The sequence below is a fragment of the Pseudodesulfovibrio sp. 5S69 genome (genome assembly GCF_037094465.1).
In the GTDB taxonomy this organism is placed as follows: Bacteria; Desulfobacterota; Desulfovibrionia; order Desulfovibrionales; family Desulfovibrionaceae; genus Pseudodesulfovibrio; species Pseudodesulfovibrio methanolicus.
Genome location: NZ_CP146609.1, coordinates 3,531,364 through 3,646,706 on the forward strand (window position 1 = coordinate 3,531,364; position 115,343 = coordinate 3,646,706).

At 60.7% G+C, this 115,343-nt stretch carries 99 protein-coding genes and 1 tRNA gene (2 of these 100 only partly in view); 49 read left to right on the forward strand and 51 right to left on the reverse strand.

Translation table 11 applies throughout. The features are described from left to right. Both V8V93_RS16635 and V8V93_RS16640 read right to left on the reverse strand, forming a co-directional pair. Positions 1-999 carry the 5' portion of a DegT/DnrJ/EryC1/StrS family aminotransferase gene (locus V8V93_RS16635; RefSeq protein WP_338667739.1) on the reverse strand. It extends 111 nt beyond the left edge of the window, so the window shows 999 of its 1,110 coding nt (coding positions 1-999); it begins with the start codon at positions 997-999; its stop codon lies off the left edge, out of view. A gap of 27 nt (positions 1,000-1,026) precedes the next feature. Then, positions 1,027-2,022 carry an NAD-dependent epimerase/dehydratase family protein gene (locus V8V93_RS16640; protein ID WP_338667740.1) on the reverse strand — a complete coding sequence of 332 codons (996 nt, stop codon included), beginning with the start codon at positions 2,020-2,022 and terminating at the stop codon, positions 1,027-1,029. Positions 2,023-2,518: 496 nt separating this feature from the next. Here V8V93_RS16640 and V8V93_RS16645 point away from each other — a divergent pair, with 496 nt between their 5' ends. Next, positions 2,519-3,481 (forward strand): D-glucuronyl C5-epimerase family protein, encoded by a 963-nt coding sequence (locus V8V93_RS16645; RefSeq protein ID WP_338667741.1) that lies wholly within the window; start codon positions 2,519-2,521, stop codon positions 3,479-3,481. Between the two features lie 353 nt (positions 3,482-3,834). On the opposite strand, the gene V8V93_RS16650 is transcribed toward V8V93_RS16645, so the two are convergent. From V8V93_RS16650 to V8V93_RS16660, 3 genes are all read right to left on the reverse strand, one after another. Then, positions 3,835-4,503 carry a class I SAM-dependent methyltransferase gene (locus tag V8V93_RS16650; protein WP_338667742.1) on the reverse strand — a complete coding sequence of 223 codons (669 nt, stop codon included), beginning with the start codon at positions 4,501-4,503 and terminating at the stop codon, positions 3,835-3,837. An 81-nt stretch (positions 4,504-4,584) separates the two neighbouring features. After that, complete coding sequence (locus V8V93_RS16655; protein ID WP_338667743.1) at positions 4,585-6,060, reverse strand: flippase; 1,476 nt, start codon at positions 6,058-6,060, stop codon at positions 4,585-4,587. Next, positions 6,047-7,216: a glycosyltransferase family 9 protein gene (locus V8V93_RS16660; protein ID WP_338667744.1), complete on the reverse strand. Its 1,170-nt coding sequence runs from the start codon at positions 7,214-7,216 to the stop codon at positions 6,047-6,049. Before V8V93_RS16660 ends, V8V93_RS16655 begins: the two co-directional genes overlap by 14 nt. Here V8V93_RS16660 and V8V93_RS16665 point away from each other — a divergent pair. The 5 genes from V8V93_RS16665 to V8V93_RS16685 all read left to right on the forward strand — a co-directional run bounded on the left by V8V93_RS16665 (position 7,203) and on the right by V8V93_RS16685 (position 13,432). Continuing rightward, a complete protein-coding gene (locus tag V8V93_RS16665) occupies positions 7,203-8,303 on the forward strand; it encodes a glycosyltransferase family 4 protein (protein ID WP_338667745.1) in 1,101 nt (366 codons plus the stop codon). The genes V8V93_RS16660 and V8V93_RS16665 overlap by 14 nt on opposite strands. A gap of 133 nt (positions 8,304-8,436) precedes the next feature. Beyond that, entirely contained in the window at positions 8,437-9,483 is a 1,047-nt protein-coding gene (locus V8V93_RS16670) for an SDR family NAD(P)-dependent oxidoreductase (protein ID WP_338667746.1), read from the forward strand. A 2-nt stretch (positions 9,484-9,485) separates the two neighbouring features. Beyond that, positions 9,486-10,475: an efflux RND transporter periplasmic adaptor subunit gene (locus V8V93_RS16675; RefSeq protein WP_338667747.1), complete on the forward strand. Its 990-nt coding sequence runs from the start codon at positions 9,486-9,488 to the stop codon at positions 10,473-10,475. Between the two features lie 591 nt (positions 10,476-11,066). Then, positions 11,067-12,212, forward strand: coding sequence for an undecaprenyl-phosphate galactose phosphotransferase WbaP (gene wbaP, locus V8V93_RS16680; RefSeq protein ID WP_338667748.1), 1,146 nt, complete (start codon positions 11,067-11,069; stop codon positions 12,210-12,212). Positions 12,213-12,250: 38 nt separating this feature from the next. Next, entirely contained in the window at positions 12,251-13,432 is a 1,182-nt protein-coding gene (locus V8V93_RS16685; RefSeq protein ID WP_338667749.1) for an O-antigen ligase family protein, read from the forward strand. Here the strand turns inward: V8V93_RS16685 and V8V93_RS16690 are convergent. The 8 genes from V8V93_RS16690 to V8V93_RS16725 all read right to left on the reverse strand — a co-directional run bounded on the left by V8V93_RS16690 (position 13,425) and on the right by V8V93_RS16725 (position 23,184). Next, entirely contained in the window at positions 13,425-14,495 is a 1,071-nt protein-coding gene (locus V8V93_RS16690; protein WP_338667750.1) for a glycosyltransferase family 4 protein, read from the reverse strand. The genes V8V93_RS16685 and V8V93_RS16690 overlap by 8 nt on opposite strands. A 57-nt stretch (positions 14,496-14,552) precedes the next feature. Next, positions 14,553-16,232 (reverse strand): hypothetical protein, encoded by a 1,680-nt coding sequence (locus V8V93_RS16695; RefSeq protein WP_338667751.1) that lies wholly within the window; start codon positions 16,230-16,232, stop codon positions 14,553-14,555. A gap of 23 nt (positions 16,233-16,255) precedes the next feature. After that, positions 16,256-17,200, reverse strand: a complete 945-nt coding sequence (locus V8V93_RS16700) for an efflux RND transporter periplasmic adaptor subunit (RefSeq protein ID WP_338667752.1) — start codon at positions 17,198-17,200, stop codon at positions 16,256-16,258. Continuing rightward, positions 17,190-18,545, reverse strand: a complete 1,356-nt coding sequence (locus tag V8V93_RS16705; protein WP_338667753.1) for a TolC family protein — start codon at positions 18,543-18,545, stop codon at positions 17,190-17,192. The genes V8V93_RS16700 and V8V93_RS16705 overlap by 11 nt, the downstream gene beginning before the upstream one ends. 278 nt (positions 18,546-18,823) lie before the next feature. Beyond that, the gene (locus V8V93_RS16710) at positions 18,824-19,507 is read right to left on the reverse strand and encodes an ABC transporter ATP-binding protein (protein ID WP_338667754.1); all 684 of its coding nucleotides are present in this window, start codon (positions 19,505-19,507) and stop codon (positions 18,824-18,826) included. A 4-nt stretch (positions 19,508-19,511) separates the two neighbouring features. Then, positions 19,512-20,702, reverse strand: a complete 1,191-nt coding sequence (locus V8V93_RS16715; RefSeq protein WP_338667755.1) for an ABC transporter permease — start codon at positions 20,700-20,702, stop codon at positions 19,512-19,514. Positions 20,703-20,766: 64 nt separating this feature from the next. Further along, positions 20,767-21,972 carry an aminotransferase class I/II-fold pyridoxal phosphate-dependent enzyme gene (locus tag V8V93_RS16720; RefSeq protein ID WP_338667757.1) on the reverse strand — a complete coding sequence of 402 codons (1,206 nt, stop codon included), beginning with the start codon at positions 21,970-21,972 and terminating at the stop codon, positions 20,767-20,769. Positions 21,973-22,374: 402 nt separating this feature from the next. Continuing rightward, entirely contained in the window at positions 22,375-23,184 is an 810-nt protein-coding gene (locus tag V8V93_RS16725; protein ID WP_338667759.1) for a hypothetical protein, read from the reverse strand. A 245-nt stretch (positions 23,185-23,429) separates the two neighbouring features. On the opposite strand from V8V93_RS16725, the gene V8V93_RS16730 reads away from it, so the two are divergent. The 3 genes from V8V93_RS16730 (at position 23,430) to V8V93_RS16740 (ending at position 25,480) form a co-directional block, all read left to right on the forward strand. Further along, positions 23,430-23,825: a hypothetical protein gene (locus V8V93_RS16730; RefSeq protein WP_338667760.1), complete on the forward strand. Its 396-nt coding sequence runs from the start codon at positions 23,430-23,432 to the stop codon at positions 23,823-23,825. A gap of 27 nt (positions 23,826-23,852) precedes the next feature. Beyond that, a complete protein-coding gene (locus V8V93_RS16735; protein ID WP_338667761.1) occupies positions 23,853-24,722 on the forward strand; it encodes a hypothetical protein in 870 nt (289 codons plus the stop codon). 254 nt (positions 24,723-24,976) lie between these two features. Beyond that, positions 24,977-25,480: a hypothetical protein gene (locus V8V93_RS16740; protein ID WP_338667762.1), complete on the forward strand. Its 504-nt coding sequence runs from the start codon at positions 24,977-24,979 to the stop codon at positions 25,478-25,480. 84 nt (positions 25,481-25,564) lie between these two features. Here V8V93_RS16740 and V8V93_RS16745 read toward each other — a convergent pair whose 3' ends face one another. The 4 genes from V8V93_RS16745 to V8V93_RS16760 all read right to left on the reverse strand — a co-directional run bounded on the left by V8V93_RS16745 (position 25,565) and on the right by V8V93_RS16760 (position 28,074). Next, positions 25,565-25,909: a hypothetical protein gene (locus V8V93_RS16745; RefSeq protein ID WP_338667763.1), complete on the reverse strand. Its 345-nt coding sequence runs from the start codon at positions 25,907-25,909 to the stop codon at positions 25,565-25,567. Positions 25,910-26,047: 138 nt separating this feature from the next. Then, positions 26,048-26,308, reverse strand: coding sequence for a hypothetical protein (locus tag V8V93_RS16750; protein WP_338667764.1), 261 nt, complete (start codon positions 26,306-26,308; stop codon positions 26,048-26,050). 534 nt (positions 26,309-26,842) lie between these two features. After that, positions 26,843-27,589, reverse strand: a complete 747-nt coding sequence (locus V8V93_RS16755) for a DNA-methyltransferase (protein ID WP_338667765.1) — start codon at positions 27,587-27,589, stop codon at positions 26,843-26,845. Continuing rightward, on the reverse strand, positions 27,589-28,074 hold the full coding sequence (locus tag V8V93_RS16760) for a helix-turn-helix domain-containing protein (protein ID WP_338667766.1): 486 nt from the start codon (positions 28,072-28,074) through the stop codon (positions 27,589-27,591). The genes V8V93_RS16755 and V8V93_RS16760 overlap by 1 nt, the downstream gene beginning before the upstream one ends. Positions 28,075-28,422: 348 nt before the next feature. On the opposite strand from V8V93_RS16760, the gene V8V93_RS19520 reads away from it, so the two are divergent. Together V8V93_RS19520 and V8V93_RS16765 are read left to right on the forward strand one after the other, a co-directional pair. Then, positions 28,423-28,626 (forward strand): helix-turn-helix domain-containing protein, encoded by a 204-nt coding sequence (locus V8V93_RS19520; RefSeq protein WP_422394377.1) that lies wholly within the window; start codon positions 28,423-28,425, stop codon positions 28,624-28,626. Positions 28,627-28,629: 3 nt separating this feature from the next. Continuing rightward, on the forward strand, positions 28,630-29,817 hold the full coding sequence (locus tag V8V93_RS16765) for an integrase (RefSeq protein ID WP_338667767.1): 1,188 nt from the start codon (positions 28,630-28,632) through the stop codon (positions 29,815-29,817). A 77-nt stretch (positions 29,818-29,894) separates the two neighbouring features. Here V8V93_RS16765 and V8V93_RS16770 read toward each other — a convergent pair. Both V8V93_RS16770 and V8V93_RS16775 read right to left on the reverse strand, forming a co-directional pair. After that, a tRNA-Ala gene (locus V8V93_RS16770) sits at positions 29,895-29,970 on the reverse strand. 95 nt (positions 29,971-30,065) lie between these two features. Then, positions 30,066-30,887, reverse strand: coding sequence for a nitroreductase family protein (locus V8V93_RS16775; RefSeq protein ID WP_338667768.1), 822 nt, complete (start codon positions 30,885-30,887; stop codon positions 30,066-30,068). A gap of 221 nt (positions 30,888-31,108) precedes the next feature. On the opposite strand from V8V93_RS16775, the gene V8V93_RS16780 reads away from it, so the two are divergent. The 6 genes from V8V93_RS16780 (at position 31,109) to V8V93_RS16805 (ending at position 39,762) form a co-directional block, all read left to right on the forward strand. Beyond that, positions 31,109-31,591 (forward strand): SH3 domain-containing protein, encoded by a 483-nt coding sequence (locus V8V93_RS16780; protein ID WP_338667769.1) that lies wholly within the window; start codon positions 31,109-31,111, stop codon positions 31,589-31,591. Beyond that, positions 31,588-32,487 carry a M48 family metalloprotease gene (locus tag V8V93_RS16785; RefSeq protein ID WP_338667770.1) on the forward strand — a complete coding sequence of 300 codons (900 nt, stop codon included), beginning with the start codon at positions 31,588-31,590 and terminating at the stop codon, positions 32,485-32,487. The genes V8V93_RS16780 and V8V93_RS16785 overlap by 4 nt, the downstream gene beginning before the upstream one ends. 1 nt (position 32,488) lies before the next feature. After that, positions 32,489-34,594, forward strand: a complete 2,106-nt coding sequence (locus tag V8V93_RS16790) for a CHASE2 domain-containing protein (RefSeq protein WP_338667771.1) — start codon at positions 32,489-32,491, stop codon at positions 34,592-34,594. Between the two features lie 450 nt (positions 34,595-35,044). Then, on the forward strand, positions 35,045-37,249 hold the full coding sequence (locus V8V93_RS16795; protein WP_338667772.1) for a calcium-binding protein: 2,205 nt from the start codon (positions 35,045-35,047) through the stop codon (positions 37,247-37,249). A 103-nt stretch (positions 37,250-37,352) separates the two neighbouring features. Continuing rightward, positions 37,353-38,162, forward strand: a complete 810-nt coding sequence (locus V8V93_RS16800; protein WP_338667773.1) for a hypothetical protein — start codon at positions 37,353-37,355, stop codon at positions 38,160-38,162. Between the two features lie 256 nt (positions 38,163-38,418). Continuing rightward, a complete protein-coding gene (locus tag V8V93_RS16805) occupies positions 38,419-39,762 on the forward strand; it encodes a TolC family outer membrane protein (RefSeq protein ID WP_338667774.1) in 1,344 nt (447 codons plus the stop codon). 384 nt (positions 39,763-40,146) lie between these two features. On the opposite strand, the gene V8V93_RS16810 is transcribed toward V8V93_RS16805, so the two are convergent. The 5 genes from V8V93_RS16810 to V8V93_RS16830 all read right to left on the reverse strand — a co-directional run bounded on the left by V8V93_RS16810 (position 40,147) and on the right by V8V93_RS16830 (position 48,106). Then, complete coding sequence (locus V8V93_RS16810) at positions 40,147-42,249, reverse strand: HD domain-containing phosphohydrolase (RefSeq protein ID WP_338667775.1); 2,103 nt, start codon at positions 42,247-42,249, stop codon at positions 40,147-40,149. 45 nt (positions 42,250-42,294) lie between these two features. Further along, positions 42,295-43,035, reverse strand: coding sequence for a transglutaminase-like cysteine peptidase (locus V8V93_RS16815; protein ID WP_338667776.1), 741 nt, complete (start codon positions 43,033-43,035; stop codon positions 42,295-42,297). A 7-nt stretch (positions 43,036-43,042) separates the two neighbouring features. After that, on the reverse strand, positions 43,043-44,371 hold the full coding sequence (locus V8V93_RS16820; protein ID WP_338667777.1) for an HlyD family type I secretion periplasmic adaptor subunit: 1,329 nt from the start codon (positions 44,369-44,371) through the stop codon (positions 43,043-43,045). Positions 44,372-44,378: 7 nt separating this feature from the next. Next, a complete protein-coding gene (locus V8V93_RS16825) occupies positions 44,379-46,574 on the reverse strand; it encodes a type I secretion system permease/ATPase (protein WP_422394423.1) in 2,196 nt (731 codons plus the stop codon). Between the two features lie 536 nt (positions 46,575-47,110). After that, entirely contained in the window at positions 47,111-48,106 is a 996-nt protein-coding gene (locus V8V93_RS16830; RefSeq protein WP_338667779.1) for a zinc-dependent alcohol dehydrogenase family protein, read from the reverse strand. Positions 48,107-48,261: 155 nt separating this feature from the next. Here V8V93_RS16830 and V8V93_RS16835 point away from each other — a divergent pair, with 155 nt between their 5' ends. The 3 genes from V8V93_RS16835 to V8V93_RS16845 all read left to right on the forward strand — a co-directional run bounded on the left by V8V93_RS16835 (position 48,262) and on the right by V8V93_RS16845 (position 52,228). Beyond that, positions 48,262-50,118, forward strand: coding sequence for a YgiQ family radical SAM protein (locus V8V93_RS16835; protein WP_338667780.1), 1,857 nt, complete (start codon positions 48,262-48,264; stop codon positions 50,116-50,118). A gap of 140 nt (positions 50,119-50,258) precedes the next feature. Next, on the forward strand, positions 50,259-51,842 hold the full coding sequence (locus V8V93_RS16840; protein WP_338667782.1) for a sigma 54-interacting transcriptional regulator: 1,584 nt from the start codon (positions 50,259-50,261) through the stop codon (positions 51,840-51,842). Positions 51,843-51,928: 86 nt separating this feature from the next. Continuing rightward, complete coding sequence (locus V8V93_RS16845) at positions 51,929-52,228, forward strand: hypothetical protein (protein ID WP_338667783.1); 300 nt, start codon at positions 51,929-51,931, stop codon at positions 52,226-52,228. 75 nt (positions 52,229-52,303) lie between these two features. Here V8V93_RS16845 and V8V93_RS16850 read toward each other — a convergent pair whose 3' ends face one another. The 12 genes from V8V93_RS16850 to nifH form a co-directional block, all read right to left on the reverse strand. Further along, positions 52,304-52,549, reverse strand: coding sequence for a hypothetical protein (locus V8V93_RS16850; protein ID WP_338667784.1), 246 nt, complete (start codon positions 52,547-52,549; stop codon positions 52,304-52,306). A gap of 218 nt (positions 52,550-52,767) precedes the next feature. Then, positions 52,768-54,036: a radical SAM protein gene (locus tag V8V93_RS16855; protein WP_338667785.1), complete on the reverse strand. Its 1,269-nt coding sequence runs from the start codon at positions 54,034-54,036 to the stop codon at positions 52,768-52,770. Between the two features lie 113 nt (positions 54,037-54,149). Continuing rightward, a complete protein-coding gene (locus tag V8V93_RS16860) occupies positions 54,150-55,517 on the reverse strand; it encodes a nitrogenase component 1 (protein ID WP_338667786.1) in 1,368 nt (455 codons plus the stop codon). Next, a complete protein-coding gene (gene nifE / locus V8V93_RS16865; RefSeq protein WP_338667787.1) occupies positions 55,510-56,913 on the reverse strand; it encodes a nitrogenase iron-molybdenum cofactor biosynthesis protein NifE in 1,404 nt (467 codons plus the stop codon). Before nifE ends, V8V93_RS16860 begins: the two co-directional genes overlap by 8 nt. Before the next feature lie 23 nt (positions 56,914-56,936). Then, positions 56,937-57,368: a GNAT family N-acetyltransferase gene (locus tag V8V93_RS16870; protein WP_338667788.1), complete on the reverse strand. Its 432-nt coding sequence runs from the start codon at positions 57,366-57,368 to the stop codon at positions 56,937-56,939. Positions 57,369-57,383: 15 nt separating this feature from the next. Next, entirely contained in the window at positions 57,384-57,686 is a 303-nt protein-coding gene (locus V8V93_RS16875; protein ID WP_338667789.1) for a (2Fe-2S) ferredoxin domain-containing protein, read from the reverse strand. Positions 57,687-57,706: 20 nt separating this feature from the next. Next, positions 57,707-58,876: a radical SAM protein gene (locus tag V8V93_RS16880; RefSeq protein ID WP_338667790.1), complete on the reverse strand. Its 1,170-nt coding sequence runs from the start codon at positions 58,874-58,876 to the stop codon at positions 57,707-57,709. A 73-nt stretch (positions 58,877-58,949) separates the two neighbouring features. After that, entirely contained in the window at positions 58,950-60,326 is a 1,377-nt protein-coding gene (nifK, locus tag V8V93_RS16885) for a nitrogenase molybdenum-iron protein subunit beta (protein WP_338667791.1), read from the reverse strand. Between the two features lie 9 nt (positions 60,327-60,335). Next, a complete protein-coding gene (gene nifD, locus V8V93_RS16890; RefSeq protein ID WP_338667792.1) occupies positions 60,336-61,973 on the reverse strand; it encodes a nitrogenase molybdenum-iron protein alpha chain in 1,638 nt (545 codons plus the stop codon). Between the two features lie 22 nt (positions 61,974-61,995). Next, a complete protein-coding gene (locus V8V93_RS16895) occupies positions 61,996-62,370 on the reverse strand; it encodes a P-II family nitrogen regulator (RefSeq protein ID WP_338667793.1) in 375 nt (124 codons plus the stop codon). Then, a complete protein-coding gene (locus tag V8V93_RS16900) occupies positions 62,370-62,723 on the reverse strand; it encodes a P-II family nitrogen regulator (protein WP_338667794.1) in 354 nt (117 codons plus the stop codon). The genes V8V93_RS16895 and V8V93_RS16900 overlap by 1 nt, the downstream gene beginning before the upstream one ends. A 156-nt stretch (positions 62,724-62,879) precedes the next feature. Beyond that, entirely contained in the window at positions 62,880-63,710 is an 831-nt protein-coding gene (gene nifH, locus V8V93_RS16905) for a nitrogenase iron protein (protein ID WP_338667795.1), read from the reverse strand. A 323-nt stretch (positions 63,711-64,033) separates the two neighbouring features. Here nifH and V8V93_RS16910 point away from each other — a divergent pair, with 323 nt between their 5' ends. The 3 genes from V8V93_RS16910 to V8V93_RS16920 all read left to right on the forward strand — a co-directional run bounded on the left by V8V93_RS16910 (position 64,034) and on the right by V8V93_RS16920 (position 66,336). Then, positions 64,034-65,128 (forward strand): LeuA family protein, encoded by a 1,095-nt coding sequence (locus tag V8V93_RS16910; RefSeq protein ID WP_338667796.1) that lies wholly within the window; start codon positions 64,034-64,036, stop codon positions 65,126-65,128. Between the two features lie 9 nt (positions 65,129-65,137). Continuing rightward, entirely contained in the window at positions 65,138-65,266 is a 129-nt protein-coding gene (locus tag V8V93_RS16915) for a hypothetical protein (protein WP_338667797.1), read from the forward strand. A 215-nt stretch (positions 65,267-65,481) separates the two neighbouring features. Next, positions 65,482-66,336 (forward strand): hypothetical protein, encoded by an 855-nt coding sequence (locus V8V93_RS16920; protein ID WP_338667798.1) that lies wholly within the window; start codon positions 65,482-65,484, stop codon positions 66,334-66,336. Positions 66,337-66,342: 6 nt separating this feature from the next. On the opposite strand, the gene V8V93_RS16925 is transcribed toward V8V93_RS16920, so the two are convergent. From V8V93_RS16925 to V8V93_RS16945, 5 genes are read right to left on the reverse strand one after another with little or no spacing between them, the layout of a single operon-like run. Beyond that, on the reverse strand, positions 66,343-67,407 hold the full coding sequence (locus tag V8V93_RS16925; RefSeq protein WP_338667799.1) for a dual specificity protein phosphatase family protein: 1,065 nt from the start codon (positions 67,405-67,407) through the stop codon (positions 66,343-66,345). After that, positions 67,400-69,853: a PEP/pyruvate-binding domain-containing protein gene (locus V8V93_RS16930; RefSeq protein WP_338667801.1), complete on the reverse strand. Its 2,454-nt coding sequence runs from the start codon at positions 69,851-69,853 to the stop codon at positions 67,400-67,402. Before V8V93_RS16930 ends, V8V93_RS16925 begins: the two co-directional genes overlap by 8 nt. 50 nt (positions 69,854-69,903) lie before the next feature. Continuing rightward, positions 69,904-70,269, reverse strand: coding sequence for a response regulator (locus tag V8V93_RS16935; RefSeq protein WP_338667802.1), 366 nt, complete (start codon positions 70,267-70,269; stop codon positions 69,904-69,906). A 3-nt stretch (positions 70,270-70,272) separates the two neighbouring features. Continuing rightward, positions 70,273-72,339 carry an ATP-binding protein gene (locus V8V93_RS16940; protein ID WP_338667803.1) on the reverse strand — a complete coding sequence of 689 codons (2,067 nt, stop codon included), beginning with the start codon at positions 72,337-72,339 and terminating at the stop codon, positions 70,273-70,275. 6 nt (positions 72,340-72,345) lie between these two features. Beyond that, positions 72,346-73,275 carry a phosphate/phosphite/phosphonate ABC transporter substrate-binding protein gene (locus V8V93_RS16945; protein ID WP_338667804.1) on the reverse strand — a complete coding sequence of 310 codons (930 nt, stop codon included), beginning with the start codon at positions 73,273-73,275 and terminating at the stop codon, positions 72,346-72,348. A 186-nt stretch (positions 73,276-73,461) separates the two neighbouring features. On the opposite strand from V8V93_RS16945, the gene V8V93_RS16950 reads away from it, so the two are divergent. Then, a complete protein-coding gene (locus tag V8V93_RS16950) occupies positions 73,462-73,974 on the forward strand; it encodes a PH domain-containing protein (protein WP_338667805.1) in 513 nt (170 codons plus the stop codon). Between the two features lie 72 nt (positions 73,975-74,046). Here V8V93_RS16950 and V8V93_RS16955 read toward each other — a convergent pair whose 3' ends face one another. From V8V93_RS16955 to V8V93_RS16965, 3 genes are all read right to left on the reverse strand, one after another. Then, entirely contained in the window at positions 74,047-74,703 is a 657-nt protein-coding gene (locus V8V93_RS16955; RefSeq protein WP_338667806.1) for a hypothetical protein, read from the reverse strand. Positions 74,704-74,781: 78 nt separating this feature from the next. Beyond that, a complete protein-coding gene (locus V8V93_RS16960; RefSeq protein WP_338667807.1) occupies positions 74,782-75,912 on the reverse strand; it encodes a sulfite exporter TauE/SafE family protein in 1,131 nt (376 codons plus the stop codon). An 85-nt stretch (positions 75,913-75,997) separates the two neighbouring features. Continuing rightward, positions 75,998-76,447, reverse strand: a complete 450-nt coding sequence (locus tag V8V93_RS16965; protein ID WP_338667808.1) for a 4Fe-4S dicluster domain-containing protein — start codon at positions 76,445-76,447, stop codon at positions 75,998-76,000. 272 nt (positions 76,448-76,719) lie between these two features. On the opposite strand from V8V93_RS16965, the gene V8V93_RS16970 reads away from it, so the two are divergent. Continuing rightward, entirely contained in the window at positions 76,720-78,807 is a 2,088-nt protein-coding gene (locus V8V93_RS16970) for a molybdopterin-dependent oxidoreductase (RefSeq protein WP_338667809.1), read from the forward strand. Positions 78,808-79,282: 475 nt separating this feature from the next. Here the strand turns inward: V8V93_RS16970 and V8V93_RS16975 are convergent, their stop codons facing one another. Continuing rightward, positions 79,283-80,641: a phosphomannomutase/phosphoglucomutase gene (locus V8V93_RS16975; RefSeq protein WP_338667811.1), complete on the reverse strand. Its 1,359-nt coding sequence runs from the start codon at positions 80,639-80,641 to the stop codon at positions 79,283-79,285. Between the two features lie 267 nt (positions 80,642-80,908). Between V8V93_RS16975 and V8V93_RS16980 the strand changes: the two genes are divergently transcribed. Genes V8V93_RS16980 through V8V93_RS16990 form a run of 3 tightly spaced genes read left to right on the forward strand, consistent with a single transcriptional unit; the run spans position 80,909 to position 82,827 of the window. After that, positions 80,909-81,259 (forward strand): ArsR/SmtB family transcription factor, encoded by a 351-nt coding sequence (locus V8V93_RS16980; protein ID WP_338667812.1) that lies wholly within the window; start codon positions 80,909-80,911, stop codon positions 81,257-81,259. 16 nt (positions 81,260-81,275) lie between these two features. Then, entirely contained in the window at positions 81,276-82,379 is a 1,104-nt protein-coding gene (arsB, locus tag V8V93_RS16985; RefSeq protein WP_338667813.1) for an ACR3 family arsenite efflux transporter, read from the forward strand. A 10-nt stretch (positions 82,380-82,389) separates the two neighbouring features. Continuing rightward, positions 82,390-82,827 (forward strand): arsenate reductase ArsC, encoded by a 438-nt coding sequence (locus V8V93_RS16990; protein ID WP_338667814.1) that lies wholly within the window; start codon positions 82,390-82,392, stop codon positions 82,825-82,827. Between the two features lie 201 nt (positions 82,828-83,028). Here V8V93_RS16990 and V8V93_RS16995 read toward each other — a convergent pair whose 3' ends face one another. Next, on the reverse strand, positions 83,029-83,301 hold the full coding sequence (locus V8V93_RS16995) for a PAS domain S-box protein (RefSeq protein WP_338667815.1): 273 nt from the start codon (positions 83,299-83,301) through the stop codon (positions 83,029-83,031). An 859-nt stretch (positions 83,302-84,160) separates the two neighbouring features. On the opposite strand from V8V93_RS16995, the gene proV reads away from it, so the two are divergent. From proV to proX (V8V93_RS17015), 4 genes are all read left to right on the forward strand, one after another. After that, positions 84,161-85,384: a glycine betaine/L-proline ABC transporter ATP-binding protein ProV gene (proV, locus tag V8V93_RS17000; protein ID WP_338667816.1), complete on the forward strand. Its 1,224-nt coding sequence runs from the start codon at positions 84,161-84,163 to the stop codon at positions 85,382-85,384. Then, positions 85,384-86,214 carry an ABC transporter permease gene (locus V8V93_RS17005; protein WP_338667817.1) on the forward strand — a complete coding sequence of 277 codons (831 nt, stop codon included), beginning with the start codon at positions 85,384-85,386 and terminating at the stop codon, positions 86,212-86,214. The genes proV and V8V93_RS17005 overlap by 1 nt, the downstream gene beginning before the upstream one ends. A gap of 24 nt (positions 86,215-86,238) precedes the next feature. Further along, positions 86,239-87,246, forward strand: coding sequence for a glycine betaine/L-proline ABC transporter substrate-binding protein ProX (gene proX / locus V8V93_RS17010; RefSeq protein ID WP_338667818.1), 1,008 nt, complete (start codon positions 86,239-86,241; stop codon positions 87,244-87,246). A 180-nt stretch (positions 87,247-87,426) separates the two neighbouring features. After that, entirely contained in the window at positions 87,427-88,395 is a 969-nt protein-coding gene (gene proX, locus V8V93_RS17015) for a glycine betaine/L-proline ABC transporter substrate-binding protein ProX (RefSeq protein WP_338667819.1), read from the forward strand. 340 nt (positions 88,396-88,735) lie between these two features. Here proX (V8V93_RS17015) and V8V93_RS17020 read toward each other — a convergent pair whose 3' ends face one another. Beyond that, positions 88,736-91,258: a sigma-54 dependent transcriptional regulator gene (locus tag V8V93_RS17020; protein WP_338667821.1), complete on the reverse strand. Its 2,523-nt coding sequence runs from the start codon at positions 91,256-91,258 to the stop codon at positions 88,736-88,738. A gap of 226 nt (positions 91,259-91,484) precedes the next feature. On the opposite strand from V8V93_RS17020, the gene V8V93_RS17025 reads away from it, so the two are divergent. Next, on the forward strand, positions 91,485-93,161 hold the full coding sequence (locus tag V8V93_RS17025; protein ID WP_338667822.1) for a sensor histidine kinase: 1,677 nt from the start codon (positions 91,485-91,487) through the stop codon (positions 93,159-93,161). Here V8V93_RS17025 and V8V93_RS17030 read toward each other — a convergent pair. Next, entirely contained in the window at positions 93,130-96,225 is a 3,096-nt protein-coding gene (locus V8V93_RS17030) for a hypothetical protein (RefSeq protein ID WP_338667823.1), read from the reverse strand. The two genes, V8V93_RS17025 and V8V93_RS17030, sit on opposite strands and share 32 nt — an antisense overlap. Before the next feature lie 345 nt (positions 96,226-96,570). On the opposite strand from V8V93_RS17030, the gene V8V93_RS17035 reads away from it, so the two are divergent. The 12 genes from V8V93_RS17035 (at position 96,571) to V8V93_RS17090 (ending at position 108,712) form a co-directional block, all read left to right on the forward strand. Next, positions 96,571-97,005 carry a response regulator gene (locus V8V93_RS17035; RefSeq protein ID WP_338667824.1) on the forward strand — a complete coding sequence of 145 codons (435 nt, stop codon included), beginning with the start codon at positions 96,571-96,573 and terminating at the stop codon, positions 97,003-97,005. A 20-nt stretch (positions 97,006-97,025) separates the two neighbouring features. Continuing rightward, complete coding sequence (locus V8V93_RS17040; RefSeq protein WP_338667826.1) at positions 97,026-97,925, forward strand: response regulator; 900 nt, start codon at positions 97,026-97,028, stop codon at positions 97,923-97,925. 27 nt (positions 97,926-97,952) lie between these two features. After that, a complete protein-coding gene (locus tag V8V93_RS17045; RefSeq protein WP_338667827.1) occupies positions 97,953-99,803 on the forward strand; it encodes an SLC13 family permease in 1,851 nt (616 codons plus the stop codon). 75 nt (positions 99,804-99,878) lie between these two features. Further along, positions 99,879-100,025: a hypothetical protein gene (locus tag V8V93_RS17050; protein ID WP_338667828.1), complete on the forward strand. Its 147-nt coding sequence runs from the start codon at positions 99,879-99,881 to the stop codon at positions 100,023-100,025. A gap of 15 nt (positions 100,026-100,040) precedes the next feature. Continuing rightward, the gene (locus V8V93_RS17055) at positions 100,041-100,589 is read left to right on the forward strand and encodes a Yip1 family protein (RefSeq protein WP_338667829.1); all 549 of its coding nucleotides are present in this window, start codon (positions 100,041-100,043) and stop codon (positions 100,587-100,589) included. A 114-nt stretch (positions 100,590-100,703) separates the two neighbouring features. Next, positions 100,704-101,087, forward strand: coding sequence for a response regulator (locus tag V8V93_RS17060; protein ID WP_338667830.1), 384 nt, complete (start codon positions 100,704-100,706; stop codon positions 101,085-101,087). 15 nt (positions 101,088-101,102) lie between these two features. Then, positions 101,103-103,718, forward strand: coding sequence for a PEP/pyruvate-binding domain-containing protein (locus V8V93_RS17065; protein WP_338667831.1), 2,616 nt, complete (start codon positions 101,103-101,105; stop codon positions 103,716-103,718). Then, positions 103,715-105,391, forward strand: coding sequence for a sensor histidine kinase (locus V8V93_RS17070; RefSeq protein ID WP_338667832.1), 1,677 nt, complete (start codon positions 103,715-103,717; stop codon positions 105,389-105,391). The genes V8V93_RS17065 and V8V93_RS17070 overlap by 4 nt, the downstream gene beginning before the upstream one ends. Next, complete coding sequence (locus V8V93_RS17075) at positions 105,388-105,780, forward strand: sigma-54-dependent transcriptional regulator (protein ID WP_338667833.1); 393 nt, start codon at positions 105,388-105,390, stop codon at positions 105,778-105,780. The genes V8V93_RS17070 and V8V93_RS17075 overlap by 4 nt, the downstream gene beginning before the upstream one ends. A 2-nt stretch (positions 105,781-105,782) precedes the next feature. Beyond that, on the forward strand, positions 105,783-106,712 hold the full coding sequence (locus V8V93_RS17080) for a sensor histidine kinase (RefSeq protein WP_338667834.1): 930 nt from the start codon (positions 105,783-105,785) through the stop codon (positions 106,710-106,712). A gap of 10 nt (positions 106,713-106,722) precedes the next feature. Further along, on the forward strand, positions 106,723-107,151 hold the full coding sequence (locus V8V93_RS17085; protein WP_338667835.1) for a response regulator: 429 nt from the start codon (positions 106,723-106,725) through the stop codon (positions 107,149-107,151). A 37-nt stretch (positions 107,152-107,188) separates the two neighbouring features. Further along, positions 107,189-108,712: an ATP-binding protein gene (locus tag V8V93_RS17090; RefSeq protein ID WP_338667836.1), complete on the forward strand. Its 1,524-nt coding sequence runs from the start codon at positions 107,189-107,191 to the stop codon at positions 108,710-108,712. A gap of 189 nt (positions 108,713-108,901) precedes the next feature. Here V8V93_RS17090 and V8V93_RS17095 read toward each other — a convergent pair whose 3' ends face one another. Together V8V93_RS17095 and V8V93_RS17100 are read right to left on the reverse strand one after the other, a co-directional pair. Continuing rightward, entirely contained in the window at positions 108,902-109,525 is a 624-nt protein-coding gene (locus V8V93_RS17095) for a hypothetical protein (protein ID WP_338667837.1), read from the reverse strand. A gap of 243 nt (positions 109,526-109,768) precedes the next feature. After that, positions 109,769-111,040, reverse strand: coding sequence for a permease (locus V8V93_RS17100; RefSeq protein WP_338667839.1), 1,272 nt, complete (start codon positions 111,038-111,040; stop codon positions 109,769-109,771). A gap of 171 nt (positions 111,041-111,211) precedes the next feature. Here V8V93_RS17100 and V8V93_RS17105 point away from each other — a divergent pair, with 171 nt between their 5' ends. Then, complete coding sequence (locus V8V93_RS17105) at positions 111,212-111,919, forward strand: 4Fe-4S double cluster binding domain-containing protein (protein ID WP_338667840.1); 708 nt, start codon at positions 111,212-111,214, stop codon at positions 111,917-111,919. Between the two features lie 33 nt (positions 111,920-111,952). On the opposite strand, the gene V8V93_RS17110 is transcribed toward V8V93_RS17105, so the two are convergent. Beyond that, positions 111,953-112,264: a TIGR03905 family TSCPD domain-containing protein gene (locus V8V93_RS17110; protein WP_338667841.1), complete on the reverse strand. Its 312-nt coding sequence runs from the start codon at positions 112,262-112,264 to the stop codon at positions 111,953-111,955. A 669-nt stretch (positions 112,265-112,933) separates the two neighbouring features. Here V8V93_RS17110 and V8V93_RS17115 point away from each other — a divergent pair. The 3 genes in view from V8V93_RS17115 to V8V93_RS17125 are tightly spaced (at most 3 nt apart) and all read left to right on the forward strand, a layout consistent with a single transcriptional unit that may run on beyond the window. Next, positions 112,934-114,007: an ABC transporter substrate-binding protein gene (locus tag V8V93_RS17115; RefSeq protein WP_338667842.1), complete on the forward strand. Its 1,074-nt coding sequence runs from the start codon at positions 112,934-112,936 to the stop codon at positions 114,005-114,007. A gap of 3 nt (positions 114,008-114,010) precedes the next feature. Beyond that, positions 114,011-115,135, forward strand: coding sequence for an ABC transporter ATP-binding protein (locus V8V93_RS17120; protein WP_338667843.1), 1,125 nt, complete (start codon positions 114,011-114,013; stop codon positions 115,133-115,135). Further along, on the forward strand, positions 115,132-115,343 hold the start of the coding sequence (locus V8V93_RS17125; RefSeq protein ID WP_338667844.1) for an ABC transporter permease. The gene runs 676 nt beyond the window's last position; 212 of the gene's 888 nt are visible here — the first part of the coding sequence; it begins with the start codon at positions 115,132-115,134; the stop codon falls past the right edge of the window. The genes V8V93_RS17120 and V8V93_RS17125 overlap by 4 nt, the downstream gene beginning before the upstream one ends.

Below are 115,343 nucleotides of genomic sequence, written 5' to 3' on the forward strand. Positions count from 1 at the left end.
AACATCGGAGTAGTCAAGACCAAGTGTCTTCAGGACGGGCTGCTTGTACAGCGGATTTACATAACGATGCCTGTAACCGATGCCGCTGGCATCCAGATGCGCCTTGAGTTCCTCAACAGTTCGACCGGAATCCGGCTTGACCATAATAGGGCACCAAAAATAGGTGTGAACCATGTCACCTTCTGCAACAGGGACATTGGCCCAAGGGAGCTTCCTGGCTTCGTCAAGAATGTATTCTGAATTGGCAATGCGTCGCGCGTTGAGATCGTCCAACTTGGTCAGCTGAACCAGCCCCATGGCGGCACCAATCTCATTGAGACGGTTGTTGTAGGCCAGTCGCACATGGGTGTCGCGATCGCTCATGCCATGGCTTCTCAACATCTTGCAGATTTTGGCTATTTCCTCATCATTGGTGGTGATGATTCCGCCTTCGCCGGTCGTTATGTGCTTGGTGGCAAACAAGGAAAAGGCACCCGCGTGGCCGATGGAGCCGACAACCCTGCCGTTATACATGGTGCCGTGGGCCTGAGCGCAGTCTTCTATGACGATCAGGCCTTTTTCGCTGGCTAACTCCATGATCGGGTCCATCCTGGCGGCAGCTCCGGCAAAGTGCACGGGGATGATAGCCTTGGTCTTATCGGTAACGACCTTGCGGCAGCTCTCTGCGGAAAGGCACAGGTTGTCTTCGTCGATATCGGCAAAAACGGGGATGGCGCCAAGGTACAGAACGGCGGAAACGGTTGCGAAGAAGGTCAGTGGGGGAACGATGACTTCATCGCCCTTGCCAATGCCGAATGCCTCCAATGCTATGTGGAGGGCAGCGGTTCCCGTGGAGACGCCGACGCCATAGGAGGTGCCGACATACTTGGAAAACGCTTCTTCAAATGCTTCGACACGGGGGCCGGACGCATAGCGGCCGGACTTGATGGCCTCTACGACAGCCTGAATCTCTTCCTCACCGACTTGCGGCGTGGCAACCTTAATGAATTTACTAGACACAGAGTTCACTCACTTTGCCCATTATGACTACACATAGGCATATTGATTGTTGCGATACTTGAAGGATTCCCAATCCCAATCGTTCTCTTCCAGTTTTTCAAGCATCTGCTTGATGCCGTCCTCAACGGTATACTGGGCCTTCCAGCCGAGGATATTCTTGATGCGCTGGCAGTTGATCTTGTAGTCGCGCTTGTCGGTGGGTTCGCCTTCGAGGAATTCGACGTCGGTCTCGGGCATGTACTGTTTCACAATCATGGCGATATCGCGAACGGTACGATTGTTCGCTTCTTCGCCCAAGTGGTAAACCTTGCGGTCACGCAGAAAGCGGGGAGCCTCCAGGGTGTGGACGACAGCCTTGGCAACATCGTGAACGTGGATCAGGGAACGATACTGCATGCCATCACCGAAAATGGATATCTTGCCCTCTTTCCAAGCACGGTAGGCGAACAGATTGGTCACCAGATCGAGCCGGGGGCGCGGTGACCAACCGAAAACTGTGGTCAGACGCAGGATGGTCGGATGAAAATGAGGGAACTTGGCGGCATATTCATTGATGATATTCTCGGCCTGCAGCTTGGCGTCGGCATACAGAGACAGGGGGCTGGTTGGAGTCATCTCGGTGACTTCGTTGTACAGCCCCTTGACGTTTCCGTAAACAGAGCAGGAAGACAGAAAGATAAAATCCTTGACTATGCCGATATTGGGGTCGGTCATGCAGTCAAGCAGCGTCCTGGTGGATTCGATGTTGATGGTAAAATGAGCCTTATAGTTATTCTTGCACGCGGGCTCGCCAACGATACCAGCAAGGTGAACAACCGAATCGACTCCTTCCAGGGCATAAATCAGATCTTTTGAGCTGCGCACGTCGCCTTCGATCAGTTTGATCTTGTCCATATGCTCTTCAAGACCTTCGCCGCCCCAGTTCAGGGTGTCAAAGACAACCGGCTCGTGACCGGCCTTGAGAAGCTCCTCCACGGTAAGGCAGCCGATATAACCAGCGCCGCCTGTAACTAAAACTCGCACAGTATATGTCTCCTTCTATTGAAAACTCTAGAGTCATAAAAAATAAACAAAACCAAAGCTAACCCAAACGGGATCAGCCTTCCCACGAGGAGATGTTTATATGCTATATCCACAAGAATGAAAAGCATACAAAAGGCAAAGGACCTTTTATAGTTTCTAAGACTTAAGATGCCCTACACCAAACACTTATAACCCAGGCTATCGGATTCCACCAACCACTAAACAAGCGCCCTCGCCTATAGCCCCGAGCAGGCAGAGGCTTGTGCAAATGCTATCCGGCCACAATGCGCAAAACCCCGTAAGGGAGGAAATATTATTCGCCGTCGAAAAAAACAAATATGGTCACGAAAAATAGCCCTTCTTTCAGTTGAAAATCCCTGGCAAAACCGATTGGCGGTATGGTAGAGAACAGCTCTCCGAGTGATCACCTGCATGACGATTGAACTAATGGGATTCCAGAAGGAATCTTCCTAATAACAACTCACGAACTTCATCCATGAGAAAACTCAAACACCTCTGGCAAATCGCCCTTCGATACCTCCGCCCAGGCTCCAGTCTGAGCTTCTGGTATCTACCCGTTTCCCACGACCCGCAATTCGAGGCGCGCGGTCCGGGGCGCTACCCCGTCAATTTTCGACGCAAGGCGGAATACAAGGGCCTTGATGACAACGGGATTCCGATAATGGATTATGGCGCGAACATCGGGCGCCAGTACAACGCATGCGCCATATCCCAATACGCCTTGGGTCTTCACGCTCTGTATCTCGACAGTCCGACCCCTCAAGCAAAAACACTGTTTCTGCAACAAGCAGATTGGCTCAAGGAAAACCAAATCGAATCCCCTGCCGGGATACAGGGAACATGGCCACTCCCCTTTGACATGGTCGGATACAGGATAAAGGGGCCGTGGATCAGTTCGCTCATTCAGAGCCAGGCAATATCCACCTTGCTCAGAGCAGAGGCGATCTCCGGGGATTCGAGCTACCGGGGAGCTGCGGACCTCGCCTTTGAATCGATCAGAACCCCGACGAGTCAAGGCGGCGTCACACGTTTCATCGGCGATCATGTCATTTTCGAGGAGGCCCCCTCCTCGCCGCCCTCGACAGTGCTCGATGGCTTCCTCTACAGCTTCTGGGGTGTCTACGAATATGCCTTGGCAACGGGTTCCGCAGAAGCCGAGAAGATGATCAATGGGGCGCTGGACTGGCTAAAAGAAAACATCGAGGACTACGATATCGGCTTCTGGTCCAGGGCGGATGTCTACAGGAAATCTCCCCCATGTCCTGCCAGCAGACACTATCATCAGGTGCACAGCTTTCTGCTCTCGGCAATAGGTTCGGTCTTTATTGACAATCAGCTACAGGGCTACGCCGCTAAATGGGTGAGACAGGATGCCAATCTAATTTATAGGAATTTAGCTAAAATATATAAAATAGCATATAAAATTATATTTTACTAAAGACTTGGTGCACAAATTTGCGTGATCAATAACAGTCACATTGAGAGATTTCCGGCTCAGCTGAGGTGGCCATACCCTGCCGCCGTTCATCTCGAGAATCCGGCACGTTCTTGCATTTGGGGACAAGGACCTACATGAACGAGGAATGATAGAAGGAGAAGAATGGGGCTTCAGCAAGAAAAAGATGTTCTGTCTGATTGAGCAGACGTACCTGCAGGTCACCACTTTTTGCAGATTCAGCTTCATGTGGAATGAAATCTACGTTTGCAAAAAGAAATGATCCGTATCTCACAGTACCGCTCATAAAAGGTTGTTCTGCACCTGGAAAGAACTTATCCCCATCAGGAAGGGTTTTATTCGGCTTGCGAAACCCGTGGTGCACGAGCGCACACAAACACCTCGTCCCCGCCACGCAGAGCCCTCGGCAAAGTGCACGACCGGACGAAAAATTTCACCCACTGCCACAACGATCTCGGATGGACGCGAGTATCCGGGTCATCGCCGGATTCCTCGACAACCAGGCCAAGATGGGTCACACCGCTTTGTAGCATCCTGAGGGGATAAAACCGAACATGCGTCGGGTCGAGCCAGAACGTTTCCGACAGCATTTGCACACTTCGCGGATTTGGCACAACCAGGATCAAAAGCCCGCCCGGAGACAACAACCGCACGAACTGCGTCAACAATTCAGCGGCTTTCTCAGGCGGCAAATGCTCAAGGACATTTGAACAGAAAATCCCGTCAAACGCTTCTTCCTGCTCTGAAATCCAAACAAGCCCGTCGGCCTCAACAACCTGAAGCCCCTTTTCATGAGCCTTGGCCACGGCCTGGCTGTCCATGTCCACGCCTAAGCCTTCCACCCGCAACTCGCGCAACAATTCCAGAAAAAGCCCTTCCCCTGGACCAAAATCCAAAACTCGCTTGCAGCCCTGAAACTTCGCGGCGTACTTTTCCTGCTTCTTGCGAATATCGCTACGACTGGAAGAGAATCTCTTCGGGTTGAATATGTCTGTCACTACCATGATATCCTCTTGAATCTTCATAGAGAGCCCGGAGCCTGACACTCTCCGGCTTCACGTAATCGGCAAGAAAAGCACATACGACTATCGCGCCGCCCCACCTTTGTCGGCATGCTCAAATCGAACAATAAAGGAAACCACAGCTGCATAGACGCATATGCCAGCCCCGATGCTGAGAAACAAATGCTCCCTGAGGACAAAGACGACCACCCCCATCGGAACGGATGCCAGACATGCCAGGAAGATACCCGTATACGACGGAGATAGTTTGAATTTTCGATTGATGGCCCAAGCCATGTACGCAAAAGCGAATACTTCCGTAAACGTAGTAGCGCAAGCAGCACCCAAATAGGAAAAATACGGAATGAACAACAGATTAAGAACGAGGTTCAACGGAACGAGCCAAAAATACACTCGCATGAGACATTGCTGTTCATTTCCGGCAATCATCATGTTTCCGTGCAGTTCGCCGATAAACATCATGGCTGAAGAGGGAAGCAGTATGAGAAATGTCATTGCCGTGGGCGAAAATCCGTACAGGGCTTCCACGGGAAAGACACTCGCCTCTTTGCCAAAACCGGGTCCGGTTATGAGTTCCATAAGCGGGTTGGCAAGAATAATTCCTCCCACCAGCATGGGAATGGCCGCAAGGGAAAGCGTCATGTAGGCTCGGGCATAGTGCCTTGGCAAATCTTCCTTTGACGCCGCACACGCTTTGGATAGAAGTGGGAAAATGATCCCCATGAACACGCTGGGAATGACGGACCCGACCTCTATAATACGATACGCCGCACCATAAATGCCTACGTCGCTCACCGGCTTGAGCCAGGAAAGCATCATGATGTCCAGACGAAAATACACGAGAGCCATGAAGCCGGAAACGCCAAGAGGGAGAGCCTGCACCGCCATGGAACGCATGGTTGGCCAGGAAATGGAAAACGAGAGCCGGGTCAGGGGTCGGGAAAATACCCAATTCAACAGACAGACGAGTGCTTTTCCGAAAACAAGAATCGTGACAATGGCCAGTAAGCCAAACCCGGCACCCAGAAAATGCCATGACAGGACAAGGACGCTCGCCGAGCCGATGGATTCCGCCAACGCCATGAAATGTGTCTTGAGCCGTATCTGGAAAATTCCCTGATACACAGCTGCCAATGACATGAAGACAACGGCACACAACCCGACATGCAAGACGTTCTTCAGCGGCTGCGTATATGGCATGAAGGGAATAAAAACAAAGGCAATCGCGAGCGCTGCCAGGGAATACAGCAACTTGAGCAGGAACAGGTTTCCGGCCACAATCGAAAATGACGGACCGGCGGAGGCCATCTCCCTGACACCGGTCTTCGACAGGCCGAAGTCGGCCAAACCGGCCGTAACCCCCAGCCAGGCCACAATGACGGAGTAATCACCAAATCCTGCCTCTCCCAACCCCCGGGTAAGGGCTCCCGCAAGGGCCAATCCGAAAACCATGACAGATGCCTTGCCAGCAAGGGTGGTCATCGTATTTATGTTTATTTCGTCAAATAATTGGTGCATGGATAAATCAGCGTTGTTCAAAAAGCGAAGCCGCAGACTGGATAAATTGGTCGGGGCTATCGACTATCGTGACGGTGTCCCCCAGTGGCCGCCACATTTCCGGAGAGCTCATCCCCTTTCGGTAATAGGCAATCGTCCGTACACCAGCGGTGCCGCCAAGATGAGCTGACAGGGATTCAAGTGCGAACACGGCTGAAGCCTCTCCATACAAAGAAAGCAATTCCTCCAACTGGAAACGACCGGTGAAATCATGCAACCGACGATCGGTTTTTTCCTGAATTGCCGAGATCAAGTTCCCTTCATCTGCAGTGCCACAGGCGAGTATCTCAACCTCTTTAGGCAGGGCGTTAGCCGTTGCGGCCCAAACATCCGGCGGTAACATTCTTTCCGCAGCGCCGCTGCCGGGCTGAAAAACGACAAATGGTGAAAATTTCCGATCCGAAACCATGGCTCGGACCTTATTCCGAACAGGCTCAGGGACGTGCAACGTACAATGCAACTCTTTGAGATCCGCCTCAATCCCCAACGGGGCTAGTACCTCCAGATAATGCTCGACCTCGTGTTTCCCGGACGCCCAGGGGACGGCCTCATCCAACAGCCAACCTCCGCCGCCTGTCCCGTGGCCGACGCAATACTTGCTCCCGGAAAAGCCGCAAAGGGTCACAAGATTCCCGCCGAACGCCCGAAGGTTGAGACACAAATCATACTTGATTTTCCTGACCTCACGAAGAGTGAAGCAGAAGGATTGCATGAAAAAAAACAACTTCCGCCACAGGGGGATTTTGGAACGATTGAGCATCCAATGATCCACGACAAACACGCGGGCAACAATACCGCTTCCGCGGGCAACAGGCAGACTTCCTGAATTGACTACCATGTCGATCCGGGAGGCTGAAAACCGTTTTTTGAGGAGCGGAAGAACGGAACTTGTCAGCAGCAGATCTCCGAGATGATCCGGTTTTACGACAAGAATACGACGTACTTCCCGAGGCATTATCCGCTTTCTGACAATCAAGCGCCGCATCACTCCGTCAACAACGGAGAGCAACAGCACAACTGCCTTGTTGTCATATAAGTAGCCATGGTGCAATTCCCGAATCATAACGAATATTCTGTACTTCACGTTAGCTCTATTGTAAAGAATATTAGCTGGAGGACAGCGAATGAACATGACCATCGGGGTTGATGCGCGACACCTTAACGGAGCCATGCACGGCACCGTCAGATACACAATCAAGACCATGCAGCACATGGTACAATCTCGCCGCTGCAGGTTTGTCCTCTTGTCAAACAAACCCATTGTTAATCCCTTTGAAAACAAAGACGCCGTCAGTATCCATATCGATTCGGCGTTCTCCTGGATGCCTGGAGCCGTGTGGCTTGCTTTCCGCGCCGGACACCTTCTGTGTACACTCAATGTCGACGCCTTTTGGGGCCCCCTACACGCACTGCCGCTCTGCGGAATGTCAGACATTCCGCGAATTGTCACTATCCACGACCTCGCTCACCTCTATTATCCTGAATCAATGACCTGGAAAAACCGGATCATACACATGGTCTACTTCTCAAGAACAGTGGCTAAGGCAACGCGGATCATTGCCGTGTCCCAAACCACTCGGAATGCGTTAAAAAAGGAGTTCGGCCCAAAAGTCGCGGCCAAGACCTCGGTCATTTACGAAGGCAAGTCGGATCTCCCGCCATCATCCCGATCCCCACTGATCAAAGGCGATTATCTACTGTGCATCGGATCAGTGGAGCCGCGCAAGAATATCGCCGGAGCGGTCGAAGCCTTTCGCCTCCTTATCCAGGACTATCCGCGACTGCGCCTTGTGGTTGCCGGCGGGCATGGCTGGAAACAGGCATCCTTGTACAAGAGCATTGAGAAACGCGGGCTGTCGGAAAAAGTTCAATTCACCGGTAGATGTTCAGATGCCGAGTTATCCAATTACATAGCTCACGCCAAAATATTTCTTTTCCCTTCCCTCTATGAAGGATTTGGCCTCCCCCTGCTGGAGACACTGGGACAATGCCCGGCGGTCATCTCCGACATCCCGATCTTTCGTGAGCTCGGCCAACACCTATCCGGCCTTCAGTTCGCCGATTTTCAACAGCCGTCTTTGGCTGCCGCTGTAATACGGCGGGTTCTCAAAGAGACATTCGCGCAAAAACCGGAATTCGCCTCTTCGTCGGCAGCACGGCTGCTCTCATGGGGAACATGCGCCTCCCGACACGAAGATCTCTTCATGCAGCCTCGTCTTCACTGATCTGGAACAGGAATTCCCTTGACGTTTTCACCGGTTATTGGAATAATATAATGCTAAGCGTCAATATATTTTATGCACAGGGCATATTAACCTCCCTCCTGCAAACGACATTTGAAAAACCGAACAACGAGCTATGAACAAATCATATTTTCAAGATAAATGCATCCTCGTCACCGGAAGCTGTGGAACCATCGGCAGCGAGCTTGTCCACCAGTGTCTCGAAAAGTACGGCGTCAAGAAACTCATTGGCATCGATAACAACGAGACCGAACTTTTTTTCCTCGGCCAACGATACCTTGAACACAAGGAAGCCAAATTCTATCTAGCGGACATCCGGGACCCTCAAAAACTCTATCATATCATGCAGGGAGTCGACATCATTTTCCATGCCGCCGCCTACAAGCATGTTGCCATGTGCGAGATTTCTCCCTTTGAAGCTGTCCAGACGAACATCCTCGGTGTCAAAAATATTATTTCCGCAGCTGCAGAAAACGGTGTAGGCCAAGTCATCTTCACCAGTTCCGACAAAGCCGCCAACCCAACGAACGTCATGGGCACGTCAAAACTCATGGGCGAACGCCTGATCACGGCGGCCAACCAGACGATAAACCGCAACGGAACAATTTTCGCTTCCACCCGATTTGGCAATGTTCTCGGCTCCAACGGTTCGGTCATCCCCATATTCAGAGAACAGATTCGCGAAGGGAAGCCCATTACCCTGACCGACCCTCAGATGACCCGATTCATCATGAGCATACCGGAAGCGGTACAACTGGTCATCAATACCGCACAGTTCGCATGTGGAGGCGAAGTATTTGTCACCAAAATGCCGGTCATTAGAATCCAGGACCTGGCCGAGGTCATGATTGAAGAACTTGCCCCCCAATTTGGAAAAAAGCCCGAGGACATTGAGATCAAAGTCGTCGGGATCAAACCCGGAGAAAAGCTGTACGAAGAGTTGATGACAGACGAAGAGACGAGCAGAACCGTTGAGCTCGAGCACTACTTCAGCGTACTCCCGGCCCTAAGAATGCACTATGGCAACATCGAGTACAGTTACGATGGAGTCCTTTCCGAAGGCATCGACACCGCCTACAATTCTCGCAATGCGACTCCGTTAACCAAATCGGATCTCAGGGATTTCCTGATTCGCAGCAAGCTGATTAAAGGGCTTGATTAAGAATGCCCGGGCTTGAGAAAACCTTTATAGAGAAAAGAAAAGCACACCTGATGCTGAAGAGGACCACCCTCTCCGGTGTTGGCGGTATTTTTATTGCCTGCCTGGCAATGGCTCTTATCTTGATGGATGGGTGGCAACAGGCCGCAGCACAGGACACACTCGCTCTGGATGGCAAAATATATTATAGGGCTGTCAGAAAAATCAAGAACCATTACCCTGGAGAAATTGTTGAAATTAATGTAAAAAATTTTCAACAGGTTTCCCAAGATGAGGTGCTCGCCACCTACAGGATAACCCGGGAACAACAGCAAGAGTTGCAGCACGAAATCGATTTTACTTCCATTCAGAAAACAAAGATCTCCATTGAGGAGGTCATGACCGAAATCAATAAAAAGGAAAGGGAAAAACGCTCAGTTACGAATCTCGTCAACGAAGGGCTGGCCTCACCGATGTCCGGCTATGATCTGGCCGAAGACATTCAGGTCCTTATCCTCAAAAAAAAATACCTGGAAGAGGAACTGGCGTATTTAAAGCGGCAGCAAGCCAGAGAAAAGGATAGAATTTCTGAGGAATTGGGCGGTGTTTCCCTTGCCTCCGGCATAATCCCTCGGGTCATCCCCATCACGACCAAACTTCCCGGCTACGTCGTGAAGATGGGTGTTATTCCAACCAGTAAGATAGAAAAGAACAGGGTTTGCTTTGAAGTAACTAAGCTGAGCCTGATATTGATACGTTGCAAGGTTTACGAAGAAGATTACATCAAGCTTTCCCTCGGTCAAAAAGCAGTCATAACGTCACAGGGGGCACCTGGTAAGGAGTACACAGCACACTTGTCACGGCTTCCCCTTCGCCCCACGGACAAAGGCTACGAAGCCTTGTCGTATTACCTGGTGGATTTCATCATGCCCAACCCGGATTTGAAATTCAGGGCGGGTAACCGCGTAAAGGTCAAAGTGGACCTTACCAGCAAGGTCGACCCCCTTGCTCCTTAAAGACCAGAACGAACAAATCGACGAGGAATAAAAGCCAGGACCTGAGAATAAAGACTAACGGGGAAAGTCGTTATGCTTTCCTTTTTTGCGCGCAGAAAGCATTTCCCTTCACTTTACGTACTTCGTTGTGAGCGGATCTTATTTTATCAATTCAAAGAAGAAAAGCTTTCCGTTCGGCTCACTGCATGCTTTAGAGCATTCAGCTACCCCTAGCTAACGGCTTGAACCATTTCAATGAGAACTAAACTAGGCAGACTTTTTTGCACTCTCACACCCAAAGCCTACATAGTCAGATCACTTGGGGCGCATTAACTGGAGAACGATGACTGATAACAAAGCCAATCATATCGCCTGCCGCCCATGGCTCATGCCAGTCATACTTGCGTGCTCCGACTTTTTTGCAGTGACCATTTCCGGTACGGCTAGCGTCCTCCTTCGTTACGCTTTTGGCGGTGAATTTGAATTAATATCATATTTCTACCTCTGGCCGTCAGCGCTCCTCTTTGTCCTGGCCTATGCCCTCATGGGGGCCTACAGAGTCTTGATGCCTCTCCCTTGGAACTAAAACGGTGTTCCCTTGGAACAGTTCTCATGATCTTTGTTCTGGCAGCAATCACCTTCTGGTCGAGAAATGCTCATGTTTATTCACGCCTTGTCCTGCTTTTTTCTTTTGTGACGATGCTTGTTACTGTCCCGTATTGCCGTAAGCAATGCCGGAAACATTTTGCATCGCTCCCGGGCTGGGGTCTTCCGGCCATCATTTACGGAGACAGCGAAATCGCACAAAGCGTCATTCAAAACCTTCAGTTGCGCGTCAGTCTTGGGCTGACCCCGGTAGCAATCATCAAGCACAGAGAAACGCCCGACACCTCCATAAACAATATTCCCGCATGGGATCGTTCTTCACTCCAAAAACTGGCGGGTATATATCCCTGTTCATATTTCATTATTGCGGAATCCGGGCTAAACAACGAGGAGTACTATGGACTCCTCAACACCTCCTACAAATATTTCCCTAAGACAATTGTCATCCCGGGCCATTTCGGGCAGGCCAACATATGGGCCACCACCGTTGACATAAGCGGCATACTCGGATTGGAAACCGGACAAAAAATTCTTTCCCCCACATCGCAATTCTATAAACGGATAATGGATCTCACCAGTTCGTTTATCGGTCTGCTCATCCTGTTCCCCGTATTCCTGATCATCGGCCTCACCATCAAGCTGGATAGCCCTGGTCCCGTTCTTTACCGGCAGAGACGGCTCAGCAAAGGAGGCGTTGAAGTCGATATATGGAAATTCAGAACGATGGTCAGCAATGCTGATACGATTCTTGAGGACTACCTGAGCAAGGACCCAACCCTGAAAGCAAAATGGGAACAGGATTACAAGCTCGACAACGACCCCCGCATCACCCGGGTTGGCCGCTTCATGCGGAAATACAGCATCGATGAACTACCGCAACTGTTCAATGTACTCAAAGGGGAAATGAGCTTGGTCGGGCCAAGGCCCATCGTCAAGGCTGAGGCCACAAAATATATGGACAATTACGAACTTTACTTGAGAGTTCTCCCCGGAATGACTGGATTGTGGCAAATATCAGGGCGAAGCAATCTTTCATACAGTAAAAGAATCGACCTTGATGTTTATTACATCCGCAATTGGTCGATTTGGTTTGATCTATACATCCTCATCAGAACGCCTGCCGCAATCTTCAACTGCGTCGGCGCCTGCTGATTACCTTACAGGCACAATTGCCAGCTGCAGTTAATACAATGAACCTGAAGTCCGCTCTCAACACTCTTCTCGTCAGTTTTGTCTGCTTTCAAAGTGTTTTCCTGACGCCATACGTCATCATTGTTGCGACAGACAGAACCAACCTGTTTACACCGATCCTGTCGTTATTCGCGCTGATCATTATCGCTCTTGTCCAAGGGCGGCAGGCCCCATTCGCCAAATGGGATATCCTGGCATGGTTAGCCCTCGGTGCAATCATGGCCTTCGGGGTCACCCTCACGACCGATATACCAGCGGCGGCCTATCGTGCATTCGCTCTCTATGTTCCGGCCCTGAGTGGATACTGGGCAGGACGTCTGCTAACCAATGACCAGTATTGGAAGAAACTGTCTCCATACATTATGAGCGGTCTCTTTTTCCTCATGTCCACCGTTCAGATCGGCACCGGAGTCGACGTCCCCATACTGCAACTTCATCACCATGCGTTGGCCAACCTTCTGCTCCTGCTGGCAGTTGGGCCGGCCACCATCCTCATACAGGGTTCCTTTCCAATAAAGGTAGCCTGTGCCGCAATTCTCAGTATGGGCTATTTCGCTTGCTACGTCGTCGGTTCACGCTTCACGGTTGTACTGCCAATACTGCTGCTCCCCCTCATGTCGTTCCTGAAACTCATCCGGATCAAATGGCTCGCCATCGCCGGAATCCCCTTGCTCGCTGTAGCCTGCATCTTCTTTATCCAAAAACCGGATAAGATCTTAAAATTTCATAATTATGAATCTGTTTTCTACAGAATAGAAGGGATTCCAGCTGCGATTCACATTATTAAGAAGCACCCGCTTTTCGGCATCGGCCTTAGAACCGACCGGGAGCCGTATCTTGAAGACTATGAAATGACGTTCAGCATGACGGACCGCGAACACTTCATGCAAGTCGTTCGTAAAAATGTGACCGAGGATAATATGCTGATGACACTGCTTGTGGGCGTCGGGTTTATTCCTACCATCTTGCACCTAAGCATGCTCATCGTATATTTCAGTCGACTCGTCATTGCCATAAAGACAAAACATAGTGGACCGCTCAACTCGACGGCGCTCGCTTTTGCGCTCTGCGCCAGTGTTCTCCATTTCGGCGTTCAGGACGGTCTTCTTTATCCACAGGTCAGTTGGCTCTTTCACCTGTTGATAGGCATGATTCCGGTCGAGAACAGGTCGGCTATATAATATCCGTAACGAGGTTGCACAACTGATCCGCGGCCCTGCTCCAGTCAAACGACTCGGCCTGCCTGTAACCTTCCGCTTTCAACCGGGCTTGGCCCCCCTCATCCCGGACAAAATCCAAAATGGTCCCGGCCATGTCATCGACGCTGTAGGGGTCAAAATAGAATGCAGCTTTGCCGCAGACCTCAGGCAATGACGTTGCGTTCGCCGCCAGGACCGGACAGCCGCAAGACATGGCCTCCGCAGCAGGCAAACCGAATCCCTCGTATAGTGATGGCATAATCAATGCGCTGGCCCCAGCAACGGTCCGTATGAGGTCGTCCTGATCCAGCTCCCCGGCCAGTTCGATACGATCACAAGGCATCAGTTCGTCTAGGTCCTGGAAACCGGAGACAAACCCGTCATACCTGCCAACGAGCAAGAGCTTATGGGGAATTTGTCTGCTGATCCTCTGAAAAGCTTTCACAAGCCTCTTCAAATTCTTATGGGGCTTGATATTTCCCACATATACAAGATATGGTTCCCGATAGCCGTCTGCAATGCGTGAACGTCTCCAGACATCGTCCACCCCATTCCAAATGACTTGCACCGCCTGAGGGTCATATCCTAACTTCGAAACCAACTCACTCTTGGTGAATTCAGAAACGGTAACGATCTTAATAGACCGTCTCCTAACTGCCCGGAACATCAGAGCCGCATACATACGCACCAGCGGGCTGGCGTGAACGTCCTTTATGGCAAGATGACAAATGTCATGAACCGTGGTCAAAATCCTGCCAGGATACAATGCCGGGATATTATAATGCGGAGCCCAGAACAGCTTGGTCGAACGTGGGATGGCGAACGGAAGGGTCAGTTGTTCCCTGATGGAATAGATCGGCTCGTCAAATGGAAGAAACGATACATTAGTAGCACCGTATTCGACCAAGAGCCGGCGCAGGGAATCCGGCGCGCCCATGAGTGTCAGAGAAAGCGATGTGAGACGTGATGCAAGCCGTGGGACCAGATTCTTGATATACGTCCCGATTCCAGAGTGGTCAGCCATACGGCAATCTATGGTCAGCACGGCTCCTCCCCTTCTCCGCTGCCATGGCAAAAGCGGCCATTCCTGTCCCCTGAGACACTATTCCCGGCTGCCTGAAATATTCGCAGCCAACTTGCTGATGTCAAGGATTTTGACCCCGGGCTGAATAGTCGTGCCTGGCAAATCCGCATGCAACACAGCGAAGCCATCGCCATGCGAAGTTATAGCCCGTATCTCCTCATCAAAAGGCGCAAAAAAAGCTCCGCCAGCAATAAAATCATCCGCGAAATACCGTTTATCCACGACGAGGTAGTCAATACCGTTGTCCATGCAAAACGCCACAACATCGTCTATATTTGAAGAGTAATAAGCCTTGAACAAATTCTCCAATCTTTGTCGTATCACTTTCCAATAGCCGACAAACCATGGGTGGGCCAGCTCGTAGGATGCGAAGACATTCCGCTGGCCAAAGGTAAGTACATCATCCATTTGAAATGGATGTCCTGCAATAAGGGCATCCTTGGCAGTCGATGAACGGATGAATTCGCAAACAGGACGGTCGGTTGAGTAGTCATACAGTGCGACCCCCTGAAGCCGGATGCACCCAATGACAAATGCCCCTATAAGTAAACCAAACATGAAGGTTTCGCGCTTCAAGTGAAAATATCTGTACACCCCGACCAGCGCGCAGCCCAAAAAACAACAATAAACGATATTCATCGTATATTCTAAGTAACGAGACGGGATAAACAATTGCAAAAGGACCAGCCGAGCTACAGCATAAAGAAGAATGGAAGCAACGCCGACACTCAACCATACGTCTGCGCTGGACTTGATGCGTTGCCACGGAAAGCCCTGTCCTCCGAAGAAGAATAAGCCAACGCAGACCGCAACTCCGAGACCACCTACAACTGGCCCTCCGCGATGGAAAGGAGCTATTAATTCAAAGGGGCGTACGAACAACTCCCAAAAGATTGACGGCACCGGGACAATGCCAAAACGACCGGCTTCAGAGAACTCGAGCCTTCCAATCATGTCAGCCATGCTCGCTATGGGGCCAAACCCAGCCTGATGCATTTGGAAACGCCACGCCAAAAGCCCACAACAAGCAAGGACTGAAATAACGTAATCCTGCCATTTTGCAAGGAATGGAGGAGCCGAGGCCACCCCTAACCGCCAGGCAAGCATGCCCAAACCGATGCTGACTCCGCACAATATGAAGATGTAAGGGATAAATAAAGCCTGAAGCAGCAAGGTCCCGGCCATTAACCACCGTGAACGCCGAACCCAGGCAAGGATGAACAGGAGCATCAGTGGACCGGCAAAGGCTCTGGACAACCCCCCGGATATTGAATGCAGGAAAGCGGGGATCATCCAGTAGGCGGCCACCATGGACAAGCCCAACTCTTCATCAACCATGTATTTGCCGCCCCAGAAGGCACACATTGCCATCAGGACGAACAGCCCCCCTGTCAATACCTTGGAAAACAGCAGAGGAGACATAATGGTTGCGGCTGCATAGTACAACGATTGTACTCCCCAAGGAACATACCGCATGGCATATTCATTCAAGATATCCTTCGGATACAGGGAAGGATCGACCCACCGCTGCATCCAGTAGATCTGTTGACGCGTATCATCGTTGATGATGTATGGATTCAGGAATCCGGTATGATGCGCTATGACAAAAAGAAGGGTCGAGAGGATGAAAACATAAAAAGACGTATGCCTGCATAAAGTCTCCCAGAGGGGCGCGGATAATCGGTGTACCACTGACATAGCATCCGTTCCCTATGAAGGAGTTACTTCACATCGGTTTTTTCATTTTCCATGAACATAATCCTGACCTTGTATCCCTCCTTCAGGATATTGTCGGGATTAGCTATCTCCAATTCCGCAGCATAATAGGACGGAGCTCCTATGTTGGTGTCAACCGGCAGCCACGACATGGATACCAGCTTGGCTTTCATAACTTTTTCTGGATTGAATTCCAAAATGACCTCAGCGGTATCGCCAATCTTCAAGCGATACATGTCCGCTTCATATATCTGTGTCCGGATAGTCATCGGATCCATTACTCCGATGGCAAAAACGGAATCATCAACGATCGCCCCCAACTCCACGCCGGTATTTTCCCAAATAACATAGCCAGCAATGGGAGAGCGGACATACATCAATGACGTATCCAATTTTCGGGCACCTTTCTGCCCAAGCATTTCCGCGATCAGATCTCTGTCGTCCGCAGCCCGTTTCTTTTCTTGAGCCAACTCATTCCTTGTTTGCTCAATCTGAAATTTGATGAGCGAAATCTGGTCTTCCAGGAAGGCAACACCTTTTCCCGGTGCCAAGCCTTGCTTACTCAAGGCTTTGCTCGACTCCAGCTGTTCACTCAACGTCTTGAGTCTGGCTGTCCACTTCTTGATATCCAGTTCCTGACGAGTAAATTCAACTTTCTTGTCCAGCCTCGCTTCCAAACTCAGAGCATCTTTGCGCTTGAGCCGCACTTTCATCAGCACGTCATTTTTTTTCACCAGTTGGCCAACGCTCGTCTTTTTCTCGAGCAACTCACCGGAGTAGGGCAACTTTACAGGATACGTCATCGAGCAATAGACCTTCCCCTGAAAGACTGTCGCCACTGCAGCCGTAGCAGAATCGACTCCATGCATCTCCTGCCCATGAGCAAACGGGCAGGCCAACAGCAGTATGGCCGTGAAAACTATCACAGCAAAGCTAGTTTTACAGGTCATCGTCTTTGATCTCAATATAGTGATTCAACAACCGCCCCGTCAGGGCATAGGCATCCAGTTTGCGTATCAGGTAGTTTTGCTGCTTCGATAACAGTTTGATTTTCTTGAGCTCGACAGCCACTTTTGCGGACACTAAATCTTTGTATGTCGCTTGACCGGCGTCAAACAAAATTTCACTCTTTCTCAGCGCCAATTCCTGTAACTCCAGATCAACCTTGGAAAGATCAAGATCACGTTGCATGGCACGCACTTCCGTCAACCCCTTGTACCAATTGTCTTCTTTTGTCAGTTCCGAAATCTGACGTCTATACCCTTCACTCTTTTGGGCAAGCTTTGCCCTATCGATATTTCGCCCAAGCTCACCCCAATACAAAAGCGGAACATTGATACCGAGGGTCAAATAAAAATCCTCTTTGCCGGAGGTCGTTGAACTAATCGGGTCCGGGGTTCTCACAGCAACGGTGAACTTGGGCACATAGTCTGCCCATGCGGCATAGACGCCGTAGTTCGACAGCTCCTTACGAACGGCATTCATTTTGGCAAAAAGCGCGCTGCTTCTCAGCTCCTGATAGGATATCTTCTGAGGAGCATACGCAGTATCAACCCGGTCTGCGAAATCACTCTTTGCCAAAACGATCTTTTGTTCGACCGGGATGCCCATCATCCGTTTAGCACGCATCTCCGTATAGACTCTCTGTTCCACAAATGTCTGTCGGTTACTGGAAACTTTTTTCAGCTCCTGTTCAGCCTGACGGATTTCGAGCGGCACCACCGGGGCATCGGGGTACATTTTCTGGAGATACGAAAGAGTCTCCTGCCCGAGTTCCTCCAGCTCTCGTTGTTCATGCATTATCAGATCAAAAAATTCGGCGTGAATATAAATTTTAATGACATTGGCAATAAGCTCATTGGCAGTCTTGAGTTTTTCATACTTGGCAAGCTTGGTCACAAGGAGGCTGGCGTCATGGCTCAGATACGATCCAACGGGGTCCCAAGTGCCACTGAGAAAGCTTACCGACAACTTGTTTCGCGACTTGTCGTCTTTCGTTGTCAGATTCACGTTATTAGTGACATACAGCTTCAGCTTGGGGAACATCCTCCACCACTGATTTTTCGCATCAATCTTTTTAATATTGATTTCAACTTGGGCCATATCCATGTACGGAGACTTTTCCAAGGTCAACCGGATACACTCTTCAAGCGTCAGTGGTCGGGAGCCAAAAGATTCCGAGGCAACAGGAGCAGCTTTGCTCCCGACAGGAGATGTCAGACCAGCGGTTTCATGGACAGGGGGCGAAGTCGCGCTTGTGGCTCCGCAGCCAAACGCAACGATAATCGCGAGCAACAAACACCCCGAAGCCAGCCTGCTGCCAACTTTGGACGCGAACCGCCTTCCATTGTTATTATGTTCTTTAAGCCTGCTTTTCATAAATCCCAAAGAGTCCGATCAAACGGGTCCTTCATATTCATTACCGGCAGTAAAGCCCCTGTCCCGAACAGCCACATTGCCGTATTTATTTAGCGGCAAGCCCCCATTACGTATACTTCAAGACACCGCGCAAGACAGCGCCCTTTTGCTCCTGATCCCCGAATATATGCAAACATTGGGCTTTTGGGGACAGTCTATTGCTCCTTCAATACTCCGTCTTCAAGAAGAAAGCTGCGCGTACAACGCTTTGCGACTTCCGTATCATGGGTGACCAATACCATGGCCTTCCCCTTGTTCGAAACAATTTTCTCAAAATATTTCATAATTTTGTCACCAGTCTTGCGATCAAGCTGCCCCGTCGGCTCGTCCCCTAGCAAAACCTGGGGGCGATTCACCAGGGCACGGGCGATGGCGACACGCTGCTGCTCACCGCCGGACAGACGGTTCGTGGCGTGATGAATCCTGTGCGACAAATTCACTTCCGCCAGGGATTCTTCTATAATGTCCGCTCGCATGGACCTCGGTGTCTTTCCATAGATAAGAGGATACTCAAGATTTTCATAAACAGTTGAATTTTCAAACAAGTTGCAGGTCTGAAGCACGAAACCAAGATTGTCCCGCCTGAATCCAGCCCTCTCCTTGTTGTTCAGGCCGAGTACGTCTCGCCCGAGAATCTTGTAGCTGCCGGATGTGGCGGGTTGCAACATCCCCATGATGTACAGAAAGGTTGACTTCCCGCAGCCAGACGGTCCCATGATGGAGACCATTTCTCCCGGATAGATGTTGATATCAACCCCAGTCAGCACGGGTACCTTACCCGCCGGAGTAACATACTCCTTCCGAAGATTTTTCACATCAATGATAGGATCTGGTTTCATATAACTACTCGAACCGTATTGCGGTCACGGCATCCAATCTCGATGCCCTCAACGCCGGATAATAGCCAGTAACAAGTCCAAGCAATCCGGAAAAGACAATACTCATTCCGGCATAGTTCATGAACACATCTCTAGAAGGAGTGCTCCCCAGGAAATGACTGGTAAATTCAACTACCCAATAGCCTAGCACTACACCAAGGATGGCGGCGCTGAGGCTCAGGCAAAAGGCTTCACAGAGGAACTGGCTCTTGATGTCTCTCCCTTCGGCTCCCATCGCCTTTTTCAATCCTATCTCTCGGGTCCTGGCAATGACGGAACTCATCATCCCATTCCAGATCCCAAACCCGCCGAGTGTCAGAGTTGCTCCGATTGAGACAAAAATGAACAACTGCACCCACCATACGATGAGCACCAGACGATGCAGTTGCTCCCATGAGACTTCAATAACAAGATAGTCGGCAGACTGGTGGGCTTTGACCGTGGCCAGCAGTGCATCGGCCACGGGTTTGACATCGTCCCACGTTTTGCAACGTAGGTATATCCTGTCTGAGCGGTAGTCTTTGCCGCTCCGGTCAATGGCCGTCGTCAATGGGACAAAAGCATACGACTTGCGCTGCCCGATCTGGAGCCCTCCGACGACTCCAAGGACCTTGTACATCTCCTTGCCGATATGAATATAGTTGCCCAAGGCATTTTCCTCGCCAAACAAAGACTCCGCGAGTTCTTCACCTATCACGCAGACAAGAGCGCGTTTTCCCACAAAGGATTTGTCGAACAAAAATCCGGAGACGGGCTCCAGGCTGTTCGCGGACCAATAACCGGCATCAACACCCTGAACAGGTACGACATACTTCTTGTCGTTAACAAACATTGGGACCCAATTAATCTTCTCCGTTGCCGCACTGACGACATCAACGCCCTGCAATGCCCGCAAGGCTTCCTGAGTCTCATCGGTAAAGAATTTGTCTCTGGTTCCGGGATGCTTTTCCTCATCAAAGCCCATCTTGATAAGAGTCGCGCCACCGAGAAGATCAAGGTCGTGATTAAGCTTTTTTTTGACCTCATCGCCCATAGCCATGACGGCAAGCAGACCTGCTGTTCCCAAGGCAATGGCCAACACCACGCCAAGGCTGCGCCGCCGCTGTCGAAACACCTGACGGACGCTAATATGTATCAGGTCTCGAACTGTGATCATCTTATGAAGCTATCCCAATCCAGGGAAATATTAAGGCATCCTCGCAACAAGCCGATCGCAACTCTTAATTGGCGATACTAACGCTAAGAGAGGAAGCGACCTTTTTAAAACAATCCAAGACCTGTTCAATGTGCTTGTCTTCGTGCGTACTCATAAACGCTACTCGAATGATCGACTGCCCTTTCGGAACGGCAGGATAGACTGCGGGCAGGGCAAAAACGCCTAGACTCAACAGCTCCAAAGAAAACTTGAACGCTTTCGCGTCATCTCCGATCAGAACGCCGATAACAGGGCCATCCCCTTCAACCATTTTCAAGCCGATATCCCTGAAACCCTGACGCGCCTTCCTGGTATTTTCCCACAACTTCCAGACCCGTTCGGGCTCTTCCCGGATGATCTTGCAGGATTCAAGCGCGGCTGCGGCACTGGCCGCAGGCAATGCCGCGGAAAACATCAATGTCCGGCTTTTGTGCTTCAAGTATTCCAAGAACCCGAGATCATCACTAGCAATGAACCCTCCAATGGAGGCAAGGGCCTTGCTGAATGTCCCCATGATAACATCGACATCCTGAGTGACGCTGAAATGATGAGCAGTCCCCCTGCCGTCCCCCATCACGCCTAACCCGTGGGCATCGTCAAGGTAGACAATCAAACTTGGATCTTCCCGTTTAAGAGCGATCAGACCGGGCAGATCCGCAATGGAACCGGACATGCTGAACACGCCTTCCGTAACGGCAACCCGCACGGCTTCAGGGTGCCTCTCCATGGACCTTTTCAGAATTTTACGCGCATCATCCATGTCGTTATGCGCGAAAGTACGCATTTTAGCCCTTGAATTAAAAGCGCCTTCAAAAATGCTTGCATGACTGTCACGGTCACACAACAAAAGATCACAAGGGTCGGCGAGGCAGGTGAAAGTTCCAGCATTCGCCAAAAAACCCGTAGTATGGACGACGGCCCCTTTTTTCCCTAGCAGGGCGGCCACGGTCTCTTCAAGTTCGGTGATTATGGACAGGTTCCCGCACAGAAAACGGGAACCCCCGGGACCACTGCCCCATCGCTCGATTGCCTTTTGAGAAGCTTCGCCGACCCGAGGGTGCTGTGTTAACCCCAGATAATCGTTGGATCCGACCATGATGACTCTTTTGCCACCGGTCATCACCTCATACCCAATACTCGAATCAATTTCCTGAAAAAAAACATAAATCCCGTCACGCCTACATTTTTCAACCAGACTATTGAACCCACGATTATGAAAATACGATTGCACTTGTTTCACCTTGTATATAAAATATTGAGTTCTTTAACACCTAGGATCAAAATAATCAACTGAACCGAACCCACCTCTTCCCCAACATGTCCAAATCATCCGGGTTGGCTTCCATGCTTTTGGCCACCCCCAAAGTTCTGATTCGCAAAGCATCAAGCGCCTTGTCCGCCAATTCCAAAATCCGATCATAACGGTTGCTCTCAAACACCGGGTCTTCTTCAACAGAACTAATGACTTCCTTATAGATATTGGCCAGAACATGGCCTATCAGACTCTCATCCTTTGGAAATTTTGTTGGGTCTATCGGGGTTAATTTGTAAAAATAACAATCCGAAAAGCTGACGAGGGGTGTCTTGGAGCCAATTTTATCTCGAATAAAAGCCGCATACTTAGAAAGAATCTCTAAACGTTCCTTCCTTTCCTTTCAGCATGGCTTCCCACCTGTCCATGCTTACGCCAGTACCCGATGATTTCTATCAAGTCCACAGGACGTTCCGCAAACTTCGCGGCATCCGCCTGCTTCAATGATGCCATGAAAACGGGTACGCCGATGCCCTCTTGAGCTTCGGCAAACTGCCGCATTTGTACCCTGGAGAGTTCATCGAGTTTGACCACAAGAATGGCGTCCGCAGGCTTCCCCTCATCCCCACTCGTTTTTTGATTCGAAGCTTCATCCCCACCAGTCTGGTGGACAGGCATCGGCAACACCGAAGCAACCTGTTCCCGATCAAAATTAGCCTGCCAATCGCTGCCTCGGCAGGAGATGAAGATATGAGCCCGGGCCAAGTGCGGGTGAATGGACCGCCCCAGTCTACGCAGGGCTTTCTTGAAATTCCGGAGATCTCCCAACCTGGACTCGTCTACCGAATCGAGGAAAAACCACCCCTCCTCACCCGACTCCAGCCATGACGCGAACAAGGCTTCATCCTCTGGAGACAATATTTCCCCAGGACTGGACTCGGCCAAATCGGCCAGTTCCATAAAAAAGGCAGCCCTACCTTCCTTCTTTAATCGGCGGGCCGTCGTCCGCATCTCGTACGTCTTGCCGGCACCGGCCTCGGCCAAAATAACGACCCGCTCGTTCTTAAGCATTTCCTCCCAAGGCTTGCCATCGGCGGGGAATCCACTCCAATCCCTGGCAAAATCATGATCATATTCATCCGTTTCCGAGAAGGTGCTGAACGTCCTGTGAAGATTAACGGCTTTAGTCATTGAATTTTCCTGGTTGTTTCTGGCGGATCCTACTTCACTTTCCCGCAAGCTGCCAGCCCACGCCTTCCCCTCCTCGCCCAATGTACTTCCGTTCTCTTCCCTTTAACCCACCGAATCGACAGGAAAGAGTTTATCTCTTTTTAATCGTTGATTTTTCCTGTTGACGCCCCGGCGTTTCGCGCTATGCTGGATGGTTCCGCTGACCAATTCTGGTCCGGGCAACCGTAGGCACAGTGAGGACGATAATGACGGAACTGACACCTCTCCGCCGGACCGATGCCCGGCTCGAACCCCATAAGCTGCAAGGGTTCGTCACGTCATGCGTCACACAGGGCGACTGCCTGGCCGACGTCTTCCTTGGGACCCGCATCTATCTTGAGCGGGACGGACGGATCACGCTCGAATTCCTGCCGGACGGAGGGACGTTGCACTTCACTACATTCGGCCATGACGAATGGTCCCCCGCTGAAACCGCTTCCGCTGACGCCCTTCGTCTATTCAAACGCTTCCGCCGGATACCGGACAGAGCCGAAGTGTACGACATCTTCACAGGCAAACGGCTCCGGGAGGATGAGTTGAGGGCAAGGCAAAATGGAGTAACGCGATCCGCTCAGCGTTGGGACGAGCGGCTCGCTTTTTGATGCAGAACGAGAAAACATGGGAGGAAAATGATGAAAACGAAACGCCCCGGCTACCGCGAGAACGGTGAGATTGACACGCGAGATGCCTATCAGGTCGAAATATTCTGTTCATGGCCCCAACTGTTCCAAGCGCCGGAGGGAATCGCCCGGCAGGTCAACCGGGACGGCGGCTACCTTCGCATATCCGAACCGGGGATGTCGGCCAATGACTGGGCGCACAGGGTCAATGAATACAAGCGGCACGGCCTGATCCCCGGCCCGATCCGGCATCGGGACCTGCGCTGGGACGGCCTGGACATCACGCGATTGATCGACAAGCTCGGCAGGATTCAAGTGCTTGGCACGCCGGACCTGCTCTTCCTGCCGGGCTACGACCCGCAGCAACCGGGGCTGCTGACCTGCGACATCGCGGGATTCTGCCTCGCCGACAAAAGCCTGTACGGGCGGATGCTGGGAACGGCTTTGACCATCGGGGTCGTGCATATCGACAATGTCAGAACGCTCGAAAAGGCCTCGCTCCTGCACTGTCGGCGTGCCCCCTTGACTCCCGCCGTCGTTGCGCGCCAGGGCGTGCAGATTATCGGTCAGGAGAATCTGCCCGAAAAGACGATCCTGTCGAAAGGCGTTCCTGACGGCGGGTGCTGCAGGATATCGACTCACTGCCTGTTTTGCGGAACACCGGTCAAAGTCCGAGGGCTCTTGCGGAGAGGAAAACCCCACTTCGAGATCGACACGCAGCCGATCTGCGACCACCTCCGGCTCCGCATGGCACCGGCCCCCGACGGGAAGCGCCACGAGCTGTATGTCATCCACGAACAGCAACCGCTCAAGTCCAGGGCGACGTGTGGGACCGAGGCTGCCGAGCGGCGTGAGGCCGACAGGAACGGCAATGGTTAGCCTCTGGCGAACCATCAGCCACTCCATCCCGAAACGGCCCCATTGCGGGCCGTTTTTTTTATTTTCATTTTCATTTCAGGAGCAAACTTTTTTTACTCCTCGCTGCCGTACCATGCCGCAGACGGCGATAACCTCCTGTCTAGCAAAGATTTCCCCGGCCCACAAAAAAGCAACCGACCCCCTCCCCAAGAGTTGCGAAGCCCCCCTGCGGCACGCGACAACCTAGGCGTGGAACTTCCAAAAAGGAGATAATCATGTTTTTGAATGTGCAATTAGCACCCTGGCAATTGGTGACTTTCCGCCCGCGTGTTGGAATTGAACCCGGCGACGATCTTGCCGACGACATCCGTACGGTCAAAGTGTGGTTGGGAATTCCCCGAGGGCGCACCCAAGTTAATAAGCACGGGCAGACTATTTCAACCCAATATATCCCGCTGCACCGCACCAAGCACTGTGGATATAGCCCCAACAAAACCCGGTTTGACGTCGCTCGGGTCAGGTTGCCACCCAACACGATCGTCATCGCGGGTATCTCTTTGTGGTGCAAATCCTCAAATGAACCGATTGTTCACCCAGTCGTAGGAATCGTGCCGCCCAAGCTGGATGTCACCCCCTACTTCTGCAGCAGTCGCCAAGACCCCAGGCTGGAAATCACGCTGAGCGGTGTTTGTCCGATTTGTCCGGAAGATGTGGCAGCCATTTGCACGCAGCGTTGGCAGGAAGAAAACCCCGGTGCGAACAATGGTGACGACGTATAGATAAAATCAAGGCATTTTGAATGGGAGATGGTCCTAAAAAAAAACAGCGGCGCAAAGCCGCTGTCCCTCTTGTCCGGTCAAGTCTCACTTGATGGGAATATCCGCCCACCCGCGGATGTGAAAACTCACCCCTTTTTTCCCCGGCCAGTAACTCTCCATTCCCCCGGTATCCACTTGGTCGATCAAAAGCTTGCAGAACTCGGCCACGGTCATGTCGATGGCTTTGATGCACTCGGCGGCGACTTCCATCTCCCTGCCGTCGTCGGCCATCGAACAATACCGTTCGTGACTCTCGACCCTGAGGCCGTTCTCGATGAGTCTCACCGGACCGCCAGGGGCGGCGCACGCGAAGAAGGCCAGCGCCATATCATGCCGTGTGGGGTTATCGATCAATTTCCCGATCATCTCGTACTTTTCAGAATCCGTCATATCCTTCCCAATTTCCTGCGTCTGCAAGCTTTTTTCATTTTTATTTTGTTTCCTTTTATTTCCTTATACTTCTTCTTCGCCCGCCAGGGCGGATCCTTTGCCGCCCCAAATGGGGGCGACTGATCCTTTTTAGGCGAACTAATCATCCCACATCGAGCTGGAGGAGGAATCATCCCAGCTGAAGCTGCTGTCTTCCATTGCCGAGTCATCGTGGTAAATGTTGCCGATTAAATATGACTTGGCGGGATCCGTGCTCTCGCGGAAAATGCTGGCGATGCCGTCATCGTCCCAGCGAGAGCTATCCTCCTGCCGCCCGCTATCCCCATCGCCGAAGATCGCGACCAGGGCAATGAGGCCCACGATGAATGCAGCCGGCAAACTCATCAAAACCGTTTCCATTTTTCGCTCCCTTTCTTTCTCGTTAATCCGACCTGTATTGTCGCGCGTCTCCGCGAGAGAGCCCAGCATTCTCTTCAGTTTTTTGGCCCAGCCGTCCCTTTTCCTCCTTTTTATCTTTGAGGGCGAGCGGATGAAGCAAATCGAATTGTCCCGGGGGGGGGGGACGAAATGGTCGGAACCACCTCTTTCGGCGCGGGAAAAGATTGTCTCGCGTTATACGCCAACGGTTTTCGTTTTACCGATCGCGATTTGTCCAAAGGGTGTCAGGAGAGTTCCTGACAATCTTTGAATCCTTTACTTGTTGCTTGCTGACAACACTTTCAGATCCTTGGATTGCGTGTTCGAAAAATGGCCGTTTTTTGCAAAAAACGACTATTTTTCACGAAATGGGCGCATTTGCCGAAACCGGACCGAAATACGGCTTTAGATCCTATTGGGTCAAATTCGACCGATTCGCGGGAATCGCCCTTTCCTGGCGGTGTTGATATGAGAGGTGAAAAGGCCTGCCGAAACAGTCCTTGAAATCCGGTTGGGTTATTCTTTCCTGTTATCCAGCCACCCTTGGAGGATGGAACCAGGATCGGCCCACTTGTAATACGGCGTTATGTCGTTCGTGATATATCTCCGCCCCATGTGGGAGGCCGCGATTGCCGTGGTGTGGATCCCCGCAAACGGGTCCAGGATCGTGTCGCCCTTCCTGGTGAACGCATCAATGAGATAGTGCAACACCTCAAGATGCTTTTGCGTGGGATGGAGGGCCTTGGTCTCGCCGGTCTTCGTCTCGTACATGGCCCGATGACGCCCTTGAGGAACACCCGTGACCTTGTAATTCAGTTTCCCCTTTCTGCCTTTCCGAAACCACGAACCTTCGTTCGAAGCGTGAATCGCAAGCTCGAAAGCTTCCGCGAAATCTCCCAGGTTCCCCTTCTTCAATCCATCCGGGTTAGTCTTGGGCCAGGCGAATTTTCTGAGCTGCGTGAAATACTTGCCAAGCTCCCGGTACCAAGTGCCGAACTGCAAGTCCGACCCGAAAACAAGGACGTAGCCTTTGGGCTTGGTCACCCGCGCGAATTGATACGCCAACCAGTCGATATGAATATCCCGCCGGTCCCAGGCTTGGTTCCTGATATTAATTTCGTAGGGTGGATCAGTGATGACCGCGTCCACGCAATGCGGGTCGAGACACTCCAGCAGAACATATGCGTCCGCCTGATAACGCCGCCCATATTCGTCGTCTTCCCATGGGCCTTGCCCATATATCGTGACCTTTGTTTCAGACATCACTCAATATTCTCAATGGACGTCCATTCGACCGCCCGCTTTGACCAAGTGTTCTTGGGGAGAAAATCGCGGTTCGCGGCAAGAAATCCCCACATCTCGTCCAGGGCGTCCCTGCGCATGAGGGTTTCCAACTTTCGCTCCCGCTCATGCCGGGTCTTCTCCTTCACGCCATGGCAACCTGCCGCAGCCTTTGTGAGTGGCTCGTCCAGTTTGAGGAGCATCAGGAATGTCTCGTAGACTTCGGGATGCATCGCGGCCAAGACAAGCCGTCCGAATGACACCGAGGAAATTCCGTACGCCTCGGCAAACGCCCCGATCTTGCCCACGGGAATCGGGCCCTTGCCCTTTTCCACCCGGCTCACAAAGTTCGAAGTGGTGTGCCCGAGCTTCCGGGCCACGCTTTCCTGGGTCAACCCTTTCCGTTTCCTGACCACCGACAAATATATCCCGACGTCATCCACCAATTTCTGCTGCGCACTTTTCATCACGCCCCCCATTAAATCGACTAGACAATTTATTTTCAGAATCCAATCTCTCGGTCAAAAGGCGTGTTTTGACCGCCTCAACCACCAATTTTAGACAAAATCGCCTGAATTTTGATTCGCTCTCGATTTCTCTTTATTTATAACATGCTGATTCTTCATCATTTTTTCATTTTTTTCATTTTTCTCCTTTCAGGCCCCTGTTTTCGGTTTGACTTTTTATTTGCCCATGGTGTCAGACTTAAGGGTTGGCAGAAATATCCATGTTTTCACTTCAACCCAAGGGGAAATGGAACGGGTACGCGCGAGCGGTAGGAGGCTTTTACGTTTCGTTCCTACGGAGCCCTTGAAATGTCCAATGCACCGACGCTGCTCACTATCAACGAAGTCGCCTGCTTTCTGCGGGTTCACCGAGCGACTATTTCGCGCCTGATCGGGGCTGGCGCCTTGCCCCATCTCGCGGTAGGATCCCGCAAGCTTGTCCTGAAAGAGGACCTGCTGGCGTTCATTGACAACCGAAAACGCTTGGCGGCGAACAGTCCGAGGGAGGGATAGCCTGTGGCTACCGTTACTATCGCGACGCGTTCGCTGAAGAAAGGCAAATCTTATGTTGTCCACTTCAAAGACCCGGAAACGGGCAAGAAAGTGTACTACAAAAGTTTTAGAAGGAAAGACAAGGCGCAGGAAGAAGTTAACCGACTTCGCACCCTGCTGGACAGCGGAACGCTGCCGAACAAGGACAGTCGGCAACCGAAGCAGCAGGCCCTGCCCTCTTTTGGGCAGGCGGCCCTGCTGTGCCAGACCGAATGGGATCGAAAGCTGGGGGAAGGCAAGATCGGCGAAGCAAGTCATGCTGGGTATGGCTACCTGCTGACCCCAATCCTGAAGGAATGGAAGCACACCCTGTTGCTTGACCTCACCGAAGAAATCATCAGGGACTACCGTATCGGCATTGCCAAAAAAACGCGGGCAAAGCTGGTCGCCAAAGGCGAAAAGGGCGACAACTGCAACGTTCTTGCGAACCGGCGCCTGTTCGTCATCAAGCAGGTGTTCGCCCAGGCTGCAAAGCACGGCTTGATCGAAAAGGACATTGCGCGGGACATCCCCTCTCTGTCGGAAAAAGACAGTGAACGGAAGAACGCCCAGAAGCCGCTTGAGATTGAAGAACTGCTTGCGGCGGCCCGTCAGCGTAGGGCGAAACATTACCTGCCCCTAGCGATCCTGCTGGCGGTTGAGCACGGATGCAGCACACAAGAAGTCCTCAGTCTCAAGTGGGCCGATGTGGACCTTGCGGAAAACCACATCACGTTCCACCGAACCAAAAACGGGGTGACCCGAACCCACAGGATCATGCCCCGTACCCATGAAGCTATCGCGGCTCGGTTGGAGCACCTGACGCGGTACCGGGAAAAACGCGCCGTGAGGGCCAAGGGGGACTTCGTGGTCGGCAACATGGACGGAACGCCATTCAAGTCGCTCAAGACGGCCTGGAAGGGACTATGCATCGACCACGATTTCGATGACCTTCACTTCCACGATCACCGCCACACCTATTGCACGAATATGCTGAAGGCAGGCTGCACGCTCAAGGAAACCAGCGTGATGATCGGCCACAAGACCCTGCGTATGACGGACCGGTACAGCCACCTTGAAGGCGTGCTGGAAGACGGTCCTCAGGATCGCTTGGCCGCCCGCTATGCCATGACCGGCACGGACAATACGCCGTCGGAAGCGGCGGACACATAGCGGACATATTCCTGAAATCCGCAACAGGGTACGAAAAAAGGGTTCCAAGTATTCACTTGAAACCCTTAATTTTCGTGTGGTGGAGCTGGAGGGAATCGAACCCACGACCTCTTGAATGCCATTCAAGCGCTCTCCCAACTGAGCTACAGCCCCACGTCGTTGGGAAAGCCAACTTGTCCCAAGGGGACGGTTTTTGTCAACAGAAAATGCGAACAAATTTCACCGGGTCCGGGCGCTTTTTTACCCGGCTAGAAATCCGCCCGACGGATGACGCAGCCCGGCCGCTGGACCGTGCGGTGGTATTTGACCGCGGGCCTGCCGAAGGACATGGCGCAGGCCAGGAGGTGATCCTCCGGGATGCCCAGCCGGGTCCGGAACTGCGGCACGATGCCGGTGAGCAGGGCGCGGGCGATGCCGTTCCAGACCGTGCCCAGGCCGTGGCTGTTGGCCAGCAGTTCGAAATAGCTCATGGCGATATGGCAGTCTGCCATGGGTGCGAACGAGTCCTCCGGGGCCGAGGCCACCAGCAGGTGCGGGGCGTTGCGGAAGAGGATGTCCGTGCCGTCCTCGCAGCCGCGCACGTAGTCGGCCATGCGCTCCCAGCCCGCCGGGAAGCCCTCCCCGTGCAGCATTCTCAGGGCCTCGGCGGTGACCTCGGCGCGCAGCCGGTCCATCACGGCCGGATCATCCACCACCGTCAGGGTGACCGGATGGCGGTTCACGGCCGTGGGCGCGTGGGAGACGACCTCCAGCAGATGGCGGATCAGAACCGGATCCACACCCTCTTTCCTGTAGCGTCGGGTGGAGCGGCGGCCCATGATCAGGGTCTCCATCTTGGCCGGGTCCGGGAACATGCCCTTGAGCGGCAGGCTGTCGGCCGGGTCCTTGCCGAAGACGCTCACCGCGCCGGGCTTGCACACGGCCAGGCAGTGCTGGCACTCGATGCACCGGGCCTCGTTTTCGGGCCGGACCACGGGCAGGCCGTCCATCTCGATGACGCCCCACAGGCAATCCTTCGCGCATTCCCCGCAGCGGGTACACTTGTCCGCATCCACCGTGAAATTCAGCATGATCCTTACTCCCTGTCAGGTTGATTTCGTCCAGTATAGCAGGCCCGGCCGAAAACGGAAGCAGGCACTTTCCCGTGCGGCGGTTCCGCGGAGGTAGGAATCATGCGTTTCCACCCGGTTGCAGCCGGCCACAGGGTATCGAGCATGTTCACAAATACGCGGCTTTGGTATAGAGACAAGTATTCTGCGTCAATCCGTGACGCCTGTTTCAAGGAGGGTACATGCAACGCACGATGAAGAAACTGCCGCTCGCAGCGGCCCTGGTGGTCCTGGCCGCCGGCCTGGCCTGGGCATCACAGCTCATGAGCGTCCAGGTACGCACCGGGCAGCTCCGGGACAAGCCGGGCTTCTTGAGCAAGGTGGTCGGCGAGTTGGAATACGGCGACCGGGTCGATCTGACGGTCGAAAAAGGCGACTGGCGGCAGGTCAAATCCCTGGGCGACGGCCGCTCCGGCTGGATGCACTTCTCCGCCCTGACCGAGCGGGAGATCGTCCTTCACCCCACCGACAAGGACGTGCAGGCCGCCGCCGGTTCGGACGAACTGGCCCTGGCGGGCAAGGGGTTCAACAAGCAGGTGGAGGACCGGTACAAGCGGCAGGCCCGGCTCGACTACGCCCGGGTGGATGAGATGGAGAAAATCGTGGTCCCGCAGAAGTCCATCCGGCAATTCATCCTGGCGGGGCGCCTGGGAGGTGCCCAATGAGACGCAGGCGCTTCCTGAAGACCCTGGCCATGACCGCGCCGCTCCTCCTCTCCCCCCTGGCGCCCAAGGCCTTTGCCGGGCTGTTCGACGAACTGACCGACGTCCTGCCCGACGAAGTCGCCTCCATGCTCGAGAGCGGCAAGAAGCTCATCTCCGGATTCGAGGACATCACCCCGGAACAGGAGCACTACATCGGCCGCTCCGTGGCCGCCGTGATCCTGTCCAAGTACCCTTGCTGCAACCACCGCAACGGGCAGCGGTACGTCAACGTCATGGGCCAGGCCCTGGCCCAGGCCTCGGACCGGCCCGAGACCTTCGGCGGCTATCATTTCCTGATCCTGGACTCCGATGAGATCAACGCCCTGTCCGCGCCCGGCGGGTTCGTGTTCGTGACCAAGGGGCTGCTCGGCTGCTGCCGATCCGAGGACGCCATGGCCTCGGTGCTGGCCCACGAGATCGGCCACGTGCAGCGCAAGCACGGGCTCCAGGCCATCCAGAAGTCGCGCATCACCGGAGGTGCCACGGCCCTGGCCCTGACCGGCACCGCCACCCTGTCCGGGGGCACGCTCAAGGAAGTGACCCAGACCTTCGACGACTCCATCCAGGACATCACCACGACCATGATCGACAGCGGGTACTCGCGCACCTTCGAGAAAGAGGCCGACCACGACGCGGTGGTCATCCTACAGCGCATGGGCTACGACCCCAACGCCATAGTGGACATGCTCAACGTCATGCGCACACGCTTCACCCCGCAGAGCAAGGGGTTCGCCCGGACCCACCCCTCGCCCAAGGAACGGATCAACAACGTCCTGGCCACGATCGGCACCTATCACCGGCCCGCGGCCGTCAAGCCGCGTAACGACCGGTTCGCGAGCATGACCAAGGGGCTGTAGGGTGTCCCGGCGGCTGAAAGAGGCCCTGGCCGGACTGGCCGTCGGGCTCCTCGGAGCGTTTCTGGCCCTGGGGGCGCAACGCCTGGGCTGGCTCGACGTCCCGGAGAACCTGACCTACGACCTCCGTGTACGGGCCCTGGCCGAACCCGGCGCGGCCACGGACCGCATCCGCCTGATCCTGCTCGACCAGAAATCCCTGGACTGGGCCAGAGAGTCCTTCGGGCTCGCCTGGCCCTGGCCCAGACAGGCCTATGCGCCCATGGTCGATTTCTGCAAACGCGCCGGCGCGGCCTCCCTGTCCTTCGACGTGGTCTTCACCGAGCCGTCGGTCTACGGGGTGGACGACGACCGGGCCCTGGCAGAAAACCTCCGCGCCATGGGCCGGGCCGTGCTCGCGGCAGATTTCGCCCGGTCGGACGCGACGAGCGAAACCTGGCCCGCGTACGTGCCCGAACCGGTCTTCGCGATCAGCGGCGACGGCCCCCTGCGGGGGGCAAGGGCAGCCGCCTTCCCTATCCCGGACCTTGCGGACGGCGCGACGGGCGTGGGCAACGTCAACGTCTCGCCCGATGCGGACAACGTCTACCGACGCTTCCCCCTGCTCCTGAAATTTCACGGCCGATACGTGCCTTCGCTGCCCCTGGCCGCGTACATGGCCGAAAGCCCCGAGCCGGTGGTCCTGGCTCCGAGCATGCTGACGGTGGGCACAACGCGGGTGCCGCTCACGCCCGGCGGCGATGCCATCCTCAACTACCGGGGCCGGGGTGCGTTCACTGCCTTCGGCGCGGCCGCAATCATGGAAAGCGGCATGCGCCTGGCCGAGGGCGGGCGGCCGGTGGTCGACCCTGCGGCCCTCAAGGGGAAACACGTGCTCTTCGGCTTCTCGGCCACCGGACTGCTCGACCTGCGCTCCACGCCCATGGGCGGGGTCTCGCCCGGCGTACTGGTCAACGCCACGGCCCTGGACAACCTGCTCTCCGGCGACTTCCTGCGCCCGGTCCCGCCGTGGTCGGACGCGGCGGCCACCCTGCTCCTGGCCGTACTCGGCGGACTGGGCGTAACGCTGCTGTCCAGCCTGTGGGCCGCGCTGGCGGTTTCGGCGGGGACCCTGGCCGCGCCCGTGGCCCTGAGTTCGATCCTGTACATCCAGGGCATCCGCTCGGGCATGGCCGCGCCGCTGGCCGGGTGTCTCGTAGCCCTGTTCCTGGCCGGAACCTGGAAATACGCCACCGAGGGACGCCGCAAACGGTTCATCAAATCCGCCTTCAAGCAGTATCTCAGCCCCAAGGTCATCGACCAGCTTCTGCAACATCCGGAGCGTCTCGCTCTCGGCGGCGAACGCCGGGAGCTGACCATCTTCTTCTCGGACCTCCAGGGGTTCACCGCCATCTCCGAAGGACTGAGTCCCGAGGCCCTGACCGGGATGCTCAACGACTACCTTTCGGCCATGACGGACATAATACATTATTATGAAGGAACCGTGGACAAGTACGAGGGCGATGCCATCATCGCCTTCTGGAACGCCCCAGTGGACCAGCCCGGCCACGCCCTGCTCGCCGTCAGGGCCGCCCTGGCCTGCCAGGCGAAACTGGCCGATATGCGCCCGGCCCTGAGGGAGCGCATCGGCGCGGACATGTTCATGCGCATCGGACTGAACACCGGCCCGGCCGTGGTCGGCAACCTCGGCTCCAGGGAGCGCTTCGACTACACCATGCTCGGAGACGCCGTGAACCTGGCCGCCCGGTTGGAATCCCTCAACAAGCAGTTCGGCACCTGCACCATGGTCTCCCAGGCCACCCTGGACCGGCTCGGCGGGGAAATCCCGGCCCGCAAGCTTTCCCGCCTCCGCGTGGTGGGCAAGAAGAAGGCCGTCACCGTGTACGAGCCCATGTCCGCCGAGGAGCACCGGGCGCGGCGGGACGATCTGTCCGTGTTCGCCCGTGGGCTCGCCCTGTTCCAATCGGGCAACTTCACCGCTGCCGCCACCCTCTTCGAGTCCATAGCCCACCGCGACCCGGCCGCCGGGAAATACGCGGCCAAGTGTTCGGAGTTGGCCGCCGCCCCGCCCTCGCAATGGGACGGCGTCTGGACCATGACCAGCAAATAGCCCACGGCTCCGGGGCCTTGCGGGTCCTCGGAAACGCCCTTCCCCATATCCGGTTCGTGTTTTCCCGATCACAGCTTATGGAGTCGGGCTCCCCCGCAATCCGTACAAGAATCGGAGGAATCCCCTCCTTAAATATTTTCCCCTTTCATATTAGTGTATTAAAATAGAATCCGCAGGTCCTCCGCATGGGGAAAACCACTCGCCGACCATTTTTTTTTAAACATGCCTATGTGGACAGAGATTATTAATCGCGAAAAATCAAGTTTAATAGCCATTTCAAATCGGCCATGCAACTCCAGCCACAAGCCCCCTCTTCGACTCTTTATCCACACTATAACCTACTGGCTTATTGCATGATTTAAAATTGACTAAAAAACAGGCAATGCGTATAAAATAGGATAGTTTGCTCACGAGAAAATTTGTGACCACGTTCAGACCCAGGAGACCACCATGGCCGATACAAGCATACATGCGTTACTGATTTCGCTCCCCGGGAATGGCAACACCGAGGTGTATCAACTGGATGCCGATACCCCGGTCAAATTCGATTTTGACCTGGCCAACGCCGTATTCACCGGCGAAAATGGCAACCTTGAGATTGCCGTCGACGGCGGCGGGACCATTGTCCTCGAAAATTACCAGGCGCTGGCCGACACGGGCCACCTGCCATTGTTCGAGATGCCCGACGGCGAGATGGTGGCGGGCAACACCTACCTCTTCGCTTTCGCCGGCGTCGACCAGAACGGCGACATTGAAACCGCTGCGGCCAACGCCACCAGCGGCTCCGGAGCCGGTCAGTACAACGACGATCCCGGCACACTCTCCGACGGCATCAACGCCCTGGGCGGCCAGGGCGATGCCTTCAGCTCGCATTCCTTCCCGACCCTCGGCGGCACCCCGGCCCCGCTCGCCACCACAGCCGACGACGGCGGCGGGACCATCGACAACCCGGTCCTGAGTGCCGAGAGCGACCTGGGCCACGGAGCCTGGGTCACCGACTCCGAGGGCATCCCGACCTCCGAGTTCGTCGAGGGCGACACCTCCCACGTGGACTTCGCCGCCGTAAGCGGTCCCGACAGTTGGAGCACCCTGGCCAACGGCCTCGGCCTCGCAATCAGCGGGACCACCTCGGTAGGCAGCAGTTCACAGGTAGTGCAGGTGAATGACGACGGCATCGGCCTGTCGAGCATGGACCTGGCCAACAGATATTATGACGGTTCAGATGAGATAGGCCACGGTTTCGTCTCGGGCGCTTCCGGTTATGTCACCACCACCGAGTCCATCATACTCGACTTCGGCAACAACACCGTCGAGAAGCCCCTGAACGTGGCCGTCACCCTGGACAACGTCACGGACATCGAAGACGTCGTCTTTACGGTCACGGGCAAGGACGGCGACGGCAACCCCCACACTTTCACCTTCCACACCTTCGGGGTGGCCGACGGCACGACCTTGACCGATGCGGGCGGCAGCGGCGTGACCCTGTACAAGAGCAGCAACGGGCAATATACGGTCAAGGGCACGGCCATCGACTCCGACGGCAACGGCGAGATGCTCATCGACACCATCACCATCACCGCAGGCGACAGAGCCTCGTTCATCCTGGCGGCCATCGACGTGACCGCCGAGGGCTCGTGGCAGACCGGCACCATCCCCGGCGAACAGTCCATCCTGCCCGCACACGGCAACCTCCTGGACAACGCGTACAGCTCGGACGGCTCGGAAATGACTGCGGCCATCGTGGGCGCGGGCGTGGGCCTCTGGGGCACCCTGGCCGTGGACTCCGCCACCGGCGATTGGACCTACACGCCCCACGACAATGCGCTGAACGCCGGCAACGCACCGGACGGCCCCACCGTGGAACAGTTCACCTACCAGGTGACCGACGCCCACGGTCTGACCGACACCGCCACCTTGTACGTGCCGGTGCACCTCAACACCACCGCGACCGACACTCCCACCGAAGGCGGCGACGTGGTCTACGGCGGCGACGGCGGCCACACCATCTCCGGTCTGGGAGGCAACGACTTCCTGTACGGCGGGGCGGGCGAGGACACCCTCTACGGCGGGGCGGGCCACGACTACCTGAACGGCGGCGGCGGCAACGACCACCTGTTCGGCGGCGACGGCAACGACTACCTGTTCGGCGGTAACGGCAACGACGTCCTGGAAGGCGGGGCCGGCAACGACCACCTGTTCGGCGGGGCCGGCAACGACACCCTCTGGGGCGGCGCAGGCAACGACGTCATCGACGCCGGATCCGGCGATGACAACGTCTTCGTCAGTTCTGGCCACGACACCGTTTCCCTGGGCTCGGGCGAGGACACCATCACCATCGACCCGACCTATCTGACCGCCGGCGACGGCGGCGGGTCCATGACCGTGACCGACTTCAACATCCACGAGAACGATCACTTCGCCTTCGGTCACCTGAGCTCCGGCGTGGTGGAAGTGAGCTCCTTGGCCAACAGCGGCGATCTGGTCCTGACCATCGCCAACGTGAACCCCGCCGGGGACGACATCAGCATCACCCTGCAGGGCGTGCTGCCCCCGACCCATGATATGGTCACCGACCATGTGGACCTGTCGGCCACCGGCGACGACCTGAACACCGTGGTCCAACACATCATCAATTCCGGCGGACACACGTCCTAAAACGACCAATACCCCCGACCCGGCCATGCGGCCGGGTCGGGACCATGTTTCGGAATGCGGTTTTCTCCACCATGGAGACAGGGATATGCCCGACGAGGCGAACATGAACGAAACCACGATGCTCGGCACCTACACCCTTGACGGAAACGTTCCGGTCGATCCGGAGATCGTCCTGTCCGACTGCCGCGACACGGCCATGCTCGGCCAACTGGTGAGCATGTTCGCGGGCGATGCCGACATCCGGTTCTTCCTCCTCCCGGACGTGGACCGGGCCTCCATCGACCTGGGGGCGGCCTTCCACTTCATCAAGGACACCGGAAGCTGGGTGCTGGCCAACAACGACACCATGCACGGCGTCCTGTTCGACGACGCGGGGTTCAACCCCGCCGGGCACGAGGGGACCTTTTCCATCTCCCTGCTGGGCGACGGCTCCTACGCCCTGAACATCGGTTCCGAAACCGATCCCGGCGCGGACCTGCCGCACGACGCCCTGCTCGTGGACCTGCCCGAACACGACCTCTTCGTGGACGGGCACCCGGTCCATCCGGGCGGACACGAGGGCCACGAGGGCGGCCATGCACTCCACGCGGGCGCGGAATCCGACGGCCTGTTCATCGATCCCTCGGTCCTCGGACACGGCCAGAGCGAGATCGTGGTCACCAACTTCTCCCTCGGCAGCAACCACCTGGAACTGCCCGACAACATGTCCGTCAAGGACGTGGTCGTGGACAACGAGCACGACCTGACTTCGGTAATCATCGGCCAGAACGACCATACGGGCGACGACATCGTGGTCAAGCTGCTCGGCGTTTCGCACCCGGATATGCCCGCCCACGATTTCCATATCGACGCGGCCCACTCCGGGGACGACCTCATCACCCATCTGATCCATTCCGGCCGACACGTGGGATAACCCCGCGCCGCAGCCGCGTTTCGGCAGAGAACACGTGTCCGGGGACGCTCACGCCTCCGACGGCGGAGTTACGGTAGCAGCAGGGGGCTTCGGCGAACACATCCGGCTGTATTCATAGGAAGTAGCGCAGCCGGGTTCCTGACCCAGGGCCTTCCCGAATTTAAGAAGAACGGGTCCGTCCTTTCTTGACCATATTTGCACAACCGGCTACAAGTATAGCAGTAAGTACCTTACAAAACCCGAAACGGGGAAGAAAATGAAAAAACTTGTTCCTGCAATTCTCCTCTTCACGTTGGCGCTGTCGGTGCCGGCTTTCGCCGCCAACGGCACGATGACGCTCAAGGACAGCGTCATCGCGGCGGTCAAGCAGCATCCGCAGATCAAGGCGCTTTTGAACAACAAGGACGCCGTGGCCATGGCCAAGCGTTCCGCGCTGGGCCGCTTCTTCCCGTCCCTCGACCTGACCGGCGAATACGGCAAGCAGCAGTACGACGACGCCAACAACCGCCGGAACAATACCGAAGAGCGCTGGCGCACCCCGACCGACTTTCGGGCCACCCTGACCCAGCCCATCTTCGACGGCTTCGACCGTTGGCACGATTTCAAGCGTGAAGGCTTCCGCCTGACCTCGGCCGAAGGCCGCCTGGTGGACAACGTCGAGACCGTGGGCCTGGATGCCGTCCGTTCCCACGTGGATGTGGTCCGCCTGCGCAAGCTGGTCGCCCTGGCGGAAGACAACATCGCCGCGCACCAGCACCTGCTCGATTCCATCACCGAACGCGTCCAGGGCGGAGCGGGCAACCGCGCCGACGAGATGCAGGCCAAGGGCCGCGTCGCCCGCGCCCAGACCACCCTGGTCACCTATACCGGCGAACTGCGCACCGCCGAGGCCCAGTACATCCGCACCGTGGGAACGGCTCCCACCTCTCTGGCCGATCCCCAGTATCTGCCGAACTACATCCCCGGCAACGCCGACCAGATTCTCAACCTTTCCCTGGAAAACAACCCCAAAATCGCCGTGTACAAGGCCGAAATCAACGTGGCCGAGCAGACCAAGGGCCAGCTCGAATCGACCATGTACCCGACCGACGACGCCTATCTGTCCACCCGACATACCGACAACCTCGACGGCGTGGACTCCTATATCCAGGACAACAAGGCCATGCTGCGCGCCCGGTGGAACATCTTCAACGGCACCAGTGACTACTACGACATCAAGACCGCCGCCGCCCGCATCCGCGAGGCGCAGGACAACCTGCAGGACACCACCGACGACATCATCCGCCAGGTGGCCTCCACCTGGGCCGACTACCAGTCCAGCCTGGACCAAATCCAGAAGTACCAGGAAGCCCTGCAGTACAGCCTCGAATCCCTGGACATGTACCTGATGCAGTTCAACGTGGGCCAGCGCTCCCTGCTCGACCTCCTGGACGCCACCAACGAGGTGTTCACCAACCGCGTGCAGCTTGAGACCGCGACCATGAACCGCGACTTCACCGTCTACAAGTTCCTGGCCCTCGAAGGCCAGCTCATGAAGACCCTGGAGATCGCGCCCAATACCTACGAGAACATGTCCACGGAGACCACCGCTTCCAAGTAGCCGGAACGCTACTGCGAGAACAATCGTTCAAGGGGCGCAGCCGTGACGGCTGCGCCCCTTCTTCACTGGGCCGCCCCGTGACTTTCCCCACGACGCTCCGCCGGGACTCCCCGGCGCTGTCCGGCAGGCGGCCCGCAATCCGGGCATCCCGCCGAGCGATGCCGGCTTCATCGCAACATAGAGCGGCGCGGAAACGGCGCACACCCGAAAGCCCGCCCGCAGACAGTCCCCACGCAACACCCGCCCCCTAGGCGCGATCCGCTTGCCCCCCAGCGATTTTCCTTCCGCAGCGTAATGGCGGGCATTCGAACACCGCCCAGAGCACACAAAAAGGCCCCGGCACGATGCCGGGGCCTCTGCATGACCAGATGGATGGGGTCGGTGCTATGCCTTGTCGGCGAGGAGCCGTTCCCCGGCCGGAGTTTTGATGACGTCGGCCAGGGCGGCGACCACGGCGGGGTCGAAGCGGTCGCTCTCCCCGGAGAGGATCTCCAGGGCCTGTTCCGGGGCCTTGGCACCCCGGTAGGAGCGGGGACGGATCATGGCGCAGAACGAGTTGAGCGCGGCCAGGATGCGGGCGAGCACGATGATGTCACCGTCGGCCAGCTTCTTGGGGTAGCCCGAGCCGTCCAGGCGTTCGTTCATCTGATAGATGGCCATGAGCACGCCCTCGTCGATGTCGATGTCCTTGAGGATGCGGTAGGCGTATTCCACGTGTCCCTCCATGACGGCCATCTCCTCGGGGGTGAGCTTGCCCGGCTTGGTCAGGATCTCGTTGGGCACGAACATCTTGCCGATCTGCGACAGGTTGGCGGCGGTCTCGATCTCGGCGATGTCCATCTCGGACAGGTGCATGGCCTTGGCCACCTCCACGGACAGCCCGGCCAGGAGCTTGGTATGGCCGCCCAGATACGGGTCAGCGGCCTCGATGGTCGAGCCGAGCGCCTCCATGGCGTTCCTGATCAGCCGCTTGTTCTTCTCCTGGGCGGCCACGAACTCGGTCACGTCGCGGTAGACCTCGACGATACCCTGGCAGGTGCCGTCCTTGGTGCAGTACGGCGACTTGGACACCTGGAACTGGTGGCGCCGGGAGCGGATGAAGATGGGCTCGCTGATGGTCATCTTGCGGTTCTCGCGCACGACCACCTCGTCGATGGACTCCAGCCGCTTGGCCGTGTCGAAGCCGAATACGGCGGCGGTATCCATGCCGATGAGTTCCTCCTTGGGACGCCCGGCGGCCGAGGCAAAGGCGTCGTTGACGTAGGTGAATTTGCCGAGCGCGTCCTTGAGCACGATGAACTCGTCGATGTTGGCGTTGATGGAATCGATGAACAGCTTCTGCGCCTCGATCTGGGTGGCCAGGGCCCGGAACTGCTCGGCAATGCGCTGGCTCTGTACGCCGGTCAGGATCCACCAGGCCAGCCCGGCGATGAGCAGCGCGGTCAGGATGCCCAGGCCGGCCACGATGTAGACGGTGCGGTCATAGTCGAGGATCGGCTTCATGGCCTGGCCGTAGTCGATCTCCTGGACCAGCCACCAGGCCGGGCCCGGGATGCGCACGCCAAGGGAATAGACCTTGGTCTCGGCGTCTTCGATGCTCGGCCGCAGCCCGAAGGGAATGTGGCCGTCCTCGTTCACCTTGACCGGGAAGCCTACGTCCAGGAAGCCGTCGGCCGTCCAGGGCGCGACCTCGCGGTATCCCGCCCCGCCCTTCTGCATCAGCCGGGTCTTCTCGCCCTTGGCGGCCAGGGGCGAGTTGGACAGCAGTTCGGTGATCTTGCCGGAAATCTGGCGGGTCATCATGAGCACGCCCACCGCCTTGCGGCCGGAGGTCTCCTCCGTGCCGCCCACGGCGTCAGGCGGATAGACCGGCACGAAAATGTCCATCTCCAGCCCCTGGGCGGTCTTGCGCAGGGTGGAATACTGCGGTTTGTCCTGCTTGATGGCGGCCATGGCCAGCCCGGTCTGCTCCTGGTTCATGGGCGGCAGGTAGCCGTCGGTGGCGATGTACGCCTCGCCCTTGCGACTCAGGATGCGGGCGTTGAGGAAGCCCGCGTAGGTGGAGAACTCGCGGAGCATGTTCTCCATCATGGGCAGTTGTTCGGCCAGGGTCATCCCCTCCTGGCCCTCCACGGACTGGTCGGAGTGCAGCCGCCCGAAGAGGTTGGACAGGTCGCCCGCATAGGTGTCCACCTCCGAGGCGTAGAGCCGGAAGAGATCGGACTTGATCAGCCGGTCGCCCTGGTGGGACAGGTTGTCGAGCCAGGAGGCGATGACCTCGGTGCGCCCCTGGGTCAGCAGTTGGAAGCGTTTCTGCTGGTTCTCGAGCACGGAGGCTTCATTGTCCCGCACCGCCCTGGCGGCGAGCAGGGCGATGCCCACCGAGATGACCAGCACGAAGGCCAGGACAACGCCGATCTTGACGCCCTGCCCGGCCCCTCCGATGGATTTGGGGACCTCTGCGGTCTTTGTAGGATGTTCAGCCATGTCGATAACTCCATCTGGTTTGTGCCCAGCCCGAGAGGGCGGGCCTTATTGCTTCGCCTTTTCGTAGGTGGTCCGCTTCTGCGGGGCCACGTGCATCCAACGGTAGTGCTCGTTGACCGAGTACTGCGGGATGTAATGTTTGTACTTGGTATGGGACAGGACCATGTCGGTCTGGTTGTCGAGAATATAGATGTCATCCTTGGCGTAGACCGCCAGGACCGCATGGCCGATGCCCCGGATGGCGTCCCGGACGGCCACGATGCGCAACTGATCCGGGGAGAAGCCGAGTTCCTGGAGAGCATAGAACTTGGCGATGGCGTAGTCCTCACAATCGCCTGATTTCTTGAGGAATTCCCAGGGAGTTTCCCAGTAGTCGCTGACGCCCCAGTTGGCCTTGTCCAAGCGGTACGGCCACTTGTTGAAGAATTTGGTCACGGCCCTGAGCCGTTCCAGTTCGGATTTGCCCTTGACCTGGGCCTTGAGGGTCTCCCATGCCTTTTTGGACGGGTGGTCGGCGGTCTTGCCGTCCCGGAAATAGCCCTTCCAGGCCTTCATCTTTTCAAGGACGCGCGTCCACTTGGGCAGCTTCTGCAGCTTTCCCTTGAACTCCATGGTCCCGAAGAGCCGGCGCGTATCCGGCTTGGCCGCCGAGGATTTCGGCGCGGCGGGCTCAGGCGTGGTGGCGTCGGCGGCCAAGGCGTTGGAGGGCCTGACCAGGGCCAGGGCGATGCAGGCCGCGCAGAGCGCGGCCGCAGCCGCCGAGTATATCCCCCGCACCGGCCTCATCCACGCCTCATCGTTCCCTGAGCGCGTTCTGCTTTGCCTTGAGCAACGGCTTGAGCAGGTAGGCCAGGACCGATTTGCGTCCGGTCAGGATGTCCACGCTCGCGGTCATGCCGGGAATGATGGGCAGTTGCTGGCCACGGTAGGTGATGGCGTTGTCCTTGGTGCGCACCTTGACCAGGTAGTGGCTCTCGCCCTTCTGGTCCTCGATGGTGTCGGCCGAGATGTTCTCCACCGTGCCGTCCAGCCCGCCGTAGATGGAGAAGTCGTAGGCCGTGATCTTGACCTTGGCCTTCTGGCCGGGGTGCAGGAAGGCGATGTCCGAGGGCTTGACCTCGGCCTCCACCAGCAGCGTGTCGTCCAGGGGCACGACCTCCATGATGGACTCGCCGGGCCGGATGACGCCGCCGATGGTGTTGACCATGATGTGCTTGACCACACCCCGGACCGGCGAGCGCACGTCTGTGCGGGTCACCCGGTCGCCACCGGAACTCAGGTTCTCCAGGATGGAGTTGAGTTCCTGCCTGCGGGCGTTGATCTCCTCCAGGGCGGTACTGCGGTACTCGGCCTTGGCCTGGTCGATGCGCCCTTTGGCCTCCTTGGCGGCCCGTCGCACGCGGGGAATGCCCAGGGTCAGGGCCTGCATGTCGCCGTGCAGTTGCACCACGGTCTGCTCCAGGCGCAGATAGTCGAGTTCGGAATGGATGTGCTTCTCCACCAGGGGCTTGGCGATGTCGCGCTGTTTCTCGGCCACCTCCAGGCTCTGCCTGAGCTGGTTGCGCCGGGCGATCATCTCGCTGACCTCCTGCTGGCGCTGCTGGTACTGGTCCTCGAGCAGGCCGATGTCGATGTTCAGCTTGTTGCGCTGGGCCTTGAAGATGCGCCGCTGGTCCTCGACCAGTTGCGGAGCCTTCTCGATGACGTCCGCCGGGAACTCCGGTTCGTCATCGCCGTTGGCCTCGGCCGTGAGCCGGGCGATGGCCGCCTGGTGCTCCAGGGCCTTGCTCTGGGCGTCGCGGTAGTAGCTGGCGGCCTGTTCGTTGGACAGGCGGCAGAGGATGTCGCCCTTCTCCACGGTCTGGCCCTCCTGGACGAACAGCTCGTTCATGATGCCGCCCTCCAGGTTCTGGATCTCCTGAATGCGCTGGGACGGGATGACCCGGCCGAAGCCGCGCGTGCGCTCGTCGAGCATGGCCCAGTTGGCCCAGAGGATGAAGATGACGATCAGCAGAAGGATGGCCGTGGACATGATGTAGGCGAGCCGGTGGCCCTTGCCGTACATGGCCTGGTCCACCTCGCTCATGAACAGCAGCGTTTCTCTATCGTATTTATTGCTCATTCCGTCCTCACAGGGAAACCTTGATTTGGCCTGACCGGAGTCCGTCCAGCACGGCCTTCTTGGGCCCGTCCACAACGATCCTGCCCCGGTCCATGATCACCAGCCGGTCCACGAGATCGAGCATGGAGTGGCGGTGGGTGATGACGATGAGCGTCTTGTCCTCGATATACGGCTTGAGCCTCTCCTTGAGGCGGTATTCCGACTGGTTGTCCATGTTGCTCGACGGCTCGTCCATGATCAGGATCTCCGGGTCGGGCAGGATGGCGCGGGCGATGGTCACGGCCTGGCGCTGGCCGCCGGACAGGGAGGTGCCCCGCTCGCCGACCATCATGCCGAAGCCCGCCGGGTGGTCGCGCACGAAGTCGTTGACCCCGGAGATCTCGGCCGCCGCGTTGATGGACTGGTCGTCCGCCTCGGGCAGGCCGAAGGCGATGTTGTCCTTGAGCGTGCCATAGAAGAGCAGGCTGTCCTGGGAGATGTAGCCCACCTTGCGACGCAGGTCGGCCACGTCCATCTGCCGCAGGTCGATATCGCCCACCTGCACCGATCCCTCGACCGGCTGGTAGAGGCCCACGCAGAGCTTCCCCAGCGTGGTCTTTCCCGCGCCGGTGCGGCCGACGATGCCGACCTTCTCGCCCGGTTTGAGCTTGAGGTTGATGTCATGGAGCACGGCCTTGTCCGTGCCGGGGTAGCTGAAGGCCACATCGGTCAGGGTCACGGACGGCTCGATGGCCCCGTAGTGGAAGGTCTCCTTGTCATCGGGCCGCTCGGACGGCATCTCCATGAGCATGTCCAGGGCGTTGAGGGCCATGCGTGACTGCTGGAAGCGGGAGAGCAGCCCGGCAACGGCCGACAGCGGGGCCATGGACCGGCCGGACAGGATGTTGCAGGCAATCAGCCCGCCCACGGTCAACTCGCCCTTGGAGATGAGGTACACGCCGGTGATGACCACGGCCACGGAGACCATCTGGGTGACGAAGACCGAGAAGGTGATGGACATGTTGGCGATGGTCTTGGCGTGGCTGTTGGAGTGGGCGGACAGGCCGACCACGTTTTCCCAGCGCGCCTGGATACGGCCCTCGGCCATGCTGGTCTTGATGGTCTCCAGCCCCTGCACGACCTCGAACAGGAGCGCGTATTTCTGAGTGGATTCCTTGTAGTGGTTCTCGATGATCCGCTGGAAGGGAATCTGCATGAACACGCCCACCAGGATGACCAGGGGGACGGCCACGAAGATCGGATAGGCGATGGGCCCGCCGATGTAGTAGATGACGCAGATGAACAGGATCAAAAACGGCAGGTCGATGAGCGCCACCAGCGACGACGAACCGAAAAACTCGCGCAGGGACTCGAACTCGCGGATGTTGTTGGCCACCGCGCCCGCCGACTCCGGCATGTAGTCCAACCGCGCCGAGGTCAGGTGGCTCATGATCTTGGAGCCGATGAGCACGTCGGCGTTGCGCCCGGCTACATCCACGAAATAGGCGCGCAGGTTCTTGAGCAGGAAGTCGAACAGATAGGCGATGGCGATGCCGATGGCCAGCGCCCAGAGGGTCTCGGTGGCGTTGTTGGGGATGACCCGGTCGTACACGTTCATGACGAAGAGCGGCGAGGCGATGATGATGATGTTGGTCATGATCGAAGCGCCGATGACGTGTTTGTAGATGGGCCAGAACTTGCCGAGGACCCCCCAGAACCAGCGCTTGGTCTTGAGCAGCTTGAGCTCGCTGGCCCGCTTGTCCAGCTTGGACTTGCGGTGGCAGAAAATGGCGTACCCGGTGTACTCCTCGTTGAGCGTGGAGAGCGGGATCTCGGTCTCGTCCATGCCGTGGCCCGGCACGATGACGCGTGCCGTGGTGGCGGTGAAGTCCAGGAGCACGCAGGCGTTGCCGCCGCGCAACAGCAGGATGCACGGCATGACCAGCTTGGTGATGGCCTGGAGCTTTTCGCGGTACACGGTCTTGGCCTTGATGCCGATGCGTTCGGCCGAACGCACTATGGAGGCGGCGGTGATGACGCCCTCCTGCTGGGGAATGCCCGCCTTCAGCGTGGCCGAGGAGACCGGCTTGCCGAGCAGACGGCTGATGATCGACAGGCAGATGACCAGGGGCGGCTGAAAATCGATGTCCTTGGGGGTCAGGCGCTCATCGGTCTCCACCCGGATGGGCTGCTGCGCGCCGGGCATGCCGGGCATGGCGGCCATGCCCGGAGGTATCTGTCCCTTGACCGGCTGGGCGGCCTGCTGCGGTTCCGGCTTGGAGCCCGGCCGGGCCTGGGGTTGCTGCGAACCCGGCTGCGGGCCCGGGGCATCCTTCCCTGCCGGGACGGAACGGCCCTGCGCGGGTTTGCTCCCCGATGCGGCCGGTCCGGCGGGCTTCGCGGCGGCGCCCGGCATGGGCCCGTTGTCCAAGCGGATGGACCGGGACGCGGGTTTCCCGTCGCCGGCCTTGCCGGGCCCCGGACGGGGCGCGCCGGCGGCGGGCTTGGGCCCGGCCTGTTTCGGCGTGGCTTCGGGCGCGGTCCCCGAGTCCTGAGCGGGCTTCGAGGCGGCTGGTGACGCTGTATTTTTCTCGGAAGGCATAGAGTCCACTTGGATGAGGATTGGTATTGCGCGCGGAGACCTCCCCACATGAGGCCGCCGTCCAATTCTTACAGTTATAGTGACACAATCTTTCTCGTGAGGCCTGTTTTGTCAAGTCTCAATTGGATTATTCCTTGTATCCCGCACAGTTCACAAAATCAGGCGCCGACCGCGACCCCGATCTTGCCCATGGCCCGCCCCTCTTCCCAATAGCGGTGGGCCGAGGCGATGTCGCGGAAATCGAAGCGGCGTTCGTCCAGAAGCACGGCCAGTTCGTCCGCGTCGACCAGCCCGGCCACGAGGCCGAGAATCTCGCCCAGCCGCTCCCGGCCCTTGCCCGTAACCAGGGGCAGGAGCATGAAGACCACGTGCAGAGACAGGCTCTTGGCGTGCAGCGGGCCCAGGTCGTGGCTGGAGCGGGTGTTGGTGGAGACCACCCGGCCGCCGATGCGGGCCGCCTGGAAGGAGTTGTCCAGGACCGGTCCGCCCACGGTGTCGAAGACCGCGTCGAAGCCCTCGCCTCCGGTATACTCGGCGACGTACTCGTCCACGGCCATGGCCTTGTAGTCGATGGGCGTGCCGCCCAGGGCCTCGACCACGGCGGCCTTGTCCGGGGACGAAACCGTGGCGAAGACTTGGGCCCCGACATGGACCCCGAGCTGTACGGCCATGTGCCCCACGCCTCCGGCCCCGCCCTGGACCAGGAGCCGCTCGCCGAACTGGAGCCCGCTCTTGTCGAACAGTGCCAGCCAGGCCGTGGTGGCCACCAGGGGCACGGCCCCGGCCTCGGCCAAATTCATGGTTTCGGGAGCACGGCCCAGCAGCCGCTCGTCCGCGGCCACGTACTCGGCCAGGGTGCCGGGCAGCCCCCTGACCCCGCCGGGGCAGCCGAACACGCGGTCGCCGACCTTGAAGCGGTTCGCACCGGGCCCGACCGCCTCCACCGTGCCGGCCATGTCCATGCCCAGCAGGGCGGGCAGTTCCGGCGCAAAGGCCAGGGCCGGGCCCAGGGTGGCGATCTTGTTGTCGATGGGATTGAGGCTCGTCCCGGCCACGCGGACCAGGACCTCCCCCGGCCCGGGATCGGGCACGGGTACGTCGCGTTCGGCAAAGGGATACTCCCTGCCGTATTCCGTGAGCAGCATGGCTTTCATGGGCATATCCTCCAATTGTTCCATACTACCCGTATACTCCCGGCCTGTACAGGCCCGGAACGCGGCGGGAGGCGGAGGCCCGGACCGGTGGACGGGAACGGGCCCGGTGCGGAAAAGGAGTGGACCTCGACCGGCGCGTGGTTCATCATGCACGGATGTCACGCAATGAACACACGCAACGCCTCCGCCAACCCCGCGTCCTGCCCATGTCCCGCGAAGAGATGGACGCTCTCGGCTGGGAGGAGCTGGATATTCTCCTGGTCTCGGGCGACGCCTACGTGGACCACCCCTCCTTCGGCGCGCCCCTGCTCGGGCGCTGGCTGGTCCGCCACGGCTTCCGCACCGGCATCTGCGCCCAGCCCGCCTGGGACAGGCCCGACGACATCCTGCGTATGGGCCGCCCGAGGCTGTTCGCGGGCGTCACCGCCGGGTCGCTGGACTCCATGCTGGCCCACTACACGGCCTTCCGCAAAAAGCGCTCGGACGACGCCTACACCCCCGGCGGCAAGGCGGGCGCGCGGCCCAATCGGGCGTGCATCGCCTACACCAACGCGGTGCAGCGGGCCTTCCCCGGCCTGCCCGTGATCCTGGGCGGCATCGAGGCCTCGCTGCGGCGCATCTCCCACTATGATTTCTGGTCCGATTCGGTGCGCAAGTCCGTGCTGCTCGATTCCAAGGCCACGGCCATCACCTACGGCATGGCCGAGAACTCCATCGTCACCCTGGCCCGGACCATCGCGACCATCCTGGAGGAGACCGGCGAGGTGGACCTGCGCGCCCTGCGCCCCCAGCTCGTCGGACTGCCCGGCCTCGCCGTGACCGGGAGCGCGGACGACATACCCGAGGGAGCCGAAATCATCGAGCTGCCTTCGCACGAGGCGATCCTGGACGACCCGAAACAGCTCATCGAGGTCACCAGGCTGCTCGAAAGGCAGGTCCACCAGAACAAGGCCTGGGCCGTCCAGGCCACCGGCAACCGAATGGTCCTGGTCGCCCCGCCCGGCCCCCTGCTCGACACGGCGGGGTTGGACGAGTTGGCCGGGCTGCCCTTCACTCGGCTGCCCCACCCGTCCTACCGCGAACGCATACCGGCCGCGGACATGATCCGGACCAGCGTGACCACCCACCGGGGCTGCTCGGGCGGCTGCTCGTTCTGTACGCTCGCCCTGCACCAGGGACGGACCATCCGCTCCCGCAGCCGCAAATCCATCCTGGGCGAAGTCCGGGCCATCACCGAGGTCAAGGGGTGGACCGGGTCCATCTCGGACGTGGGCGGCCCGAGCGCCAACATGTGGGGCGCGCACTGCGCGTCGGATCAGTCGACCTGCGAGCGGGCCAGTTGCCTGACCCCGCGCATCTGCAAACACTACCGCGTGGCCCAGCGCGACTTCGTCTCCCTGCTGCGGGCCGTGTCCGACGTCAATGCCGTGGAGCACGTGCGCGTGGCCTCGGGCTGGCGCATCGACCTGGCCGTAACCGACATGCAGGCCCTGACCACCATGATCCGCGAGTTCGTGGGCGGCCAGGCCAAGGTCGCGCCCGAGCACCAGGTGGACCACGTGCTCAAACTCATGCGCAAGCCCGGCTTCGAGACCTTCGAGACCTTCCTGGACCTGTTCGACAAGGAGTCGAAAAAGGCCGGAAAGAAGCAGTACGTCATCCCGTACCTCATGTCCGCCTTCCCCGGCTGCACCGAGGAGGACATGCGCGCCCTGCACGCCTGGCTCGCCGAGCGCGGCTGGAAGCCCGAGCAGGTCCAGTGTTTCATCCCCCTGCCCGGCACGGCGGCCGCGGCCATGTTCCACGCGCAGTGCGACATGCAGGGCAAGCCCATATACGTAGCCAAGACAGACGCCGAACGGCTGCGCCAGCACGCCATCCTCATGCCGGACACTGGACGCGCCCCGGGCGGCAAGCCGGGCCACGGCAAGGGACGCCCGGGCAAAGGACAGGAACGGACCGGTTCCGGACGCGGCCGGCGCCCCCGCAAACGACACGGAGGGAGCGCCTAATATTGCAGATATGTACATCCTTTACTCCTGAATGACATATTTGTTAAATTAATTCTCCCTTTTCGTATGTGGCGACGGCCCGGAAAGCCAAGCCCTGCGCCACATTTCGCGCATGGCATCGTGTTTGCTATTCACTGGCCATGCTAGCCAATGTCCCCGGATTAAAACTGTCGGCCCTGCAGTCCATCTGCCAGGTCATCGACCAGGCCATAGACCTGCAGTCGGCACTGGACGGCGTTCTGAAGATCCTTTCCGAACAGCTGTCCATGCAGCGGGCCACGGTCACTCTCTTCGACCCCGAGACGGGTCAGCTGTCCATCAACGCCTCCTACGGCCTGACCACCGAGGAGAAGCAGCGCGGCGTCTACAAGCTCGACGAGGGCGTCACCGGGCGCATCTTCCAGACCGGTGAACCGTACTACGTGCCGGACATCGACAAGGAGCCGCTCTTCCTCGACAAGACCGGGTCGCGCCGGGTCAAGCGCGGCATGATCTCGTTCATCGGCGTGCCGATCCTCCTGCACGGCGATCCCATCGGCGTGCTCAACGTGGACCGCCTCTTCGAGGATGATATCAGCTTCGAGGAGGACGTGGACTTCCTCAAAGTGGTGGCCACGCTCATCGGCCAGTTCCTCAGCCTGAACGAGAAGATCATGGCCCGCGAGGCCGCGCTGAAGCGGGAGAACACCTCGCTCAAATACCAGATTTCCAAGAATTCCAAGGGCCCATACATCGTCGGCCAGAGTTCGGCCATGGTCGAGGTGCAGCGCCAGATGGAGAAGGTCTCGCCCACCCGGGCCACGGTCCTGTTGCTCGGCGAATCCGGCGTGGGCAAGACGCTCATCGCCCGGATCATCCACGAGCTGTCCGAACGCAAGGGCAACCCCTTCATCAAGGTCAACTGCGCGTCCATCCCGTGCAACCTCCTGGAATCCGAACTCTTCGGCCACGAGAAAGGGGCCTTCACGGGCGCAACCAACACCCGGCCCGGCCGGTTCGAGGAGGCGGACACCGGGACCATCTTCCTGGACGAGATCGGCGAGCTGCCCATGGGCTTGCAGGCCAAGCTGTTGCGCGTGCTCCAGGACAAGGAGTTGGAGCGGCTCGGTTCCAACCGGACCCGGACCATCGACGTGCGCATCCTGGCCGCCACCAACCGCGACCTGGGCCACCTGGTGGAGCGCGGGCGGTTCCGCCTGGACCTCTACTACCGGCTGAACGTCTTCCCCATCCGCGTCCCCGCCCTGCGCGAACGCAAGGAGGACATCACCGGCCTGCTCAACCATTTCCTGCATAAGATGGCCAGCGACTACGGGCGGAGCATCCACCTGACCTCCACCGCCCTGGACGCCCTGATCCGCTACGACTGGCCCGGCAACGTGCGCGAGATGCAGAACCTCATCGAGCGCCTGGTGATCATGTCCGAGGAAGACCGCATCAGCCTGGAATTCCTCAAGTCCTACCTCGCGCCCGGGCAGTCCGCCACGGTCCAGGAGGCCATTCCCATGTCCGAGGACGCGCCACGCCACACCTCGCTCAAGGAGTTCGAGCGCAACGAGGTCATGGCCGCTCTGGAGCGCAACGGCTGGGTCCAGTACAAGGCCGCCGAGGCCCTGGGGCTGTCCGCACGCCAGATGGGCTACCGGGTCAAGAAGTACGGGCTCGAATCCATGATCGCCGAGGGCCGGGCCAAGCTGCGGCGCATCAAGGAAGGACAGACGTAAAATTTCGGCATACATACCTCCACCCCATGCAAGACACCCCTCGCCGGACGGACCGGCGGGGGGTGTCCGTCGTTTCGGTTGCCTCCTTGGCCGGAGGACTTATTATATGGGGAGACGAACGAATCCGGCCCCAGGCCGGAAAGGAGGCTGCCAAGACCTACGTTACCGCAGCACGATTCGACAAAGACCGTCTGGCAACCGATGGCGCGCTCCGCGAAAAGGCGAACCGGGTCCAGCACTATCTCGAAGAGATCGCCCTGGACGTCGGCCTCGACCCGAACAAGAACGTGACCCGCGTCGAGGTGGACGACGAAGTCCGCATCGGCATCAGCGAGGAAATGGACGAGTTCTATCGCGAGGCGCCCGGAAGCTGGCGCTTCTACTAAAAGCGCCTTCGGACACCAACGAAAAGGCCCCGCCGTGATCGGCGGGGCCTTGTTTTTCCGACAGGGCGGGACGGCTTATTCGACCGTGCCCAGGGTGCGCACCGAGGCAATCTTCTCCCAATCGTAGTAGGTGTTGATGTTCAGGCCGTCCTTGACGCAGGTCACGCGGACGAACTCCTCGCCCAAAAACAGGGTGGCCCCCTCGTAGACCTCGCCCTCGTTGACCTGGATCTTCACGTCCTTGCGCAGCTTGCGGGACATGGTCCCCTGCACCGGCTTGGACGCGTACTCGAAAACTTTTTCCAACGTCGCCTTGTTCATGTTTCCTCCATGGGTTCCTTCTGGTTGCGGGCCGGAAATGACCGGCCCGGAAAAGACGCTGTCAGGCGCCGCGATCAAACCGAGGCAGCCCTTTCACAATCGCGGCCGGATCGGTTCGAGCGCTCGGCGCAAGGGGAAAGCCGGTGCCGAAGCGTATTCTCATACGGAGGGCCCGGCTTTCCCGCAGCAACGACGCGATGGGGCCGATACGGCCGCGATCAGCCGCAGCCCGCGCCACCTCCGGCGCACCCCGATCCGATGCCCGCGCGGCGGACCTTGAGGGCGTTGATGTCACCGCCCTCGAAGACGAAGCGCAGGGCGTCCTCGATGAAACCGTCCACGGTGTAGGACTTGATGTCGTGCTCCTCCAGGAGCATGCGCGGGGTCTCGCCCACGGCGGCGCAGAGCACCGCCCGGCAGTCCTTGAGGGTACCGGCCAGTTCGGACCAGCGCTTGGGGCCGCAGCCCGCCTGGGGCGCCTGACGCTCCTCGATGAGCCGGTAGCCGCCGGACTCGGACTCGCCCCAGATCTGGAAGGACTTGGCCTCGCCCAGGTGCTGGTTGACCAACAACCCCTCGCGGGTGGCCACGGCCACGAACGGGCGGGCCATGGTCGCCTCCAGGGGCTTGAGCTTGGAGCAGGCCTGGAGCGTGCCGCACAGGGCCGTGGACTGGTCGTCGCTGAGCAGGCCGACCGCATCGGCGCGGCAACGCTTGCAGTGGGTCATCTGCTCGATAAACGGCTCGGCCTCCTTGCGCAGGGGCAGGACGGTCTCGCGGCCCGGCTCGGGAATCCCGGCAAAGGGCGTGTCGGCCGTGGGCTTGAGCGGGATCATGTTCTGGATGTCCGCGCCGAGCGAGGCGCAGACCTTGGCCACCTCGACAATGTGGTGGTCGTTGACGCCGGGAATGACGATGGAATTGATCTTGACCGTGATGCCGCGCTCCTTGAGGCCCTTGATGGCCTTGAGCTGGCGGTCCAGGAGAATCTCGGCGCCCTTCTCGCCCCGGTAGACGACGTTGCCGTCCTTGACCCAGGCGTAGATTTTGGCCCCGATGGCCGGGTCCACGGCCGAGATGGTGATGGTCACGTGGGACACGCCGAGCTCGGCGATGTCGTCCAGGTACGGCAGGATGCCCATGCCGTTGGAGGACAGACAGAAGAGCAGCTCGGGGTGGCGCTCGTTGAGCAGGCGCATGGTCTCCAGGGTCTCGCCGGGGTTGGCGAAGGGATCGCCGGGACCGGCGATGCCCGCCACGGTGATGCGCGGCTCCTTCGCCAGGACCTTGTCCATGTATTCCGCGGCCTGGAACGGCTTGAGCACGCCGCTGGTCACGCCGGGGCGGGACTCGTTCACGCAGTCGTACTTGCGGTTGCAGTAATTGCACTGGATGTTGCACTTGGGGGCCACGGGCAGGTGCACGCGGCCGCAGCTTCCGGCGCTCTTCTTATTGAAACAGGGATGTCTGGTAAGATCCTTCTGCATGTCGTTCTCCTGAGGTTGCCTCCCCGGTCCTCCATCCCCCGTGTCCGCTTGGCTAGGGGTGGCCGGGATACGTTCCACTTCGATATCAGCCGCGTTGATGTTCGTTCGGGTGATTAAATATATCCGTAGCCGATGGGAGAATCGGCCTGCTTCTTCTCGATGACCGCGTTGACCACGCGGTCGAACAGGGTCTGGGTGCCCTTGTAGCCCAGCGTCAGGGTGCGCTGGCCGCCGAAGCGGTCGTGGATGGGGAAGCCCACGCGCACCAGGGGCACGTTCCATGCCTTGGCATAGCGGTAGCCCTTGGAGTGGCCCACCAGCAGGTCCGGGGCGAGCTCGCCCGCCTCGGCCGCAATGTCGTGGAAGTCCACGCCCTCGCGCACCTCGGGGGCCATGCGGGCCACGCCGTCGGTGACCTTGGCGATGGCCTCCTCCAGCCCCTTGCCGCGGGCGCCGGTCCCGGCCAGGACCACGTCCACGCCGATCTCGGACAGGAAGGCGCACAGGCCGACGACCAGGTCCTCCTCGCCGTAGACCACGGCGCGCTTGCCGAAGATGTACTTGTGGCCGTCCACATAGGCGTCCACCAGACGACCGCGCTCCAGCTCGTAGCGGCGCGGCATGGGCCTGCCGGAGATTGCCTCCAGGGTCTCGAAGAAACGGTCGGACTCGCGCAACCCCATGGGCAGGCCGATGCGGTGGTTGGCCACGCCGAAGCGCTCCTCCAGGCTGGTCCCGCCGGTCTTGGGGGGCAGGCAGCGGCCGAACTCGATGGTCCCGGCGGCAGCGCTCATGGTCTTGATCTCGCTGATCGGCGTGCCGCCCTCGGGAATCTTGACGTAGTCCTCCAGGGCCGGGCCATCCAGGGATTCGGAGATGTCGGGCAGGATGGTCGCCTTGATCCCGAAGTGGTCGCAGATGTCGCGCAGATGGCGGACGTCCTCGCAGGAGACCAGGCTGGGCAGGATGTTCACCCGGCCGTCGTCGGCCGCCTTTTCCAAGCAAAGCTGCTCCACCAGGGAGCGGACCGCGCCGTGCCAGCCGTCCATGTGCGTGCCGTTGTAGCTGGGGGTCGAGACCCGAACCAGATCGGGCAGATCGAGGTCGCCGAACTCCTTGTAGAACTCGTGGAAGTACATGGGCACGTCGTCGCCGATGGTCTCGGTCAGGCAGGTGGTGGCCACCCCGATGAGCTTCGGCTCGTACTTCTTCATGACGTTGAGGATGCCCTTCTTCAGGTTCGGGCCGCCGCCGTAGATGGCGTTCTTTTCGCCGAGAGCCGAGGAGGCGATGTCCACGGGCTCGCGGAAATGCGAGATGATATAGCGGCGCATGTAGGTGGCGCAGCCCTGGGAGCCGTGCAGGAAGGGAATGGCCCCTTCCACGCCCCGGAAGGCCAGGGAAGCCCCGAGCGGCGTGCACAGCTTGCAGGCGTTGGTCGTGGAAACAAAATTGGGCCTTGCGGTCTTGACCTTACTCATTGGCGGCCTCCTTCCGGGCTTCCTTGGCGAGATTGGCGCGGTTGGCGCGCCGGGGGGCGAACTGCCAGACCGGGGACATGGCCGAGGCGTGGATCTCGCGGGCGAAGTTGAGCATGCCCGCGAACCCTTCCAGGGCCTCCTTGCGCTCGTGGTTGTGGTCGCAGAACCCCACGCCCAGCTTGTAGGCGATGGGCCGTTCCTTGACCCCGCCCACGAACACGTCCACGTCCTTCTCCTTGATGAAGTGGGACAGTTCGAGCGGGTTGGCGTCGTCGATGATGACCGTGCCGGGATCGGTGATCTCGGCCAGCTCGGCGTAGTCCTCCTTGGTGCCGGTCTGGGAGCCGACCATGACGACCTGCATGCCCAGGTGGCGGAAGGCCTTGACCAGGGAGAACGCCTTGAAGGAACCGCCCACGTACATGGCGACCTTCTTGCCCTCCAGGTCCTTGCGGTAGCGGGCCAGCTCGGGCATGAGCTTGTTCAGTTCGTCGCGGACCAGGGCCTGGGTCCGCTCCACGATGCCGGGGTCCTTGTCCTTGAAGAAGTCGGCCACCTTATACAGGGAGTCGGCCATGTCCTCGATGCCGAGGTAGGAGACGCGCTTGTACGGGATGCCGAACTCCTCCTCCATCATCTTGGCCAGGTCCAGGGTCGCCCCGGAACACTGGACCAGGTTCAGGGCCGCGCCGTGGCAGCGGGCGATGTCGGCCACGCGGCCGTCACCGGTCACGTTGGCGACCACCTGGACGCCCATCTTCTCGAAGTACTCGCGGATGATCCAGATTTCGCCGGCAAGGTTGAAGTCGCCAAAAATATTGATGGAGACAGGCGAGACGTCGGACGTGTCGCCCTGGCCGATGAGCCGGAACATGGCCTTGCACGCGGCCAGGTACCCGGCCCGCTTGTTACCCTTGAACCCTTCGGACATGACCGGGAGCACCGGGATGCCCTTCTTCTCGGTCATCTTGCGGCAGACCGCTTCCATGTCGTCGCCGATGAGCCCCACGATGCAGGTGGAGTAGACAAAGGCGGCCTTGGGGGAATGCCGGTCGATGAGTTCGTCCAGGGCGGCTTCGAGCTTTTTCTCGCCGCCGAAGATCACGTCGGTCTCCTGCAGGTCCGTGGAAAAGGACAGCCGGTGAAGCTCCGGGCCGCTGGACAGCGAGCCGCGGATGTCCCAGGTGTAGACCGCGCAGCCGATGGGGCCGTGCACCAGGTGCAGGGCGTCGGCTATGGGATAAAGGACCACGCGGGAACCGCAGAACACGCAGGCGCGCTGGCTGACGGCGCCCGCCAGGGACTCGCGGTTGCAGGCGATGTCGATGGCGCCTTCGCCGGTCCGGTGGATCTGGTCCTGTCTTTCCTCGAGTATGGTCGAACTGGTCGTACTCATTATACTTCCCCTATATCGATAGATTACAGTCGGTTGCCCGGACGATGGGCGGTATATCCAAATCCGGGAGCCGGGGCCGCGTCCGGGTCTGCGAGGAGCATCAGCCTCCCCGCGCTGTCGGCCCTGGCCCACTCGGTGAGCCGGTGAATCAACAATTCGCCGAGGCCCTGGCCCCGCCAATCCTCACGGACAACCACATCTTCGATGAGGACGGCGGGACCGCCTTCAGCCACTTGGATCGTCAGCCGACCCGCGCACAAACCGACCACAGTCTTGTCGGCGACGCTCGCGATCAGGATGCGTCCCCGACCGTTTTTCAGCATCAGTTCCGGATCGCGCCGTTGCCCGTCCGTGCAGGCGGAACCCTCGCAAAACGAGGAGACCGAACCGAGCAGGGACACGAGACCGGGTAGGTCCGCGCGGGTTGCGGGGCGGATGACGACGGCTTCAGGCATGGGACTCTCGATTCCTTAGGAGGCCAGGTAGTCTTCGGCGGGTTCGCCGTCTTCCAGGCCGTCCAAAATTGCGTCGATCGCTTCTTCGGAATTCACGCCCTTGAACCACCAGTTCTCGGGCTGGATGACCATCATGGGACCGGATTCACACTGCTTCAGGCAGGTGGAACCGACCACCAGGGCGTCGAGGCCGCGATCCAAAATTTCTTCCTCCACGTACTGCAGGAATCCGTCGGTCTGCTTGTGGCAGATGCCTTTGGGGTCTCCGGCCGCGCGGAAGGACTGACAACAGATGATCATTCTCTCTGGGATAGCCATTTCCTTTACTCTCCTTCTGGTTACTTCTTGTTCTTCTTGCCTTTCTTACCGCCCCCGTAGAGCACATCCACGGTTCCCTCGATCTCGCCGTCCGTGATCAGGACGGACAGACCCTTGCGGCTCAAAATTTTTCTCGGGTTCTCGCCGGCGGAAGCGGTCAGCAGGACGAAGCAGTCACCCAGGGTGTCGGCCAGTCTCTCCCAGCGCTGGTTCCCGGCACCGGGTTCGGGCAGGTCGCGGACGCCCAGCAGGCAGGCCAAGCCGTCGCCGCGCGGGCCGTAGATCATGGCCTTGATGGCGTGGCCCAGATGCAGGTCGATATCCATGCCGGTGGAACTGACCACGGCCACGTTGGGCCGTTCCTTGGTGGGCTTGGGCAGGACCGAGACCGGGGCGCCCGGCTTGTCCGGGGCGTCCAGGCCGACCATGTTCTCGCCGCATTCGCTGAAGGCGGGCATGAGGTCGATATGCCGGGCAGCGCGGTCGCGGATCTCGGAGAGCAGTTCCATGTCGGTGGCCTGGGGCGCGTCCTCCACGCCCTCCTCGGGGTGGAACGGGACCACGGCCATGATGTCCGCGCCGAGCCCGGCCATGGTGGAGGCGATCTTCTCGACGTGCCCCGCGTTGTAGCCGGGGTACACGGTGGTGTTGACCTTGACGGTGACCCCCGCCTTCTTGAAGGCGGACACGGACCGGGCCTGGTCCGTGATCAGCAGCGCGACGGCCTCCTTGAGCGGCAGGGTCCGCTTGGCGGGCCGGATCCAGGCGTAGATGTTCTCGGCCACCTCGGGGTCCACGGCGTCCACGAGCACGGTGACGTGGGACAGGCCGATCTCGGCCAGCTCCTCGGCGTACTCGGCGCCGTTCATGCCCAACGTGGTCAGGCAGAGGGAAAGATCGGGATACTTCGCGCGGACCAGGCGCAGGGTGCGCAGGGTCAGGTCCGGGGAGGTCAGCGGGTCGCCGGGGCCGGTGATGCCCACGATGGAGATGGGCTTGTCCTGCTCCATGACGTGGTCGAGCCAGACCAGGGCCTCTTCGGGCATCATCGCCGGCTTGTTGCCGTTGCCGCCCGTGAAACGGACACGAGCGTTGGCGCGTGGGGCCACGGGCAGATGCAGGCGGCCCACGGTCTTGCGTGCGGTCATGCCGAAACAGGGATGGGAGGTGTTGTCAGCAATTGTGGACATGACGGTCTTCTTGGGTTGAGTGTTTGGTCCGGGGCGGAGGGGGAAGGACTCCGCCCCGGACCGGGTATGAACGCTACAGGACGAGCTCGAAGGTCGTCTCCGGATCGTCGCGGTCCTTACGATCCAGCAGCAGGCCCAGAATCTTCTCAAGAAGCCTGAGTCCACCCTTGTAGCCGACTGTCGGGAAGTACTGATGCCCCTGGCGGTCCAGGATGGGGAAGCCCCAGCGCAGCAGCGGAATGTCCTCGTCGCGCGAGATGTACTTGCCGTAGGTGTTGCCGATGAGCAGGTCGACCGGCTCGTTCTTGATCCACTGGTGCATGAGGAACATGTCACCCTTGGCCTTGACCTTGACCTCGAAGGGCTGGTCGGCGCAGATCTCCTTGATGCGGGCCTCGAACTTCTTGCCCGGGGTGCCGGTGACGACGTAGACGGGCTGCATGTCGAGGGAGACCAGGAACTCGCACATGGAGATAAGCTGGTCCGGGTCGCCCCAGATGGCCACGCGCTTGCCGTAGAAGTACTGGTGCATGTCGGAGATCATGTCCACGAGCTGGCCGCGCTCGAAGGCGACGGAGTCGGGGACGGAGACGCCGGCAACGGTGCGCAGCACGTCGATGAAGCGGTCGGTGGCGGCCAGGCCGAAGGGCATGTCCAGCACGGTGCACGGCACCTTGCACTTGGCGTCGAGCCAGCGGGCGGCATCTGCCGAGCACCACTCGCCCAGCGCCAGGGTGCCGAGAGCATCGCCGGTCTTCTTGAGCTCCTTGATGGTCACGCCGCCGTCGGGGAACATCTTGTATTCGCCGGTCAGGGGGGCGTTGAGCACGCCGTCGGTGTCCGGGAACAGGGTGATGTCCACGCCGACCATGGCGCACAGGCGCTTGATCTCGCCCATGTCGGAGGGCTCGACCCAGCCGGGGATGACGTTGACCTTGTGGGTCTTCTTCCCGGAGGGCTCGGCCAACTGGGCCATGGCCTTGACCATGTTCGAGAAGCCGGTCACGTGGGAGCCGACGTAGCTCGGGGTGGGCGCGCCGAGGCAGGTCTTGCCCTCGGGAACCTTGCCGCTCTTTCGGGCCTTGTCGAAGATCTGGTTCAGATCGTCGCCGATGGTCTCGGACAGGCAGGTGGTGTGCACCGCGATCACTTCGGGGTCGTAGACCGTGAAGATGTTGTCGATGGCCTGGATCAGGTTGGCATGGCCGCCGAACACGGAGGCGCCTTCGGTGAAGGACGAGGTCGCGGCGGAGATGGGCTCCTTGTAGTGCCTGGTCAGGGCCGAGCGGTGGTAGGCGCAGCAGCCCTGGGAGCCGTGGGAGTGCGGCAGGCAACCGTGGATGCCGAGCGAGGCGTACATGGCCCCGATGGGCTGGCACGTCTTGGCCGGGTTGACGGTGAGCGCCTTGCGCTCCTTGATTTCAACGGGTGTATGCTTCAGTAAAGCCATTGTATTCTCCTATTCCCAAACAAAGGTGGCGGTCAGTTCGGGGGATTCCTGCCAGGGGGCCTTCATGTAGGACCACACCTTGGAGGACACGAGCCGATCAATTTCCTTGTAGAAGTTGATGGCGCCCTTGAACCCGGCATACGGGCCGCCGGAGTCGTAGCTGTGCAGTTGCTTCATGGGCACGCCGAGCTTCTGGATGGAGAACTTCTCCTTGATGCCCGCGCAGAAGATGTCGGGCTTGAGCAGTTCGACCAGCTTGTCGGCCTCGTACTGGTTCAGGTCGTCGATGATCAGGGTGCCCTTGTCCATCTGGTCGTTCATGCCCTCGTAGTGCTTGAACTCGAAGCCGGCCTCTTCCAGGGCCTTGAACTCGTCCGCCGTCTTGCGCGGATTGTAGAGCTTCTCGTCGGCCTCGACCTCGATCTCCTCGATGTTGCGGGAGTCGGCGTCGGGCTTCAGCTCGGGGATGACCTGACGGCCTTCGTAGTCGTCGCGGTGGGCGAACTCGTAACCGGCGGACAGGGTCTTCATGCCCATCTCGGCAAAGAGGTCCTGGTAGTGATGGGCGCGGGAGCCGCCGACGAACAGCATGGCGGTCTTGCCCTCAGTATGCGGCAGGACCTTGGCGCGGGCGGCCTCGACCTCGGGCATCTCCTCGGCGATCACTGCCTCGACCCGGTCGATGAGCTCCTGGTCGCCGAAGTATTCGGCGATCTTGCGCAGGGACTTGGCCGTGGACTTGGAACCGATGAAGTTCACCTTGATCCAGGGAATGCCGTACTTGGTCTCAAGCATGTCGGCCACGTAGTTGATGGACCGGTGACACATGACGCAGTCGAGGTCGGCGTGCTGGGCGGAGGCGAACTGGTCGTAGGTCGAGTTGCCGGAGAAGGTCGAGATGTTGGTGATCCCGCACTTCTTGAAGATGCGGTCGATCTCGAAGCCGTCGCCGCCGATGTTGTACTCGCCGAGCAGGTTGATCTTGTACTTGCCTTCCTTGGGCTCCTCGTTCTCGCCGACCAGGTTGGTGAAGACCTGGTTGTTGGCGATGTGGTGGCCGGCGGACTGGGATACGCCCTTGTAGCCTTCGCAGGAAAAGGCGAAGACGTTGCAGTCGCCGAACTTCTCCTTCATCTTCCTGGACACGGCGTGGATATCGTCGCCGATCAGGCCCACCGGGCAGGTGGCGAAGACGCAGATGCCCTTGGGATGGAAGATGTCGTAGGCTTCCTGGATGGCCGCGGCGAGCTTCTTCTCACCGCCGAAGATGATGTCCTGGTCCTGCATGTCCGTGGAGAAACAGTAGGGCATGTAGTTCACGCCGTCCGAGCTCGCATCGGTCTGGTTGCGACGGGTGAGCCAGGAGTAGAATCCGCAGCCGATGGGGCCGTGGGTGATGTTCAGGATGTCGCGGGTCGGGCCCATGATAACGCCCTTGCAGCCCGCGTAGGTGCATCCGCGCATGGTGATGATGCCGGGGATGGTCCGGACGTTCGCCAGAATCTCGGGCGGCGCCTCGGCTTCCGTGGCTTCGTTGATCAATATCTGCTTGGCGCGCTTCCGGGCCACCTTGGGAGGATACTTCTTCAGAAGTTCTTCCTTGATGTCGGTAGGCATGAGCTGCACCACTTTCTTGGTCTTGGCCATTCTCAATACTCCTTACTATCGGCTAGGCTATGGCCTTTGCACCGGTTTCAGCGGTTCTGACGCGGACGGCATCGCCCACGGGAAGAACAAAGATCTTGCCGTCGCCCGGCTTGCCGGTCTTGTTGGCGGCGATGACGGCTTCGATGATGTCGTCGACCATGTCATCGGGGACCACTACCGTTACCATGCGCTTGGGATACAGCTTTCCTTTCTCGCCGAGCACTGCGGCGGCTTCCTCGTAGCCGCTCTCAGCGCCTTCGACGACGGCCGAGTTGACGAACCCCTTGCCTCGGCCCTCCGCCGCGTGGGCGAAGAAGGCGTCGACGCCGGCCGCGGTCAGGGCGGCCTTGGTCTGGTTCATCATGTTCATGCGCACGACTGCGATGACTTCCTTCATTAGGCGGCCTCCTCGCTGGCTGCGGCGGTCTCGTTCACGCCGGAGCTGATGGTGTAGACGTCCTCGACGTCGGAGACGAAGATCTTGCCGTCGCCGAACGCGCCCTTGGTGCCGGAGCGGGCGGCGTCCATGATGGTGGTGATCACGAAGTCCTTGTCCGCGGCGTTGACGACGCACATGAGCATGGTCTTGGGGATCTCGTCATAGGTGACCTCGCCGATCTTGATGCCGCGCTGCTTGCCGCGACCGGCCACGGAATATTTGGTGACGGCGGGGAAGCCGTTGTCCATCAGGGCGGCCAGGACAGTATCCGCCTTCTCGGGCCGCACAATTGCTCGTACCATGATCATCATTTTTGCTCTCTCCTATCTCTTCGTTATTAAAGGACTTTAATTGTTTTTTGTTTTCACATCCGCCATGTTTTTGGGCTGGTTGTCCCCTGTAGGCACGGAATTCTCTCGAATTCCGCGCCTGCCGGGGCCGCCGACCGGGCGAAATGTGGGGGAGAACTAGGCGGCTTCCATGATGCCGTAGTCCATGAGCAGTTGTTCCAGGTCTTCAATCTCGAGCGGGGTCGGGATGGTGAACATCTCGTTTTCGTCGATGGCCTTGGCCAGACCGCGGTATTCGTTGGCCTGCGGCACGGAGCCATCCCATTCAATGACGGTTTTGCGGTTGATCTCGGCGCGCTGCACGTCGTTGTCGCGGGGCACGAAGTAGATCATCTGGGTGCCCAGCTTGGCGGCCAGCTCGGTGATCAGTTCGGCTTCGCGGTCGGTGTTGCGGGAGTTGCAGATCAGGCCGCCCAGACGGACGCCGCCGGATTCCGCGTACTTCATGATGCCCTTGCAGATGTTGTTGGCCGCGTACATGGCCATCATCTCGCCGGAGCAGACGATGTAGATCTCCTGGGCCTTGCCGTCGCGGATAGGCATGGCGAAGCCGCCGCAGACAACGTCGCCGAGGACGTCGTAGAAGGCGTAGTCCAGACCCTCGGACTCCTCGTAGGCGCCGAGCGACTCAAGCATGTTGATGGAAGTGATGATGCCGCGACCGGCGCAACCGACACCGGGTTCCGGGCCGCCGGACTCAACACACCAGGTGCCGCCGAAACCGGGCTTGCGGATATCTTCGAGTTCCACGTCCTCGCCTTCTTCGCGAAGGGTGTCGAGCACGGACTTCTGCGCCAGGCCGCCGAGCAGGAGACGGGTGGAGTCGGCCTTGGGGTCGCAGCCGACGACCATGACCTTGCGGCCCATCTCGGCCAGACCGGCAACAGTGTTCTGCGTGGTGGTGGACTTTCCGATTCCGCCCTTTCCGTAAATTGCTACTTTCCTCATGATTTCTCCTCCATGGGTTTGTTTGCGTCGATGAAGCCCTTAAGGCAAGCGCCGTGCCAAACCCGCAACGACATTATAACAAGCTGTTTTCAAAGGAAAAACCAATATGACCACAACAGTGTAGCTTCCTACGAAAAGTGTAGGTTCGCACCACGAACGCAGACACAAGTGTCGCAACCTACAAAAGCGTAGGCAAATCTCTATCTTTTTCGTCAACAAATTTATGTAATGATATCGATATGATATACAAATAATGAGAATTGGCATCCTTCCTGCTCATGGAGAGGCAGCATCACCGCAACAATACTACAAGGACAAACCACATGTTGATCGACACCACACTCAGAGAAGGCGCACAGCTCTTCGGGGCCTACTTCTCCATGGAGGCGCGGAAGCGAATCGTCAGCGGCCTCCTGTCCATCGGCGTGGACGAGATCGAGCTCGGCTGGGTTGGCCAGGAGGGGCTGGACGAACTTATACAGAGTATGGGCAAGCGGCGCGGCCGCAGCGCCCTGTCCGCATGGTCGCCCTGCCGCGAGGCGGACATCCGCAAGGCCGCGTGCCTTGGGATCGACCGCATCAACATCGGCCTGCCCGTGTCAGACCTGCATATCGAAAACCGACTCGGGACCGACCGCGAGGGGCTTCTGGAACGCCTGGCCCGCACCGTGCTCGCGGCTCGGATCCTGGGCATGGAATATGTTTCCGTCGGCTTGGAGGACCTCTCCAGGGCCGATCCGGACTTCGCCCTGAAGGTGGCCGGACTGGCGCAGGACGTGGGCGCGTCCCGCGTGCGCCTGTCCGATTCACTGGGGCTGCTGACCCCGCCCAGGACGGCGGAACTGGTCACGATCTTCAAGAAGGAACTGGACATCGACCTGGCCGTGCACTGTCACGACGACTTCGGCATGGCCACGGGCAATGCGGTCACCGCCCTGTCGAGCGGCGCGGACTTCGCCGACGTCAGCCTGCTCGGCATCGGCGAACGGTCCGGCATCGCGGCCACCGAGGAGCTGGCCGCCTACCTGACACTCAAGGAGAACAGCCATGCGTACAAAGTTGAAGACCTTTGCGACCTCTGCCATTTCGTTTCTCAAGCTGCCGGGGTGCCGATTCCCCGAACCAAGGCGATCGCGGGCAAGGACATTTTCGCTTGCGAGTCCGGCCTTCACGCGCACGCCCTCAGCAAGTCGCCTGAGCTTTTCGAGCCCTTCGACCCCGGTCGCATCGGGGCGAACCGGATGGTCGCGGTTGGCGGAAAAAGTGGGCGAGCGGCGGTCGCCAACGCCCTTGCGGACCACGGCCTCGAACTTCCGGAGCAGGGCCTCCCGGCCCTTGTCGATGAAGTAAGAAAGCTGGCCTGGGAGCTGGAACGCCCCCTGACCGACAACGAACTCTCGAAGCTCGTCAAGAACTAGGAGGTCCCCGTGTTCAAGAAATTCCTGTACATCTGCCTGTGGCTCTGCGTCCTGTCCGGCACGGCCACCACGGCCACGCCGCCGAACGCCGCCCCCGCGGCCGCCGGGATCCAGGCCCGGACCACCCTCAACCCCTAGGGCCGGCATGGATTTTACGGTGCTTGCGATCACCGGCAAGCCGGCCCTGGCGGTCACGCCCCAGCCGCGCTGCCCGTGCTTGCCGCCCGTCAGCTACGCGATCCTGCTTTTCATCGGACGCCACGGCCTGGCCGGACGCCCCGCACACTCAAGTATTCCGGACGGCCGCCAATCCCGGCACCGCCCCGCCTTTCAAGACTCCAGGAGAGGTTTTCATGCAGACCATATCCACGCAGTACGGTGATTTGATTCCCCAATACACGGACGACAACCTCAGGAAACGGGAGATCCTGCCCGTGGAATACCACGCCTCGGGTACGGTCAAATCCGTCCCCCTGGAGAAGCAGACCCTGTTCTCCACTTCGGCCGGCGACATCCCGGGCGAATTGATTTCCTTCCACGAAAACGGGACCATCAACCGCATCTTCCCCCTGAACGGCAAGCTGTCGGGCTACTGGAGCCAGGATGACGAGGCCGGGCTGGCCAAGCCGCTCACCCTGACCACGCCCATCGGCCTGGTCCGGGCCAAGGTCCTGAGCGTCAGCTTCTACGACAACCGCAACCTGCGCAGCCTGACCCTGTGGCCGGGCGAGACTCTGTCCGTGCCCACCCCGGTCGGACCCGTGGAGGCGCGCATCGGGGTCAGCTTCACCCCGGAGGGCAAAGTCCGCTCGCTGGAACCGGCCAAACCCGTCACCGTGCCCACCCGTGCGGGCGAGATGACCGCGTACGACCCGGACGCCGTGGGCGTGAACGGGGACGCCAATTCGCTGGTGTTCGATGAGGACGGGAAGGTCCGCCAGGTGATCACCACCCTGACCAAGCTGACCGTGGTGCACCCGGACGGGCACACCCACTGCCATATCCCGGAGACCCGGGAGAGCCTGTGCAGCGAGGCGGAGCAGGAGGTGGTGCCCATGACCGTGACCTTCAGCGAGGACGAAGTGAGCGTCTCCACCGACCCGGACGTCGCGCCCCTGGTCCTGCCCAGGGAGGGACACGTTTTCTTTGCCGAGCCCCACCTGCCGCAACTGGCCAACCCCTTCGTGGAGTTGCACTGCTCGGTCTAGGCCTGGCTATTCAAGCCCCTGCCGCATCATGAACCGGAAGATGGTCTCCACGAACTTGCCGGAGACCACGTCCGGCAGGGCGAAGCGCGGCATGTCGCCAGACGCCATGGAACCGGTGTAGGCGAACCATATCTCCGAGGATATCTTGTTCAGGGCCGGATTGATCATGGTCCCCCACATACCCCCGGCGTCGTGCTGGTCCAGGCCGAAGGCGCGGCACTGGATGGGCCGGTGCTCGAATATCAGGCATTTGCCGTCCTTGAGCAGCGGGCAGACGGCCCCGGCCTCGGACAGGCAGTATTCCCCGTCCCCGCCGGAGGCCAGGTCGCTGTCCGCCTTGCGCTCGGCCTGGGCCGTGGCCACGGCCCGCTCGATGACCTTGAGGCGCTCCTCGCCGGACAGCTTCTGGTTGATGCGATGGGAGATGTACACGGCCTCTGCCAAGCTCAGGGAGACCGGGGTGGTGCAGCACTGGCTGTGGTCCAGGCCGCAGGCCAGCCCCTTGGTGGCCTGGCCGCTCTCATCCACCCGCGCGACCAGCTCCGCATAGTCGTTGAAGAACGGCGACAGATCCACCAGCCGCTTGAACTCCAGGGACGGCTCGCGCACGGTCAGTTGGCCGGACTGCTTGCCGTACTTGCGCACGGTCCGCCACTGCACGAAGTTGGCCGGCTTGCTCTTGAGCTTCTTGAGCGCCTTGCCCGCCAGCTTGTGGCCCAGGCCGCGCCGCAGCAGGTAGGCGTTGAGCACCGTGCCGGTGCGGCCGATGCCGTGGCGGCAGTGGATGAGCACCTTCTTGCCCAGGTAGATGGCCTCGTCCAGCCAGGCCAGGGTCTTTTCCAGCTCGATCAGCCCCGGCGCCTCCTCGTCCTCAAGGGGCAAATAATAGACCTCGAAGCCCGAGTCCTTCTCGATGTCGTGCAGGTCGCAGAACTCGCCGCACAGGTTGAGGATGGCGTCCACGCCCTGGGCGCGGATGGCGTCCAGTTGGGGATAGCTCATGGGCGCGCTGCCCACGCCGAGCTGGTCCGTGACCCAGGTGATCTTGTAGGCGGCGGTCTTGTCAGCCATCACGCGACTCCGCGTCGTGGATGAACCGCTCGACCTCGGCGGCGACCTGTTCCTCGCTGTCCATGCGCATGTCCATGAGCCGGGTCACGGCCATGAGATAGCCAAGGCGCATGAGCAGCCGCCGAATGTCGTTCTCTGGCAGCCTGGAGCACTTGGCGTCTATCATGTCGCCGCGCGTGGTCGTCTCGAACCCGTAGCGGTCCAGGACCCGGCGGATGAACTCCAGCCGGAGCAGCCGCTGGTCGAACCCGGCCCCACCGCCCTTGAAACGGAAATTGATGTAATTGGCCCCCTGCTCCGGCCCGCAGATGGTGTCCACCACCGAGAAGTGATAGCCGAAGCGGACCATCAGGTGCAGGTAGTCCTCGGAGATCAGCCCGTAGCTGGCCAGCAGCTTGGAGTCGAAGCTGAAGATGCCGCCCGAGACCTTGTCGAACTCCTCCCAGTCCATGGCAGTCAGCCGGGAGGGCCACTGGACCCGGTCGTCGGACAGCCCGTACCACAGGGCCCACATGGGGCGGCACTTGATGTCCTGGGGCGAGACGGTCTTGCCCTCGCCCGCGTTGGCGAAGAAGCCGCCGCCCAAATCCAGGACGTACATGACCAGGGGCAGGCTGGTCTCCAGCCGCTTGGCCGAGTGCATGCCCCGCCCCTTCTTGTCCATGACCGCGAACATCTCGTTCACGGATTTCTCGTGGCAGAAGCGGACCACGTCGTGCAGGGACCGGCAGCCCATGGGGGTGAAGTCCTCGGCCTGGGGGTCGGTCAGGTTCAGGCGCACGGTCAGGGGGGCGACCTTGGCGTACTGTTCCACGACCCGCTCCGAGACCTGCTGTCCTTCACGGGCGCGGGTCATGATGGCCTCCACGCAGCCTTCGTAGATGGCCCCGTGCGTGCCGTCCACGGTGACCAACTGGCCCTGTTCGAGCTGGGCGCGCACATCGCCGACCACCACGGGCACGCCCGATTCGCGGGCCACGGAAGCGAAATGGCTGGCCCTGCTGCCCGTGGCCGCGATGACCCCGTTCATCCGGCCGATGAAGGTCAAAAGCGACGGTTGCAGGCTCGGCGTGACGACCACGGCACCTTCGGGGATCTGGGCGATGCGCTCGCCCGAGGAAGCGAAGTACACGGTCCCGCAACCCGCGCCGGTGGAGGCGCGTTCCAGCCCCTCGGCGATGGGCCGGGTGGCCATGGGTATCGGGTCCTGCCCGGCCAGGGCCTCCTCGCGCTCCTCCTGCAGGGGGCGGGTCTGGAGGACGAACAGTTCGCCGGTGACGTCCTCGGCCCATTCAATGTCCTGCGGCCGCCCGAAGGCCTCTTCCAGGCGCATGGCCAGCCGCCCGAGCCTGACCAGGGACTCCTCGGAGGGCAGGCCGCCCGCGTCCGGGGTGCAGTCCGCGTCCAGGCGCGGAGTCTCCTCGCGAGTCAGCACGGCCTTGTCCGGGGAGGTCGAGCCGTCCACCAGCCCGTGGCCCAGGCCGCGCACGCCATACACGCCCATGGCCTCGCGGCCCCAGCAGTCCGGGTCGCGGGTGTAGAGCACGCCCGCGGTGTCCGCGTCCACCATGGGGATGACCAGCACCGCCATGGCCGTCTCGCTGTCAGTCAGCCCGTTGGAGATGCGGTAGGCCACGGCGCGCGGACAGTACTTGCCCGCCAGGACCCGCTTGTAGGCTTCGAGCACATCGTTGGGCTGGACGTTCAACTCCGAGGCGTACTGCCCGGCGAATGATATCTCGCCGTCCTCGGCCAGGGCGCTGGAACGCACCGCGATGAGGTCGTCGCCTTCGATGATCTCGGACACGCCGAAGCGGATGCCCCGGGCGATCTCCTCGGGGACCTCGGCGGCCAGGATGAGTTCCTGCATCTCGGCCGTCAGCCGGGCCAGCAGGTCGCGGTCGCCCACGACCATCTGCCGCAGCCTTTTTTCGATCTCCTCGCCCAGCCCGTTGAAGTCGATGAAATAGTTGAAGGCATTGGCCGTGACCACGAAGCCGGGGGGCACGGGGATGCCGTCCAGACTCTTGGCCCGGCCCAGGTTGGCGGCCTTGCCGCCCGCCAGTTTGGGCATGGCCCCGGCCTCCTCCAGGGAGAGGATGTACGGCGGGCCGACCTCGGGCTGTTCGAGCTCAAGCGCCATGTGCACGTAAAAGTCGATCTTGCGGAAATACTCGGGCAGGTCCATGTACCGGGTCGGGTTCATCTCCACCAGTTGCCCGGCCATGGTGGACACGGCCGAGGACAGCCGGTTGGTCATCCAGACCGCGCACTGCCGGTCGGCCAGCCGCTTGCCGTAGAACATCTCCTCCAGGTCGGCGATCAGTTCCAGGGCCACCGCGTCGTGGGCCAGCAGGGACTTGAACGCCTCGTACTTGCGCCGAAGCAGGGTGCCCGGCGCGAATACCTGATAGGTCCAGTGCCTGAAGAGCTGTTTGAGATACATGGATCGTCCTTGGCTAAACGGTATGATTCACTGCCCGCGGGCTCCGTTCCCTATGCCCCGCCTTCGAGGACCTCGGCCACCTTGACCTCGAGTTCCTCCTTGTTGATGGGCTTGACGCAGTATTCCTGGGCTCCGAGCCGAAGCGATTCGCGGGCGGTCTCCAGGGTGGGATAGCCGGTCAGCATGATCGCCTTCATGTCCGGATTGACCTTCTTGAGTTCCTCCAGCGCCTCCACGCCGGTCATCTTCTTGAGCTTGATGTCCAGGATGGCCAGGTCGATCTTCGTCCCGGCCGCGTGCTTCAGGGCATCCTCCTCCTCGGTGAAGCTCCACACCTGATGGCCCTTGCGTTCCAGGATGCGCTTGACCAGCATCCCGGCGTCGCTGATATCGTCGAGCACCAATATATTCGCCATGATCTACTCCTTTTCGGGCTCCCCGCCTTCCGGACCCTCATGGTCCAGCGGGAGGTTGACTTCAAAGACCGTTCCGCCGCCCCCGGCCCCGCGCTTGGCATCGGACGGGAACCCGAAATCCTTTGGGACAGGACTCTCGGCGCGGATGTCGCCGCCGTGGTCCTCGATGATCCCGAAGGAGACGGACAACCCCAGGCCGGTGCCCTTGTCAACGGCCTTGGTGCTGTAAAACGGATCGAAAATCTTCTTGAGCGCTTCCTCGGCGATGCCCGAACCGTTGTCGGCCACCCACAGGGAGACGATGCCGCCCGGCGTGTCCAGGCGGGTGCGGATGAGGATGGTCCCGCCCTGCCCGGCCATGGCGTCGCGCGCGTTGGTCAACAGGTTGATCCAGGCCTGCTTGAGCTTCTCGGGGTCGCCGTAGATGATCGGGTAGCGGTCGTCGAGCTGGGTGATGATCTCCACCTTGTCGAGCTCCAGGGTGTGGCGCACCAGGGAGACCGCCTCCATGACCGAGTTGTTGAAGCACATCTCGCGCTTGGCCGACTGGGTCTGGCGGGAGAATCCGAGCAGGTCGGCCACGATCTTCTTGCACACCTGGGTCTGCTTCTCGATGATGGCCAGGTCCTGGTGGATCTGACTGCCCGCGTCCACGTCCTCCTGGAGCAGTTGGGCGTACCCCAGGATGATGCCCAGCGGGGTGTTGATCTCGTGGGCCACACCGCCCGCCAGCAACCCCAGGGACTCCATTTTCTGGGCCTGGATGAGCTGGTTCTCGTAGCGCTTGATGTCCGAGATGTCGCGGTCGGTCCGCAGCAGCCCGTCGATGTGCCCCTTGTCGTTGAAGACCGGCACGCAGACCACGTGAAACCAGTGCTCGCCGCCGCCGGCCTCGACCATGAGCTGGGTGTCCAGCCTGCGCCCGGACTGGAGGATGTCGCGGGCCGCCATATGGCGCTCCTCGGCCTCGGCCTCGGGGAAGAGGTCGAAGTCGGTCTTGCCCTCGATCTCGGCCAGGGACATGCCCACGGACTCGGCGAAGCTCTTGTTGCAACCCCGGTAGCGCATGGTCGAATCCACCAGGGAGACCCGGTCCGGGGAGACGTCCAGGATGGTCCGGGTCAGCCGCTGCTGGTCGCGCAGGTTGCGCTCGGCGTCGCGCAGCTCCTCGATGTGGCTCTTGAGCGACAGGGCCATGACGTCGAAAGTTTCGGCCAGGTCCTGGATCTCGTCGCCCGCGTTCTCGCGGTAGACAGCGCACCGGCGGCAGGACTCCAGGCGGCACTGGAAATTGCCCTCGTTGTTGCAGTCCGGGCACATGGTCCCGGCGATGTACCAGCACCGCCGCCGGGTCTCGCCGTAGGCCGGGCACTGGGTGGTGTTGCACTGCTGCTTCTCCCAGCAGTGGATGCCCCATTCCGGGCCGGAAAAGGTGTCCAGGTTACCGGTCAGCATTTCCTCCGCGTGGGCCCGCAGCCGCCCCAGCCGAGCGGTGACGCGCCGGGCGAAGACCGTGCCCAGCGACGTGGCCAGGATCAGGGCCCCGGCGAACAGCGCGGCCATGAGGGTCAACTGGCGCTGTACGGCCATCTGGATGCGCGCCTGGGACAAACCGATGCGTACGGTCCCGAGCCGTCCGTCCGAGACCAGGACCGGAGCCGCGAAATCATAGATGCGCCGCGAACCGTCGGCCAGGAGCTGGATATGCAGGGGCTGGCCCGTGGCCACCTTGTTGGCGTCGATGAGGTCCACGGGGAAGCCCTTCTGGAAGGTGTGGACCAGGACGAAGCCGTTCTTGTCCTGGACAAAGGCGTAGATCACGTCCTCCACCGAGGACTGCTCGTCGACCATGTTCTTGAGCCTTAGGAAGTCGCGGGCGAGCAAGGGGTCCACGGCGCGCACGGACAGCCCTTCGGCCAGGGCCGAACCGCGCTTCTTGCTCTCCTCGACCAGGGAGTTGGCGCTCATGGTCCCGATGAGCGGCAACAGCAGCACGGCCATGCCCACCAGGATGGCGGACATGCCCAGGTTGAGCTTGGTGCGGAACTTGAGCCGGGGAAAGATGCGCATGGACGGCTACCGGTCGAGGTTCAGTTTCTCGGCCAGTTTCCTGACCGGATCGTAGTCGATGTCGCGGGCCGGAATGATGCCCTTCATGCCCGCGGCGCTCAGGATGGCCCGGTGCTCGGCGGTGTCCACGTTCAGGGCGAACATGGCCCTGGCGATGGCGTCCACCACGGCCGGGTCGAGCCCCTTGCGGGCCGCATACACCCAGCCGGGATAGGCGCGGGTCTCGGCCAGGACCCGGATGGAGCCGAGGTCGATCTTGTTCCTGACCACGTCCAGGGTGCCCTTGCGGATGGTCCCGATGTCGTACACGCCGGCGTGCACGGCCAGGACGACCTTCTCCTGCTTGCCGCCCGGTCCGGGCGCGAAGTCCACTGTCTCGAAGTCGGAGAGCTTGATGCCGTGGTTGTAGAACAGCCCCAGGGGAAAGAGATAGCCGCCCGCCGAGTTGGGGTCCACGGCGATCCACCGCTTGCCGCGGCAGTCGTTGATGGTGTTGATGGCCGCGTTGTCAGAGCGGGCGATGATCTGGCCTCGGAAATTGGGCTCTCCCGAGGGCTCGATGACCCGGGCGAAGGCCTGGGCCCCGGCCTTGGCCAACCGCACGTAGACGAACGGGTTGGAATAGGAGATGTCGATCTCCCCGCGCTCGACCATCTTGACGTGCTCCTCGAAGGTGTCGGGAAAGATCTGCCTGAGCGGCAGGCCGGTGGTCTTGCGCAGGTATTCGAGCAGCCTGCGGTGGCGCTGGTAGGAGATGGTGTGGGAATACTGCGGCAGGTAGGCGTAAGTGATGGCCTCGACCATGCGGGGGGCTACCAGGTCCTCGCGCTTGGACAGGTTGACCTTGACCGGCTTCTCGTCCGAGCATCCGGACGCGAAGGCCACGGGCACAAGCAGCGCGAGCAGGATCGCCCAGGTCGTCATTCGGAATCGCATGGTTGTCTTCATCGGATCAATCGCTCTCGCATCTGGTCAATCGCTCCCAGCGCCATGTTTCGGACGCGTCTTGAAAGCCTACAGAAATTCAGGCCGCATTCCAACAAGTCTTATCCCTTGGCAACTCGCCCCCAAGTCAGTATGAAGGGGGCCAGCACACGGGCGTGCCCAAGCAAGGAGATTCCCATGACGACTATTTTCAAGATCCCCATGAGCAAGACCGTGCTCACCTTTTTCCTCCTGGTCGTGGCCGTTGTCGCCGCGGCCGTTGCCTGGAGCTTCAACTCCGGCCTGACCTGGACCGGCATCTGCCTCATCGCCGTGGCCGGACCGCTGTCCATGTTCTACTGGTACATGCTCTACATCACGCCCAAGCGGGCCTCGGTCACGGTGGCCGACGAGGGCATCCTCCTGGCCGCCCCGCCGTTCGCCTCGGCGGTCATCCCCTGGGCCTCGGTGGTCAAGACGTTCCGCGTGGACCTGAAAAAGGACGAGGACTTCAAGTTCACCAAGACCAAAAAGTACATGACCTTCGGAGCGTACCGGTCCGGCATGGTCGAGATCAAGGACGGCAAGGAGGCGGTGGTGGTGACCAACCGCTCCGACGTGCTCTGCGTCCAGACCGAGGAGCGGTTCTACCTGATCGGGCCCTCCGACCTCCCCGGCTTCCTGGAGGCCGTGGAAAAGGCCGCTCCCTAGCAGTCCGGCCCGGCCGATCATATCAAAGAACAAAGCCGCCCCGTGGGGCGGCTTTTCCTTTTTTCGAAATCGCTAGGACCCTTCGGGGACCGGCTTGCTCTCGATGAGCCCGGGCTTGTGTCTGCCCCGCTCCTTTTTCCGCATGTATTCCTTTCTGTCCTCTTCGCTGAGCAGGTCCGTGAATTCCAGCATCTCGTCGCCTGCCTCGTTGTCCTTGACCTTCTGGCGGATGGTCTTGAAGACCGGCAGCCACGGCTTGGCCAGGCTGAACAGGTAGCGGACCAGAATGTAGACCGGGATGAACAGGAATGCCGGGCCGACCAGGCCCAGGTACGGCACGGTGAAGTCCACATGGCCGAAGCGGTAGAACAGCCAGCCGATGCCGAACGGGACCACCCACAGGGACGAGGCAAACAGCGCGATGCGGGCGAAGAAATTCTTGCCGAAGGCGTCGTTGGCGATGGAGTTGCAGGCCTTCCACGCGGTCTTGTTCTTGGCGCCCAGCGCCTTGACCGACAGGTTGTGGTGGTCGACCATGTCCCGGTTGATGGTCCGGAAATGTTTCTTGTTGGTGAAATAGACCCCGGCCATGCACAACTCGCCGATGACGGTTGCCACGAGGGAGACCCAGATCAGGCCGATGGTGAAGCCCACGTAGGCGTTGCCGGTGGTGCGGAAGGCCCAGATCATCCAGGGGTCGAGAAATTCGTATACGATTTGGCCGGTCATGTTCGTTCCTGTGAAAGTTTGGTTATGGGGGCCGCCCGAAATGGGCGGCCCCTCTTTCTTGCCGTCAGTTCGCCCGACTTAGAAGGGCGGGACGATGGAGTAGCCCAGGAAGCCCTTGGTGGTGTAGCGGAGACCGACGTACACGGCCAGGACGATGAAGATGTACTTCAGGACCTTGTCCGGGATGAACTTGGAGGTCTTGGGTCCGACGATGGAGCCGATGACGATGCCGACGAGCTCGGCGCCGATCAGGCCCCAGGCCACCGGGGTCTGCTTGAGCAGCATGTAGGAGGCGATGGAGTTGACCATGCCGATGAGGACCGCCAGGGCGGAGGTACCGGCAACCAGGTACATGGGCAGGCCGGCCACGGAGGTCAGGAACGGCACCAGCAGGAAGCCGCCGCCGACACCCAGGAAGGAGGCCAGGGCCGCGATGCAGAAACCGCCGACCACGGGGATCAGGGGGTTGAACTTGAACTCGACGCCGAAGAAGGTGAACTCGCAGATGGTCGGGGTGAACTTCTGGACCTTCACGCCCATCTCGGCCATGTCCACGGTGCCGCCGCCATGCTGCTGTTCCTTGACGGACTTCTGGAAGGCCTCGGCGGCCTTCTTGGCGGCCTGCTTGCCGGCCTGCCCCTTCGGGGTGGTCTGGTAGAACAGGTAGCAGCCCAGGAACAGGACGAACAGACCGAAGTAGCCCAGGTAGGCCTTCAGGCTGATCTTACCGGCGGTCAGCCAGGGCACGAGCCAGGAACCGGCCACGGAACCGATGGCCAGGGCGATGCCCAGCGGCAGCACCAGGCGACCGGCCTTGTAGTAGTTGAAGGAGGACAGGGCGGCGGAACAACCGACCAACCACTGGTTGGACACGCGGATGGAGTCGGTGACGACCTTGTTCATCTTGGAGCCCTTGCCGAAAGAGCTGGCGTAGTCGCCCAGGCCATAGATGGTGATGTGACCGACACCGGCCATGATGCCGCCGAAAGCGCCGACGGTGGAAAAGATCCAGCCTACCCAGATCGCCCACAGGAAACCGATGATGATGTTCAGTTGCGGACCGCCGGGGATACCCATGTAGCCGGGCTCACCGGTGGGTTTGGCCTCGGCGATGGCGTCGGCCAGACGATCGGCCAGGGCGGGCTGTGCCATCAGGCAGACAGCCGCAACCAGCGCCAGCATCAGGAGAGTTTTCTTGGAACGTAACACAGTTACCTCCTCCTCATAAATTAGTGTTAAAAGGACCCCAAAATGTCACCCCGCGCCCCCCAAGGCCGCGAAGTTCGGTACCAGTCTATTCCGGCCGCACAAAGCTCAGGGCATTCGCCGTGCAGCCGACAACGCAGGCAGGGGTGCCGCCGGCATCGACCCTGTCCACGCAGAAATCACACTTCATGATCTTGCCGGTGGCTTCGTTGAACACCGGCACGGTCCACGGACAGGCGTCGATGCAGGCCTTGCAGCCGTCGCACTTGTCCATGTCCACCAACACCAGCCCGTCTTCGCGCTTGTACATGGCCCCGGTGGGGCACGCGCTCACGCATTCGGGTTTCTTGCAGTGCCGACAGTTGGTATACTTCAGCTTTGCCGAAGGCTTGCCGTCCTTGTCGGCGATGGGCCCCTCCGCCTCGAGGCGATTGAGGGAAAGCCCCGCGGGCACCTTGTTTTTCACCTTGCAGTGAACCAGGCAGGCGTTGCACGCAATGCACCGCTTCTTGTCAAATTTCATTCTGTAACCAGCCATTTTCCACCTCTGCAGACTAGAATTTGGGCGCGCAGTCTTGTTTGTAGTCCAGGAACTGAAGAAAAATCCGGGGTTGGTCAACAACCACCTTGCTTGTGATTTATTTCGCAATCGGAAACGATCATAACCCATTTTTTTCATCGAATGGAAGAAAAATCATGTTATAGATTTCACATGCCGGGTATGTATTGCCCAGGGTTGACCAGCCCGCATAAGGTCCACCCTAACTCAAAGAGCGCGCAGAATCATCACTGTCTGTACAGGAGGAGTGTATGGGTAAGGAATTTGTAAAGAGCATATGCGGCATGTGCTCGGTGCGATGTCCCATCGAGGTCGAAGTGGTCGACGGCAAGGCGGAGTACATCCAGGGCAACCCCGATGCCCCTGGCATCATGGGCTCCCTGTGTCCGCGCGGCGCTGCCGGAACGGCCCTGACCTATGATGAGGACCGCCCGCAGTACCCCATGGTACGCACGGGCAAACGCGGCGAAGGCAAATGGAAGAAGGTGTCGTGGGACGAGGCCCTGGATTACGTGGCCGACGAACTGACCCGCATCCAGGACGCCTACGGCAAGAACTCGGTCCTGTTCTCGGACCGCGGCGGCCCGTTCCGCGACTTTTACCGCGCTTTTCTGCGCGGCATCGGCACGGCCAACTACAACAACCACGACTCGGCCTGCGCCCGCAACGTGCAGAACGCGGCCCTGTCCGTGTTCGGCTTCGGACGCAAGGGCGTGTCCTACGACCTGAAGAACGCCAAGCACGTGGTGCTCCAGCAGCGCAACATCCTCGAGGCCATCAACGTGGCCGAGGTGAACAACCTGTTCACCGGCATCGAGGGCGGGGCCAAGCTGACGGTCATCGACATCCGGGCCAATGTCCCGGCCACCAAGGCGGACAATTTCTTCATGGTCCGGCCCGGCACGGACTACGCCTTCAACCTGGCGGTCATCCATGTCCTTATTAATAATGAACTGTACGACAAGCAGTTCGTGGCCGACTGGGTCGAAGACTTCGACAAGCTCGTGGAGTTCGTCAAGCCCTACACCCCGGAGTGGGCTGAGGCGGAGACCGGCGTGCCCGCGGCGAGCCTGATCGATTTCTGCAACCAGTTGGCCGAGGCCGCACCGAGCGTGCTCTGGCACCCGGGCTGGATGACGGCGCGCTACTCCGATTCCTTCTACATGACCAGGACCATTTACATCATCAACGCCCTGCTCGGCGCCATCGGGGCCAAGGGCGGCCTGCCGTTCATGAACAAGCCGGGCGACGTGGGCGCCAAGGGCCTGAAGAGCTTCATGGAGCTCTATCCCAAGCCCGAGGGCCAGCGCGCCGACGGCGTGGGCTGGATGGAAGGACGCAAGCACTTCGACGCGGGCCCGGGCCTGGTCCACCTGGCCTACGAGGCCGCGGTGGAGGAAAAGCCCTACCCGATCAAGGCGTACATCGCCCAGCGCCACGACCCGCTCATGGCCTTCCCGGACAAGGACGACGTCAAGGCCAAGTGGGACGACATCGAACTGCTCGTGGCCGTGACCTTCTCCTGGTCCGACACCGCCTGGAACGCGGACGTGGTCCTGCCCATCTCCCCGTATCTCGAACGGGACGAGATCCTGATGACCAAGAACGGCCCCAAGCCCGCCTTCCAGGTGCGCAAACGGGCCATGGAGCCCATCTACGACACCAAGGCCGTGTGGGAAATCTACGCGGGCCTGGCCAAGCGCATGGGACTCAAGGAGCTGGACTACACCGACATCGAGGACATCTGGAAATTCCAGCTCGACGGCACGGGCGTGTCCATCGAGGACTTCGCGAAGACCGGCATCGTCTCCCTGGCCGCCGATCCGCTGTACAAGCCGGTGAAAGAGGGCTCCTTCAAGACCCCGTCCGGCAAGGTCCAGATCATCGACGCCAAGCTTGAGGCCGACGGTCTGCCGTCGCTCAAGCCCTACGAGGCGCCCGAGCGGCCCCCGGCGGACAAGTTCCGCATCACCTTCGGCCGTTGCGCCCTGCACACCCAGGGCCACACCGTGAACAACTCCCTGCTCTTCGAGCAGATGCCCGAGAACGTCCTGTGGATCAACACCGAGCGCGCCAAGGCGCTGGGCATTGAACAGGACGAGTACGTCACCGTGGCCAGCAACGGCTACAAGGCCAAGATCAAGGCGTTCGTCACGGACTTCGTCCACCCCGAGGCCGTCTTCATGATCCACGGCTTCGGCCACGACCTGCCGTGCGAGTCCCGGGCCAAAGGCATGGGCGCGGCCGACAACCTGCTCATGCCCAAGGGCATCAACAAGTGGGACCGCGGCGGCGGCGCCGTAGCCATGCAGGAGCACTTCGTCTCCGTATCCAAATAAAAAACCTACCCACCCCCATAATACGAAAAGGCCAGCATCTTTTTGATGCTGGCCTTTTCTACATTAAGCGGCTTCCGATAGCGGGCCATCCGCACATTTTTTCCGGCCGGGACAATCCTCACGTAGACGGCTACGCTGCGGTTGCCCCGGCCGGAAGAAAATGCACGGCTGACCCACTCTCGAAAGCCTTGTGCGAGCGCGGAGGAAGAGCCGCTGTCGGGTGCGGCGCACCCGAATCGCTCCAGAGGGGAGGTCGACCGGGGCCCCGCACAAGGTTGGGTGATGGGACGTTTGAGGCGCCTCGCCCCGCGAAGCGGATAGAAAAAGTTTAGGAAAGGATGGGATGGAGGTCCGGGAAGGGAAGGAAAGCCCTTTTCAAAGGTTTTCCTTCCCTTCCCCGGCCGCCGGAGGCATCAATCAAAAAGGGCGCGGACCATCAGGTCCGCGCCCTTTTCGTCGGTATAGTTCGGTCCGCCTAGCCTTCGGCGATCCAGGTTTTGAGTTTATCCTCGAACATGGAGCGGATTTCGTCGAGTCGTTCCGGGGTTTCGGCCTCGAAGCGGAGGACCAGGACGGGCTGGGTGTTGGAGGCGCGGATGAGGCCCCAGCCGTCGGGGAAGACGGCGCGTACGCCGTCGATGTCGATGGCGTCGAACTTGGAGCTGAAGTATTTGACGGCCTTGTCGACCACGCGCTGCTTGAGGGCCTCGGGGCAGTCCACACGGATTTCCGGGGTGGACCAGGTCTTGGGCCAGTTGAGCTGTTGGCTCATGGGCTTGTCGGACTGGGACAGAATCTCGACCATGCGCAGGGCCGCGTAGGTGGCGTCGTCGAACCCGTAGTAGCGGTCGGCGAAGAACATGTGGCCGGACATCTCGCCCGCAAACTTGGCCCCGATCTCGCGCATGCGCGCCTTGATCAGGGAATGGCCGGTCTTCCACATGACCGCGTCCCCGCCATGGGCCCGGATGTCGTCGTACATGAGGTGCGAGCACTTGACCTCGCCGATAATGGACGCGCCGGGGAAAGCCTTGAGGATGTCGCGGGCGTAGATGGCCACGAGCTGGTCGCCGAAGAGCAGCTCACCCTTTTCGGTGACCACGCCGATGCGGTCGCAATCGCCGTCCAGGCCCACGCCGATGTCCGCCTTTTCCTTGAGCACCGCCTGTTGCAGGGCGGCCATGTTCTTCTCCACCACCGGGTCGGGATGGTGGTTGGGGAAGTCGCCGTCGGGCTCGCAGTACAGGCAGGTGACCTCGGCCCCGGCCTTGCGCAGGGCCTCGGCGGTGAGCAATCCGCCCGTGCCGTTGCCGCCGTCCACGACGACCTTGACCGGCCGCGCCAGGTTCACGTCGCCGGACAACTCGGCCACGTACTTGTCGAGCACGTCCTCGTGCCGAACCGTGCCCACGCCTTCGGGGAACTCGCCCGTGTCCATGAGCTCGAAGACGTCCTGGATCTCGTCGGAATGGATGGTGCTGATCCCCTGCCATACCTTGAACCCGTTGTATTCCGGCGGGTTGTGGCTGGCAGTGATCATCACGCCCGCATGGGTCCCCTGCTTGGTCACCGCCCAGTAGAAGGCCGGAGTGGAGACCTCGCCGATGGTGATCACGTCCACGCCCGTGCCGTTCAGGCCGCGCGTCAGGGCCTCGGCGTAACCGGGCGAGGAGTGGCGGCAGTCGTGGCCGACCACGGCGGTCTTGGAGCCGCGCTCCAGGAAATACCGGCCACAGGCCCGGCCCAGCCGCTCGACCCATTCCTCGTCGAAATCCCTGTCCACCAAGCCGCGAATGTCGTAGGTCCTGAACACTTCCCGCGAGATAGGCTTCATCCGTATTCCTCCCTGCCCGTCCGCCGGGCGATAGGTCTTGTCGTACGTTGTCCCGGCCGCATGGCCGGACCGTCATTCAATCATGAACCAGGGGTTGTTGCCAGAAATTTCTCCCCTACCCGGCGTTTTCCGTGGGTACGCACCCCGGTACCCGACATCGTATACAGACATTTCGGCGAAAATTCCACCGGCCGTTTCATGCCCCCGGCACAAAATCGTCACCTGATTGCCATTGACATATCCGCATAAGCGGATATTTATTTGCCCATGGAACAACTCGCACTGCGACTGAAGGGGCTCAGCGACCCCACCCGGCTGCGGGTCATCCGGCTGCTCGACCACGGCGAACTGTGCGTCTGCGACCTGATGGCCGGGCTCGATCTGCCACAATCCACGGTCTCCCGGCACATGTCTTTCCTGCGCAACGCGGGCTGGGTGGACGGCCGCCGCAAGGGCAAGTGGGTCTACTACACCCTGGCCGAACCCGCGGACGCGATCCAGTCCGAGGTCCTCGAAATTCTCCGGCGGCGGCTGCCGGACGTTGACCAGGCGCGACTGGACCATGAACGGCTCATGACACACCTGGCGAACAAAACCGAAGAAACCTGCTCGACCTAGGCAGAGGAACCCCACAATGACCGAAACCGCTTTGAAAAGACTCTCCTTCCTGGACCGCTACCTGACCCTGTGGATCTTCCTGGCCATGTTCGTGGGCGTGGGCACCGGCTACTTCTTCCCCGGCGTGAAGCGGGTCATCGACGCCTTCCAGGTGGGAACCACCAACATCCCCATCGCCATCGGGCTCATATTGATGATGTACCCGCCCCTGGCCAAGGTGAAGTACGAGCAGTTGGGCAGGGTCTTCCGCAACGGCCGGGTGCTCGCCCTGTCCCTGGTCCAGAACTGGGTCATCGGCCCGGTCCTCATGTTCGGCCTGGCCGTGACCTTCCTGTCCGGGCAGCACGACTACATGGTCGGCCTGATCCTCATCGGCCTGGCCCGGTGCATCGCCATGGTCATCGTCTGGAACGACCTGGCGGGCGGAGACGCCGAATACTGCGCCGGACTGGTGGCCTTCAACTCCGTGTTTCAGGTCCTCTTCTTCTCGATCTACGCCTACGTGTTCATCACGGTCCTGCCCGGCTGGTTCGGGCTTGAAGGCGCGGCCGTGGACGTGTCCATGAGCCAGATCGCCCAAAGCGTGTTCATCTACCTGGGCATCCCGTTCCTGGCGGGCATGGCCTCCCGCTTCATCGGGCTCAAGGTCAAGGGGCGCGAGTGGTACGAGACCGTGTTCGTGCCCAGGATCAGCCCGCTGACGCTGATCTTCCTGCTGTTCACCATCCTGGTCATGTTCTCGCTCAAGGGCGACCGCGTGGTGGCCCTGCCGTTTGACGTCATCCGCATCGCCATCCCCCTGACCGTCTACTTCCTGGTCATGTTCCTGGTCTCATTCTACCTGTCGTGGAAGGCGGACGCCACCTACGAGCAGGCCGCGACCCTGAGCTTCACCGCGGCCTCCAACAATTTCGAACTGGCCATCGCCGTGGCCATCGCGGTCTTCGGCATCGACTCGGGCGAGGCCTTCGCCGCGGTCATCGGCCCCCTGGTGGAGGTCCCGGTGCTCATCGCCCTGGTCAACGTGGCCGTGCGCTTCCGGCGCCGCTACTTCCCCTTTGCCAGAAACACCATCGGCGGCGTCTGCCACGTCCGCTGCGAAACCTCCAACGCCGAGTAGGAGCGACGCCATGAACATTCTCTTCCTGTGCACCGGCAACTCGTGCCGCAGCCAGATGGCCGAAGGCTGGGCCAAGGCTCTCAAGGCCGACGAATTCACGGCCTGGTCCGCCGGGGTGGAGACCCACGGCCTGAACCCGCTGGCCGTGCAGGTCATGGCCGAGGCGGGCGTGGACATCTCCGGGCACACGTCCAAGCTGACCACCGACCTGCCCGAGGACGTGGACTTCGACTACGTGGTCACGGTCTGCGGACACGCCAATGAGAACTGCCCCTATTTCCCGGCCAGGACCAAGGTGGTCCACGTCGGTTTCGACGACCCGCCGGCCCTGGCCAAGACACTGGACGACGAGGCCGAAATCCTGGACGTGTACCGCCGCGTGCGCGACGAGATCAAGGCTTTTGTCCAAGGGCTGCCCGGCTCCCTGGAGGACCCGGACGGCCACTGAGGAGTGCAACATGAAAAAGCACTTGCGGAAACTGATCCGGTCCTGGTCGCCCCTGAGCGCCTGGACCAGCTGCATCAGTGTCGGAGCAAGCGGTGAACTCCGCTTCTCCCTGTTCGCCTAGGCAATACGAAAACCGAACATACGACAAGGCCCGGCGGGATTCCCGCCGGGCCTTCGCTTTCATGGGGAAAGGAGTTCCGGTCAGCCTGCGCGCAGGGGCAGAGCCACCCGGACACAGGGGATACCGCGTGCGCTGATATCCAGCACGGCGATGACCCGGAAGGTCCGCCCGTTCCGCCGGACCGCGCTGGGCCGCACCTCGCAGGGGAAGGTGGTCCCGTTCTTGGGCAGGACCACGGATTCGTAGGCCTCCTCCCTCAGACGGATGCTGCGTTCGACCCGTTCCCGGTGGTCCTCGCGGGCCAGATCCAGGCCGGAGAGACGCATGATCTCCTCGTCCGAATAGCCGAACATGCGGCGCGCCGCGCGGTTCTGGCCGATACAGCCCCCGTTCTTCGAAAGAAAGATCGCCTCGAAGGCGGCATCGGAAAGAACACGCTACAATTCGTCCCCGTGCGGCTGCCCGCGAGCGAAGCCTCGGTCACGAGGCAACCGGCCCTGGCGACGGCACGTCCCATCCATATCCCCAAGGCGTTCCACCCTGGGCTTTCTCCTGTCTGACGGCATCCTCCACCTCTGAAACATATATTCATACCATCAGACATAAGCTCAACCACATTGCCGTCGGGAATTGAAGGCCCGCAACGGTTCCCGGCCGCATAGCCCGGTGCGCGAGCCGCCCTTTCACCCACCGCCGAAATCCGTCCGGAACCCGTCTAAAACATTACGGAACAAAAGCACTTTTCAGGCGATGTTAATTGCGATTAACAAGCAAAAAATCACCTCGTACAGTAAATAAAAAATCAATTTTTGACATGATGAATTTATTCCGATAATATCCAAATTTGTAATTCCATGATGCACATTAAAAACTGTTGTTTTCAAACTGTAACAAAAAATAGCAACGCTAATACAGTAATAAATTAGATACTACAGTTATAGTACTCTAATACAAAAAGTTGTTGCAACAATTCAGAACTGTACTATCGATAAAACAACATAAAGATTCGTGCACAAATAAAATTTACATGTCACGGACCTCGAAATGCCATAGCGGGCCGGGAATCCCGTCCGCACGCCGACCTCGCGCGGCCATCCCTCGCGGTCTCCGCGATCGGGTTTCCCACTTCTGAATCCATTTCGACAGTCTTTTTCCGGATGCTCCCACACCCTTCGGCGCGGGGCGTCCGTCGCCACTTTCAACGGAGTAACAATGGGACAAATCAGCGTAGAAAATCTTTACAAAATTTTCGGGAGCAAACCCCGGAAGGGCCTTGAAATGCTCGAACAGGGGTTCGACAAGGCCGCGGTGCTGGAAAAGACCGGCATGACGGTGGGCGTGAACAACGCCTCATTCACCATCGAGGATGGCGAGATCTTCGTCATCATGGGCTTGTCCGGATCGGGCAAGTCCACCATCGTGCGCATGCTCAACCGGCTCATCGAGCCCACGTCCGGGCGGGTCCTGGTCAACGGCGAGGACGTCACCGCCATGGACGACGACGAGTTGGTCAAGTTCCGGCTGCACAACATGAGCATGGTCTTCCAGTCGTTCGCGCTCATGCCGCACCAGACCGTGCTGGACAACGCCGCCTTCGGCCTGGAGCTGGCCGGGGTGGACAAGGAGAAACGGCACGAACGCGCCCGCGAGGCCCTGGCCCAGGTCGGCCTGACCGGGTGGGAAGACCAATATCCCAAACAGCTTTCCGGGGGCATGCAGCAGCGCGTGGGCTTGGCCCGCGGGCTGGCCGTCGACCCCGAAATCCTGCTCATGGACGAGGCCTTCTCCGCTCTAGACCCGCTCATCCGCACCGAGATGCAGGATGAACTGATCAAGCTCCAGGAGGAGCAGCAGCGGACCATCGTGTTCATCTCCCACGATCTGGACGAGGCCCTGCGCATCGGCGACCGCATCGCCATCATGGAAGGCGGCAACGTGGTCCAGGTGGGCACGCCGGACGATATCCTGCAAAACCCGGCCAACGACTACGTGCGCGCCTTTTTCCGCGGCGTGGATCCCACCGGGGTCATCAGCGCGGGCGACATCGTGCGCGACACCCACCCGACCATCACCGTAACCAAAATGGGCGGCGGCCTGCGCACGGCCCAGGAAATCCTGAGCGGCAGCGAACTGGAGTACGGGTACGTGCTCGACTCCAAGCACCGCTTCCTCGGCGTGATCTCCACCGAGGGCATCCGCAACGCACTCGAAGCGGGCCTGCCGGAAAAACCCCTCAGCCAAGTCTTCCTGACCGAGGCCCAAGCCGTGCACCGCGACGACTCCATGCAGGACATCCTGCCGCTGGTGGCCGACGCTACCTGGCCCATTCCGGTGGTGGACGACGCAGGCCGCTACCTCGGCGTGGTCTCCAAGAACCGGTTCCTCAAGACCCTGCACAAGACGGAAGTCGCCCTTTCCGACGGAGGTGAGCAATAATGTTTCAAGACGCGATCATCCCCCTGGACCAATGGGTCTCGGTGGCCGTGGAATGGTTGGTGGACAACTACCGTGAATTCTTCCAGATGCTCAAATGGCCGGTGGACTGGCTGTTGAGCGGCTTCGAGCACGGCCTGACCAATGTGCACCCGCTCGTGGTCATCGTCATCGTCTGCTTCCTGGCCTGGAAGTTCTCCGGCAAGCGGCTGGCCGTTTTCTCCCTGGCCTCCCTGCTCCTGGTGGGCTTCCTGGGCCTGTGGGAGGACACCATGATCACCCTGGCCATGGTCCTGTCGTCCGTGGTCATCTGTGCCGTGATCGGCATCCCGCTCGGGATCATGTCCGGCCGCAGCGACCGCTTCGAAGCCGGGCTCAGGCCCGTGCTCGACGCGATGCAGACCACGCCCGCGTTCGTCTACCTCGTGCCCATCGTCATGCTCTTTTCCGTGGGCAACGTGGCCGGTGTGCTGGCCACCATCATCTTCGCCCTGCCCCCGATCATCCGGTTGACCGGACTGGGCATCCGCCAGGTTCATCCGGAGTTGGTGGAAGCGGCGCAGGCCTTCGGGGCCACCCGCTGGCAGGTCCTTATCAAGGTCCAGATTCCCCTGGCCATGCCGACCATCCTGGCCGGCCTGAACCAGACCATCATGATGGCCCTGTCCATGGTCGTCATCGCCGCGCTCATCGGCGCGGGCGGGCTCGGCTCACCGGTCATCCTCGGGCTGAACACCCTTGATATCGGACGCGCCGTGGTCGGCGGCCTGGGCATCGTCCTCATGGCCATCGTCCTGGACCGAATCACCCAGTCAATGGCACAAAAGAAATAAACCGCTACAAATCGAGGTATCATCATGAAACTGTTCAAGCGATCTCTACTGACCGCACTGTTCGCGGTCCTCGTTGCCACATCAGCAATGGCCTCGGGAATGAAACCCGGCGAAGGCGTCACGCTCCGTCCCGCTCGCGCCACCTGGAACACGGGTTTCTTCCAGGAAGCCCTGGCCCGGCGCGGGCTGGAAGAACTCGGCTACGATGTACAAAAACCCAAGGACCTGACGAACCCCATCGCTTATAAGTCCATTTACCTTGGAGACATCGACTACTGGTGCAACGGCAACTTCCCGCTGCACACGCCCCAGCTTCCCAAGAATTTTGAGAAGCGGGCCGTGATCCTGGACCCGATTATCAAAGCCGGCGGCATGCAGGGCTATCTGGTGTCCAAGAAGGAAGTCGAGAAGTTCAACATCAAGTCTCTGGAAGACTTCAAACGCCCCGAAGTGATCAAGGCGTTCGACCTCAATGGCGACGGCAAGGCCGACCTGACCGCCTGCCCTCCGGGCTGGGGTTGTGAGAAAGTCATTGCCAAGCACATGAAAATCTACGGCCTGGGCGATTATATCAAACCCAGCAAGGCTTCTTACGAAGCGGGCATGGCTGCGGCGTTGGGCGCGTACAAGTCCGGCCAGCCGGTCTTCTTCTATACCTGGACACCCAACTGGACCGTATACAAGTTCAAGCCCGGCAAAGACGTCATGTGGATCAATGTCCCCGAAAAGGGTGACACCGGCAGCGTCGTCTCCGGCGTGACCGGCGCCGTCACCGACCCCCTGCGTCCGGGCTTCGTGGTCTACGACATCACCGTTGTGGCCAATAAGAAGTTTCTGGAGAAGAACCCGGCAGCCGCCACCTTCCTCAAAAACTTCAAGCTGACCATCAATGACGTCAGTGCCCAGAACACCCGCATGAACGAAGGCGAAAAGTCCGATCGCGACATCGCCAAACATGTGGACGAGTGGATCGCCGCCCACCAGGATACCTGGAACGGCTGGCTCGACGCCGCCCGCAAGGCCGCAATGTAGTTGACAAGGGAAGCTTCCCGAGTACGGGAGGCTTCCTTTTTTTACCCCTATATGCCCCGGAAACGGGGTTGTCTCTGGCCTGATATTCAGAAGTCACTAGGGCTAATCAGTAACCAAGGAGTGTGTATGCATCGTATCCTCATGCTTGTCCTTTCAATTGTCTTTATCGCAAGTAACGCCATGGCAATGAACATGACCCCCGGCAAGGGCGTCACCGTCCAGCCCGCACGGGCCACCTGGAACACCGGCTTCTTCCAGGAAGCACTGGTCCGCAAGGGGCTTGAAGCGCTCGGCTATGAAGTCAAAAAGCCTCGCGACCTGACCAACCCCATTTTTTATAAGTCCGTCGCACTAGGCGACGTGGACTACTGGACCAACGGCTGGTTCCCCATGCACAACGCCCAGCTGCCCAAGAACTTCGACCAGAAGGCGCAGAAGATCGGCTATGTCGCCAAGGCCGGCGGCATGCAGGGCTACCTGGTGTCCAAGCGCGATGCCGACAAATACAACATCAAGTCCTTGGACGACTTCAAACGGCCCGAGGTCATGAAGGCCTTCGACACCAACGGCGACGGCAAGGCCGACCTGACCGCCTGCCCCCCGGGCTGGGGCTGCGAACAGGTCATCGCCCACCACATGAAGGTCTATGGCCTGGACAAGTACATCAACCTGATCAAGGCCTCCTATGAAGCGGGCATGGCCGCCGAACTCGGCACGTACAAGTCCGGCGGGCCCGTCTTCTTCTACACCTGGACGCCCAACTGGACCGTGTACAAGTTCAAGCCCGGCAAGGACGTGGTCTGGATCAACGTCCCCGAGATCGAGCCCACCAAAGCCCAGGCCACCAATGCCGACCGCATGACCGTGTCCGGCGTCGAAGGCGCTGTCTCCGACCCGCTCAAGGCCGGGTTCGTGGTCTCAGACATCCGCGCCGTGGCCAACAAGGAATTCCTCGAAAAGAACCCGGCTGCCGCCAAGTTCCTGGAACTCTTCACCCTCCCCCTGGCCGACATCAACGCCCAGAACACCCGCATGAGCGAAGGCGAAAAGTCCGACAAGGACATCGCCAAGCATGCGGACGAATGGATCGCCAACAACCAGGACAAATGGAACGCCTGGCTCAAGGCCGCCCGCGAAGCAGCCATGTAGCTTTGTTTGACTGACGAAAAATGCGGCGGCCCCTTTTGGGGCCGCCCTTTTTTTTGCCGATGAGCCCCAGGACGGAGCGAACCAAAGCCTGTCCCGAAGTCGCAAGTACGACGGGAAAGAGAGAGCCGCCGGCGGGTGCTGCGCACCCGGATCGCTTCCAAAAGAAGGAAGGCCTCCGACTTATTGATGGGTCGGAGGCCCTTCTGGTGCGCCCGCACTGCGAAGCGGCGCTGAAAAGTTTAGGAGGGTGAGAGAGGATGGGGGTCCGGGGGAGGCGGAGAGAGGAAGCCCTTTTCAAAGGGTTCCCCTCTCTCCCCTTCCCCCCGCCGCCGGAGGCTCCTTACTCGCTCGTCAGTTCGTAGCGGGTGGAGGGGCCTTTGCCTGTTTTGGTCAGGAGGCCCCGTTTGACGAAGTCCTGGAGGTCGTAGATGGCGGTGCGGGTGGGCAGGTTGCCGCCGACCAGGTCCTGGTATTCCTTGCGGGTGATGGTGCCCTGCCTGCGGATGACGTCCCAGGCTTCTTTCTGCCGGGGGTTGAGGCCGGAGTCGGCTTCGGGCGCGGCGGGCTGCGCCGCCGGGGCCGGGGGGGCGTCCGGGGCCGGGGCGTGCGCGGTATTGCCGTTGAGGGATTCCGCGGGTTGGGGCTGGACGGGCCAGGTCTGAAAATCGCTCTCCAGACGGATTTCCTCGGGCTGGATCACATCGGTCTCGGCCATGACCGCGGCGCGGGTGATGCAGTTGACCAGTTCGCGGACGTTGCCGGGCCAGTCGTGGGACACGAGCTTGGCCAGGGCCCCCTTGCTCAGGTCCAGGTGCTCGCGCCCGGCCAGGGCCTCCGCCTGCTTGAGATAGTAGACGGACAACAGGGAGATGTTCTCACGGTTCTCGCGCAGGGCGGGCGTGTTGATGGAGATGACCTTGAGGCGGTAGTAGAGGTCCTCGCGGAAGGTCTTGTCCTCGATGAGGGACGGGATGTCCACGTTGGTGGCGGCCAGGATGCGCACGTCCACGGCGACCTCGCGGTCGCTGCCCAGCGGCTTGACCTTGCGCGAGGCGAGCGCCCGGAGCAGGGACTGCTGGACCTTGGGGGAGGCGGACTGGATCTCGTCCAGGAAGAGGATGCCGCCGTCGGCCTCGACGAACGCGCCGTTGCGGTCCTCCTTGGCCTCGGAAAAGGCCCCCTTGACGTGGCCGAACAGGGCGTCGAGGAGCAGGTTCTCGTCCAGTGCCCCGCAGTTGATGGAGATGAACGGACTGCCTGCCCGGTTGGAGTGGGCATGGATGGCCTCGGCCACCAGTTGCTTGCCGGTGCCGGTTTCTCCCGCGATGAGCACGTCCACGTCCACCTGGGCGGCCTTGAGGATGTTGACCTTGAGGTTGGCCGTGGCCGGGCCCACGCCCACGATCTCCGGGATGCGGCTCAGTTCGTTTTCGACCAGAAGCTCCCGGTCGCGGTCCAGGGAGGCGCGCTCCCGCTTGTTCACGTTGAGGATGGCCTCGTCCTTGGCCTGGATCTCGACCACCTGCTGTTTGACCCGGCGGATGATGTTGTTGATGGACTCCTGGAGCACGGTGATGTCGTAGCCGCTGTACGGCAGATGAATTTCCTCCATCTCCTCCAATGAATTCAAAGTATTCATACGCGCTGCCAGCTCGCGGATAGGCTTGGTCAGGATGCGCCCGAACAGGAAGATGAGGATGGAGATGACCACGATGCCGCCGATGGTCACGAAGAGCATGACGTCCATGTTCTTGTATCCCGCGATGATCGGCAACTGGCTGCGGTCCACGAAGACCACGCCGCCATAGACCGCCGGCGGCCCGGCCGGGTCGGTCCGGAACAGGACCGGGGCGTAGCTGAAATAGTGGAAATCCACGCCGGACTGCTGCGCGCGCCTCTCGGTTACACGGTCCAGGCCGTTCTCGCCCTTGTCCATGGCGGCCACGGCACCCCAGTAGAGGGCGTATTTTTCGTTGGGCCGGAACGCGGCCGCATTGCCGGGCTTGCCCAGGGAACCGTCGAAGCCCTCGCGGGCCAGATAGGTGGTCAGCTCGCGCCCCTGCTTGTCGTAATCCTCGGACTGAAAAAGCATCCACCCATCATGATTGAGAAAATAGCTGAACCGAAGTTCGTCGCTGCGGGGATAGGCCCACAGGGGCGACTTGCGCGAATTGTACCAGGAGAGAATATTGCGCAGGGTGGTCGCCTCCACGGACAGGAAGAGCAGGCCCGGAGGCTCGGCGCCGTTTCCGGGACAGGCGGTGTAGAAACGGACCACGTTGGCCGTCGTGTATCGGTTGGCGCTGTCCTTGGTGGGCATGGGATAGGAGACCTCAAGAACGTCCGAGGCCGCCACGTGGCCCGGCTTGAGGGTTGTCAGGCGGTCCAGTTCGGCAAACGGATTGGGCCGCACCCGGTCCAGGGTGTCCGGAGCGACCGTCCGGACGGTCCCGTCCTGACGGATGAGGACCACGGGCTCCCCGCCCGAGGCCGGGAGATAGCATAGTTCGAGGTACGGCTTGCCGCCCGCCTTTATGAGCCGGGCAAAGGCGTCGCGCAGACTCGCCGCGTCGGTGCGGCCCCCGGCGAAGAAAAGCAGGTCCGTGCGGCAGCCGTCCAGGTACTGCTCCATCTCGTGGGCCACGGCCATGGTGTTTTGGCGCACGGTCCGGCTCAGTGCGATGTCGATGAATTCGTCGGAGACCCGATAGGAGGCCCAACCCGTGAACAGAAGGATGCACACGATGGAAGGCATCAGGGCCAGGAGCAGCTTGCCCCGCAGTCCGAGCCTGCGCACCAGGCCGGGCAGGTGTCTCCGTATCCAGTCCGACATCCGGGAACCCGAGGTGGAAAATGACGGCATTGCAACCTCCATCGCTTGCTTGCGGCGGTTCCACGGATGACCGCCGCCTCAGATGTTTTTGCCGTTATGCTGCTCGGAGCCCCTTTGTCAAATCCTTTTCGGCACGATGGTTGCTAAATACTCCACGACGCCATCATGCGTGGCGTGAATTTTGCGCGATTTTTTAACTATTTGTAATAAATAATTATTTAAAAGACATCTTGCAAAAAAATCAGGCAGAGAAACCATGGCCAAGCAAAAGACCCTTTGCGGGATTCACAGGCTCCTCCTCGTCACTATGATCGTCATCCCGGCGATCCCCCTGCTCATATCGGCAGCCATCGGGTTCTACTCCTTTGCCGGGGCGTCCAAGCGGTTCGCCGTTTCCTCCATCCGCCAGGCCGCCGTGGACCGGACCGCGCTGATCGACGAATTCCTCCATGAGCGGCGCAGTGATCTGGAGTCGTTTCTAACCCTGCTGCCCGAGGACGCCCTGCGCGGCCCCAGGGCCCAGGCGGAGGTGACGGCCTGGCTGCACTCCGGCGGCCAGGTCTTCCAGGACATGGGGCTCATCGACCCGCAGGGCAGGCACGCGGCCTATGCGGGGCCCTTCGGCCTGGCCGGCAAGGACTACCGGGACGCGGACTGGTACAGGGAGGCTCTGCAAAACGGCTATTTCATCAGCGACGTGTATCTCGGCTACCGCAAGGTGCCCCACTTCGTCATCGCCGTGACCCGGCGCATCGCCGGCCAGGTCTGGACGCTACGGGCCACGGTCAACCCGACCGTCTTCGGCAACATGGTCAACGCGCCGGGCATCGGCGACACCGGCGAGGCGTACATCATCAATCGGAAGGGGCTGTTCCAGACCAACCGGCGGTCCGGCGGCGCCCTGCTCGAACGCGACGGCTATCCCTACCCGGCCCAGAACGAAAACCTTGTTTCCTTCACAGGCTCGGACGGCGGCGAGGACTACCTGTTCGCCTCGGCCCGCCTCAACGACGGCAAGTGGCGGCTCATCGTCCGCCAAAAGGAGGAGGAGGCCTTCCAGACCGTCGTCATGGCGGGCTACACGGTTATCCTCGTGCTGCTCTGCGGCGGGGCGGTCATCGTAGTCCTTGCCCTCGTCGTCAGTCGCCGCCTGTCCGAGACCCTGCGCGGCCAGGCCGAGGCGGTCAGCAAGCTGGAAGGCCAGTTGCTCCAGGCCGCCCGGCTGGCCGAACTGGGTGAGATGGCCGCGGGCTTCGCCCACGAGATCAACAACCCGTTGCAGATCATGAAGACCGACCTGGCCCTGCTGGAGCTGACCCTGAAGGACGTCACCGACGTATGCGCCAACCGGGAGGCCTGCGACGAACTCAAGGAGATCGCCGACCAGTTCCAGATTCAGATCGGGCGGTGCGCGGCGATTACCCGCGAGATACTGCGCTTCGGGCGGCAGGACGCCCCGCACGTGGAGGATATGGACCTGGCCGAATTCCTGCCCAAGGTCGGGGCCATGGTCCAGAACAAGGCCCAGGTCAACGGCATCGACGTGACCTGCGAGGTGGCCCCGGACATACCGGCCGTCCTGGCCGATCCGGGCCAGTTGCAGCAGGTCATGATCAACCTCCTGAACAACGCCATCCACGCGGTCGTGGAGCGGCACGGGTCAAAGGGCGGGCGCATAGACGTGGTGGCCCGCCGCGACGACCGGAGCCGGGCGGTTATCACCGTGACCGACAACGGCAGCGGCATCAATCAGGAGAGCCTGTCCAAGATATTCATGCCCTTTTTCACCACCAAGGCGCCCGGCCAGGGCACGGGGTTGGGCCTGTCCGTCTGTCACTCGATCATCGACTCCCTGGGCGGGGAGCTGACCGTGTCCAGCACAAAGGGCGAAGGCACGACCTTCACCGTTCGTATCCCCGGCAAGAGTGCGTAAGTCCGTCCTCCTCCCGGGACGGGACCCCATCGGGGGACGGGGCTTCGGACCCGTCCCCCGTCATTTTCAGCAGGGCCACGCGGGTCATCCTGCCGATCTCGTCCAGGTAGGCCGGATAGCGCGTCAGGTAGAAGGACAGCCCCTTGGCGAAGTTGCGCCCCACCAACCCGTCCACGAAGAGCATGGACACGGACTGTTCCTCGCGCAGAATCTGCTGCGAGGCCAGGAACACGTCCACCTCGTCCTCGGACATGGCCTCCAGGGCCTGGCGCAGCGCTTCCCGGGCGCGCGGCTTGTAGGCCATGATGTAGAGCAGGTCCAGGGCGTTGGCGATGACCTCGGGCACGTGGTTGAAGTTCGATTTCCGTGAGAAGTCGATGAACTCGGCGGGCCGGTTGAGCATGCCGAGCATATCCCTGGTGGGAAAGGCTATCTCCAGGCGCGAGTATATCTCGAAAACCTGGCGGAGCTTTTCGGAATAGTCCCAGCGGCGCATGGCGATGTTCCGTCTGCGATCCGCAAACCCTTCGATGACCCCGGCCACGCAGTCCGAGGCCAGCTTGGAGATGACCGCCGCCCACAGTTGCAGCACGGCCATGGGGTCGGCCGAGCCGGCCAGGACCAGCATGCCCTGGATCGCCCAGTTGAAGAGCATGGCGATGGGGATGGACAGGACGCTACGGAAGAAATTGGCCGCGGCCGCCTCCCGGGGCAACCCCCGGACCACATTATGGGTCGAGATGTACACCCCGTTGGTCAGGGCCATGATGGTATAGAGCAGCAGCGGGTTGGTGGAGGTGGTCACCCCGAACCCCTGGTCCAGGACCACGGACTTGCACAGCCAGTCGAGCAGGGGCACGGAAAAGCCCGTATAGAGCAGGGATTCCGAGATGCGCTCCCAGTCGACGTAATCGTTCCAGGCCAGAAATGGCGAGCGCCTGAGCCCGCCGCCGCCGAGCACGGACTGGATGACGTTGCGCAGCCCGGTGATGGAGAACCAGATGACTCCGCCCAGGTAGGCCAGGACCCACCAGTCCTTGGTCAGGTAGAAGGTCAGGAAGGCGGGAATGAACCCGGCCAGGATCTTGAGCACGTTCTTGAGCCCGGTGTTCAGGTGCCCCGGCGAGGGACGGCGCTTGCAGGAGTCCTCGGACTCGAACAGGGTCAGGCCGTTGCCCCGATGCCGCTTGCCGCCCAGGGCGATGACGTTGCCGCCCGTGGCGGTCACCGTGTATCCCTCCACGCGCCACCGGCTGCACATCCGGCAGACCAGCCTACGCAGGCCGGATATCTGCGCGGCCATGTGGACCAGCCCGCTCCAGACCCCCTTTGTCTGCCGGGGCATAACGTATTCGTTGGACCGGATGGCCGTGCCCTGCACCGGAATGCGGTCGTCGGGCCTGAGCCGCGCGGCCTCGCGCTGGGCCCGCAGGGGCAGGGTCTCCAGGACCGCGAAGCCCATGCCGTGGGTCCGGGTCGACCGACCCGTGGAGCCGGAACCGATGCTCGTGCCCAGCGGCACCCGCCGGTAGAATTCGAGGAGCCTGTCGAACCGCTCCAACAGCCCTTCCAGAACGCGCAGCCGGTCCTCGCTGTCCGGTCCGCCCCGCTCGTGGACGGAATCCATGCACCCCCGGATGAGCCGCTTGAGCTTGACCGCGTTCTGCTCGTTGAGGGCCTGCTGCAACTGGCTGAAGGGCATGCGCAGCCGGGTCTGGCCCGGATCGAGGTGCTTGGTGTTGAAGACCTCCAGGTGGGTGATCCGGCCCTGGCACTGGAACAGGATTTCCAGGGCGTCCTCCAGTTCGAGGTCGGCCAGGATCAGGGTCAGGTGACTGGAGTGGGCGGTCTGGCGCAGCCGGGCGGTCAGTTCGCCCGGGGTCAGGGAGAGGAGCGCGGGCATGCCCTCGCCGCGTGGCAGGTCCGGGTCCGGGATGTCGCGGTTTTCCTCCGGGGAAAGATAGCGGGCCACCAGGGTGTCCACGTCCAGGGCGTCCAGGGACTCCACCTGCATGGCGATGGCCGCCTTGGCGTCGTAGTCGGCCTCGTCGAACCCCTGGCGCAGGGCGGCCACCCGTTCTTCGAAGAGCGGCATGGCCAGGGCGTGGATGTAGTTGCCCAGGTGCAGGACGGAGGGCTGGTCCACGCCCACGGCGGCGACCATGTCCTCATATTTGATGGGCGGCAGCATGACCCCGAACTCCTGGCGGATGGACTGCCGGTGGCGCTCGTTGTAGGCCTCGATCACGGCCCGGACATACTCGGAGCGGGCCGCGCGCACCTCCCTGCCCTGCTCCATGAGATCGCGCACGGCGTCCACCCGGAACAGGCTCTCGATGTCGAGATCGTCCCGCAGCCCGCCGGGGCACCAGACGATCTTGACGAACCGGCCCCGGTGCATGGCCCGGTACTCGATCCCGATGCGCACCTTGATGCCCAGGATGGCGGCCGAGGCCAGCAACTCCCTGGCCACGGGCAGGTCCACGCAGTCGTAGTAGACCACGGTCAGATAGCGGATGCCCTTGATCCAGGCGTCCATGACCAGATGGGTGGCGGACTTGCGCCCCTTGCTGTTGGCGTCGTGCACGCGGTCGTCAAAGGCGATCTGGTTCCACTCCTCGGGCATCTCCAGAAGGTGGTAGCGGCGCATCTGCTCGCGCAGGAAGCTGATTTTCCCGGCCGCGACCCGGCGGAAATCGTGGGCCAGGGCCAGTTGCCGGCAGCGGTCGCCCTTGGCCCGGACCAGCTCCTTGCCGATCTGGACCAGTACACGCGCCCGGTTGTTGCGCATGGCCCCCTTGGCCGCGGTCAGGGTCTCGTCCCGCAGGGCGATGAGCGCCTTGGTCCTGTCCGAGGCTTGGTCCGACTTCAGGGATTCGAGCAAGTGCATGATGGCATAGGCGATGCGCAATCCCCTGTCCGCTGCCAGTTCCTTGATGCCGTGCGGCTTCAAGTAGGGCTCGAGCAGGGTCTTGAACTGCGCCTTGTCCACGCCCCGATTCAACACATCTTCTACTATTTCAAGCAGTTTATGATCATTTTTATCGTAATACAACGAAGGCATGAAAGACCACGCTCCTTGGTCGCAAGAACCTTTTTCGTGACACAAACGTAACATAGCCTAGCAGTATCCATGCCTCCCGTCATGTGGGATGTGCGGGCTCGGGCCGAATTTTTCCAGCCATCCCTTGGGGCTGTAGACCTTCGCCCCGTCCCGGCACGGCCCCGGATATCCCCCTGCTCGGCCCCCACGGCCCGATTTTGCGCGCAATATCATCTCGCAAAGCTGTCACGCAATCTATTTTGCAAGAAAATATTCTAACAAATCAATTGCTTATTCTTGGCATGCGAGTTGCTTAGTCGTGGCAGCTTTTGCGGAATACTAACCGATCAACCAAACGGTGACATCATGGAACAGATGAAAATCCTGCTCGTGGACGATGAAGAGCGACTGCTCAGCACCACGAAAAAGCTCTTCGAGAAGCTCGGCATCGAGACGCGCACGGCCACTTCCGGAGCCGACGCCCTCGAGGTGCTGACGACCTATGAAGCGCATGTCATCTTTCTCGACATCAAGATGCCCGGAATGGACGGCATGGAGACGCTGCAGCACATCAAGAAGGACTACCCCCTCAGCGAGGTCATCATCCTCACCGGCCATGCCACCATGGAGACGGCGGTGGAGGGCCTCAAGCTCGGCGCCCTGGACTATCTGATCAAACCCGTCAGCATGAAGGACTTTCTCGGCAAGGCGGAGGAAGCCTTTGAAAAGGTTACGCTTCAAAAAAAGAAAATACACTCTGCCCGGATGGCTGAGTCCACCGGTCAGGGTGAACTGCGCTAGCTAACTTCAAGGAGGTTGTAATGGTTAAAATCAAGGTCCTCATGGTCGACGATGAGGAGCGCTTCCGCACCACCACTGCGAAGATATTGGCCCGCAAAGGATTCGACACGATCCTGGCGGCCAGTGGGGAAGAGGCGTTGGAAAAGCTGGCTGAAAAGCCGGACGTCGTCATTCTGGATGTCAAAATGGGCGGCCTGGACGGCCACGAGACACTCAAACTCATCAAGGACAAGCTGCCGGAGCTCCCGGTGATCATGCTCACCGGCCACGGCGACATGCCCGGAGCCAAAAAGGCGCTCGACACCGGGGCCTTCGACTACCTGGCCAAACCCTGCGACGTGGACCTCCTGAGCACCAAGGTGCAGGACGCCTTCGAGTACGCCACCAAGGCGCCGTACGTCGAGAAACTGGCCAAGGGGATCATGATCCCCCTGGACGAGTATACCCAAATCCCCCTGAACAGCACCGTACGCGACGCCATCAAGGCCCTTGAGGAGTCCATGCGCCATCTCCTGGCCACGGACCGGCTCATGGACACCGGCCATCGCTCGGTGGTGGTCATCAACCCGGACAACACCGTGGCCGGACTGCTCAGCCCCCTCGACCTGATCGACGCCATCAGGCCCGGCTACCTGTCCGCGCCCAAGCCGTCCATGGCGGACAGCCTGCAATACTCGACCATGTTCTGGCAGGGCCTGTTCTCCTCGCGGGTGAAGGAAATCATGGGCAATCCCGTCCGCGACATCATGTCCGACACCATCCCGGTCATCGACGCCGACGCCAACCTCATGGACGTGGCCAACACGATGATCACGCTTCCGGCCCGGCGCATGCTCGTCCGGGAGGGAGGAAAGGACATCGGCATCGTCCGCGAACAGGAACTCTTCTACGAAATCGCGAAGATTATTTCGTCCAGCTAACCCGAAGCCTGATTGCGAGGTTACAACATGGCTCAAGCAAAGAAGAAAGCGACCGGTTACGATAAGTTCGTCAACTGGAAGCTGCTCATAATTCCGGTGGTACTTTTCGTTGCAATCCTCCTCCTTCCGACCCCCCAGGGGATGAAGACGGTGGGCATGCAGTATTCGGTCGGCCCCAAGGTCGTGACAAACTACCTGTGTCAACAACTCTTTCAAAAGAACAGCTCCGACTGCGACCAGTGGCAGGTCCTGACCGCGCGCATGATGGAACAGAACATGCGCATGGGCGCCCTGTCCAAGGAGCGCTTGATGAAGCGCAACGAGAAGTGGGCCAAGAAGTACAAGATCCCCGTGGATTCGGCCAACTTCAAGCGCGCTCTGACGTATGTGGGCGAGAACATCCCCGCCGACCAATACATGACCATCATGAAGGGCGCCTTTGACAAGCGCATGAAGGGACTGGACTACCAGGAACTGTCCAAGAAGGACCAGAAGAGCGCCAACAAGGGGGCCTGGAGCATCAAGGTGGCTATCGCCATGGTCGTGTTCGTGGTCTTCTGCTTCATGACCGAGTGCATGCCGCTGCCCGGCGTGGCCTTCTGCATCGGCTTGATCCTGGTCTTCACCGGCGTGGTCTCGCGCAGCGAGGTGGCCGGGCTGTACTGGGATGACGCGGTCTGGTTCATCATGGGCTCGCTCATGTTCGCCGCCGCCTTCGTCAAGACCGGGGTGGACAAGCGCATGTGCCTGCTCATGTTCAAGAAGCTCGCCGAGCCCAACGTCCGTTGGATCACGCTCATCTTCTTCATCGTCATCTCTCCGCTGGCCGCGTTCATCTCGGACCACGCGCTGGCCGCCATGTTCCTGCCCATCGGCATGCTGCTCTACCAGAACAGCCTGACCGATGAGATCCCCGAGGACAAGGAACTGGCCAAGATGCTGATGATCGCCATCGCCATGGCCTGCAACATCGGCGGCCCCGGCGCCCCGTCCGGCGGCGCGCGCAACGTCATCATGATGACCTACCTTACCGACATGTTCGGCATGGACATCGGGTACGCGCAGTGGATCATGTACTGCTTCCCGTTCGTGATCATCATGATCCCGATCACCTGGTTCGCCACCAACCTGCTCTTCAAGCCCCGGATCACCTCCCTGGCCCCGGCCATGCGCCACCTGGAAGGCGAGATCAGCAAGATGGGCAAGTGGAACAAGAACCAGATCTGGGCCATGGTCATCTTCGCCGTCATGGTCTTCGGATGGTTCACCGAGAAGGAATTCTACAACATGGGCATCTACCCCATCCGTCTCGGCATCGGCGTCATCGCGGTCGCCGGCGCGGTAGCCTACCTGCTGGCCGGGGTGGTCAACTGGCGCGACTATCAGGAGAAGGTCGACTGGGGCGTTGTCTGGCTGTACGCGGGCGCGATCATCTTCGGCCGCACCCTGGACAAGACCGGCGCCGCCTACTGGCTGGCCCAGTCGGTCATCGACCTACTGGCCCCGCTGGGCATGGACCACGGCATCCCGCTGATGCTGACCTCCAACGGCCTGACCGCCGTGCTGACCAACCTGATGGCCGACGGCCCGGCAGCCGCCGCGGTCGGTCCCATCACCCTGAACATGGCCAGCATCGTGCACCCCGGCACCACCTTCCTGCCGTTCATGGCCATGGCCACCGCAGTGGCGTCTTCCTTCGCCTACTGCCTGATCATCGGGACCCCGCCCAACGCCATCGTCTACGCTTCCGGCTACCTGGAGCCCAAGGACTATCTGCGCGTGGGCGTCCCAATGTGGTTCATCGCCAACATCATGATCGTTGTCCTTACAGCGGTCTACTGGACGGGTCTCGGGTTCGGAAGCCTGCCATCGTTCTGACGACCCTGACCTGACGTAAACAACCCGGCGGCCCGGACCGAAAACGGGCCGCCGGTTAAAAAGGAGGAATCCGAAATGTTTGGTAAACCCAGCGAAAAAGAAGGCTTTGTCCACGAAAAGGGCGTGACCTATTTCAGCAAGCGGACCGAACAGCGCATCCTGTTCGTGATGACCTTGGGCATGCTGCTCTGGGGCATCTTGGAATCGACGAACATATTCTAACCCGAGGAGGGGGCCATGGAAGCGACAAGCGAAATAAGCACCAGGATGGGGATCCGGGAATATTTCGAGACGTTGATGGACATCATGCGCACGCCCGTGCGCCACTTCGAACGGGTCTCGGCCGAGACCGGCTCCAGGCGGGCACTGATATTTCTGATGATTTCCGCTCTGTTCTACTGTTCGGTGAGCATGACGTACTTCTTCGAGAACTCCCTGGCCATGGGGGTGGTCATGATGTTGAACGCCCTCCTCATGCCCGCCTTCGGAGCGGTCATCACCTTCATTCTGATCAGCATGACCGGCCGGGACAGGACCCCGTTCGGACGGGTCTTCAACATATACGCCTACGCCAGCGGCGCGGTCATGGTCGTCTCCTGGATTCCGGGCCTGGCCATCGTCATGGAGCCGGTGCGCGCCGTGCTCATCGGCGTGGGCCTGCACAAGACGGCCGGGGTGGGCAAACTCAAGGCGGCCGTGCTCATCGTTCTGACCGCCGTGGTCCTGCTCCTCTTCTTCTGGACCGCCGCGCCCATGGTCGTCGAGTTGAAGCAATTGTTCCAATAGGAGTGTCCCCCGCGCAACGGGCAACGCGCGCAAGCATTCCTTACCCTCCCCATCCGGCCGGGGGCATGCCCCCGCCCCCGGCTCCGGACGGAGGCCTCAAACGGGAGGACCGCCATGAAGAAGATACGCCTGCTCCTGGTCGACGACGAACCCGACTTCCTGACCGCCTACGCGCGCCGCTTCAAACGGCGGAACGTGGAGATCACCGAGGCCTCCAGCGGCCAACAGGCCATCGACCACGTCCGCGAGTCGGAGTTCGACGTGGTCATCCTCGACGTCATGATGCCGAGGATGAACGGGCTCGAGACCCTGCGGCGGATCAAGGCCATCGCCCCGGACTTGCCGGTCATCATTCTGACCGGCCACGCCGACTCCAGCGTGCTCATCGAGGGCATGGACATGGGCGCCTTCGACTTCCTGCTCAAGCCCGTGGGCACCGACGAGCTCTATTTCAAGGTGCTGGACGCCGTCCGCACCCGCCATCGCGGCCAACCGTAGCCCCGGAGGTTCGCCATGAAGACCGCGCTCAAGACCCTGTTCCACTTCATCCACGGCAATCCCGAGGGAAAGCGGGAGGCGACTGAAAACTTCATCAACAAGTCCGAGGACTTCCGGCTCCTTCTCTCGGCCAACGGCAAGGCCCTGGAACTCATGGCCGAGATGACGGACGCGGCCCGCTCCGGCCAGTCGTCCGGGATCACCCGGATACGGGCCTACAGCGTCATGGTGGCCTCCAGCGTACGCCAGATGATCGAACGGCTGTGCCGCATGGCTCCCGGCAAATACGAAACCCTGCGCGACGGATTCAACGAAATCGTCCGGGACATGGACCAGGCCTTTGCCGGGCCGTCCAGAGGTCCGCTCGGACCGTCGGTCATTCGCATGCGCGACCTGCGCGCCATCGACCTGCCCGAGGCCGGGTCCAAGGTGGCCATGCTCGGCGAAATCCGGGCCGAACTCGGGGTGGTGGTGCCGCGCGGCTTCGCCATCACGGCCTCGGCCTTCCACCTGTTCATGGAGGCCACCGGCCTGGACGACGAGATCAACCGGCTCATCCAGATCCACGACGGGACCACCCTGGAGGAACTGAACGACCTGGCGCTGAGCATCCGCCAAGCCATCAACCTAGCCCCCATGCCGCGCGAGCTGGAGGAGGCCGTGCAAGAGCAGTGCGCCCGGCTGGGCGACATCCGCTTCGCGGTGCGTTCAAGCGCGCTCGGCGAGGATGCCGAGCAGACCGGATTCGCCGGACAGTTCATCTCCAAGCTCGGGGTCAAGCCCGCCCAGGTGACCGACGCCTACCGCGCGGTCATTTCGAGCATGTACTCGGCCACGGCCATCACCTACGTGCGCAACCGGGGGTTGCGCGAGGACGAGATGGTCATGGCCGCCGGGTGCATGGAAATGATCGACGCCGTGGCGGGCGGGGTGGTCTACACCCGGCCCCCGGTGGGCGGCGGCTCGGACGCGGTCATCATCAACGCGGTGCCCGGCCTGCCCTGCGCCGTGGTGGACGGCAGCTCCATGGCCGACTCCTACAGCGTGGACCGGGCGACCGGCAAGGTCACAAGGCGGGACATCGCCGAAAAGGAAATCCGTTTCGTCCTGACCTCCGGCGGCAAGGTCCGCAAGGAAAAGCTCTTCGGCGGCAAGGAACTGGCCCCGTCCATCTCGGACCGCGACGTCGAACGGCTGGCCGCCCTGGCCCTGCGCATCGAGGAACACTTCGGGCATCCCCAGGACATCGAGTGGGCCAAGGACCGCGAGGGATTGATCGTCATCCTGCAATGCCGTCCCCTGACCGTCTGCGAGGAGGCGCCCGTCCCCCGGAACGAGTCCTGGCCTCAGGACGAAGAGAGCCGGGGTCTGGCCATCCTGTCCGGATGCATCCCGGCCAGTCCGGGCGCGGCCGCGGGCTACGTGGTCAAGGTCGAGACCGAGGAGGACATGTTCCGCTTCCCGGACGGCGCGGTCCTGCTGGCCCGCAACGCCCGCCCGCAACTTTCCGCTCTGCTGCCCCGGGCCGCGGCCCTGGTGGTTGAATTCGGCAGTTCCGTGGGCCATCTGGCGAACGTGGCCAGGGAATACGCCATCCCGGCGCTCATCGGTGCGCCCGGGGCGGTGGAGCGGCTCTCCGGCGTGGGCGTGATCACGGTCAACGGGACCAACGGGACCATCTATCTGGGCCGCCGCAAGAAGATGATCCAGCGCGAGGCCCGCCCGGCGGCCAGGGTGCGCACCACGGACGTGGGGCTCGCCCTGGAACGGGTCCTGAAGTTCATCACCCCGCTCAACCTGACCGATCCGGAGTCCCCGGACTTCCGGCCCGAGGGCTGCCGGTCCATGCACGACATCACCCGCTTCTGCCATGAGAAGGCGGTGGCTGAGATGTTCGCCCAGGACAACCGCCCGGTGTCGGGCGCGTTCCGGCTCGCCGGAGAACGGGCCATGCAGTACTGGCTGGTGGACATCGGCGGCGGCACCACGGTCGAGGAGAACGGCTCCGCAAATTCCAGCCAGAGCATCGGCATCGAGTCCGTCCGGTCCAACCCCATGCGCGCCCTGTGGTACGGCATGATGGCCGTGCCCTGGGAGGGCCCGCCGGTCCCGCGCCTGGACAGCTTCATGTCCGTCATGACCAGCGCGGCCCAGAATCCGGCCCTGGAGGCCGGGGCACGCAACGACATGGGCGAGCGCAACTACTTCATCGTGGGCAGCCGGTACTGCAACCTGCAATCCCGGTTCGGCTTCCACTTCTGCACCATCGAGGGGTTCGCGGGCGATGACCCCAACGTGAACTACGCCCTGTTCCAGTTCAAGGGGGGCGGGGCGAGCCTGGACCGCCGCCACCTGCGCTCGCGCCTGGTGGCCGAGACCCTGGAAAAGCGAGGCTTCATCGCCGAGATCCGCGAGGACGCCCTGTTCGCAAGGCTGGAGGGCGTCAGCCGCCAGGCAGTGGAGCAGGCCATGGCCGTGCTCGGCTACCTGCTCATGCACACCCGGCAGATCGACATGTCCATGGCCGATCCGGGCATGGTCGTCCACTACCGCGACCTGTTCGAGGCGGACATCGAGGAGCTGCTGGAAGGCTTGCCCGATGAGCTCCGGGAAGCGGGGTGCGCGCCGTGACCTCCACACCGTACTCCCGGCTCAAGTGGTACCTGGTGCTGATCACCCTGGGGCTCTCCCTGGTCCCGCTCTTCGCGCTCGGCTACGTCATCCACAGCGAATTCCGCCAGACCTACGAGGAGAAACTGGCCGACAACCTGCGGCTCATGGTCGCCAACCGGCGGGACGCCATCTCCATGTTCCTGAACGAGCGGGTGGTCCAGCTCCAGATGCTGGCCGACATCCACTCCTTCGACGAGATGTCCCACCAGGCCTACCTGAACAAGGTCTTCGACGCGGTCCACGGCACGTCCAGTTCGTTCTTCGACATCGGGGTCATCGGCCAGAACGGCGGCCACGAGGCCTACTGCGGGCCCTTTGACCTCATGGACGTGAACTACCGCGACGAGCCGTGGTTCCACCAGGTCATGCTCAAGGGGCTGTACATCAGCGACGTGTTCATGGGCTTCCGCAACTTTCCGCACTTCATCATCGCGGTGAAGCGGCAGGAGGCGGGCAGGACCTGGATACTGCGGGCGACCATCGACTCCGAGGTGTTCACTTCGCTGGTGCGCAACGTGCGCACCGGAAAGCAGGGCGACGCATACATCGTCAACGACAAGGACGTACTCCAGACCCCGTCGCGGTTCGGCGGCAAGGCCCTGACCAGGGTCGCCCTGCCCGTGCAGCTGCAGGGCGAGGGCGTGGAGATCCAGTCCTGGCGGCAGGACGGCGTCCCGGTCATCGCCGGGATCACTCCCCTGCCCAACACCAACTGGCGGCTGGTCATCATGGAGAACCCCGAGGAGGGACTCTCCCCGCTGGTGCGCACCCGCTCGCTCATCTACGCCCTGCTCGGGGCCTGCGCCCTGATGATCTTCCTCGGGGCCTACCTGACCGTGTCCTCGGCGGTGGCCCGGCTCCGGGCGTCCGACCGCCAACGAGCGGCCATGGACGCGGCGGTCATGCAGTCGAGCAAGATGGCCTCCCTGGGCAAGCTGGCCGCCGGAGTGGCCCACGAGGTCAACAACCCGCTGTCCATCATCCGGGAAAGTGCGGGCTGGATACGCGACATCATCAACGACGGCGAGCTGGGTGACGGCCCGGCTGTGGACGAACTCCAGGAGGCCGTCTCGGACATCGACCGCCACGTGGAGCGGGCGCGCACCGTGACCCACCGCATGCTCGGCTTCGCCCGGCGCATGGAGCCGCTCCAGGAGGACGTGGACGTGAACATGCTGGCCAACCAGACCGCCTCTTTCCTGGAGAACGAGACCCGGCACCGCAACATCGAGCTCAAGACCGACCTGGATCCGGAGCTGCCGCTGATCACCACCGACGCCAACCAGTTGCAGCAGGTCCTCCTGAACCTGCTGGAAAACGCCATCGACGCCATTGAACGCGACGGCGAGATCACGGTGGTCACCAGGGCCGCCGGGGACGGTGTCGTCCTGAGCATCGCCGACAGCGGGGAGGGCATCTCCAGGGAGAACCTGGCCAAGGTCTTCGATCCCTTCTTCACCACCAAGCCCACCGGCGAAGGGACCGGCCTGGGGCTCTCCATCGTCTACAGCACCCTGAGCAAGCTGGGCGGGACCATCAAAGTCAACAGCGAGCCGGGGCAGGGCTCGACCTTCACCATCCGCCTGCCCTTCACCGGTCCGCAATTTCCGGGCGGCAAGGAGGAACCATGATCCAGATCCGCGTACTTGTGGTCGACGACGAACCCGATTTCCTGAAGCTTATTCAACGCAGGCTGACCAAGCGCAACGTGCACGTGGACACCGTGACCAACGGCGAGGCGGCCCTGGCCTTCCTCCGCGAGCACCCCGTGGACGTGGTCATCCTCGACGTGCGCATGCCGGGGCTGTCCGGCATCGACACCCTCAAGGAGATCCGCAGGCGGTTCCGCGATACCGAGGTCATCATGCTGACCGGCCACGGCTCCCTGCAGTCGGGCATCGAGGGCATCAGCCTCGGGGCCTACGACTACATCCTCAAGCCGTTCTCCATCGACAACCTGCTCGGGCGCATCCGTGCGGCCTTTGAGCATGCCAGGCTGCGCATCGAGAGGCGGAAATAACCATGAGCCTGACATACGCGAGACGGGTGGTCATGCTCGGCCGCTCCGCCTATCCGGTATCCTGCCTGGCCGTGGGCGCGGCCGCATGGTTCCACGGGCGCACCGGCGACAGCATGGCCCTGGCCGCGGTCCTGGCCGTGGCCGGCGGCATGTGGCTGCTGCTCTGGGCCTCGGCCCGCTGGCTGGACCAGGCCGCGGCCGAGCGGACCGAGATGGGCGACCAGCTCATCCAGTCCCAGCGCGTCCTGGCCCTGGGCGAACTGTCAACGGGCATCGCCCACGAGATCAACAACCCCCTGAACATCATCCTTCAGGAGGCCGAGCTCATGCGCTACAACCTGGCCGCCACGCCCACGCCCGATACCCTGCCCGAAGTCCTGGAGGAGGTCCGCACGAGCCTGAACGTCATCTACGCCCAGGTCTCCCGCTGCTCGGACATCACCCACAAGCTCCTGGACCTGGCCCGCAACCGCAAGCCCGTGTCCCAGCCGGCGGACATCAACCAGTTGGTGGAGGACATGCTCGAACTGGTGGAGCGTGAATCCGGCCCCCGGCAGATACACATCCACCGGCGGCCCGACCCGGAGCTGCCCACCGTGATCTCGGACCCGCCGCTGCTGCGCCAGGTCTTCCTGAACCTGCTGATCAACGCGGTCCAGGCCGTGGACCGGGACGGCGACATCTTCATCACCACCTATCGCGACGCGGGCATGGCCTGCACTGAGATACGGGACACCGGACCGGGCATCACCCAGGAGAACCGGGAGCGCATCTTCAACCCGTTTTTCACCACCAAGGCCCCCGGCCAGGGCACGGGGCTCGGCCTGTCGGTCAGCCTGCGGATCATCAACGAACTGGGCGGGGACATCCATGTGGAGTCCACCCCGGGCAAGGGAGCGTCCTTCACCGTGCGCATTCCCCTCAAACGATAAGAGGTGTATCATGAGCGTCAAGGCGAGAATCCTCGTGGTCGACGACGAAGACCGGTTCCGTCAGTCCCTGTGCCGCCTGCTGCGCGCGGAGGGCTTTACTGTGGACTCGGCCGAGAGCGGGCTCGACGCCCTGAACAAGCTGGCCACGAACGAGTTCGACGTGGTCCTGCTGGACATGAAGATGCCCGGCCTGTCGGGCTCGGAAACCTTCAACGAAATACAGTTGCAGGGCTTCGACGTGGAGACCGTCTGCCTGACCGGGCACACTTCCATCAGCGATGCCATGAAACTGCTGCACAACGGGGTCTTCGACTACCTGCTCAAGCCTGCGTCCATGCCGGAAATTCTCGAGACCGTGCAGCGGGCCATGGAGCGCAAGCTCTTGCGGCATGGTGAAATCGGCGTATCGGAACTGATAGACGGATCGGGAACGCGCTAGGCCGCGTACGGCCGGAAGAACCGACCGGAGGGCACTCATGGACGATTTCGCATACGAGAACCTCGGCATCTGCTACTGGAACGGGACGCTCGGCCCCTTCAACGTGGGTGTGGTGGGCACCGGCTCCATGCTCCGGGTCCTGCTCGACATCATCTACAACGAGGCCTTCCGCGAATTTCTGCCCGAGATGTGTCTGTCGGCCATCAGCGACACCAACCCCAACGAACCCCTGCCCGAGGACTGCGAGACCTGCCCCATCTACCCCACCTACCGGGAGATGCTCGACGCCCACCCGGAGATCAATCTGGTGGTGGAAATCACAGGCGACGGGGGCATCGCGGCCCGGCTGCGACAGGATCTGCCCGCCGGCATCGCGCTGATCGACCACCGGGAACTGGTCTTCCTGTGCGGACTGCACGACATGGCCGTGGTCAAGGGCCACTACATGACCAGCCTGGACCACCAGCGCTCCCTGATCCAATCCATCATCGACGAGATCCGCGAGGACATTTTCCTCCTGGACAAGAGCGGGAACATCCAGGACCTGAACCGCACGGTCTGGCAACGGGCGGGCATACCGCGCAAGGAGCTGCTGGGCAGGCCGTGCTTCGAGGCCGCCCGGCTCCGCGACGGCTCGACCTTCTGCAGCCAGCTCGACCCGGTCTGTCCCTTCCACAAGACGCTCCTCTCCGGCCGCAAGGAAGAGGCCATGGTCACCCGCGTCAACGGCAGCGGCCTGCTCCAGTACTACCGGCTCTATGCCTACCCCATTTTCGACATGCGCGGGCAGATGTCCCACATCATGGTCATGCACCGGGACATCACCGAGCGGACCCAGCGCGAAAAGTATCAGCAACAGCAGGACAAGTTCGCCATCATCGGCGAGATATCCACCTACCTGGCCCATGAGATCCGCAACCCGCTCTATGCGGTGGGCGGGTTCGCCAATGCCCTGTTGCGCTCCCCCAAGCTGGACGAGCAGGAGCGCGAAAAGGTCCAGATCATTGTAGAGGAGACCCGCCGCCTGGACAAGCTGCTGACCAACATGCTCAATTTCGTGCGTCCCACCCCCGGCCCCGGCTCGGCCGTGGACCTGGTGGCCGTGTGCCGAGACGTGGCCGAACTCATGGACGTAGGCTACGGCCGCCAGGGGTACGACATCGTCATCCGGGCCGCGGATAACCTGCCCTCGGTGCAGGGCGACGCCGATTCGCTGAAGCAGTGCCTGGTGAACATCATCAAGAACTCCATCGAGGCCATGCCCGGCGGCGGCGAGGTCGTCATCGCCCTGGCCATGGACGGCGGCGACGTGGCCGTGCGCATCTCGGACACGGGCACGGGCATGAGCGAGACCGAACTGGACCGCGCCTTCAACCCCTTCTACTCCACCAAGGCGGACGGCAACGGACTGGGCCTGCCCTTGATCAAGAAGATCATCGAGGAGGCCGGTGGCAGCGTGACCCTGGCCAGCCGCCCCGGCCAGGGGACCACCGTGACCCTGCACCTGCAACCGGCCATGGATGTGGAACGCCAGGACCGGGAAGGAACGGACGGAATTTAGACCCCTCCCCTCACCACCCCGAGCAGTGAGCCCCCGCGTCGCAAGGCGCGGGGGTTCCGGTATGCGGAGGGCGGTTTCCCCGTCTTCCGGGGGGCCGGGGCCCCAAAAACCTAAGGCCCCGCGCATCGCTGCGCGGGGCCTGCCCTGCGGGGCTTGCGGATGCCCCTGACGGGAAGAGGAGTGCCCGGACTACTCCGGGGACTTGGGAGAAGGTGTGGTGTGTTGGGGGGAGGGGAAAGCGGGGCCGATGTGCTCCGGACCGCCCTGGGCCAGCTCGCGCCGAACCTCTTCGAGGTCGATGATGCGCGGAGCCACCAGGGTGAAACCCGAGGCGTCGCACCAGTCGTGGCTGGTGGCGAACTCGTTGCCGTAGCGGATTTCGTCCAGGATGTAGTAGCCCTCTTCGCCCATGATACGGTCCCACTGGTGGACCATGAACTCGAACTGGGAGGGGTCGTACTCGGAGACATCGCTCCACTTCCAGGAAAACTTGCAAATTTCATTGTCGAAACCGAGCACACAGAGGTACTTGGCCCGGCTGTCGAGGTACATGCGGCGGCGTATCTTCAGCGGATTGGAGATGATGCGGTCGTAGTCGAACTCCACCGGGTGGCCGTCCACCATGACCTGGATGTTGCACATGTCGTCGATGCGCATGCCCCAGGTGGCGGTCTTGCCCTTGCGCCACCATTCCAGGGCTCTCATGGAATAGACCTCGGATCCGTACTTCTCGATGGTGCGGGCCGTCTTCTCGGAAACCGGATGCAGTGCAAGGTCGCATGAATGACCGTGTGCGCTAAATACTATTTCCATTATCCTCACTCCTTGTTGGGTGGTCGCGTTTCTTGCCTCTCAACTTTGCATAGGGCATGCCGCCTGAGCCCTGATCAAAATATTTTTTTCACTTGATTGATTTAATTGACTAATTATTGTTGCAAGATTCGACAAATCCCCCATTTTGCCAGATCTTGGTCGCGCTGGCGCGATATTGCAAGGCCGTTGCCGCGGGTCTTGCGCGTTCGGGGCGGGATTTTGCGGGATGGATCGGAGGCGGCCTCAGCCCGCGAACAGGGGGGCGAGCATGCCGCCGGCCAGCCAGGCGAAGGCGGCCATGGCGAACCAGAAGAGGAAGCGGTCGCCCAGGGCGGGCGAACCGTGGTCCATGCCGCCGTGTTCGTGGGACATCCCCGCATGGTCGGAACCGTGGTCCATGTGCCCGGCCATGGCGGCACGGTCGGCCCTCCGCTTCCACAGCCAGAACGCCGCGGACATGACGGCGAAGGCCGCGTCAAGGAACATGGTGTAGTCCACGGCGAAGAATTCGCGGTCGGCCATGATCTTTCCCGACGCGCTCTTGGGCAGCATGTCGAAGGCGGCGAAGCCGTAGTGCAGGACCACGGACGTGGCCACCAGGGCCAGGAGCAGGACGCCGACAAGGTAGAGGGCCATCTTCCAGCCGTAGTAGCCCGCCTGGATGCGCACCACCGGGAAGACCACCAGATCGCTGAACAGGAAGGCCATGACCCCGGCGAAGCTGACTCCGTTGGTGAAGAGCACGGCGGCCAGGGGCACGTTGCCCATGGAACCGATAAAAGTGAAGAAGGCGGCTATGGGCCCGATGACGGCCTGGGCCAGGACCTGCCAGAAGGCCGGATGGGCCGCTCCGGAGTCGATGAACAGGGTCTGGAAAAAGCCGCGCGGCACGAAGGTCGCGATGATGCCCGCCACGGTGAAGCCGATGGCCACGTCCTTCCAGACCATGTCCCACTCCATGCCGTAACGCCGGGCCACCCGGAGCCATCCCTCGGGCGAACGGATCATGGCCCGCCAGTCCGGATTCTCGTCCCCGTCGTCATCCCCGGCCCTGACGCGGGCGTGCTCCCTGGCCTTCTCCTCCAACCCGTCCGGCAGGGTCAGGACGACCACGATCCACATGAAGGCGATGAGCAGGATGCCGCCGAGGTATTCGCCGACCACGAACTGCCAGGAGAGAAACAGGGCGATGATGATCCCCAACTCCACCACCAGGTTGGTGGAGGAGAGCATGAAGGCCAGGGCAGGCACCAGTCCGGCCCCCTTGGCAAACAGCGAACGGGTGGTGGACAGGGCCGCAAAGCTGCACGAACTGGACAGGAAGCCGAAAAAGGTGCTGAACGCGACGCTCCCGGCCGTGGCCGTGCCCATGCCCCGCTTCATGCGGCTGCGGGTGACGAAGACCTGGATCATGCTGCTGACCAGATAGCCCAGCCCGAAGGCCCAGAAGGCCGTCCAGAACAGGCCGAGCGAGGTTATTGCCGCTTCGTTCCATAGAGTTAAAAACGTCTTCATGCCTCTCCTTGTCTCGATAATTGCGGATCATACAACGTATAATCATAGCACACGAACACGCCCGTCGCAAACCGGGGCTTGAAGAAATGCATCCGCGCATCGGTGCGGCGGGGCGGGCGTGAGACGGAAAGTTCGCTTGTAAGGAAGCGGAAGCGTTGCTAGCCTATGGGCATGAACAGTAAAGAACTCAAGGGATTCGCAGTGGACGCGGGCGCGACCGTGGCCCGCATCGCCGACCTCGACCGGCTCCGGGGCATCGAGACCATGCCGCCCGATCTCCTGGACGGATTCCGCTACGCAGTGTCCCTGGCCGTGGCCCTGAGCGGGTCGATCATGGAGACCATCACGGACCGGCCCACGCCGATCTACGCCTCGCACTATTTACGGGTGAACGCTCTGCTGGACGAGACGGCGCTCAAGGTCACCCGGTACATCGAGGAGCGCGGGGCCAGGGCCATGCCCCTGCCCGCCAGCCAGACCCTCGACGAGGAGCGCAACGTCTCCTACCTGTCGCACAAGGCCGTGGCCGTGGCCGCCGGGATCGGCTGGCAGGGCAAGAGTCTGCTCACGGTCAGCCCGGACTACGGCCCGCGCATCCGGCTGGTCACCGTGCTGACCGATGCGGACCTGGTTTCGGACGAGCCCCTCAAAAACCGTTGCGGCGGGTGCACCAAATGCACGGACGCCTGCCCGGCCGGGGCCATCAAGAACGTGAACACCGACTCGCACTACGCCTCCAGGGACGAGGCCCTGCACTTCGAGCGCTGCGTCCGCCACGTGCGCGAGGTCTGCGCCAGGATGGAGAACATCGGCGCGTCCATCTGCGGCGTGTGCATCAAGGTCTGCCCCTGGGGCGCAAAGAAGCGCGAGGCGGCCTGACGGCGGTTATGCCGGCCGGGAAAAGCCGCCCGATCAGTGACTGCCGCCCAGCAGGGCGACGCAGAGCTGGTCGACGCAGGAAGTGTCCTTCTTCCCGCAGGTGATGCCCTTGAGTTTGTCCACCACGTCCTCGACCTTCATGCCTTCCACCAGGGCGGCGATGGCCTTGAGGTTGCCGTCGCACCCGCCGGTGAAGTCAAGGCGCGTCAGCCGGCCATTCTCGACCTTGTAGCGGATCATCTTGGAACAGACGTTCTCGGGTTTGAAGATTTCGAGGTCCTCGTCGGCCGGAGCGGCCAGGTCGAGAGGGGCAAGGGGAGTGAGTTCGGAGAGATTGGATTTCATGTCTTGGACGATGTGGGGTTGAGGTTGGCGAAACGGCCCGTAAAAATCGCGGGCAATGAAAAAACCGCTTCCCGCCCGTGGCGGTCCGCGGTCCCGGCCGGTGCAACAGGGGACCAGCGCGCTTCCGTGTTCGCGTGGAGAACGGCAATATACCCCCCGGTGGCATCTTCCGCAAGGACAAACCGACACCCCCGCCCGCCGGAATCCATCCCGGCTCGATTGTGTGGCACATAATTGTCAACCTGAATATCATTTCGATAACACGTCCCATTCCGATTCAACGCCAACCAGAAACATTGCCATATCAACAAGTTGAAACCGCACCTCAGCCAGGCGCGCGCTCGCCCGTTCTCAAAATGATACAACCGGAGCCCCCGGATGGGGGAGTCGTGGGCAGGTCCGGCAAGGATTGCGGCATGAACGTGGCTCCCCTCCGACACAGCCCATGAACCCTGCCTGAAAACCGGCCGCGAGCCAGTCAGGCCAATGGTTGCCGTTTTTTGCAATAACGGGAAAAGCAGAGGACAACACCCATACAAAAGCTACTTGTTTTTACATTTTTAACAATTCAATCCATATTCGCCGCCGAGGTGGTACGCATATTGCTCAAGTCATTCCATCAACAACGTGCGCCTGCCAATCGCAGCAGTACCACACCAAGGAGGACATATGCGCAGAAGGGAGTTCCTGAAATATTCGGCCATGGGCGCCGTGGGCACCATGCTCGGCACCGTTCCGGGCTTGTCCTGGGCCGCGGACAGGGCCGTGCACTGGCTTACCTGGGAGAACCTGGCCTACGACAAGTACGTGGCCGACTTCGTCAAATCCACCGGTATTTCCATCGACAAGGGGTTCATCGGCTCCGATGACGAGCAGTTCGCCAAGATCCGGGCGGGCGGCGGGGCCGACTGGGACCTGATTACCCCGGGCCTGGACAAGGTCGAGCTTTACGTGGCCGCCGACCTGCTCCAGCCGCTCGACCTTTCCAAGATTCCCAACGCGGCCAAACGCTACGCCCCGTTCATGAACACCCCGCTGGGCAAGAAGGACGGCAAGACCTACGGCATCCCGTTCTACTGGGGCATCAACCCCATCGTCTACCGCGCCGACCTGATGGACAAGGAACCCGACTGGTCCACCCTGTTCGAGGGTGAGAAGTACAAGGGCCGCCTGGCCATGCGCGACTACGCCCTGGAGGCCATCGCCATCGCCGCCATGTACGTCGGCATCCCGCGCGAGCGCATCTTCAAGATGGACGACAAGGAACTGGCCGAGTGCAAGAAGGCCTGCATCGCCCAGAAGAAGCTGCTGCGCACCTACTGGAACTCCATCGCCGACCTGACCAACCTGTTCGCCACCGGCGAGGTGGTCTGCGCCTTCTCCTGGGTCCCGCCCTACTACGACCTGCGCGCCAAGGGCATCGACATGGGCATGGCCAAGCCCAAGGAAGGGGTCATCGGCTGGTGCGACACCTGCGCCATCCCCAAGGACGCCTCTCCGGAAGGGGCCGCCGCCGCACACGAACTGATCAATTACGTGCTCGGCCCGGACTACGGCTACAAGCTCGCCCTGGACGGCCCGTACGCCATCTCCACCTCCACGGCCCGCGCCAAGCTGACCCCGGAGGAGCAGGACCGCATCTTCATCAAGGACCTCAGCGTCATGGACAGCTTCGTCTGGAAGGAAAACCCGGCCGACTACGGCAAGTGGGTGCGCATCTGGAACGAAGTGAAGGCCAGCTAGTCCATGAACCGCCATTGCACAACGACCCCGGCCTCCAGCGTCCTGCTGGAGGCCCGGGGCCTGACCAAGGACTACGGGTCGTTCCGCGCCGTGCACGGGGTGGACTTCGACATTCCGGACGACTGCTTCGTGACCATTCTGGGCCCGTCCGGCTGCGGCAAGACCACCATCCTGCGCATGATCGGCGGGTTCGAGTCCGTGACCGACGGCTCGCTCACCCTCCAGGGCACCCCGCTCATGGGCGTCATGCCCTACGAGCGCCCCATCAACACGGTCTTCCAGAACTATGCCCTGTTCCCGCACCTGCGCGTGGCCGACAACGTGGCCTTCGGCCTGAACCTGCGCAAGCTGCCCAAGATCGAGGTCAAACGCCGCGTGGACAAGGCGCTCGAAACCGTCAAGATGGAGTCCATGGCCGCGCGCTACCCGTCCCAGCTCTCGGGCGGGCAGCAGCAGCGCGTGGCCCTGGCCCGCGCCTTCGTCAACGAGCCCAAGCTGCTCCTGCTCGACGAACCGCTCGGTGCGCTGGACCTCAAGATGCGCCGCCACATGCAGGTGGAGCTCAAGGACCTCCAGCAGCGGCTGGCCATGAGTTTCCTTTACGTCACCCACGATCAGGAGGAGGCCTTTGCCCTGTCCGACATCATCATCGTCATGAACGGCGGACGCATCGAACAGGCGGCCTGTCCCGAAGAAATTTACCATGCCCCGGTCAATGCCTACGTGGCCGACTTCATCGGCGGCGCGAACCTCGTCCCCGGCACGGTCGTCTCGGTCGACAAAGCGTCCGGCAAGGCGGCCATCGAGACCCCGCTCGGAACCATCGAGGCCCCGAGCAGCCCCAAGGTCGCCGTGAATGAACCCGCCTGCCTGTGCGTCCGGGCCGAGGACACCCAACCCGTGGGCGCGCCCGAGGCGCAATCCATGACCTTCAGAGCCACGGTCACCCACGTGGTCTTCCAGGGCAGCGTCAAGATGGTCGAGGTGGAGGTGGCCGGGCAGCGCATCGTGGCCCGGTTGTCCCACGACGTTCCGGCCGAGCCCGGCGATTCCCTGGACCTGGCCGTGCCGGGCCACCGGCTGCGCGTGGTCCACGGCGCCCCCCCCGAGGGAGGCGGCGCGCTATGAGCTCAAAGCGCATCGACCGCGTCCGGCAACTGACCCTGCTGGCCCTGACCGGGCCCAACGTCCTGTTCCTGGCCGTCTTCTGCGTGGCCCCCCTGGCCGTGCTGTTCAGCTACAGTTTTTTCCAGGTGGACTTCGTGGCCATCCTGCGCGAGCCCACCCTGGCCAACTACGCCCGGGTCCTCGAAAGCGCGACCTACCGCGGCCTGGT

What these genes read in the sequence shown, in the direction of transcription:
- V8V93_RS16920 (WP_338667798.1), top strand. Translation starts at nt 65,482, where the DNA reads ATGCAGACCATATCCACGCAGTACGGTGATTTGATTCCCCAATACACG.
- V8V93_RS17065 (WP_338667831.1), top strand. Translation starts at nt 101,103, where the DNA reads ATGAAGACCGCGCTCAAGACCCTGTTCCACTTCATCCACGGCAATCCC.
- nifD (WP_338667792.1), bottom strand. Translation starts at nt 61,973, where the DNA reads ATGGCCAAGACCAAGAAAGTGGTGCAGCTCATGCCTACCGACATCAAG.
- V8V93_RS17085 (WP_338667835.1), top strand. Translation starts at nt 106,723, where the DNA reads ATGAGCGTCAAGGCGAGAATCCTCGTGGTCGACGACGAAGACCGGTTC.
- V8V93_RS19520 (WP_422394377.1), top strand. Translation starts at nt 28,423, where the DNA reads ATGTCCAATGCACCGACGCTGCTCACTATCAACGAAGTCGCCTGCTTT.
- V8V93_RS16800 (WP_338667773.1), top strand. Translation starts at nt 37,353, where the DNA reads ATGAACGAAACCACGATGCTCGGCACCTACACCCTTGACGGAAACGTT.
- V8V93_RS16910 (WP_338667796.1), top strand. Translation starts at nt 64,034, where the DNA reads ATGTTGATCGACACCACACTCAGAGAAGGCGCACAGCTCTTCGGGGCC.
- V8V93_RS16675 (WP_338667747.1), top strand. Translation starts at nt 9,486, where the DNA reads ATGCCCGGGCTTGAGAAAACCTTTATAGAGAAAAGAAAAGCACACCTG.
- V8V93_RS16855 (WP_338667785.1), bottom strand. Translation starts at nt 54,036, where the DNA reads ATGCAGAAGGATCTTACCAGACATCCCTGTTTCAATAAGAAGAGCGCC.
- nifE (WP_338667787.1), bottom strand. Translation starts at nt 56,913, where the DNA reads ATGAGTACGACCAGTTCGACCATACTCGAGGAAAGACAGGACCAGATC.
- nifH (WP_338667795.1), bottom strand. Translation starts at nt 63,710, where the DNA reads ATGAGGAAAGTAGCAATTTACGGAAAGGGCGGAATCGGAAAGTCCACC.
- V8V93_RS17115 (WP_338667842.1), top strand. Translation starts at nt 112,934, where the DNA reads ATGCGCAGAAGGGAGTTCCTGAAATATTCGGCCATGGGCGCCGTGGGC.
- V8V93_RS16895 (WP_338667793.1), bottom strand. Translation starts at nt 62,370, where the DNA reads ATGAAGGAAGTCATCGCAGTCGTGCGCATGAACATGATGAACCAGACC.
- V8V93_RS17020 (WP_338667821.1), bottom strand. Translation starts at nt 91,258, where the DNA reads ATGCCGTCATTTTCCACCTCGGGTTCCCGGATGTCGGACTGGATACGG.
- V8V93_RS16775 (WP_338667768.1), bottom strand. Translation starts at nt 30,887, where the DNA reads ATGCTGAATTTCACGGTGGATGCGGACAAGTGTACCCGCTGCGGGGAA.
- V8V93_RS17035 (WP_338667824.1), top strand. Translation starts at nt 96,571, where the DNA reads ATGGAACAGATGAAAATCCTGCTCGTGGACGATGAAGAGCGACTGCTC.
- V8V93_RS16830 (WP_338667779.1), bottom strand. Translation starts at nt 48,106, where the DNA reads ATGAAAGCCATGCTGCTCACGGAATACGGCAGGGAGTATCCCTTTGCC.
- nifK (WP_338667791.1), bottom strand. Translation starts at nt 60,326, where the DNA reads ATGGCTTTACTGAAGCATACACCCGTTGAAATCAAGGAGCGCAAGGCG.
- V8V93_RS16990 (WP_338667814.1), top strand. Translation starts at nt 82,390, where the DNA reads ATGAACATTCTCTTCCTGTGCACCGGCAACTCGTGCCGCAGCCAGATG.
- V8V93_RS16685 (WP_338667749.1), top strand. Translation starts at nt 12,251, where the DNA reads ATGAACCTGAAGTCCGCTCTCAACACTCTTCTCGTCAGTTTTGTCTGC.
- V8V93_RS16785 (WP_338667770.1), top strand. Translation starts at nt 31,588, where the DNA reads ATGAGACGCAGGCGCTTCCTGAAGACCCTGGCCATGACCGCGCCGCTC.
- V8V93_RS16880 (WP_338667790.1), bottom strand. Translation starts at nt 58,876, where the DNA reads ATGTCCACAATTGCTGACAACACCTCCCATCCCTGTTTCGGCATGACC.
- wbaP (WP_338667748.1), top strand. Translation starts at nt 11,067, where the DNA reads ATGATCTTTGTTCTGGCAGCAATCACCTTCTGGTCGAGAAATGCTCAT.
- V8V93_RS16740 (WP_338667762.1), top strand. Translation starts at nt 24,977, where the DNA reads ATGTTTTTGAATGTGCAATTAGCACCCTGGCAATTGGTGACTTTCCGC.
- V8V93_RS16825 (WP_422394423.1), bottom strand. Translation starts at nt 46,574, where the DNA reads ATGGCCGCCATGCCCGGCATGCCCGGCGCGCAGCAGCCCATCCGGGTG.
- V8V93_RS16650 (WP_338667742.1), bottom strand. Translation starts at nt 4,503, where the DNA reads ATGGTAGTGACAGACATATTCAACCCGAAGAGATTCTCTTCCAGTCGT.
- V8V93_RS16925 (WP_338667799.1), bottom strand. Translation starts at nt 67,407, where the DNA reads ATGGCTGACAAGACCGCCGCCTACAAGATCACCTGGGTCACGGACCAG.
- V8V93_RS16660 (WP_338667744.1), bottom strand. Translation starts at nt 7,216, where the DNA reads ATGGTCATGTTCATTCGCTGTCCTCCAGCTAATATTCTTTACAATAGA.
- V8V93_RS16760 (WP_338667766.1), bottom strand. Translation starts at nt 28,074, where the DNA reads ATGAAAAGTGCGCAGCAGAAATTGGTGGATGACGTCGGGATATATTTG.
- V8V93_RS17095 (WP_338667837.1), bottom strand. Translation starts at nt 109,525, where the DNA reads ATGGAAATAGTATTTAGCGCACACGGTCATTCATGCGACCTTGCACTG.
- V8V93_RS16970 (WP_338667809.1), top strand. Translation starts at nt 76,720, where the DNA reads ATGGGTAAGGAATTTGTAAAGAGCATATGCGGCATGTGCTCGGTGCGA.
- V8V93_RS17055 (WP_338667829.1), top strand. Translation starts at nt 100,041, where the DNA reads ATGGAAGCGACAAGCGAAATAAGCACCAGGATGGGGATCCGGGAATAT.
- V8V93_RS17060 (WP_338667830.1), top strand. Translation starts at nt 100,704, where the DNA reads ATGAAGAAGATACGCCTGCTCCTGGTCGACGACGAACCCGACTTCCTG.
- V8V93_RS16750 (WP_338667764.1), bottom strand. Translation starts at nt 26,308, where the DNA reads ATGGAAACGGTTTTGATGAGTTTGCCGGCTGCATTCATCGTGGGCCTC.
- V8V93_RS17105 (WP_338667840.1), top strand. Translation starts at nt 111,212, where the DNA reads ATGAACAGTAAAGAACTCAAGGGATTCGCAGTGGACGCGGGCGCGACC.
- V8V93_RS16820 (WP_338667777.1), bottom strand. Translation starts at nt 44,371, where the DNA reads ATGAGCAATAAATACGATAGAGAAACGCTGCTGTTCATGAGCGAGGTG.
- V8V93_RS16795 (WP_338667772.1), top strand. Translation starts at nt 35,045, where the DNA reads ATGGCCGATACAAGCATACATGCGTTACTGATTTCGCTCCCCGGGAAT.
- V8V93_RS17075 (WP_338667833.1), top strand. Translation starts at nt 105,388, where the DNA reads ATGATCCAGATCCGCGTACTTGTGGTCGACGACGAACCCGATTTCCTG.
- V8V93_RS16995 (WP_338667815.1), bottom strand. Translation starts at nt 83,301, where the DNA reads ATGTTCGGCTATTCGGACGAGGAGATCATGCGTCTCTCCGGCCTGGAT.
- V8V93_RS16810 (WP_338667775.1), bottom strand. Translation starts at nt 42,249, where the DNA reads ATGGCTGAACATCCTACAAAGACCGCAGAGGTCCCCAAATCCATCGGA.
- V8V93_RS16755 (WP_338667765.1), bottom strand. Translation starts at nt 27,589, where the DNA reads ATGTCTGAAACAAAGGTCACGATATATGGGCAAGGCCCATGGGAAGAC.
- V8V93_RS16670 (WP_338667746.1), top strand. Translation starts at nt 8,437, where the DNA reads ATGAACAAATCATATTTTCAAGATAAATGCATCCTCGTCACCGGAAGC.
- V8V93_RS16850 (WP_338667784.1), bottom strand. Translation starts at nt 52,549, where the DNA reads ATGAACAAGGCGACGTTGGAAAAAGTTTTCGAGTACGCGTCCAAGCCG.
- proX (WP_338667818.1), top strand. Translation starts at nt 86,239, where the DNA reads ATGAAACTGTTCAAGCGATCTCTACTGACCGCACTGTTCGCGGTCCTC.
- V8V93_RS16715 (WP_338667755.1), bottom strand. Translation starts at nt 20,702, where the DNA reads ATGATCACAGTTCGAGACCTGATACATATTAGCGTCCGTCAGGTGTTT.
- proX (WP_338667819.1), top strand. Translation starts at nt 87,427, where the DNA reads ATGGCAATGAACATGACCCCCGGCAAGGGCGTCACCGTCCAGCCCGCA.
- V8V93_RS17080 (WP_338667834.1), top strand. Translation starts at nt 105,783, where the DNA reads ATGAGCCTGACATACGCGAGACGGGTGGTCATGCTCGGCCGCTCCGCC.
- V8V93_RS16900 (WP_338667794.1), bottom strand. Translation starts at nt 62,723, where the DNA reads ATGATGATCATGGTACGAGCAATTGTGCGGCCCGAGAAGGCGGATACT.
- V8V93_RS16940 (WP_338667803.1), bottom strand. Translation starts at nt 72,339, where the DNA reads ATGCGCATCTTTCCCCGGCTCAAGTTCCGCACCAAGCTCAACCTGGGC.
- V8V93_RS17045 (WP_338667827.1), top strand. Translation starts at nt 97,953, where the DNA reads ATGGCTCAAGCAAAGAAGAAAGCGACCGGTTACGATAAGTTCGTCAAC.
- V8V93_RS16950 (WP_338667805.1), top strand. Translation starts at nt 73,462, where the DNA reads ATGACGACTATTTTCAAGATCCCCATGAGCAAGACCGTGCTCACCTTT.
- V8V93_RS16835 (WP_338667780.1), top strand. Translation starts at nt 48,262, where the DNA reads ATGTCACGCAATGAACACACGCAACGCCTCCGCCAACCCCGCGTCCTG.
- V8V93_RS17040 (WP_338667826.1), top strand. Translation starts at nt 97,026, where the DNA reads ATGGTTAAAATCAAGGTCCTCATGGTCGACGATGAGGAGCGCTTCCGC.
- V8V93_RS16980 (WP_338667812.1), top strand. Translation starts at nt 80,909, where the DNA reads ATGGAACAACTCGCACTGCGACTGAAGGGGCTCAGCGACCCCACCCGG.
- V8V93_RS16840 (WP_338667782.1), top strand. Translation starts at nt 50,259, where the DNA reads ATGCTAGCCAATGTCCCCGGATTAAAACTGTCGGCCCTGCAGTCCATC.
- V8V93_RS17120 (WP_338667843.1), top strand. Translation starts at nt 114,011, where the DNA reads ATGAACCGCCATTGCACAACGACCCCGGCCTCCAGCGTCCTGCTGGAG.
- V8V93_RS16965 (WP_338667808.1), bottom strand. Translation starts at nt 76,447, where the DNA reads ATGGCTGGTTACAGAATGAAATTTGACAAGAAGCGGTGCATTGCGTGC.
- V8V93_RS16870 (WP_338667788.1), bottom strand. Translation starts at nt 57,368, where the DNA reads ATGCCTGAAGCCGTCGTCATCCGCCCCGCAACCCGCGCGGACCTACCC.
- V8V93_RS16745 (WP_338667763.1), bottom strand. Translation starts at nt 25,909, where the DNA reads ATGACGGATTCTGAAAAGTACGAGATGATCGGGAAATTGATCGATAAC.
- V8V93_RS16930 (WP_338667801.1), bottom strand. Translation starts at nt 69,853, where the DNA reads ATGTATCTCAAACAGCTCTTCAGGCACTGGACCTATCAGGTATTCGCG.
- V8V93_RS16730 (WP_338667760.1), top strand. Translation starts at nt 23,430, where the DNA reads ATGACGGAACTGACACCTCTCCGCCGGACCGATGCCCGGCTCGAACCC.
- V8V93_RS16710 (WP_338667754.1), bottom strand. Translation starts at nt 19,507, where the DNA reads ATGAAACCAGATCCTATCATTGATGTGAAAAATCTTCGGAAGGAGTAT.
- V8V93_RS16805 (WP_338667774.1), top strand. Translation starts at nt 38,419, where the DNA reads ATGAAAAAACTTGTTCCTGCAATTCTCCTCTTCACGTTGGCGCTGTCG.
- V8V93_RS16645 (WP_338667741.1), top strand. Translation starts at nt 2,519, where the DNA reads ATGAGAAAACTCAAACACCTCTGGCAAATCGCCCTTCGATACCTCCGC.
- V8V93_RS16975 (WP_338667811.1), bottom strand. Translation starts at nt 80,641, where the DNA reads ATGAAGCCTATCTCGCGGGAAGTGTTCAGGACCTACGACATTCGCGGC.
- V8V93_RS16935 (WP_338667802.1), bottom strand. Translation starts at nt 70,269, where the DNA reads ATGGCGAATATATTGGTGCTCGACGATATCAGCGACGCCGGGATGCTG.
- V8V93_RS16945 (WP_338667804.1), bottom strand. Translation starts at nt 73,275, where the DNA reads ATGCGATTCCGAATGACGACCTGGGCGATCCTGCTCGCGCTGCTTGTG.
- V8V93_RS17005 (WP_338667817.1), top strand. Translation starts at nt 85,384, where the DNA reads ATGTTTCAAGACGCGATCATCCCCCTGGACCAATGGGTCTCGGTGGCC.
- V8V93_RS16700 (WP_338667752.1), bottom strand. Translation starts at nt 17,200, where the DNA reads ATGACCTGTAAAACTAGCTTTGCTGTGATAGTTTTCACGGCCATACTG.
- V8V93_RS17050 (WP_338667828.1), top strand. Translation starts at nt 99,879, where the DNA reads ATGTTTGGTAAACCCAGCGAAAAAGAAGGCTTTGTCCACGAAAAGGGC.
- V8V93_RS16860 (WP_338667786.1), bottom strand. Translation starts at nt 55,517, where the DNA reads ATGAGTAAGGTCAAGACCGCAAGGCCCAATTTTGTTTCCACGACCAAC.
- V8V93_RS17110 (WP_338667841.1), bottom strand. Translation starts at nt 112,264, where the DNA reads ATGAAATCCAATCTCTCCGAACTCACTCCCCTTGCCCCTCTCGACCTG.
- V8V93_RS16725 (WP_338667759.1), bottom strand. Translation starts at nt 23,184, where the DNA reads ATGACTAAAGCCGTTAATCTTCACAGGACGTTCAGCACCTTCTCGGAA.
- V8V93_RS17025 (WP_338667822.1), top strand. Translation starts at nt 91,485, where the DNA reads ATGGCCAAGCAAAAGACCCTTTGCGGGATTCACAGGCTCCTCCTCGTC.
- V8V93_RS16955 (WP_338667806.1), bottom strand. Translation starts at nt 74,703, where the DNA reads ATGACCGGCCAAATCGTATACGAATTTCTCGACCCCTGGATGATCTGG.
- V8V93_RS17030 (WP_338667823.1), bottom strand. Translation starts at nt 96,225, where the DNA reads ATGCCTTCGTTGTATTACGATAAAAATGATCATAAACTGCTTGAAATA.
- V8V93_RS17100 (WP_338667839.1), bottom strand. Translation starts at nt 111,040, where the DNA reads ATGAAGACGTTTTTAACTCTATGGAACGAAGCGGCAATAACCTCGCTC.
- V8V93_RS16735 (WP_338667761.1), top strand. Translation starts at nt 23,853, where the DNA reads ATGATGAAAACGAAACGCCCCGGCTACCGCGAGAACGGTGAGATTGAC.
- proV (WP_338667816.1), top strand. Translation starts at nt 84,161, where the DNA reads ATGGGACAAATCAGCGTAGAAAATCTTTACAAAATTTTCGGGAGCAAA.
- V8V93_RS17090 (WP_338667836.1), top strand. Translation starts at nt 107,189, where the DNA reads ATGGACGATTTCGCATACGAGAACCTCGGCATCTGCTACTGGAACGGG.
- V8V93_RS16695 (WP_338667751.1), bottom strand. Translation starts at nt 16,232, where the DNA reads ATGTCAGTGGTACACCGATTATCCGCGCCCCTCTGGGAGACTTTATGC.
- V8V93_RS16780 (WP_338667769.1), top strand. Translation starts at nt 31,109, where the DNA reads ATGCAACGCACGATGAAGAAACTGCCGCTCGCAGCGGCCCTGGTGGTC.
- V8V93_RS16875 (WP_338667789.1), bottom strand. Translation starts at nt 57,686, where the DNA reads ATGGCTATCCCAGAGAGAATGATCATCTGTTGTCAGTCCTTCCGCGCG.
- V8V93_RS16815 (WP_338667776.1), bottom strand. Translation starts at nt 43,035, where the DNA reads ATGAGGCCGGTGCGGGGGATATACTCGGCGGCTGCGGCCGCGCTCTGC.
- V8V93_RS16665 (WP_338667745.1), top strand. Translation starts at nt 7,203, where the DNA reads ATGAACATGACCATCGGGGTTGATGCGCGACACCTTAACGGAGCCATG.
- arsB (WP_338667813.1), top strand. Translation starts at nt 81,276, where the DNA reads ATGACCGAAACCGCTTTGAAAAGACTCTCCTTCCTGGACCGCTACCTG.